90 protein-coding genes (1 of these 90 running past the window's edge) are annotated in these 115,343 nt (G+C 54.5%); 10 read left to right on the plus strand and 80 right to left on the minus strand.

Going from position 1 to position 115,343, the window contains the following annotated elements; translation table 11 throughout:
- Positions 1 to 389: 389 nt before the first annotated feature.
- From ACFFSY_RS33015 to ACFFSY_RS33035, 5 genes are all read right to left on the minus strand, one after another.
- Positions 390 to 2,108, minus strand: a complete 1,719-nt coding sequence (locus ACFFSY_RS33015; RefSeq protein WP_377502524.1) for a sensor histidine kinase — start codon at positions 2,106 to 2,108, stop codon at positions 390 to 392.
- Positions 2,109 to 2,147: 39 nt separating this feature from the next.
- On the minus strand, positions 2,148 to 3,026 hold the full coding sequence (locus tag ACFFSY_RS33020) for a carbohydrate ABC transporter permease (RefSeq protein WP_377502526.1): 879 nt from the start codon (positions 3,024 to 3,026) through the stop codon (positions 2,148 to 2,150).
- Between the two features lie 14 nt (positions 3,027 to 3,040).
- Positions 3,041 to 3,955, minus strand: a complete 915-nt coding sequence (locus ACFFSY_RS33025; RefSeq protein ID WP_377502528.1) for an ABC transporter permease — start codon at positions 3,953 to 3,955, stop codon at positions 3,041 to 3,043.
- An 80-nt stretch (positions 3,956 to 4,035) separates the two neighbouring features.
- Positions 4,036 to 5,826 carry an extracellular solute-binding protein gene (locus tag ACFFSY_RS33030; protein ID WP_377502530.1) on the minus strand — a complete coding sequence of 597 codons (1,791 nt, stop codon included), beginning with the start codon at positions 5,824 to 5,826 and terminating at the stop codon, positions 4,036 to 4,038.
- Between the two features lie 538 nt (positions 5,827 to 6,364).
- Positions 6,365 to 7,393: a LacI family DNA-binding transcriptional regulator gene (locus ACFFSY_RS33035; RefSeq protein WP_377502532.1), complete on the minus strand. Its 1,029-nt coding sequence runs from the start codon at positions 7,391 to 7,393 to the stop codon at positions 6,365 to 6,367.
- A gap of 169 nt (positions 7,394 to 7,562) precedes the next feature.
- Between ACFFSY_RS33035 and ACFFSY_RS33040 the strand changes: the two genes are divergently transcribed.
- Genes ACFFSY_RS33040 through ACFFSY_RS33050 form a run of 3 tightly spaced genes read left to right on the plus strand, consistent with a single transcriptional unit; the run spans position 7,563 to position 10,223 of the window.
- Entirely contained in the window at positions 7,563 to 8,972 is a 1,410-nt protein-coding gene (locus tag ACFFSY_RS33040; RefSeq protein ID WP_377502534.1) for an FAD-dependent oxidoreductase, read from the plus strand.
- Entirely contained in the window at positions 8,956 to 9,195 is a 240-nt protein-coding gene (locus ACFFSY_RS33045; protein ID WP_377502535.1) for a hypothetical protein, read from the plus strand. The genes ACFFSY_RS33040 and ACFFSY_RS33045 overlap by 17 nt, the downstream gene beginning before the upstream one ends.
- Positions 9,192 to 10,223, plus strand: a complete 1,032-nt coding sequence (locus ACFFSY_RS33050; RefSeq protein ID WP_377502537.1) for an SGNH/GDSL hydrolase family protein — start codon at positions 9,192 to 9,194, stop codon at positions 10,221 to 10,223. The genes ACFFSY_RS33045 and ACFFSY_RS33050 overlap by 4 nt, the downstream gene beginning before the upstream one ends.
- 119 nt (positions 10,224 to 10,342) lie before the next feature.
- On the opposite strand, the gene ACFFSY_RS33055 is transcribed toward ACFFSY_RS33050, so the two are convergent.
- The 20 genes from ACFFSY_RS33055 to ACFFSY_RS33150 all read right to left on the minus strand — a co-directional run bounded on the left by ACFFSY_RS33055 (position 10,343) and on the right by ACFFSY_RS33150 (position 41,825).
- Complete coding sequence (locus ACFFSY_RS33055; RefSeq protein WP_377502539.1) at positions 10,343 to 11,356, minus strand: M14 family zinc carboxypeptidase; 1,014 nt, start codon at positions 11,354 to 11,356, stop codon at positions 10,343 to 10,345.
- A 76-nt stretch (positions 11,357 to 11,432) separates the two neighbouring features.
- Positions 11,433 to 12,434 carry a hydroxyacid dehydrogenase gene (locus tag ACFFSY_RS33060; protein ID WP_377502541.1) on the minus strand — a complete coding sequence of 334 codons (1,002 nt, stop codon included), beginning with the start codon at positions 12,432 to 12,434 and terminating at the stop codon, positions 11,433 to 11,435.
- Positions 12,434 to 13,291, minus strand: coding sequence for a sugar phosphate isomerase/epimerase family protein (locus ACFFSY_RS33065; protein WP_377502543.1), 858 nt, complete (start codon positions 13,289 to 13,291; stop codon positions 12,434 to 12,436). The genes ACFFSY_RS33060 and ACFFSY_RS33065 overlap by 1 nt, the downstream gene beginning before the upstream one ends.
- 61 nt (positions 13,292 to 13,352) lie before the next feature.
- Complete coding sequence (locus tag ACFFSY_RS33070) at positions 13,353 to 14,231, minus strand: carbohydrate ABC transporter permease (protein ID WP_377502545.1); 879 nt, start codon at positions 14,229 to 14,231, stop codon at positions 13,353 to 13,355.
- Positions 14,225 to 15,082 carry an ABC transporter permease gene (locus ACFFSY_RS33075; protein ID WP_377502822.1) on the minus strand — a complete coding sequence of 286 codons (858 nt, stop codon included), beginning with the start codon at positions 15,080 to 15,082 and terminating at the stop codon, positions 14,225 to 14,227. Before ACFFSY_RS33075 ends, ACFFSY_RS33070 begins: the two co-directional genes overlap by 7 nt.
- 131 nt (positions 15,083 to 15,213) lie before the next feature.
- Positions 15,214 to 16,770, minus strand: coding sequence for an extracellular solute-binding protein (locus ACFFSY_RS33080; protein ID WP_377502547.1), 1,557 nt, complete (start codon positions 16,768 to 16,770; stop codon positions 15,214 to 15,216).
- Positions 16,771 to 17,155: 385 nt separating this feature from the next.
- Complete coding sequence (locus tag ACFFSY_RS33085) at positions 17,156 to 19,369, minus strand: helix-turn-helix domain-containing protein (RefSeq protein ID WP_377502549.1); 2,214 nt, start codon at positions 19,367 to 19,369, stop codon at positions 17,156 to 17,158.
- Positions 19,370 to 19,670: 301 nt separating this feature from the next.
- Positions 19,671 to 21,692 carry a family 20 glycosylhydrolase gene (locus ACFFSY_RS33090; protein ID WP_377502551.1) on the minus strand — a complete coding sequence of 674 codons (2,022 nt, stop codon included), beginning with the start codon at positions 21,690 to 21,692 and terminating at the stop codon, positions 19,671 to 19,673.
- A 26-nt stretch (positions 21,693 to 21,718) separates the two neighbouring features.
- A complete protein-coding gene (locus tag ACFFSY_RS33095) occupies positions 21,719 to 25,762 on the minus strand; it encodes a DUF4962 domain-containing protein (protein WP_377502553.1) in 4,044 nt (1,347 codons plus the stop codon).
- A gap of 201 nt (positions 25,763 to 25,963) precedes the next feature.
- The gene (locus tag ACFFSY_RS33100) at positions 25,964 to 26,263 is read right to left on the minus strand and encodes a hypothetical protein (RefSeq protein ID WP_377502555.1); all 300 of its coding nucleotides are present in this window, start codon (positions 26,261 to 26,263) and stop codon (positions 25,964 to 25,966) included.
- Positions 26,264 to 27,084: 821 nt separating this feature from the next.
- A complete protein-coding gene (locus ACFFSY_RS33105; protein WP_377502557.1) occupies positions 27,085 to 29,283 on the minus strand; it encodes a DUF5050 domain-containing protein in 2,199 nt (732 codons plus the stop codon).
- A gap of 186 nt (positions 29,284 to 29,469) precedes the next feature.
- The gene (locus ACFFSY_RS33110) at positions 29,470 to 31,911 is read right to left on the minus strand and encodes a glycoside hydrolase family 31 protein (RefSeq protein WP_377502559.1); all 2,442 of its coding nucleotides are present in this window, start codon (positions 31,909 to 31,911) and stop codon (positions 29,470 to 29,472) included.
- Positions 31,912 to 31,936: 25 nt separating this feature from the next.
- Positions 31,937 to 32,821 carry a carbohydrate ABC transporter permease gene (locus ACFFSY_RS33115; RefSeq protein WP_377502561.1) on the minus strand — a complete coding sequence of 295 codons (885 nt, stop codon included), beginning with the start codon at positions 32,819 to 32,821 and terminating at the stop codon, positions 31,937 to 31,939.
- Positions 32,822 to 32,833: 12 nt separating this feature from the next.
- Complete coding sequence (locus ACFFSY_RS33120) at positions 32,834 to 33,724, minus strand: ABC transporter permease (protein ID WP_377502563.1); 891 nt, start codon at positions 33,722 to 33,724, stop codon at positions 32,834 to 32,836.
- A gap of 76 nt (positions 33,725 to 33,800) precedes the next feature.
- Positions 33,801 to 35,492 (minus strand): extracellular solute-binding protein, encoded by a 1,692-nt coding sequence (locus ACFFSY_RS33125; protein WP_377502565.1) that lies wholly within the window; start codon positions 35,490 to 35,492, stop codon positions 33,801 to 33,803.
- Positions 35,493 to 35,665: 173 nt separating this feature from the next.
- Positions 35,666 to 37,027 (minus strand): response regulator transcription factor, encoded by a 1,362-nt coding sequence (locus ACFFSY_RS33130; protein ID WP_377502567.1) that lies wholly within the window; start codon positions 37,025 to 37,027, stop codon positions 35,666 to 35,668.
- Positions 37,024 to 38,763, minus strand: coding sequence for a sensor histidine kinase (locus tag ACFFSY_RS33135; protein ID WP_377502569.1), 1,740 nt, complete (start codon positions 38,761 to 38,763; stop codon positions 37,024 to 37,026). The genes ACFFSY_RS33130 and ACFFSY_RS33135 overlap by 4 nt, the downstream gene beginning before the upstream one ends.
- Positions 38,764 to 39,214: 451 nt before the next feature.
- Positions 39,215 to 40,243, minus strand: coding sequence for a YiiG family protein (locus ACFFSY_RS33140; RefSeq protein WP_377502571.1), 1,029 nt, complete (start codon positions 40,241 to 40,243; stop codon positions 39,215 to 39,217).
- Positions 40,244 to 40,452: 209 nt separating this feature from the next.
- Positions 40,453 to 41,472: a DUF3231 family protein gene (locus ACFFSY_RS33145; RefSeq protein ID WP_377502573.1), complete on the minus strand. Its 1,020-nt coding sequence runs from the start codon at positions 41,470 to 41,472 to the stop codon at positions 40,453 to 40,455.
- A 119-nt stretch (positions 41,473 to 41,591) separates the two neighbouring features.
- Positions 41,592 to 41,825 (minus strand): XRE family transcriptional regulator, encoded by a 234-nt coding sequence (locus ACFFSY_RS33150; RefSeq protein ID WP_377502574.1) that lies wholly within the window; start codon positions 41,823 to 41,825, stop codon positions 41,592 to 41,594.
- 200 nt (positions 41,826 to 42,025) lie between these two features.
- On the opposite strand from ACFFSY_RS33150, the gene ACFFSY_RS33155 reads away from it, so the two are divergent.
- The gene (locus tag ACFFSY_RS33155) at positions 42,026 to 42,832 is read left to right on the plus strand and encodes a collagen-like domain-containing protein (protein WP_377502576.1); all 807 of its coding nucleotides are present in this window, start codon (positions 42,026 to 42,028) and stop codon (positions 42,830 to 42,832) included.
- A gap of 37 nt (positions 42,833 to 42,869) precedes the next feature.
- A complete protein-coding gene (locus ACFFSY_RS33160) occupies positions 42,870 to 44,771 on the plus strand; it encodes a glycosyltransferase (protein WP_377502578.1) in 1,902 nt (633 codons plus the stop codon).
- Here ACFFSY_RS33160 and ACFFSY_RS33165 read toward each other — a convergent pair.
- Positions 44,768 to 45,190 carry an S-Ena type endospore appendage gene (locus ACFFSY_RS33165; RefSeq protein ID WP_377502580.1) on the minus strand — a complete coding sequence of 141 codons (423 nt, stop codon included), beginning with the start codon at positions 45,188 to 45,190 and terminating at the stop codon, positions 44,768 to 44,770. The two genes, ACFFSY_RS33160 and ACFFSY_RS33165, sit on opposite strands and share 4 nt — an antisense overlap.
- Before the next feature lie 221 nt (positions 45,191 to 45,411).
- Between ACFFSY_RS33165 and ACFFSY_RS33170 the strand changes: the two genes are divergently transcribed.
- Entirely contained in the window at positions 45,412 to 45,828 is a 417-nt protein-coding gene (locus ACFFSY_RS33170) for a DUF3992 domain-containing protein (RefSeq protein WP_377502582.1), read from the plus strand.
- Between the two features lie 202 nt (positions 45,829 to 46,030).
- Here ACFFSY_RS33170 and ACFFSY_RS33175 read toward each other — a convergent pair whose 3' ends face one another.
- The 3 genes from ACFFSY_RS33175 to ACFFSY_RS33185 form a co-directional block, all read right to left on the minus strand.
- Positions 46,031 to 46,465 (minus strand): DUF5412 family protein, encoded by a 435-nt coding sequence (locus ACFFSY_RS33175; protein ID WP_377502584.1) that lies wholly within the window; start codon positions 46,463 to 46,465, stop codon positions 46,031 to 46,033.
- Between the two features lie 283 nt (positions 46,466 to 46,748).
- On the minus strand, positions 46,749 to 47,177 hold the full coding sequence (locus ACFFSY_RS33180; protein WP_377502586.1) for a hypothetical protein: 429 nt from the start codon (positions 47,175 to 47,177) through the stop codon (positions 46,749 to 46,751).
- Between the two features lie 25 nt (positions 47,178 to 47,202).
- The gene (locus ACFFSY_RS33185; protein WP_377502588.1) at positions 47,203 to 48,012 is read right to left on the minus strand and encodes a PaaX family transcriptional regulator C-terminal domain-containing protein; all 810 of its coding nucleotides are present in this window, start codon (positions 48,010 to 48,012) and stop codon (positions 47,203 to 47,205) included.
- Between the two features lie 113 nt (positions 48,013 to 48,125).
- Here ACFFSY_RS33185 and ACFFSY_RS33190 point away from each other — a divergent pair, with 113 nt between their 5' ends.
- On the plus strand, positions 48,126 to 48,815 hold the full coding sequence (locus ACFFSY_RS33190; RefSeq protein WP_377502589.1) for a metal-dependent hydrolase: 690 nt from the start codon (positions 48,126 to 48,128) through the stop codon (positions 48,813 to 48,815).
- A 28-nt stretch (positions 48,816 to 48,843) separates the two neighbouring features.
- A complete protein-coding gene (locus ACFFSY_RS33195) occupies positions 48,844 to 49,764 on the plus strand; it encodes an AEC family transporter (protein WP_377502591.1) in 921 nt (306 codons plus the stop codon).
- A gap of 110 nt (positions 49,765 to 49,874) precedes the next feature.
- Here the strand turns inward: ACFFSY_RS33195 and ACFFSY_RS33200 are convergent, their stop codons facing one another.
- From ACFFSY_RS33200 to ACFFSY_RS33215, 4 genes are all read right to left on the minus strand, one after another.
- Entirely contained in the window at positions 49,875 to 50,309 is a 435-nt protein-coding gene (locus ACFFSY_RS33200) for an SMI1/KNR4 family protein (RefSeq protein ID WP_377502593.1), read from the minus strand.
- A gap of 74 nt (positions 50,310 to 50,383) precedes the next feature.
- Complete coding sequence (locus ACFFSY_RS33205; protein ID WP_377502595.1) at positions 50,384 to 51,025, minus strand: HAD family hydrolase; 642 nt, start codon at positions 51,023 to 51,025, stop codon at positions 50,384 to 50,386.
- Positions 51,026 to 51,103: 78 nt separating this feature from the next.
- A complete protein-coding gene (locus tag ACFFSY_RS33210; protein WP_377502597.1) occupies positions 51,104 to 51,382 on the minus strand; it encodes a hypothetical protein in 279 nt (92 codons plus the stop codon).
- A gap of 60 nt (positions 51,383 to 51,442) precedes the next feature.
- Entirely contained in the window at positions 51,443 to 52,351 is a 909-nt protein-coding gene (locus ACFFSY_RS33215) for a LysR family transcriptional regulator (RefSeq protein ID WP_377502599.1), read from the minus strand.
- A 163-nt stretch (positions 52,352 to 52,514) separates the two neighbouring features.
- Between ACFFSY_RS33215 and ACFFSY_RS33220 the strand changes: the two genes are divergently transcribed.
- Complete coding sequence (locus ACFFSY_RS33220; protein ID WP_377502601.1) at positions 52,515 to 53,360, plus strand: SDR family NAD(P)-dependent oxidoreductase; 846 nt, start codon at positions 52,515 to 52,517, stop codon at positions 53,358 to 53,360.
- Here the strand turns inward: ACFFSY_RS33220 and ACFFSY_RS33225 are convergent.
- From ACFFSY_RS33225 to ACFFSY_RS33455, 47 genes are all read right to left on the minus strand, one after another.
- Positions 53,286 to 54,098, minus strand: coding sequence for a DUF3888 domain-containing protein (locus tag ACFFSY_RS33225; protein WP_377502603.1), 813 nt, complete (start codon positions 54,096 to 54,098; stop codon positions 53,286 to 53,288). The genes ACFFSY_RS33220 and ACFFSY_RS33225 overlap by 75 nt on opposite strands.
- A gap of 188 nt (positions 54,099 to 54,286) precedes the next feature.
- Positions 54,287 to 54,913, minus strand: a complete 627-nt coding sequence (locus ACFFSY_RS33230) for a hypothetical protein (RefSeq protein WP_377502604.1) — start codon at positions 54,911 to 54,913, stop codon at positions 54,287 to 54,289.
- A gap of 289 nt (positions 54,914 to 55,202) precedes the next feature.
- Positions 55,203 to 57,401 carry an alpha-galactosidase gene (locus ACFFSY_RS33235; protein ID WP_377502606.1) on the minus strand — a complete coding sequence of 733 codons (2,199 nt, stop codon included), beginning with the start codon at positions 57,399 to 57,401 and terminating at the stop codon, positions 55,203 to 55,205.
- A 51-nt stretch (positions 57,402 to 57,452) separates the two neighbouring features.
- Positions 57,453 to 58,280 carry a carbohydrate ABC transporter permease gene (locus ACFFSY_RS33240; RefSeq protein WP_377502608.1) on the minus strand — a complete coding sequence of 276 codons (828 nt, stop codon included), beginning with the start codon at positions 58,278 to 58,280 and terminating at the stop codon, positions 57,453 to 57,455.
- Positions 58,281 to 58,313: 33 nt separating this feature from the next.
- Entirely contained in the window at positions 58,314 to 59,192 is an 879-nt protein-coding gene (locus tag ACFFSY_RS33245; protein WP_377502610.1) for a carbohydrate ABC transporter permease, read from the minus strand.
- A gap of 79 nt (positions 59,193 to 59,271) precedes the next feature.
- Positions 59,272 to 60,603 (minus strand): ABC transporter substrate-binding protein, encoded by a 1,332-nt coding sequence (locus ACFFSY_RS33250; RefSeq protein WP_377502612.1) that lies wholly within the window; start codon positions 60,601 to 60,603, stop codon positions 59,272 to 59,274.
- 197 nt (positions 60,604 to 60,800) lie between these two features.
- Positions 60,801 to 61,892 (minus strand): response regulator, encoded by a 1,092-nt coding sequence (locus tag ACFFSY_RS33255; RefSeq protein ID WP_377502613.1) that lies wholly within the window; start codon positions 61,890 to 61,892, stop codon positions 60,801 to 60,803.
- On the minus strand, positions 61,885 to 63,702 hold the full coding sequence (locus ACFFSY_RS33260; protein ID WP_377502615.1) for a cache domain-containing sensor histidine kinase: 1,818 nt from the start codon (positions 63,700 to 63,702) through the stop codon (positions 61,885 to 61,887). The genes ACFFSY_RS33255 and ACFFSY_RS33260 overlap by 8 nt, the downstream gene beginning before the upstream one ends.
- Before the next feature lie 131 nt (positions 63,703 to 63,833).
- A complete protein-coding gene (locus ACFFSY_RS33265) occupies positions 63,834 to 67,127 on the minus strand; it encodes a cadherin-like beta sandwich domain-containing protein (protein WP_377502617.1) in 3,294 nt (1,097 codons plus the stop codon).
- 437 nt (positions 67,128 to 67,564) lie between these two features.
- Positions 67,565 to 69,214, minus strand: a complete 1,650-nt coding sequence (locus ACFFSY_RS33270) for a GTP-binding protein (protein ID WP_377502619.1) — start codon at positions 69,212 to 69,214, stop codon at positions 67,565 to 67,567.
- A gap of 1 nt (position 69,215) precedes the next feature.
- Positions 69,216 to 70,139 (minus strand): sulfate adenylyltransferase subunit CysD, encoded by a 924-nt coding sequence (gene cysD / locus ACFFSY_RS33275; protein ID WP_446686142.1) that lies wholly within the window; start codon positions 70,137 to 70,139, stop codon positions 69,216 to 69,218.
- A gap of 577 nt (positions 70,140 to 70,716) precedes the next feature.
- The gene (locus tag ACFFSY_RS33280) at positions 70,717 to 71,559 is read right to left on the minus strand and encodes an MBL fold metallo-hydrolase (protein ID WP_377502621.1); all 843 of its coding nucleotides are present in this window, start codon (positions 71,557 to 71,559) and stop codon (positions 70,717 to 70,719) included.
- Positions 71,556 to 72,326: an SDR family NAD(P)-dependent oxidoreductase gene (locus ACFFSY_RS33285; RefSeq protein ID WP_377502623.1), complete on the minus strand. Its 771-nt coding sequence runs from the start codon at positions 72,324 to 72,326 to the stop codon at positions 71,556 to 71,558. Before ACFFSY_RS33285 ends, ACFFSY_RS33280 begins: the two co-directional genes overlap by 4 nt.
- Positions 72,327 to 72,426: 100 nt before the next feature.
- Complete coding sequence (dgoD, locus tag ACFFSY_RS33290; protein ID WP_377502625.1) at positions 72,427 to 73,575, minus strand: galactonate dehydratase; 1,149 nt, start codon at positions 73,573 to 73,575, stop codon at positions 72,427 to 72,429.
- Positions 73,576 to 74,293: 718 nt separating this feature from the next.
- A complete protein-coding gene (locus tag ACFFSY_RS33295) occupies positions 74,294 to 74,863 on the minus strand; it encodes a GNAT family N-acetyltransferase (protein ID WP_377502627.1) in 570 nt (189 codons plus the stop codon).
- A gap of 206 nt (positions 74,864 to 75,069) precedes the next feature.
- Positions 75,070 to 75,684, minus strand: coding sequence for a DUF2306 domain-containing protein (locus tag ACFFSY_RS33300; protein WP_377502629.1), 615 nt, complete (start codon positions 75,682 to 75,684; stop codon positions 75,070 to 75,072).
- A gap of 90 nt (positions 75,685 to 75,774) precedes the next feature.
- The gene (locus ACFFSY_RS33305; protein WP_377502631.1) at positions 75,775 to 76,362 is read right to left on the minus strand and encodes a TetR/AcrR family transcriptional regulator; all 588 of its coding nucleotides are present in this window, start codon (positions 76,360 to 76,362) and stop codon (positions 75,775 to 75,777) included.
- A 181-nt stretch (positions 76,363 to 76,543) separates the two neighbouring features.
- On the minus strand, positions 76,544 to 77,737 hold the full coding sequence (locus tag ACFFSY_RS33310; RefSeq protein WP_377502633.1) for a winged helix-turn-helix domain-containing protein: 1,194 nt from the start codon (positions 77,735 to 77,737) through the stop codon (positions 76,544 to 76,546).
- A gap of 432 nt (positions 77,738 to 78,169) precedes the next feature.
- Positions 78,170 to 79,345 carry a serine hydrolase domain-containing protein gene (locus tag ACFFSY_RS33315; RefSeq protein ID WP_377502635.1) on the minus strand — a complete coding sequence of 392 codons (1,176 nt, stop codon included), beginning with the start codon at positions 79,343 to 79,345 and terminating at the stop codon, positions 78,170 to 78,172.
- Between the two features lie 50 nt (positions 79,346 to 79,395).
- Positions 79,396 to 80,067 carry a pentapeptide repeat-containing protein gene (locus ACFFSY_RS33320; RefSeq protein WP_377502825.1) on the minus strand — a complete coding sequence of 224 codons (672 nt, stop codon included), beginning with the start codon at positions 80,065 to 80,067 and terminating at the stop codon, positions 79,396 to 79,398.
- A 105-nt stretch (positions 80,068 to 80,172) separates the two neighbouring features.
- Positions 80,173 to 80,838 carry a TetR/AcrR family transcriptional regulator gene (locus ACFFSY_RS33325; protein WP_377502637.1) on the minus strand — a complete coding sequence of 222 codons (666 nt, stop codon included), beginning with the start codon at positions 80,836 to 80,838 and terminating at the stop codon, positions 80,173 to 80,175.
- Positions 80,839 to 81,083: 245 nt separating this feature from the next.
- Complete coding sequence (locus ACFFSY_RS33330; RefSeq protein ID WP_377502639.1) at positions 81,084 to 81,473, minus strand: VOC family protein; 390 nt, start codon at positions 81,471 to 81,473, stop codon at positions 81,084 to 81,086.
- A 127-nt stretch (positions 81,474 to 81,600) separates the two neighbouring features.
- The gene (locus ACFFSY_RS33335) at positions 81,601 to 82,518 is read right to left on the minus strand and encodes a helix-turn-helix transcriptional regulator (RefSeq protein WP_377502641.1); all 918 of its coding nucleotides are present in this window, start codon (positions 82,516 to 82,518) and stop codon (positions 81,601 to 81,603) included.
- Between the two features lie 196 nt (positions 82,519 to 82,714).
- Positions 82,715 to 84,025 (minus strand): 6-phospho-beta-glucosidase, encoded by a 1,311-nt coding sequence (locus tag ACFFSY_RS33340; protein ID WP_377502643.1) that lies wholly within the window; start codon positions 84,023 to 84,025, stop codon positions 82,715 to 82,717.
- On the minus strand, positions 84,025 to 85,002 hold the full coding sequence (locus tag ACFFSY_RS33345; protein WP_377502645.1) for an N-acetylglucosamine kinase: 978 nt from the start codon (positions 85,000 to 85,002) through the stop codon (positions 84,025 to 84,027). Before ACFFSY_RS33345 ends, ACFFSY_RS33340 begins: the two co-directional genes overlap by 1 nt.
- Positions 85,003 to 85,171: 169 nt before the next feature.
- Entirely contained in the window at positions 85,172 to 86,848 is a 1,677-nt protein-coding gene (locus tag ACFFSY_RS33350) for an extracellular solute-binding protein (protein WP_377502647.1), read from the minus strand.
- A gap of 61 nt (positions 86,849 to 86,909) precedes the next feature.
- Positions 86,910 to 87,803, minus strand: coding sequence for a carbohydrate ABC transporter permease (locus tag ACFFSY_RS33355; protein ID WP_377502649.1), 894 nt, complete (start codon positions 87,801 to 87,803; stop codon positions 86,910 to 86,912).
- 21 nt (positions 87,804 to 87,824) lie between these two features.
- Entirely contained in the window at positions 87,825 to 88,778 is a 954-nt protein-coding gene (locus ACFFSY_RS33360; protein ID WP_377502651.1) for an ABC transporter permease, read from the minus strand.
- Positions 88,779 to 88,940: 162 nt separating this feature from the next.
- Entirely contained in the window at positions 88,941 to 89,810 is an 870-nt protein-coding gene (locus tag ACFFSY_RS33365) for a helix-turn-helix domain-containing protein (protein ID WP_377502653.1), read from the minus strand.
- A 486-nt stretch (positions 89,811 to 90,296) separates the two neighbouring features.
- Positions 90,297 to 90,749: a hypothetical protein gene (locus tag ACFFSY_RS33370; protein WP_377502655.1), complete on the minus strand. Its 453-nt coding sequence runs from the start codon at positions 90,747 to 90,749 to the stop codon at positions 90,297 to 90,299.
- 212 nt (positions 90,750 to 90,961) lie between these two features.
- Complete coding sequence (locus ACFFSY_RS33375) at positions 90,962 to 91,894, minus strand: ABC transporter permease subunit (RefSeq protein WP_377502827.1); 933 nt, start codon at positions 91,892 to 91,894, stop codon at positions 90,962 to 90,964.
- A gap of 39 nt (positions 91,895 to 91,933) precedes the next feature.
- On the minus strand, positions 91,934 to 93,430 hold the full coding sequence (locus tag ACFFSY_RS33380) for a sugar ABC transporter ATP-binding protein (protein ID WP_377502657.1): 1,497 nt from the start codon (positions 93,428 to 93,430) through the stop codon (positions 91,934 to 91,936).
- Between the two features lie 65 nt (positions 93,431 to 93,495).
- Entirely contained in the window at positions 93,496 to 94,509 is a 1,014-nt protein-coding gene (locus ACFFSY_RS33385; RefSeq protein WP_377502659.1) for an ABC transporter substrate-binding protein, read from the minus strand.
- 344 nt (positions 94,510 to 94,853) lie between these two features.
- Positions 94,854 to 95,639, minus strand: a complete 786-nt coding sequence (locus ACFFSY_RS33390; RefSeq protein ID WP_377502661.1) for a DeoR/GlpR family DNA-binding transcription regulator — start codon at positions 95,637 to 95,639, stop codon at positions 94,854 to 94,856.
- A 164-nt stretch (positions 95,640 to 95,803) separates the two neighbouring features.
- Positions 95,804 to 97,537, minus strand: a complete 1,734-nt coding sequence (gene ptsP / locus ACFFSY_RS33395) for a phosphoenolpyruvate--protein phosphotransferase (RefSeq protein WP_377502663.1) — start codon at positions 97,535 to 97,537, stop codon at positions 95,804 to 95,806.
- A 36-nt stretch (positions 97,538 to 97,573) separates the two neighbouring features.
- Entirely contained in the window at positions 97,574 to 97,846 is a 273-nt protein-coding gene (locus ACFFSY_RS33400; protein WP_377502665.1) for an HPr family phosphocarrier protein, read from the minus strand.
- 25 nt (positions 97,847 to 97,871) lie between these two features.
- Positions 97,872 to 98,324 carry a PTS sugar transporter subunit IIA gene (locus ACFFSY_RS33405; protein ID WP_377502667.1) on the minus strand — a complete coding sequence of 151 codons (453 nt, stop codon included), beginning with the start codon at positions 98,322 to 98,324 and terminating at the stop codon, positions 97,872 to 97,874.
- 28 nt (positions 98,325 to 98,352) lie between these two features.
- A complete protein-coding gene (locus ACFFSY_RS33410) occupies positions 98,353 to 99,723 on the minus strand; it encodes a fructose-specific PTS transporter subunit EIIC (protein WP_377502669.1) in 1,371 nt (456 codons plus the stop codon).
- Positions 99,724 to 99,762: 39 nt separating this feature from the next.
- Positions 99,763 to 100,698, minus strand: a complete 936-nt coding sequence (pfkB, locus tag ACFFSY_RS33415) for a 1-phosphofructokinase (protein WP_377502671.1) — start codon at positions 100,696 to 100,698, stop codon at positions 99,763 to 99,765.
- A 315-nt stretch (positions 100,699 to 101,013) separates the two neighbouring features.
- The gene (locus tag ACFFSY_RS33420) at positions 101,014 to 102,048 is read right to left on the minus strand and encodes a Gfo/Idh/MocA family protein (RefSeq protein ID WP_377502829.1); all 1,035 of its coding nucleotides are present in this window, start codon (positions 102,046 to 102,048) and stop codon (positions 101,014 to 101,016) included.
- Positions 102,049 to 102,163: 115 nt separating this feature from the next.
- Positions 102,164 to 103,033 carry a sugar phosphate isomerase/epimerase family protein gene (locus tag ACFFSY_RS33425; RefSeq protein WP_377502673.1) on the minus strand — a complete coding sequence of 290 codons (870 nt, stop codon included), beginning with the start codon at positions 103,031 to 103,033 and terminating at the stop codon, positions 102,164 to 102,166.
- A gap of 44 nt (positions 103,034 to 103,077) precedes the next feature.
- Positions 103,078 to 104,661 (minus strand): ABC transporter substrate-binding protein, encoded by a 1,584-nt coding sequence (locus ACFFSY_RS33430; RefSeq protein ID WP_377502675.1) that lies wholly within the window; start codon positions 104,659 to 104,661, stop codon positions 103,078 to 103,080.
- Positions 104,662 to 104,769: 108 nt separating this feature from the next.
- Positions 104,770 to 105,654 carry a carbohydrate ABC transporter permease gene (locus ACFFSY_RS33435; RefSeq protein ID WP_377502831.1) on the minus strand — a complete coding sequence of 295 codons (885 nt, stop codon included), beginning with the start codon at positions 105,652 to 105,654 and terminating at the stop codon, positions 104,770 to 104,772.
- Between the two features lie 24 nt (positions 105,655 to 105,678).
- Positions 105,679 to 106,641: an ABC transporter permease gene (locus tag ACFFSY_RS33440; protein ID WP_377502833.1), complete on the minus strand. Its 963-nt coding sequence runs from the start codon at positions 106,639 to 106,641 to the stop codon at positions 105,679 to 105,681.
- A gap of 201 nt (positions 106,642 to 106,842) precedes the next feature.
- Positions 106,843 to 108,459: a response regulator transcription factor gene (locus tag ACFFSY_RS33445; protein WP_377502677.1), complete on the minus strand. Its 1,617-nt coding sequence runs from the start codon at positions 108,457 to 108,459 to the stop codon at positions 106,843 to 106,845.
- A 14-nt stretch (positions 108,460 to 108,473) separates the two neighbouring features.
- Positions 108,474 to 110,207, minus strand: a complete 1,734-nt coding sequence (locus tag ACFFSY_RS33450; RefSeq protein WP_377502678.1) for a sensor histidine kinase — start codon at positions 110,205 to 110,207, stop codon at positions 108,474 to 108,476.
- A 299-nt stretch (positions 110,208 to 110,506) separates the two neighbouring features.
- Positions 110,507 to 114,643, minus strand: coding sequence for a carbohydrate-binding protein (locus tag ACFFSY_RS33455; RefSeq protein WP_377502680.1), 4,137 nt, complete (start codon positions 114,641 to 114,643; stop codon positions 110,507 to 110,509).
- A gap of 441 nt (positions 114,644 to 115,084) precedes the next feature.
- On the opposite strand from ACFFSY_RS33455, the gene ACFFSY_RS33460 reads away from it, so the two are divergent.
- Positions 115,085 to 115,343: the 5' portion of a hypothetical protein gene (locus ACFFSY_RS33460; protein ID WP_377502682.1), read on the plus strand. It continues 8 nt past the right edge of the window; 259 of the gene's 267 nt are visible here — the first part of the coding sequence; the start codon lies at positions 115,085 to 115,087; the stop codon falls past the right edge of the window.

Raw genomic sequence — 115,343 nt, forward strand, 5'->3', positions numbered from 1 at the left:
GGTACTCCTCCATCAAACGGCGCAGCCTGTAAAGCTTAACCTAACAGCATTGCCCTCCGCTGAGGGGAACCAAAGGGCTCTGCCCTCTGAACTCCCTTTTCGTGCTGACAACATGGGTTGCGGGCGGCGGTTGCGTTCGAGCGGGGCACGCTTTTGTCCTGACAGACAAAGCTTCAGTTTCATTCAACGTTTTTCCTTAACCTGACAGCATCGCCCTCCGCCGAGGGGAACCAGAGGACTTCACCCAACTTATGCTTCCGAAGTGAGTTTTCCGCTGGAAAACTTCAGGATTCTCTTTTTCGTGCTGCCACGCCTTATCAACCGGATACCGCAGGTGATTCACCGGGCGCTTTTCCGCATTCCCCTGGCAGCCCCTCGCGAATAGCGACCTATTCGATGATGCGAATCGTGACGCGGAGTCCGCCGAGCGGCGAAGCCTCCAAGCAAAGGTCCGACGCCGATCCGAACTGATGGACAAGCCGCTGCCGAATGTTCCACAACCCGCAGCCCATGTCGTCGTCCATCGACTTCCGCAGCTTCGCCGCCAGCTGCATCAAGCGATCCGGATCGAGGCCTGCTCCGTTGTCGTCCACGACGATCTCCGTCACCCCGTCCTGCTTCGAACCCGTCATGCGGATCATGCCCGGTCCGGGCTTCCGCTCGATGCCGTGCACGATGGCGTTCTCCACGATCGGCTGCAGCAGCAGCCTTGGAAGCGTCATGGACAGCATGTCGTCCGGCATGTCGATCTCGTACTGAAGCCGGTGCATCTTCATGGCATGAATGTCCAAATAATTGCGAATGAGGTCGAGCTCTTCGCCCAGGCTGCCCGTCTGATTCTCCACCCTCGTCGTATACCGGTAATATTTGCTCAAGCGCTGCGTGACGGCGATGATGGCCTCCTTGTTCTCAAGCTGGGCCATGCTTTGAATGAAAGCGAAGCTGTTGTACAGAAAATGGGGATTAATCTGCGATTGAAGCTGCTTCAGCGTCGCCTCCCGAACCCGAAGTTTCTCTGAGAAAACGCTTTCAATTAATCGTTGAATCTCCTCCGCCATGTGGTTGAATTGATCGAACAGATACTGGAACTCATTGTTCGTCTTGGCGGACACTCTGGCCGAATAATCCCCTCGCTTCAGCTTCCTTACGCTCAGAATGAGCTCGCGGACCGGCATCTGCACGTTGCGGTACAGCAAGGCGGCGGCCAGCAGACTAAGCGCGAGCAGCAGCCCGGTCGAGGCATAGAACAAGTTCCGGCTGTCCGTGATCGGCTGCAGCAGCTCCCCGAGCGGGGTATAGTCGACGAGATACCACCCGAGCGCTTTCGACTTCTCGTAGGTCACGATATAAGGTTTGCCGTTGATTTCGATTTCCGTATAGCCGGATGGAGCCAGACGCAGCGCATGCAGCTTCTCCACGACCTGCCCGAGCAGCTCGCGATCGTACGAGGTTCCCGTAATCGGTTCATAATCCGGATGATAGAGAATCGGATTGCCGCTGCTTCCGTGCCGCAGCTGGTCCAGCATCGTCGAGATGTTATTCGCCGAGAAGGCGACCTCAATGATCAGATTCGCCTTGTTCAAGTCCAGCTTCTTCATGTACGGTTCCGTCAAATAGCGGATGAAATGATACCCTTCCCCGTGGTCGGTGGCGATTGAACGATAGGTCCACGACTCCGTCTGATCGCTTTGCAAATGATGAACGTCGTATCGCAGGGACGAATTGGTCGTAATCGTCTGCCCGGTCCCCGGCGCGAAAATCGTAAACTCGTTGTTCCAGCCGAACGTATTGCTCTGCAGATCGGCCTTGGCCGCGATCAATTCTTTCGTGATCAGCACGTCGTACGAAGCATTCCGGATCGATTTGAACATCAGCTTCGACGCGTCCGGATCGCTGCCGAGATTGAACGCCGCCTTCCATAGCTGATCCGCCGTCGCATTCAATTGCCCGACGAAGAACGACAGCCGGCTGCCGTTCGATTTGTTGATTTCCCGTTCGATGACCCCAGTGCTGACCTGGTTGGAATAGCTGTAGAGCAGCACGATCGGCACGAGCAGCAAACAGAGAAGAATCAATATTTTATTGAAAATGCTAAGCTTGAACGGCATCGCTTCAGCCCCTCGTTGTATCCGTCTTGTAATGCTATGTTAGCCTTTGACGGAACCGAGGACAATGCCCTTGACGAAGTACTTCTGCAGGAACGGGTATACCGCCAGAATGGGCAGCGCGCCGATGAAAATTTGCGAAGCTTTGACGGTACGGCTGGATATATTCGCGACGTCTTCCGCCTGGATGCCGGCTTCTTGGAAGTTCTCCTTGCCGATCACCGACTGCAGGAACGTGGCGAGCGGATAGTCCTTTGGATTCTTCAAATAAATCATGCCGTCGAACCAGGAATTCCAATGCGCCACCATCTCGAACAGGCTGATCGTCGCGATGCCCGCCATCGATACCGGCAGATAGACGCGGAACAACGTGGTGAAATGCCCGGCGCCGTCGATTAAGGCCGCCTCCTCCAGCTCGATCGGAACGGTGCGGAAGAAATTGAGCATCAGGATGAGCAAATACGCGCTCGCCGCGCCCGGAATGACCAACGCCCATACCGTATTGAGCAGCCCGGTCTCCTTCACGACCAGGTACGTCGGAATCATCCCCCCGCCGAACAGCATCGGGACGACGAAGAACCAGGCATACGCGCTGCGTCCGGCGAATTTACGGTCTGGTTTGGACAGCGCATAGGCGGCCAGCAGCAGCACCATGATCGAGATGCCCGTACCGAGCACGGTTCGCTCGACGCCGGCATACAAGGCGCGGAGGAAGTGGGTATTCGCGAGCGTCTGCTCGTACGCGTCCGTCGTAAAGCCGACCGGCCAGAAATTGACGATGTTGGCCGTTGCGGCCGCTCTGGAACTGAGCGATACGGCGAACACGTGCAGCACCGGCAGCACGCACAGCAGCCCCAATACGGCGAGCGCGATCGTGTTGCAGATCGAGAACAGTTGATAGGAAGCGGATCGATGCCGCATGTCGCCAGACCTCCTTAGAAGATTCGATAATCGGCCAGCTTGTATAGAATGCGGTAACAGACCACGATGAGCGTGAAGCCGATGACCGATTTGAACAACCCGACGGCCGTGCCGAAGCTGAATTGTCCGCCTTCAAGGCCGACCCGATAGACGAACGTATCGATAATATCGCCGGTCTCGTAGACGAGCGGATTGTATAAATTGTAGATTTGATCGAAGCCGGCGTTCATGATTCGGCCCAGCGCGAGCGTGGCCACGACGACGAGAATGGGCATGATCGCCGGAACCGTAATGTGAAGGGTCTGCTTCCACCGATTCGCGCCGTCGATCTCCGCCGCCTCGTACAAATTCGGGTTGACTGCGGCGAGCGCGGACAAGAAGATAATCGCGGCGAATCCGAATTCCTTCCATACGTCCGTGACGACCACCGTCGCCCGGAACCAGTCATTGCTGCCCAGGAAGAAGATCGGCTCCGCGCCGAATAGACCGAGCAACCGGTTGACGATGCCTCCCTGAACGGCGAGCACGTCCACGAAGATCCCGCCCAAGATGACCCAGGACAGAAAATGCGGCATGTAGACGAGCGTCTGGATCGTCTTCTTGAACGCCGTCTTGACCACCTCGTTGAGCAGCAGCGCGAACAGGACGGGCACGAGAATGCCGAGGATTTGCTTGCAGAACGCGATCACCAGCGTGTTCCAGATGACTTGCTTGCTGTCGGGAAACGTGAATAAGTACTCGAAGTGTTCCAGCCCGACCCAGGGCGAGTCCAAGATGCCCACCCAAGGCTTGTAATCTTTGAAAGCGATGACCGAACCGAGCATCGGTATGTACTGATAGATCAGCGTAATCAGGAATGCGGGGAGCACCAGCAGGTGGAGCGGCCAGGTTCGCTTCCAATAGGAAGCGAATTTGCTTGTCTCTTTCATTCTCGTCACTCTTCTCCTATTGGCCGGAGGGGCTTTTTGGAACTTGCTCGTTCTCCTCTTCCGAAAGCCCCCGGTCCGCGTTACTTTTTCTTCGTGCTCTCGTACCATTTGTTCGCATCGGCGATGACCTGATCGCCGCCGCTGGCTTTCCATTCCTTCACGAATTCATCGAAGTAGTCCACCGGTTTCTCGCCGTATATGATTTTCAGATACGTCTCCGACTCCAGCTTGTTCAGCAACGCCCCTTTGGACTGCATCGTCTCGCTCGGCGCGCCCTGGAAGGCGTTGAATTTGTCGGCGGCGGATTGAGTCTGACGCACGTTGCCCGCTTCCAATTGGGATTTCGTCAGGCTCTTCACCCGCTCTTCCGCCGAGTTGGCGGCCGGCGCGTTCGGGTCGGCTACGAACTTCGCATAACCCGGGTCGCCCAGGTATGGGACGGTCGGCGCGAATGCGCCGTGCAGCGCGTACAGCGCATACTTCATCTCCATCGCTTTGCCGCTGGCGAGCGGCCACTTGTCTTGCGGGACGCCGCTCTCTTGGAAGCCGCTCTTGACGATCCTGCCGTCGTGCTTCACGTAGTCGTAGCCCTCGAAGAACCCGATATCGAACGCCGGATCGTAATACGGATCCGTGCTGCCGAATTGACGCGCATACATTTTGTTCAGATAGGCGAACCAGGCGTCGATATGCTTGAACTCCTTGCTGAAGACGAGGGAGCCGCCCGTCAAATTCACGACGCGCCCGACCTTGCCGTCCGGTCCTGCCGGAACCGGATACGCCTTCCATACGGCGTTCGGATTCGCCTTCAACGTATCCTCGAGCGGCCATTGGCCCATCCAGTTCGGTCCGAACACGACCCCCGCCGTACCTTTCGCCGCCGGCTCGACGGCCTTCATCGCGTCCTTCACCCCGGCCTCGGGATCGATATAGCCGTTCTTCTTCCATCTGGCCATCGTCGCGAGGAACGGCTTGGCGGACGGGTCGACGGCGCCGTACACCAGCTTCCCGTTCGCATCCGGATTCCAGAACTGCGCGATCAAGCGGAACTCCGGCGCCATATAGTCGCTATATGCCCCGAAGATCGGGTCGGCGCTGGCCATCCACGTATACATGCCGTCCTTCAGCGATACGGCGAGACCGAACGTATCCGCTTTGCTATTGCCGTCCGGATCTTGATTCGTGAACGCGTCCAGCAGCTTCTCGAGCTCCTCGATCGTCGTCGGCGCCTTCCTATTCAACTTCTTCAGCCAATCCTCGCGAATCCACATGACGCCGCCCTCGTCGGCCGACAGGAAACGCGGAATGCCGTAGATGACCCCGTCGCGCGTGACCGGCTCGAAAGCCTGCGGGAATTTGGCGAACAGCTGCTTCAAATTCGGCGAGGCATACTTCTCGATCGCGTCGTTCAAGGGCAGCAGCTTGCCGGCGTCGATCAGATCGGCCGCGAACGATCCCGTGAAGACGTCGGGCAGCTTCTCGTCGCTTGCGAGGAGCAAACGAAGCTTCGTATCGAAGTCCGCCTGCTTGCCGACGATGAAGTCGAATTTGACCTCGATGCCCATGTTGTCTTTCATCCACTTCGTGAACACGTTGTCCTCGATCGATTCGCCGGGCTTGAACGCATTATCCAGCTGCTCTTGCACGATCGCCGTCGTAATCGTCACCGGCGGGTCGAACTTGATCTTCGCCTGCTGCGCGTGGTCAATCGCTTGTTCCGTCGCCTTGGCCGGCGCCGTTGCTTCGGGCGTCTCCTTCGACGCGACCGCGCCGTTGTTCGGTTTGTTGTCCGACGAACAAGCGGCCAAATATGCAGTGAAGACCAGAATAAACGCCATGGAGCCGAGCAAGCGCTTCCTCTTCTGTTTCACTTTCCATCCCCCTCGATGTATGTGGTAGACTTGCTGATCTCATTCTACCTCCGCGGATGAAAGAAAGAACACACAACTCTTTTAAGGTTTGCATCAAAAAACGAGTATTTCCTCCCCCCTTCAAGGTTCCCTCCCCCTTCCCCCTCCTCTGAGGGGAACCAGAGGGTTAGCACCCTCTGGACACCGCTATATAGCGTACCTTCTACGCGGCCGTCTTCGATGTGTCCTTTCGAGGTATGCTCGCTTTGTCCAGTAGTCAGGTATGGGAGTCGTTTTCATTTGGACAAGGCTGTTGTTCGAGCTTCGTTCGCAACGTTTGGCCTTGGGGCGGCATCCTGCTTCGTTTACGTTTCTATTGCTGCTTTCGTGCAGACTCTCGCTTTCGTCCGCTTCCGCGGACACGCTTTACGTTTGTGGCCGTGCTTCATAAGCAACGAAAAAACCTCTATCGAAACCGCTCGGGATGAGCGGTTTCGATAGAGGTTGATCGGATTGCCTATAAGATTGTTCGATGTCGGGCGTGCCGTGTCGCGTGCGTTTATATTTCTCGTCGATGCGCGGGGGCGCACGATTCCCGCTCTACGAGCGAGGCCGAGATGAGGATGTGCTTCGGCTCTTCGTCCGGGTCCGCGATCATCTCGATCGCGCGCTGGAAGGCGAGCCGCCCGAGCGCTCGCATGTCCTGCTTCAAGACGGTGAGCGGCGGGCGCTGCAGGGAAGCGGACGGGAAATCGTCATAGACAAGCAGAGAGACGTCTTCGGGGACGCGAATCCCCTGCTGCTGCAGCGCTTGGAGCAAGGACAGGCCGAGATGCGGGGCAATCGCGAAGTAAGCCGTGTAGCCTTGCGCGAGCATGCTGGAGAACGTCGCTTCCGCGGATTCCTCCTCCGCTACGTAATACACGCGATCATTCAGCTCCCGCAGCAGCTGTCGGTCGACGGACAAGAACCCGTGAATGCGCTCCTCCATCCAATCGGAAGCGGATTCGGGCGCCACGACGGCCAGCTCCGCGTGGCCGAGACGCCGCAAATAGTCGGCGGCGGCTCGTCCCGCGCCGTAATGATCGGTCGACACCTCGTTCACCTTAAGCGGCGCCGTGCCGGCGACTTGGCGCTTGCCGATGAACACGATCGGGAAACGCATGGCGAGCAGCTTCTCGAATCCATATAGCGGCGAGGTCATGCTAATGACGATCAAGCCGTCGACCCCCGAGCGCATCACCTGTTCGGTCCAGTCCGTCTGCTCCCCGTTCATCTGCTGCGAGAAGCCGAGCAGCACGACGTTGTAGCCAAGCTGCAGCGCTTCGTGGCCGATACCCATGAGCGTGTCGCTGAAGAAATCCTCGAGCGGATTGGAGAGCCCGCCGTAGAATAGCACGCCGAGCGATTGGCTCCTGGCACGGCTCAAGCCTTGCGCCATCCGGTTCGGGATGTAACCGAGCTGCTCGGCGATCGCGGTCACTTTGTCGCGGGTCTCGGCCGAAATGCGCGGATCTCCGGCAAGGGCGAGCGATACGGTCGCTTTCGAGACTTGCGCGAGTTGGGCGATATCTTTCAATGTTGGCAAGCACTTCACCTGTCTTCCGGTTGTCGTATCCCTCCATTGTAAGGGATAAGAAAGCCGCCTCGCAATGCGCGCAAGGAGTCGTTGACTTTTGCGAAACGTTGCTTTAGCATTCTATTAAACCGGTTTAATTGATGTTTAATAACTTTATTCAGAAGGGAAGAGATTGTTGATGACGACTGGATTCCCGCAAGCCACGTTTACCATTCCCGCCCAAACGCTGCCCGTCTCGCATACCCCCGACGTAGTCGTCGCGGGAGGCGGCGCCGCCGGCATCGCGGCCGCGATCGCCGCTGCCCGAAGCGGCGCGCGCACCTTGTTGATAGAGCAGCGCGGCTACTTGGGCGGCATGGCCACCGCGGCGCTCGTCCCCTCCTTCTGTCCGTTCACGGACGGGGAGAAGCCGGTCATTCGAGGCATCGGACTCGACTTGATGGAGAAGATGAAGCTCGCTTCCGGAGAGACCTTCCTCCGCGCGTACAAGGAGCAGCTCGATTGGGTGCCGATCGACGCGGAAGCGCTGAAACGCGTGTATGACGAAGAAGTGCAAGCGAGCGGCGCCCAGCTGCTGTTCCACACGTTCGTAGACCAGGTGCTGACTGATGGCGACCGGATCCAAGGCATCGTCGTCAGCAACAAGAGCGGGAGGTCGGTCGTGCAGGCGAAGCTGTACGTCGACGCGACAGGCGACGCGGACTTGGCCGCCCTGGCCGGCGTGCCTTTCCAACTCGGAGGGGAAGCCGGCGAGCTGCAGCCGGGCACGATGTGCTATCTCGTCTGCAATGCCGACAAGGCGCGATTCCTGCTTTTCCTCGACGAGACCGGCCAGAATCCCGGGCTCGAGAAGACGCTGGCGGAAGCGCAGCTCAGCGGCGAGTTGCCGGAGGGGCGCAAACGGATTTCGGGCATTTCGTGGCTGTCCGATTCCGTGGTCGGGTTTAATTTCGGCCATATCTTCGGCATTGACGGCTCCAAGGCGGAAGATCTGACCCGCGCGGCGATCGAAGGGCGCAGGCTGATCGAGCGGCAGCTCGCTTTCCTAAGGAAGCATGTGCGGGGCTTCGAGCGGGCGAAGCTCGTTCATTCCGGGGATCAGATCGGCATTCGCGAGACGCGGCGCATTCAGGGCGACTATACGCTGACGATCGAGGATTTCCTGTCGATGCGGTCGTTCGAGGATGACATTGCCCGCAACTCGTATTACATCGATCTCCATTTGGCCAACGCATCCGGCGCGATGGCGATCAAATATTTGCCCAAGGGCAAGTCGCACGGCGTCCCCTTCCGCTGTCTGCTGCCGCAGGGCAAGTCGAACCTGATCGTCGCCGGCCGGTCCGTCTCCTCCGACCGTCCCGTGCAAGGTTCGCTTCGCGTCATGCCCAACTGCTTCGCGATGGGGCAAGCGGCCGGCACGGCGGCGGCGATGGCGGCCGAAGCTGGCGCTGGCTTCCGCGGCATCAGCGTGCCGGAGCTTCAGCGCAGACTGATCGAACAAGGGGCATGGCTCGGCGAGCATCCAGGGCAAGCGGATATGGAGCATGCCGTGGCAGCGGGGACCGTAGAATATGACGAAGAAGCCTGAGACTGAGGGCATGACGAAGGAGCTTGAGACTGAGGGCATGACGAAGGAGCTTGAGAGCGAGGGCATGACGAAAGAGCCTGAGACCGAAGGCAAGACGAAGGAGTTTGACACCGAGGACATGACGGCGCCGCCTGTGCGGCGATCCGTCGCATGCGACAGCGCAAGCCGAGGATCGAACGAAGATCGATTGAGAAGCTGCATGGAAGAGAGGAAGATTCGATGACGCTGGAATGGCATTCGCCGCTGGAGCCGCCTTTTCATATCGCCGGATTCGCTTGGGTTCGCGAAGAGAAGCTATACCGAAGGCTGCCGCGAACGCCTTCGCATCCGATTCCGCCAATGGTCGATCAGCTGGCGAACCATACGGCAGGCGGACAGATCCGATTTCAAACGAACTCGGCGAGCTTATTCGTGAAGGTCCGGTTGAGCGGCATCGCCGACATGAACCATATGCCGGCAACAGGGCAATGCGCATTCGACTGCTACATCGGCAGCCCCGGAGAACAGAAGTATTACGGCACCACCGTGTACGACCATTCCAAGCCTGAATACGAGGTCAAGGTATACGAGAACCACATGGATGGCCTTCGCAATATTACGTTGTATTTCCCGCTCTACATGGGGGTCGAAGACGTGCGGATCGGGCTTGCCCCTTGCGCGGACTTGTTCCCTCCGCCACCCTACGCCAGCGATCGGAAGATCGTCATCTACGGCACGTCCATCACGCAGGGCGGCTGCGCGTCGCGGCCCGGCATGGCATATCCGAACATCCTAAGCCGCAGCATCAACGCGGAGTTCTGCAATCTCGGCTTCTCCGGCAGCGGGAAGGGCGAATCCGAGGTCGCCGAACTGATCAGCGGCATCGCCAATCCGGGCCTGCTCGTGCTCGACTACGAAGCCAACTGCGACAGCCCCGATTCGCTCCGCGCCACGCTGCCGGCATTCATTCGGATTTATCGCCGCCGTCATCCGGACGTGCCTATTCTGGTGCTTTCGCAGATTCGATTCGGCAAGGAACATTTCGCGCCGGAACTGCACGCGCTCCGGCTGGAGCGCCAAGCTATCCAACGATCCGTCGTGGACGCCTGCCTGGTGAACGGGGATCGGCGCATCTACTTCTGCGACGGCGGCGCGCTGCTGGGCGAGGATTACCACGATTGCACCGTCGACGCCGTTCATCCGACCGATCTTGGCTTTCATCGAATGGCGGAGGCGCTTGTGCCTGTGATTCGTCGATATTATAGGGGATAAGGACGCCCAATAATAAAAGAGCCGCGTTAAACGCGGACTCTTAAAGTGTTGACGCTGTGTATGCGCGACGCTGCCTTCTTACTAGGCTCGACGCTACAGCGCCTCCGCCGTCTTTCCTACTACTCCAAGCTAAACCGGAACATCTGCTCGAATAAGACGAGATGACTGTCGAGAATCGCATCCGGCGTTAGCTTCACGCCCGGTCCGTCCAGCCCCATGTTCGACTCGAAGGTCAGGCTCATGCCTCCGCACACATGGTGAATGGCGGACGTCAGATTGAACGAGGGGAACGGATAATTCCCTGTGTCCGCCTCGATCAAGTTGCGGTCCGCGAACGGAATGCCCTGCTCCGCATAGGCTTTGGCCATTCTCCCGTTGAACGCCTGATGCCGGTTGGCGATGTACAGCGGCAGATAAGGAATGGTCGTAAAATGGACCTCGCTATTCGCGCCGCCATGAAGCAGCACGGAGAAGTCGACGGCCTCCCGATCCGCGAGCGCGAGCAGCGCGCTCGTCTCCTTGGCCATCGGCGCGAAAAAATGGTCATGCATCATATTCACGCCGTCATCGTTGAAATACGAGCCCAAGTATCCCGCGGCATCCTTGATGGGATGCACCGCCTTGCAATCCGGCCACTTGCATAACGTGCCATCCTTCCACGACCCCTGCATGTAATACACGAACTGCTCGTACGGGACATCGATCAGCGTATCGATCGGAAGTCTCGCCCGTCCGTCGGGATTCATGCACGGGATCAGGAGAAGACGGAACCGATGGGCGTTCTCCGTAATATACGGGTACGGGTTGCCCCGGTAATCCGTACCTGTCTCGAGCAGATGGATGAGATTCATCACCGCCGCGATGCCCTCCAGCTCGCCGCCATGGATGCCGCCGACGATCAGCAGCACGGGCTTCGCCTGATCGCTCTTCCTCGCGTAGAACGCCGGATCGCCCGCGCCGCAGGCGGAGCTGTAATTCGCTTGGCGATGAAAATCTTCTTGCGTCCCGTATTCGGCGATAGGGATGGCTCTGCCGCCTGCCGAAGAGGCGAGCGTGCGGACCGAACCTTGCGATACACGGGCCAACCCTTCCTCAATGTCTTGCAGCCTGCTTATCCAAAATGGCGCGACCACCTGCGACTCCTCCTTTACAACCTGCCAAGTTTCATGAGACAGACCGCTAATGCCCGCATGGACGATGGCCAGCCGGTCATCTCGGCGTCAGTCTGCGGAAGTGCTCGAGCGAGACCCGCCCCTGCAGCGGCTCGCCGGCCGCGAACCGCCCCAGCTCTTCGACGATGAATTCGCACAGCTCGCGCTTGAGCAATCCGTGGAAGCCGCCGATATGCGGCAGACAGAGGACATTCGGCATGTGCAGCAGCTCGTGGTCCGCCGGGAGCGGCTCGTGATCGTACACGTCAAGCGCGGCCGAGATTCGGCCGGTCCGCAGCTCGGCGACAAGCGCCTGCTCGCATACGATCGGACCGCGTGCCGTATTGACGAACAATCCGCCGTCACGCAGCCGCCGCAGCTGCTCCGCGCCGATCATCCCCTCCGTCCGCGGCGTCCACGTATTATGCAGCGAGACGATGTCGCTTCGTTCGAACAACTCGTTCAACCCGCACAGCTGGACACCCAGCGCCTCGGCCTCTTCCGGCGGGCAATAGCTGGAGTGCAGCAGAATGGTCGCGCCGAAGGGCTGCAGCATCCGAATGACCTGCTTGGAAATTTCGCCGTATCCGACCAGACCGATGACCCGGCGCGTCACGCCCAGCACGGTCTCTCGGTTGTTGACGCTCCATCGGCCCTGCCTCAACCGAGTGCTGTACCCGGCATGGTCCCACGCTCCGGCGAGCATCAGCGAGACCGCGCATTCAGCGGTGGAGTGCGCCAGCACCTTATTCGCCGACGTGACGGCAATGGGCGTCGCGAATACCTCCTCGCTTACAATGGAAGCTACGCTACCGGCGCCATGACCGATGAACTTCAGCCTGCCCGCGCGTGCCATCACCTCAGACGTGAAGAACGGCGAGCCCCAGGACGTGATGCATGCGTCATAATCGCCAATTCGTTCCGCCAACTGCTCGCTGGTGAATCTCGCATCCAGGGGAACGAAATCTACTTCGGTGTAACGATTCATTTTGTCCAGCACTCGATCGTGCCAGAACATGTCGCGCAGCCCGGCGTCGGCGATCGTCACTAAAGTTCTCATCACTTCGAACCTCGATTCCTTTCAAGTTGGAGAAGCTGGCGCATATAGGCGGTATAATGCGGAAAAACGACATCCGGCTCCATGCCGGGTACTTGCAGCTCGCGCCGCCATTTGGTCTCCCATTCCAGCGAATAATAGCCCCTGTAACCGGATTGCTCCAGCAGTTCGACAATCGAAGCGATCGGAACGCGACCTTCCCCAATGCGCGTATACGTCCAATTCGTCGCCATCGGATCGTCGGCAGGCATGCCGTCTTTGACATGAACATGCACGCATTGCGCGCCAAGCAGCGCGACCGTCTCCTCCGGCGCTTCTCCTTCTTCCAGCGGGTGGATCAGATCGTAGATGACCACGCAGTTGGGCCGGTTCACATCATCCAGCAGCTTGCGCAGGACGCGGCCCGTGGAAAATTCATTATGCGTCTCGATCCACAGCTGCACGCCGTAAGCAGCCGCATAATCGCAAGCTTGCCGGAGCGCGCCAACCAGGCTGGCATAGGGGATATCGGGGACGATCTGGTCTTTGCGGGACGTGAAATAGCCCAGAAATACCCGCACGCCCCGCGCATCCAAATCGCGAGCCAATGCGACGACTTTGGCGAAATGATGGAATTGCCCGGCATCCTCCCCGCTGCCCGTGAAGCAGACGCCGGAGCCAATGTCGGTAATCGTCACCCCAGCCTCCTTCGCCAATCGAGAAGCCTGTAGCCGTTCGGCCGGAGACAACCCGACATGGATGGCCCAGGCTTCCCCCTCCCGGAGCTCCAAGCCTTGATATCCGCCTTCCTTCGCCGCCGCCACGATAGCTTCCAGCGACCAGCCTTCGCAAGGTATCGTGCTGAATGCCAGACGTTGCATGCCGCTCCCCCCTTTGCTGCTTAATAGGATGAACAAGAATCCCTTGTCCTCGTCATCGCCCTTACCCTTTCACCGATCCGATCATGACGCCTTGCACGAAATGCTTCTGAATAAACGGATAGACGCACAAAATCGGGAGGGTGCCGACCAGAATGACCGCGTACTTAAGCGACTCCAGCACGACGGGGCGGCCGCCGACGGAAGAGCTGACGGTCATATCGCCGACCTGGCCGATCATGACGATGTTGCGAATCGTCACCTGAAGCGGGTGCAAGTCTGCGTTCCGCAAGTAGATGAGCGCCGAGAAGAAGTTGCTCCAGATTCCCACGGCATAGAAGAGCGCGATGGTCAGCAGCACCGGCTTCGAGAGCGGCAGCACGATGCGCAGCATGATCATCCAATCGGACAGGCCGTCGATTTTGCCCGATTCCTCCAGCTCTCGCGGGATCCCCTGGAAGAAGGTTCGCATAATGATCAAGTAATAGGGAGAGACCAGGCCCGGCAGCACCATCGCCCAGATCGTATCCAGCAGGCCGTAGCTGCGAATGACCAGATAGGTTGGGATCAGCCCGCCGGAAAACAGCATCGTGAAGACGATGAGCATCATGAACGTTCGGCCGAATACGAGATTGCGGCGGGAGAGCGGATACGCGCCCAGAATGGAGAAGAACAGCGATAGCGTCGTCCCGAGTACGACATAGATCAGCGTATTCTTGTAGCCGATTAAAATCCTTTTATCTTGGAACACGGCGGCATACGCGTCGAAGTTCAGCCCTCTCGGCCAGAGCGACACTTGGCCCGCCACGACCGGTCCGGGTTCGCTAATCGACACGGCCGCCATGTGCAGGAACGGAAACAGCATCGCGCACACTAACAGCGCCATGAGCAGCACGTTCGCGTAATCGAAGAGCAGGGAGAAGACGTTCCGATTCTTTACCATAGGCTGGTCTCCCCTAATCTGCGGCTGATTTGGTTGGTCGCGTACACAAGCAGGAAGCCGATGACGCCCATGAATAGATCGATCGCCGTCGCATAGCTGAAGTTGCCTTGCAGAATGCCGACACGGTACACGTAGGTGGCAATCACGTCCGACGTATCGTACGTGGCCGCATTGGACAGCAGGAATACTTTCTCGAAGCCGATCTCCAGCGCATGGCCGATTTGGAGGATGAACATAATGACGACCGTGGCAGCCATCCCCGGCAGCGTCACATGAAGCGTCTGCTTCCATCTGCCCGCTCCATCCATCCGGGCCGCCTCGTGCAGCTGAGGATCGATCGTCGTGATGGCCGCCAAATAGAGGATCGAGCCCCAACCGACCTGCTGCCAGATTTCCGAGAGCACGTAGATCGAGCGGAACCAATCCGCCTCCTGAAGGAAGCTAATGGTCGAGAATCCCAGCCCTTCGATTACGCGGTTGACCCAGCCGGTGCTGGGCGACAAGAGCATGATCAGCATGCTCGCGACCACCACATTGGATAAGAAGTGCGGCAGGTAGCTCACCGACTGGACGAATCGCTTATATACCGCATGGCGCAGCTCATTAAGAAGCAGGGCCAGAATAATCGGCGCGGGAAATCCGAACAGAAGCTTATAAGCGCCCAGCAGCACGGTATTCTTGATGATGACGAGCGCGTCGCGGTTATCGAAGAACTGCGCGTAATATTTGAATCCGACCCATTCGCTTCCCGATATGCCTTTGAACAGATTGTAGTCCTTGAACGAGATGACGATGCCGAACATGGGCACGTATTTGAATAGAATGAAATACAGCAGGACCGGCGCGAACATCAGCACGAATGCCCGGTCCCGCTTCAGCTGCTTGACGATCGATGACGATTTCACTACGGCACCTCTTTCCCGCGAGCGTCCGAGGCGAAGGCTGGTCTTCAACCTGCATCCAGCCTTTGCCCGCGCTTGGGTTACTTGATGTTCTCCTTCAGCCGATCCAGCGCAACCTGATACGTATCGATCACCTTCTGCGCCCCGATCTTGTTCAGTTCCTCCAAGAACGCGTCCCACTGTGACATCGGCGTCTCGCCGATAATGAACTTCGCGACGGACGAGTCGTAATATTTGTTCAGCTGCTCCTCGGTGGCCGTAATGGCGTTGCGCTCCTCATCCGTCAGCAGCGGCGTCATATTCATCGTCGGGAATTGATATTTCATCGCCTCCGAGAAAGAATGCTTCTCGTTGTCGTTGCTAAGCGACAGCGAAGCCTCGATGTCGGCGACGCCGTAAGCGGCCGAGGTAAAGATGCCCAGCTCTTTGCGCAGGTCGTTCGGCTCCTTGAACTGCGGCAGGAAATTGCGCTTCCCGTCCTCGATCGTGTACGTCTCGCCTTCCTTCCCCCAGCTGAGAATGTCCTTCCCTTTGTCGGAGTAGACGAAGTCCAGATAACGCAGCGCGGCATCCTGATTCTTCGTCTTGGAGGATACGGCAATGCCGTAGTCTTCATAATCCGCCTTCTGGATATAGGCCTTGTCTCCATACCCGAGCGGAGGCGCCATGAACTTCAGATGCCCGCCGTTCTGGAGCTGGCTGTTCATAATTTCGATCTGGCCGATATATTGAATCGTCATGAACGTTTTGTCGGTGGCAACCTGCTGCGTCCACGCCTTATAGTCCATGGACAGCCAGTCTTGCGGAATAAGCTTCTCTTGATAGAACTTGTTCAGATACTCGACCATGACCTTGAAGCCCGGGTCGGTTACCCCGTACTTGATTTTGCCTGGCGCAGCCGGGTCTTCGTACATGTAAGGATACACGCCGAATTGCGGTCCGAATGCCCGAAGCGTGTTGACTCCGTGACGGAAGGTGAAAGGATAGCTGTCCGGATACAGCGCCTTCAGCTGCTTGGCCGTCTCGTATAGTTCGTCCCATGTTGTCGGCGCCTTCAAGTTATGCTTCGCGAAGATGTCGTCCCGATAGAACCAGACCATCAGATTGCCCGCGCCCATGCCGTCGTTCAGCACATGGTACATCTGTCCGCCCGGCGAGGTCATGCGCTGCGCGACTTCCGGCTTGGCGTCCAGAAATTTCTTCACGTTGGGCATTTGATCCAGATGCTTGGATAGATCGAGGAACGCCCCTTGCGGACCGTATTTCTGCGCATCGCCCGGGAAGACGGTGAACAGGTCGGGCATGTCGCCCGAAGCGATCGCCAAGGCCAGCGACTCCGGCCCCGTCCACGTCTCTTGCTTAATCGCGATGTTGGTTTCCTCCTTCACCCACTTCCAGACCGCCCAATCCGGCTTGGGAGGCGCAATCTCCTTGAGATCGGTCAGCAGGCGCAGCGTCGCTTCCGGCGCGCTGCTTGGCGTGTTAGCCGGAGCTGTGCTCTCCTCCGCGCTCGGCGAAGCGGATGGCGGCTCAGCCTCGTTCCCGGTTGTCGCCGTCCCTCCATTGCCCGAACACCCCGCAATAAGGGAAGCGATAAGAATGGCCCCGATTACGCTAATCTTCTTTTTTCTTTTCACCCTGGATGCACCGTCCCTTTAGTCGAGTAATCGTTTCGCTCCTTGCAAGTCCGCTGAATTCGCTTTCAACTGGTCCCTCGCTCCGGATTACCGCCATCATAAGGCCGGCCCCGGCATTCCGAATATAGACGGAACCGCGCGTCCTGCAACTCCTTTAATGTTTTCGTAAAAAACGCGCAGTTTCCGCAAAAGCGCCCAGCGCCTTCTATTGGCCTTTCGAGGACAAAGCTGTCCGGTTAAGCGAGTCTAAGCGGATGAATACGCAGTCGGAGCGTTATGCCCACCTCAACCTCACGCTGCGAATTCTTCACCCGTACGATTATTCACCTGACCACCTTGCTTTCGAGGAAGGAGGTAAGAAAAAAAGTTCCTTCTCGGAACTTTGCTAGGAGGAAGAATCGATCTGCTTCCGGTATTCGCTTGGCGTCATCCCCGTGTACTTCTTGAACATGCGATTGAAGGAGGTGATGTTCTGATAGCCCACGGCCTTGGCGGCGCTGTGTATTCTGATCTTGTCGTCGGCGAGCAGACTCGTGGCTTTCGCGATTCGGGTCTCGTTAATATAGTCCACGATGTTCTTGCCGGTCTTCCCTTTGAAGTAAGAGGATAGATAGCCGCTGCTCATCTTCAGCTTCTCGGCCAGCACATCGAGGTAGATCTCTTCCGACAGATGCTCGTGGATATACTCGATCACGAAGGATGTGACCGGGTGCTTCTCCTCTTTCTTCTCCTTGACCGCTTCCGCCGCCTTCGTCACCCATCCCCGTACAAGCTGCTCCAATTCGGCCGCGAGCAGACAGCCCCCGATCTCCTCCTCCGCTCGACCCAGGATCGCCTCCAGCTTGCCTGGTTCCAGATAGCCGGGAAGCAGCGCGCCGCGAATTCGGCTGGCTATGGACGCCGCGAATCGGTAAAGGGCGGCCGCCGTCATCTCCTTCGTCTGCCCCTTGGCGAACTGCCGCTCCAGAAGCGCGGCAAGCTGCGGCAGATTGCCTTCCCGCAGATTGACTTCGAATTCCTTGTCCTGATCGGGGGAGAAGCCAATCGAAGACGGCGCTTGGGCGCGTTCCGTAATAATCTGCGTCTCCTTCGTAAGCCGCCGCTCCCCGACCAGCTGCTGTCCTTCCTCGTAAGCTTGCGTCAGCTGATCCGACGATTCGTATACGGAGGTGACCGCGACGGTCACGATTCCGTATTCCATATCGTGATCGAATACGTCCTTCATCTTGCCGAGCAGACGGAGAAGCTCTGGCGTCCGCTGGGCAGCTACCATGCTCAAGATTTGGTTCCGCTCGATCTGGAAGGTAAGGGAGTCCGGCTGCGCCTGGGTTAATTGGCTGTCGATATAGGTTCTGATATAGTAGAGCCACTTCTGGGCGGCGGCGGAGTTGTTCAGCTTCCCCGGGTAGTGCTGCACGTGAAACAGTAGGAACACGAACGGCTTGTTCGTAAATTCGAGGCTTGCGCTATCGACCTCGGTGCCGCGGATCGCCTTGAGCCGATTCATGAAGCCAAGCTGCTTGCGCGCCAGCTGAATGCCGACGATTTCGTCGCGGATGATGTTGAATTCGTCGATACTCGACCGGAAAGCCGGATTCGCGTTCATCGACCGGATCGATTCGATCACCTTGCGCAGCGGATTGTGGATCCGAACGGCGAAGACGACCGCGAGCAGGACGCTGAGCAGGAGGACCGCGACCATCATCGCCACCAGCGTCACATTGAGCCGGGTCTCATACGCGATCTGTTCGGCGGGAACCCGGTAGACGTATTGATTGCTCGTCGTGGTCCCCATCCTGCTGAAATAGTATTTGCCATCCCTTGCGAAATCGCTCCGCCCGTCGGTCTGAAGGTCGGCATACGAGAGGAAAGGCTCCTTCCCTTCGGACTGATACAGCGTCTCCCCGCCGCCGCCGTAAACGATAAAATCATCGTAAATGCTTTGCTGGAAGGCGCCATACATCCGATCGGCGTCCAGGAATACGATCATGTACATGTTATTGCGCCACTCGTTCTTGAACACAAGCGGCATGCGGTTGCCGATCGTCCGCGGATTGTCGCGGTCCGTGGTATTGAACATGCGAGCGGAGGGCAAGAGTCGATTCGCATAAGGTTCGTCGAACTGCCGCTCCCAGAACTCGAGCGGGTACGCCTCGCTCTTGTAGAACACGTTGAACATCGAGGCTGCGTCGGTACTTGTCCCCTTCTCGATGACCAAGTTCTCGTGCTTCACATAAAGAACGATGTTATCGATAAACAGATATGGATTGTTGGCGAACGTGGAGATTTGGTGAATAATCTGAGGAATGCTGCTGTATTTGGGATTGGTCTGCAGCCGCTGAACGTCTTCGCTCAAAAAAAAGAGCGACATCTGCTTCCGCACCAGATCCAGATGCTTCTCGTAGCTGTTCATGGTGTTCGCAAGCATGAGCGTGTTGTATTTGACGATGCCCGCTCTCACGCTCCGCTTGGATTCCGCGAGCGTATACAAGGTGAAGGAACCCAGCAGCAGGATGATGCAGAGGAATCCCGCGATGAGCCGCAGGAACAGGGAATTGGATCGGGGTCTGACGGATAGGAGTGATTGTAATGTCTTCATACGACCCTCCACTCTTCTTATGGAATTACCGTCGAATCTGGTTATCTATCGGAGGATCCCGCAACCGTGTATCCGCTTTCAAAAAAAGAGCCCCTCCTTCTCTCATAGTATCCGCTAACGCAAGCGCTGTACATGAACAAAACTTCGCAAGCCTCAACTTTTTGTCAATCTGTTCAAAAAAGGATCAGAATTCGCAAAAAAGACCAGACCGCAGCTAAACCCGGCGCCATATCGGCACCGGGCGTTGCGTGTTAGGGCATAGGGAGACGAGGGTGCTTGGGCTTCGAATCGGCGGCGCCCGCTAGCGGCGTTCGACCGGCAGATCCGCTGCTTGCGGGTAGGCCCTCATCTCCTTCACCGTAATGGTGCAGCAGTCCGGATCATCCACGATCAGACGTACGCGGTTAATGGCTTGGCCTTGGCGTGGATTGTCGATGATCCACCGATAATAAGTGCCTTGCGCCGTCTGGATCGGCCGGGTCGTATAGGCCGTCTCGAACAACGCATCGTCCACCTTGTACGCTTCCTTCTTGAGCGGCGCCGGGTCCGCCGAGGCGATCCGGTCCCACAAGCGATCCTTATTGGAGATGTTATGCCCGTAGCAGATCGGCACCTCCTCCTCCGTGCCGTCGTCGTAGACGAGCGCGTAGGCGCCGATCCGGTACTCCGCCTGATCCAGGAAGACGCCATCGAAGAACAGCCGGTATTCCATGTAAGCATCCGTCGTGTGTACGACCTCGACGTACGACGTGCCTCGGGACGATTCAGTTGTGGAGTGCGCCCAGGAAGTATCAGCCGCCCCGGGCGCGCTGCCGAGCAGACGGCGATGCTTGTCGCGATAGAGCGCCTCGAACGCATACTCGACGACGTGTCCGTAAGCGGACTCCTCATAGTCGTCCCGCCAGAACAGGAGCGCCGAATACGCCATCGAGAACAGGACGCCGTTGCGCTGCAGGTTCCCTTCCTTCGTCTCGCTCCAGTTCGAGATGATCCCGCCTCGCGCCCCCGCCCGGAGCCGCTCCTTCCAGTCCATGAAGGCCGGTCCTTCCAGATTCCCATAGACCAGCGACATGCCGCGATCCAGGAACAACCGGTCATATTGCCGCTCCAAACCCCAATACCAGTTGAGCATCTGAATGTCTTGCGGCACTAAATCGATCGCTTTGTATGTCGCCGGAATCGTCTCGCCCAGCGGCTCGCCGGTCACATGGCTCTTCATCGGTCTCTCCGCGCCGCCCCACTTCTCGCCTTGCTTATCCTCGGCATCGATCAGCTTCTCGCACCAGATCATCGTTTGGACGCCGCGTTCGGCCAAATAGCCGTGAATGCGCCGCAGGTCGTTCGCGTACAGCTCCTCGGCCGGCTTGCCCTTGCAGCGTTCGCACAAGCCGATGCTGTAATATTCGTCATGACCGACGTGCACGGTCTTAGGCTCGAATACCGCGAGCACTTCGTCCAGCACATCGAAGAGCAGCGCATAGGACCGCTCGTCGGACGGGCAATAGGTGTCCGGGTACGGGTCGTTCTTGCGTTCGGCCAGCTCCGGGTGATTGATGAGCAAGTAATCGCAGTGGCTGAGCGAAGGCACCTCGGGAATGACGTCGAGGAACCGTTCCTTGCAGTAAGCGACCAACTCCCGCACCTCTTCTTGGGATAAATAGCGTCCGCCGCCATTCTCCACGTGAATCGAATTTTTGTACCACGGATACGTCTTATCCTGGACCTCGATCGTCTTGCCGCTGTACGCGCTCATCTCCTCGCAGTAACGCACCCAGCCGTCGTTAATTTCGGGGTGCTTCTCGTATTCCATCGCCCCTCCGACTTCGAGCACGACGGTATTGAACTGGAAGCGGCACAGCATATCGACGAATTGCTTGAAATAAGCCATCCCTTTCCGCGTCGGCATGTACAGCTTCAGCCCGCGAACCGGGCAAGTCGGCCGGTTGTAGACCAAGCCGTGCCGAATAAGCCCTCCCTCTGCCAGCCGGCCAAGCGTCGCCGCGCCGTACAACGAACCGCGCGCGCTGATCGCGTATACCACGATGCCCGTCGCCGCGATCTCGATCGCGTAGGCTTCGCCGCTTGGCGGCTCCTCGCAGCCGAACTCGTCGCGAATCCGGGCTTGCAGCTCCGCCGGCCATGCCCCTTCCCGGAACTGTATGGAAGGAAACGACGGCAGCCCCGGCGAATCAGCGCGAACTTCTTCCAGCAACGCCACGACAGGTTCGTGCTCTGTCATCACTTTCGTGGCGCCCGTCACGTACGCCCCCTGCTCCTCCAGCGAGGCATACAAGGTCAAATAGTCGTTCGAAGCGTTCCTCATGGCGATCCCCCTCTCTTCTTGGACCTTTACCCCAATCGCGTAACGCCCCCTTGTAGACGAACGGAACCCGCGCTTGGCAGCTTCACGGATGGCTGCGCTGCCGCGTCGGTCTTGACCAAGCCGACCCAGTCCAGATTCATCGGCCCCCGAACGTTCCACATTCGCAGCCGCACAGGTCCGGCTGGCAGAGAAGCGCCGGCGTGGACGGTCAGCGCTTTCCAATATTCCGGTTTCGTTCCCCAATCGAACGTCTTCGCCGCTTCCGCCGTATAGAACCGGCTGCCCAATTGAATCAGCCGCGTCGGAAGTCCGTTCGCGTCTTCCCAGCCTACATATTTGAAGACAATATCGTACTTGCCGGCTTCGGGAACGTCGAGATCCCACGTAATACTCTGACCGTCGGCCGCCCAATTACTGACGCCTAGGCCGCTCGACAACCAAGGCCGCGTGTTGTAGATGTTGAGCACGCCGCCTTCTGAATCGCTGAAGCTCTCGGCTTCTTGAAATACCGTGAGTCCTGCCTTGACGGTATCATAGTCTTCCGTGGCATCCGCCGGCGTCATCGCACCCGAACCGGCGCTGCGGAGCTTCAAGGTGCCGGTCACCTCCGGCAGAATAATTCGCGCATTCGCGCCCAAGTAGATAACGGGCTGCGCCATGCCGAGCTTATCGAAGTAAAGGCCCGGCGGCGTTTCGACGACCTCGTAGAGGCCGGCCGCATTCGAGAGCGTTCCCCACGCGGCCGTACCGCCGCGCCCGTCGCCGTAGGCAGACAGCGTTACTGTCGAGGCTGCGCCGTTCATCACGACGGGATAGGAGATGGCTGCCTGCGGAGCCGGCGCTGAGACATTGCGCAGCAGAAGCTGATGCTGACCAGGCTCGACATTCAGCTTTAACGTACTGCTGCCGACCGTGTCCCAATGTACGCCTCGCGTGTTGACGGCATCTGTTATGCTGCCGCCCTTGGGCAGGCTGCGGTAGGCTTCGTCCAGTACGGCCGTCACGCCCGCTTGCTGCAAGCTGACCTCCGCCTCTTGCGTGCCCGTAATCGACAGTTCGTCGCCGGAGAGCGCGACCGTGGCCGGCTTCGAGCTGCTAATCCGCGTCTGGCCGCCGATCGTTAACCGGGTGCCGTCTACCAGAAGAATCGAGTCTTCCTTGACGGTTGCGGCAATGCCGTCGAACTGAATGCTGCCGGCGTCGACGACGCCGCTTGGCGCGGTACGTACATACACGTCCGTTCCATCGGCGAAGTGCAGCTTCCGATAGGTCCCCATGTCCTCGGAGACAATGTTCTGCGGCGCGGAGCCGACTTCGTAAGGGACATAGGTGGATACAATCGTCGCGAATGCCGTCTTCGGCGTCTCGAATTCGGCATGCAGCCGCGTCTTCCCTGCGTAGTTGCCTCCCGGCAGCCATTCCGCACCGCCTGCATCCAAGTATCGATCGGATTTGGCCGCCGTCAGGCCGGGGTAATACAGTTTCACTTTCAGCGCGGCTTTGTTCTTGATAATCGTCGCGCCGCTTTGGTCTTCATCCACCGTCAAGCTCTTATCGGCATGCAGCCAGTATTCGAATTTGGAGCCGCCCGCCGCCTTCGCGTCCACATTATCCACGACGACGAACGCGCCTGGCTTCACATAAATCACGCTGCGCTTAGCCGAATCAAGACCGGTTCTGCCGCCGGTATTGTAAGCGGTCGTCGCGTCGCCGACCGCGGCGTCGAAGTCTCGATTGGTAGCGAAGCCCGTAATCTTGCCGGAGGCTTTCATATCGAATATGTTTTGTCCTTGTTTGTCGTCATAGGTGATCGCGTTGTGGGCAAAAGTCTGCTTCGCGTACTTTTGAAAGTGGTCGCTGTTGTAATCGTCGTAGAACCCGCCGTCAACCGTAAGGTCCTCCCCGAACGCTTTGATTTGAATGCCGTTCTGATCGGCATGGCTGTGATTGAAGCTGCCGTACGGACTGGATTTGAAGAACAAGGAAATCCGCTTCGGATCGAGCAGGCTGGAGTGCATCGCCACCGTGCCGAGCTGATCGAAGTACTTGGCCGTCGGCATCTCGACCGGAGGACGCGCCTGCAGACTGCTGTCCTCATAGAGATACGTCATATAGTTGCCATAATCGTAGTTGTATTGCTGCGCGAACCACTGCATAACCTGATCCTGCTGCATCTTGGCATTGCGCGTCATACTCGCATGAACAGCGCCGCGGTGAATATCGTCGGCACCGTCTCCGAATACGCCGCTCTTCTGGCCGAAGGGCAGCATATACATCGCGTACCATGATTCATTGCGGTTGAACGCCTTGTCGTAGATGCTGAAGCCCGTCGCGGCATGCAGCGTATCGATGAACTGCTTGTTGCTTAAGGCGGACCATTGCCAATAGGCTTCCCCGTTGCCCCAGCCGCCGTCTTCGCCGCCCCAAGCAGGCGATAGATTAATATAGGCGGGGACGATCCGATTGAACCATTCCTGCGCATCCTCCGACACGACCGTCCCGTTCACGCTGATATCGTCGTGCAGCAAGGAGATCGCGATCATCCCCAGATAGCCGAACACGGTCCAGCCGTGCGAGTCGTACGGCGTGCTGGTGATCGGGTAACTGTCGTACAGGACATCGTCCGCGATCATTGCGGCGCGATCATGCACCATCGTCAATACGGTTACCCGCTCCGACGGACTAAGGAGATCATAGAGCCAGTCGTAAGCCATCGCGCCGGACAAGGCGATCTCCCGGTGGACTTGATCATTGCCTCCTTTGTTGTTGTCGTACTGGGTCGCACCTTCCTTCGTTCGCCAAGTCGCAACATGCAAGAGCCGCCGCTTGGCGAATTCGCCGTAAGCGGCATCCTGGGTGATAAGGTAGATAAAAGCCGCGTCCATCATAGGCGTAGTTACTTCCGTCGTTTGCGCGAGCACGGTAGGCGAATTGTTCGGCATCTTGACCGGTTCGGCCGGAAGCGTCTGTGGATTGTTCACCTCGGCCTCCACCCTTGCTTTAATGCGGCTCTTCACGCTGTCGAATGTTTTTTTGCCGTCGCCGTCTTTCCTGGCGCGGAATTCATCCAGCCGATCCGGCGTCGTCAGCATGCGCGGATGCCCGCTCGGCACGGCTCCGAGCAGCTCGGACGCGGGTAGCACCGGGAAAGGCACGCTATCGGCATCGATGCGGAACTTCCGAGCATCGCTCCATGCGGACCAGCCTGCCGGCTTATGGAACCGGACTCGCCAGAAGTAAGATTGCCCGTCCGCGAAAGGCTGCGGGAAATTATAGTAGTTGGACGCGATGCCGCTCTTCTGGTAAGCGACCGATTGAAAGCCGCTATCGCTCGCCACCTGCAATTCGTACGCATCCGCGCCGGCAATGAAAGGCCAGCCGAAATCAGGCGGATTCTGAGTCGTGACGAGATGATCGGCGGGACTGAAGCTTCTCGAATAAGCCGGATCCAGCCCGGTCGGCCATGCCAACAACGCCGTCGTCCGGAGCGATGCGTCATCCACATAGACCGTGCCGGTTGCGAACAGACTCGGAACGACCAGAATCATTTGAAGCTTCGCCGTGCCCGCCGGCGGGGTATCGCGAAGCTCAAGCTTCTGCCAAGACGGACCCGTGCCGGTGCTGTTTGCGATTTTTTGCGTAGAACTGCCGTCCGCCTTGTAATATCGGATGATCAGCGCCACGCCGCCAGCATCGACTCTCGCTTGAACGCTGGCTGTGTATTCCGCTCCGGACGAGTAAGGCACCATGGAGCTGTACACCCCCGCCGCAATCCCCGCCGCGTCATTCTGATCGGTCAACTTGACGCTGTACGTGCCTTCCGCTGCCATTCCGGCGACCGACTCGACGGTTACGCCCTCCGGGTTATTATTCGCGTACTTCGTCCATCCGACCGGCATTCCGCCGGACACCTGCTCGAACCCTGGATTGACGATCAGCTCCGGTCCCAAGGCGGAGTCGTCGACCGCCGCGCTGGCCGCTGGCCATGCGAGCAAGTTCAACAGCAGACTTAAGCCCATCACACACGCCAGCATCATCGAAGTGCTGCGCTTCCACACGCGATTGACCAATTCACTAACCTCCCTTTGTTTGACACGCCGCCTAAACAAACAACGATGGCCGCCTCACCTCCAATCTTTACTAGCTATTACGAAACAAGCTTGGGCCAAGGGTGTGAGCCCGCTTACAACGGAAGCCGTCCTTAGCTACCGCCATCGTAAAACACGGCGCCAAGCAGGTAAATCCACGATGCTGCCCGACTTTCAACTCCTTTACGGTTTTCGGATAAAAAGACCAGCTTTCGCAAAAACGACTAGCCGGGCTGAAGCAAGCTCGCCTGATGGAAAATGAACAAGAGCAGCCCGGCCTCGTACGAGGAAGGACTGCTCTTGTCCTGTCATAATGATCAGATATGAATTACAGATCGGATGGATCATTTCCCGGTCCGCATAACGGATCAATATCTGAATGGCTGGACGCCCCCGATCGACCTTACTAAGCAGCGTGAGGTCCTTAGCAATTCCAAATGTACAACCGGCAACAGCTAATGAGCTGCCGGTTTTGTTTTTCATCGAGTGCTATTTCCCGCCTACACTTCTAATATCGAGCACTTTGGTCACTTGATTATACCTTAGCACGTATCGATTCCCGGTTATAAAACCAAAAAAGGCTGCTGTTCGAGGACTGGTTTCGAACCCGTCCCCAGATACCTCAGGCTCTAATTGTAATCTCAACTTTTTTCTTCTACCTGCTCTAGTGACTGTTAGTATCGGATTACCATCCGGTAAGCCTATCGCGATAAGCGTGTCGAATGTGACTACCAAACGATCATTTCGTTGTACATCGACGCTTTCAATCCCGAATGGCGCAGTCGTTCGATTCCGTCTAAGGCTGATGGTCAGCACGTTCGTATTGATGTTAAATTCCAAAAAGTACAGAAAGCCATCCGTTATTTTAAACATTTTTGCGGTTGCTGGACTCACGTCCAAGCTATTATTATCTTGGTCACCGCATTCCTCCATGGTCAAGATCGTAACACGTTTCTGAATGTTCCTCCTTCGCAATAGCGCGGAAGTGCCGTTTGGGATCTGACTAAGCGGCCCTCCTCCTTGACCACACCCATTCAGAAAAATCACTTGATCTCCAAGTGATTTTCTAATACCGACATAAGCGTTCCCCGTGATGATCAATTCAATCATCCCTTCTTTTTTGGGGTTGAGGTAGAATCAAATCATAGTATGTCGTTGTCCCCACCTGCGAAGCGGCTGAAGCTCGCGTGGGCGCTAATTAGTAAAGGAGGAACGTATAAAAAAATAAAGACCCGCTAATTACAGCGGATCTCCATGTAACTTCTAAGCTTCCGAGCTGAACATCTTCGCCCCTCTCGGCTAGCCTACGACCCAAAGTAGCTTTCGTAAAGATCGTTATAGTCGTCTTCGTATTCGCCTTCATACTCACTGTCATACACGGCCGATTCCGGATACGCGATCCGGTTCGCCTCATCTTCAAGCCCCATTGCCTTCAGCTGCTCCTGCAAATAAGCAATGACCTTGCTGTTCTCCAACCAGAGGTTGACATATTGCGCATCTCGGAGGAACACCAGCTTGTCCAGCGTCGACGCTTGGTCGAAGAACTCCTTCACATCCGCGCGGTGCACGCCATCCTCATATTCCTCGAAATCAAAAGCCAGCCGCTTGGCCGAAGCCGCCTCGGTGCCGCTGTAGACCACGCCGAGACTATCTTCCGTAGAAGCGGCAATCTTCTGCTTGCGTTCCTTGTTCAGCTTACGCAAGTAGTCGTAGACGTCCCCTATCGGCTCCAGGGCAAATCGTTCGCGGACGATGCGCATGACGTTTTTCTCTTGCTTCGTCAGCGAGCGTTCCAGCTCAGCCCCGTCTTCCTGCAGCGCCTCGTACTCCGCTTCGGTCATGTTCGTATCCAGGTAATGAACGCCCGTGGGCTCATACACCAGCAGCTGCATAAACTCGCGGAAATTACGTGCGATGATCGTCACGGGATGATCCTCATACGGCGAGACGCGGACGATCGCTGCTTCCTCCAGACTGCTCACGGTGCCGAAATCGGTCAGGAACCCATAGTGCACCTCGTCATCCCAGTCTTCGAGCGCGAACGGGATGACGTCAATCGGCGTGGACTCATAGCGATAACCGATTCCGAACTCCAAGAAGTTCGGACCGAGGAGCCCGCCGCCCAGCAGCATTTTCTGCTCCCGCAGCTCTTCTTCCAGCGCAATCGCCTGCTTCAGCATGTCGGGCACTTGGTACTTGCCGTAATTTTGCTTCACCGCCTGCTCCGCTTGCGCCTTCTCTTCCGGTGTTTCCGCCTCGACCTCTGTGCTGTAGGACAATTTGGTTTTGCCCGTGCCGTTCAGCCGTATGCGGTATTCGCCGACGGGGTCCCCGTTATCTTGGATAGCGTAAGTGAGCCAATCGCCGAATACGGCCCGGGTGTACAATTCCTGATCGCCGACGAGTCCGGAGAGAACAGTCTGCGCGCCGCTGCCGTCGGTTCTTACCCGAATAAGACGTTGGTCCGGTTCATACCACTCCGTCGCATAATACACCCAGCCGTCCTTCACGAAAGCGAGATTGCTGTGCCCTTTGGTGATCGGAACGGGCTTCCCGCCCGACAGCTTCACTTTGTAGATCGGGCCGTAGAAATAGCTGTTCGACAACCAATCTTCGGCGGCCGCGTTCGTGATCGTGCTGTAATACAGCCAATCGCCTTCCACGAAAGGATTGCTGACTTCGGCCTGATTCAGCAGCCGTCTGCCGCTGCCGTCGGTTGCCAGCCGGACCAGATTCTCGTCGTTATTAATGTAGACGATCTGATCCTGCGCGATTGCGATATTGCCTCGCTGATACAGCGAATAATACGGGACCGGGCCCATCGTCTTGTTCATCTGGTTGACGGATCTGTAGTAGTCGCCGGCCAGCTTCTTCTTGTTCTTGCCATCGAGCCCCACCCGGTACAGCGCGTAAGTCTCGCCCTCTTCCACGGTATAGAAGAGCGTGTTCTTATGGATCGTGAAGCTCGCAAAATCGATCTTCCCGTTATCGGCCGTTACCACTGTCGGCTGCTTGCCGGCAAGCGTAGCCTTCTTGATCGTGCCGCTCTCGTAATTGCCCTCCTTCACCGTGCCGATCCAATAGATGACGGAGTCGCCGATCATGTCGATAATGAAGGCATTCGGATTCTGCGCAAGCTGCTTGATGAAGGCTGGCTTGTTCGACGCCGGAATCACATTGTAATCCGCATAACGATAGTTCACGAATCTGGAATAGTTATACGGCTGAATAAGAAGCTCGCTCTTCTTCACCTCTTGAACGGAGGTGCCGTCGGCTTTCTTCTTCATCAGCATGGAAGTGTCCGAATCTTCATCGTACTCCTGATAATAAATCCATCCATCGGCCGTCGCCCCTGTAACGGAAGGCATCTCCGCCAATGCCGCGGCAAAGGCATCCGACGATTTGCCGTTCACGGCAGCTGTTGCAGCAGCCTCAGCAAGCGTTGGCGAGATTAACAACAGCAATCCCGCCAGCATCCATAATACGCGTTGCAACCCTCTCATCTCTGATCCCCCAGTGTTGTTCATTGTGCTAGTGCTAGCATCGACACACATCATACAACATTCATCAGGGAATGTGTGCAAAAAATAGAAAAAGACCGAGAAATTCCCGGTCTTTCCCGAGGTATTCCCGGTCTTCCTTGCTGGTTTCGCAGATCCGGCTGGCATGGCATCAGGGGGATCAGCCGCTTACGCTTCGGCGCGGATCTTGATGTCCTCGAACGTACTTGGCAGCACGAGCCGCAGCGTGGACGCTTCCGCGTCGAACGACCAGCTTCCGCCGTGCGATTCGAGCGTCGCATCCTCTTCCGGCGTGACGACGAGCACCTGATTCGGGCTGAAGTTCAAATCGTTCACTTCGACCGCCACCGTCTCCCGCCGACCAGGCAGTCCCTTGGACAGGTAGCGAAGCTGAAGGGACACCGCGCCCGGGTCGAACGCGCTTACGACTTCCAGCAAGTTGTACGCTCCCTGTTCGTAGGCATAAGTAGAAGCGTCATCCTCGTACCAGCGTCCGGTTGCGCGCGTTCCAGCCTGAGCGGCGCGAATGACGAGCGCGACCTGCGCCTCGGCATTGAGCACCGGCTTCCACGTCTCCTCCCGAAGCTCCGCGATTACAGCCCCGGCGCGGACGTACATCGGCATCTTCGCAAGAGGCGCATAGGCCATCGCATGCCGGCCGCCTTCGAGATGTTCGCCGCTCCAGAAGTCGACCCATTCGCCCGCCGGCAGATAGACCGTCCGGTATTCCGTGCTCGGCCGCAAAATCGGCGCGACCAGCAGATCTTGGCCGACCAGGAACTGGTCGCAGCAGTTATAGACGTTGCGATCGCCCGGATATTCCAGAATGAGCGGCCGCATGACCGGAAGCCCCGTCTCATGCGCCTCATGGAACAGCGTGTACAAGTACGGGAGAAGGCGGTAGCGCAGACGAATGTAGGTTCTGCAGATGTCCTCGATCTCCGGACCGAACGCCCATGGCTCCTGGCGAATCGATTCCAGCACGCTATGGTTCCGGCAGTAAGGGAAGAAGGCGCCTGCCTGCGTCCAACGGGCCAGCAGTTCCGGCGACGTATGGTGCGCGAAGCCGCCGATGTCCGGGCCTGCGAACGGCTGGCCGGACAGGCCTAGGTTCAGCACCATCGGAATCGACATGGCCAGATGCTCCCAGAAGCTGCGGTTATCTCCCGTCCAGGTCGCCGCGTACTTCTGAATGCCGGCATAGCCGGCGCGCGTGAGCACGAACGGCCGCTCGCCGTTCAGCTGCCGCTTCAATCCTTGCTGCGTCGCCATCGACATAAGCATGCCGTACAGATTATGCAGCTCGCGATGCGTCTTCGGGCTGCCGTCGTTGCGGTGCACGACGTCGAGGTCCATCGTCTTGCTGTCGTTGAATACGGCCGGCTCGTTCATGTCATTCCAGACGCCGTGAATGCCTAAGTCCGTGTAATAGCGATGCAGCTCTCCCCACCAGGTGCGCACATACTCATCCGTAAAATCGGGAAAGGCGCTCGCTCCCGGCCACACGTTCCCAATGAAGATCTCGCCCTCTAGCTTGCGGCAGAAGTAGTCGTTCCGAATGCCTTCCTGATAGGGGGCGTATTCTGGGTCCTTCTTCACGCCGGGATCCACGATCGGCACGATGCGAATGCCCATCTCCTTCAATTCCGCGATCATCGCCTCCGGCTTCGGGAAGCGTACCGGATCGAACGTGAACACGCGATATTCATCCATATAGTGAATATCGAGATAGATGACGTCGCACGGAATCTGCTTGTCGCGGAACGTCCGCGCAAGCGTCAGCACTTCCTCCTGGCTCATATAGCTGTACCGGGATTGGTGGTAGCCGATCGCCCAAGCGGGCGGTAGATCCATCGTCCCCGTTAACCGGCTGTAGCCCCGGATGACGTCCTTTAACTCCGGACCGTGCACGAAGTAGTAATCGATTGTTCCGGAGGTCGTCTGGAACGTGTAGGACTCTTGATCCGAACGCATATCGAAGGCGCAGCGTCCCGGATTGTCGAGGAAAATGCCGTAAGCCGGCTTGTCGTAGCGGAAATGGAGGAGGAACGGGATCGAGACATACAAGGCTTCGATCTCCGGCACATGCGGGTCGAACACGTCCGAATTCCACATGTCGTATTTCTCGCCTTTCTTGTCCAGGAAGCCCGTCTTCTCCCCTAATCCGTATACATGCGAGTCCGGCTCCATCCGCTTGCGGCACCCGTACTGCCCGCGGCCGGACCGGTAGATGCCGGCTTCGTCGGAGACGAGCTCGCCCTCCGCCGTATAGAATGCCAACGCGGCGTTCTGTTTACGAATCTCCACGGTGATGGCCGGCAGCATCAGCCGGTAGCACTCAAGCTCTTCGGCCAGCTGCGACGCGACCGGCACGAACGCTTCCGATTGTACGGCGATCGTAGTGGCCTTATCTTCTCTGTGGTCTGGCAGCAGCTTGACGCGTACGACGGCGGCATTGACCGGCTGCAGCATAAGCGTCGCGTTCTCGCCTCTGAAGTAGTAGGCGTCCTCTCGCAAGTCGACGGCCAGGATCGCGCCGATTTGCCAGCCGCCTTCGTTCAGCGTCAGCGTGCCGCCTTTATCCGGATGTATCGTTTCGCTCGTTAGCATGGTGGTGTCCTACCTTCCTCATTCCTTATCCCTTTACGGAACCTAATGTAATGCCTTTGACGAAATACTTCTGGAAGAACGGATAAATCAAGAGCAGCGGCAGCATCGAGATGAAGATTTTGGCCGCGTTCAGCGTCTGATTGGACAGGCTTGTCATGCGCTTGGCCGTCTCCGCGTCCATCTGCGAAGCATTGACCACGACCGCGACCTGGCGAATGTAGGACTGCAGCGGATAATTCTCGTTCTTGTTCATCAGCACGAGCGCCTGGAAAAATTCATTCCAGTGCCCTACGATCGTGAAGATCAGAATCGTGGCCATCACCGGCTTGGCTAACGGCAGATAGATGCTAAACAAGATCCGCCACGGACCGGCCCCATCCATGAGAGCGGATTCCTCCATCTCCTTCGGCAGGTTGCGGAAATAGTTCATGACGAGAATGACGTTGAAGACGGGAAGTCCGCCGCCGAGCACCAAGCCCCAGATGTTGTTGATCAGCCCGAGGTCCCGCATGGTCATGAACCAAGGAACCAAGCCGCCGCTGAACAGCATGCAGAAGACGAGCAGCCACATGATGACGTTCCGGGGCTTGAACTCGTCGGACGACTTCGACAGCGGGTAAGCCATCAAGAGGACGACGAGGAATGTGACGACGGCTCCGTAGACCACGCGCTGCACGGAAATCCAGAACGAGCGGAAGAATTGCGCGTCCTCCATAATCGCGATATACGAGTTCAAGGTGAACTGCTTCGGCCATGCGAAGACTTGACCCGCCGCGACCGGCGCTTTATCGCTAAGCGAAACAACCAAGGTGTACCAGACGGGCAGCAGGCACAGAAGCGTAATCAAGATCAACAGAAGCACATTGAGTCCGTTGCCCACCTTCGATAATAACGAGCGTTCCTCGACCAAGCCTTACACCTCCTAAAAGATTCTGTAGTTTGCAAACCGGTACGCCAGGCCGTACGTAATCGAAATCATAACGAAGCCGACGACGGACTTGAGCAGCCCGACGGCTGTCGCCAAGCCGTATTGCATATCGATCAGACCCGCGCGATACACCCACGTATCGATGATGTCGCCGGTGGAATAGACAGTCGGATTGTACAAGTTGAAGATTTGGTCGAACCCTGCGTTCAGAATGTTCCCCATGCTTAAGGTGCCGACCAGGACGACGACAGGCACGATGCTGGGCAGCGTGATATGGGTCAACCGCTTGAATTGGGAAGCCCCGTCGATGGCGGCCGCCTCGTACATTTCCGGATTGATCGACGTCAGCGCCGATAAGAAAATGATCGCCGCGAAGCCGAACTCCTTCCAAATATCGCTGGCCACGACCAGCGCCGGGAACAGATCGGGCTTCGCGAAGAACAGCACCGGCTCCGCCCCGAACGAAGTCAGCAGTCGGTTCACCGGACCGGTGTAGGAGAAGATGTCCAGCATAATGCCGGCTACGATGACCCAGGACAGAAAATGCGGCAGGTAAACGGCCGTCTGAACCGATCGGGTAAACAACCGGTGCCTCACCTCGTTGAGCATGAGCGCGAAGATGAGCGGTACGATGAGATTGCCGACCATCTTCAAGAGGGCGATCATGACCGTATTCTTGAAAATAACCCGGCTGTCGTCCAGCTCGAACATGTATCTGAAATGGTCCAAACCGACCCAGGGCGAGCGGAAGACGCCCATGCCGGCGTTGAAATCCTTAAAAGCCATGAGAATGCCGTGCATCGGCAAGATGTTCACGAAGAACAGCCAGAGCAGACCCGGCAGCAGCATCAAGTAATAATGTTTATAGAACGCTTTATTTCGCATGCCGTCTATCCCCTTAATCAAGTCAAGACGGGTGAACCGCGTCACCCGTCTTGAGCATTGTCGAACGATTGCGCCGTTATTTCAATTCATTGACTTCCTTCGTAATTTGGTCGCCGCCTTGTTCCTTCCACTTGCTTACGAACGTATCGAACTCGTCGATCGGCGCGCCGCCCATGATGATCTTCAGGAACGTCTCGTCTTCAAGCTTCTTCAGATTGGTCCACTTGGTCTGCATCGTCTGCGTCTGGGCGGTCGCCAGGCTTCTTACCCAGTTGATGTCCGCATTAATGAAGGCAGAGCCGCCGTTCAAGTGCGCATACAGATGCGAGAAGAAGTCGTTGTCTTTGTTCCAATATTGAATATCGTAGTTGTCGAATGGTTCCAGCTTCACGTCCTTGACGTGGGAAGAGAGCTCATACGTAAAGCCGTAATTCAGCTTGTCGACCTGCTCCAGCGTCATTTCGCCTTTCAGCACCTTTTGCGTCGTGTTGACCGCGTAATCCAGCTGGTCGCCGTGGCCCATGATCAAGAACAGCGGAATTTCCTGGCTCGTCAATTCTTTCCCTACCGCCGTCGCATAGCTTGGGTCCTTCTCCGAAACGTGAATATCGAGCATTTTGAGAACCGCTTCCGGGTGCTTGTACTGCTTCTTCACGACAATGAAGGTGCTGCCGGTTGCTTGGTTGGAATTGAATTTGCCTTCCGCGTCGAGCGGCGCGACGAACGGCTTCCAATTCGCCTTCGCATCGTTCTTGATCGAATCCATCAAGTTGTACGGCGACCACCAAGGCCCGAAGAAGATGCCCGCTTGCCCGCTGGAGATGACTTCCTGGCTGCTCTTGCGCAGGCCGATCTCTTTATCGAGAATGCCTTTGTCATACCAATCCTTCATTAAGGCCAGCGTTGTCTTCGTCTCCGGCTGGATAGAGCCGTAGGCCGCATTGCCGCCTTGATCCTTCACCCAGATGCCGGGATACGCGTCATTGGCGAAGAACAGCGGGGAGAAATTCATGAAATGATCGCTGGAAGCCAGGAAGTTCGAATACAGCGCTCCCCCTTGCCCCGTGCCGACGATGCCGATCGTGTTGTCGCCGCCCAGTTTATTGTCGACGAACGCTTTGGCGATGTTCTCCAGATCCTCCAGCGTCTTCGGCGGCTGCAGGCCCAGCTTATCCAGCCAATCTTGGCGAATCCAGGTCAGCGGCGCCGAAGGCAAGGTCGTCTCGGGCAGCGCGTACAGCTTGCCGTCGAAAGTGACGTTATCGAGCAGCCCCGGATTGGATTCGTAAATTTGCTTCAATCTGTCGTTGCCGTATTTCTCGTACACCTCGGTCAGGTCGGCCAGCTGGCCCGCCTTCGCCATCTGACGAACCTGGGATTCGTTCACGAGCAGGGCATCCGGCAAATCGTTGCTGCCGATCGAGATGCTCACCTTCTGGTTGTAATCCGCGACCGAAGCTTCCCATGTATGCTTGACGACGATATTGTAGGTATCCTTCAGCCAGCGCGTATACGCATTATCCTCCGCCGTGTCGCTGCCCTCGTACTTATAGTTGGGATCGATCGCGCGGCCGATGCCGATCTCTACCGGCTCCGGGAATTTCGCCATCGGATCGATGGCAGCTGCCGCGTTCTCGCCATTGTTCCCGGATGCAGGCGCATTCGCATTCGCATTGCCGCCGTTCTCGTTGCCGCCGCTGCTGCAGGCGCTTAATCCCGCGACGGCCGCCACGAGCAATACCGCCAAACCCGTTTTTGCTTTCTTCATGCAAGTCTTCCCCCTAGGTCAACTGAATTTGTTTTCTAGCTCGATTATAGTCAGAACGCGCGTCCATGCGGGATAGACCGCGCGATCGGATTCGGGTTGAATCTGGCCGATAAAATAAAAAAACGTCCGAAGAAGTTCTACCTTGTTTCGGACGAATTTCTACCCTGCCCGCTTCAGGGCCGGTTATGTTTGCGGTATTCGCTGGGCAGCATGCCGACATGATCCCGGAACAGGCGGCTGAAATATTTCTCGTCATTGTACCCGATCTGCTCCGCGATCCATTGAATCGTCTTGGTCGTGTTTCTTAGAAATTCCTTGGCGCGTTCGATGCGCATATCCCGCAAATAATCCGTGTAGGTCTGCCCGGTAATCTGCTTGAAGCACTGGCTGAAATAGCTGCCGCTCATATTAACCATCTGCGCCATCTCGGCCGCGCTCACCGGCTGATCCATCATTTGCTGCACCAAATTCATCGCCTTCGTCATGCTGGTCTGGATTTCCGCCGAATAGTGGGGCTTCATATTCGACTGGTAGATCAGCTCCCTTGCGCCTCTTAACCAAGCCTCGAATCGAACCCAGCTGGAGAACGTATCTTCGATTTCGATCGGCGCCGTAATGATGTGCTGATACAGCTTGTTCCATTCGTCGGTCAGCGTATAGAACATTCTCGTCAGCCGGATCGGCGGAAGCCTCAACGCTTTCAGCTCGTGCATTCGCCGATCGAACAACGCATCGTCGAAGACCCAATCCGAGGCCAGCCAGCTTTGTTTGACGTCGCCGATCGGGAAGCTTGCTTCTTCTTTATGCCGCTCCAGGATGGCCCCGCTGTCGGCGACGACGATGCTGGAGCGGGATGGCTCGTAATCGTAGAACAAGTCATGATTGCGGTATACCCGAAGCAGATGCATCACCGTTTTGCGGTCGAGCGCGGCCAGATTGCGAAAGCAAACAAACGCGGCATCCGCTCCGGCTGTAACGGATGAGGGCCGGCTGGTCCAATACCAGACGCCGGCGTCCGCCTCCACGGCGCCTGCCTCCCAAGCCTCGCCTAGCTTCGCGTCCTCTCCCTGATCGCTCAGCTTGTACAGCACGTACAATTCGTCCGCCGCGGTCAAATCTCCCTTATCCGGCGCCGCCGGCGCCTGATCGGCTCCCTTCCGGCGCATCAACGCCGCAATGCGCCCGAGCACGTCCTCCAGCTGCTCCTGCTCCAGCTGCGTCTTCGAAATATAGTCGATCGCTCCGAGCCGCAGCGCCTCCTGCACGTATTCGAAGCTTTGATGCAAGGTCAGCACCGCGACTTGAACATGCGGATACAGCCTTCTCGTCTCCCGCATTAATTCGATGCCGGACATGACCGGCATGGAGAGATCGGTGAGCATCAAGTCCACCTTGTTGCTTGCCATGAACTGTAGCGCGTTCTCTCCGTTATTCGCTTCCCCGACCACGACCATGCCGTAATCCTCCCACGGCATAAAGGTCGCAATGCCCTTGCGGACGATCTTCTCATCGTCCACGATCAATACTCGAATCATCGCTCTTCAGCTCCATTAACCGGAATGATCAGCGAGACGGTCGTCCCTTTGCCAACCTCGCTCTTCAGGGCAAAACGGGCCTGCTCCCCATAGTTGGCTTCGAGCACCCGCTTGACGTACCGCATGCCGATGCCCATCCCCATTCGCTTGCTTGCTTCCGCTTCGCCCAGCAGCAGCTGGTCGATTCTCTCCTGGGACATGCCGGCGCCGTTATCTTGTATCGTAATCTTGAGCTCGCCGGCGAGTTGGATGTTCACATGGATATATCCGTCGTCGCTCACCCCGTGATAGAGCGAATTCTCCACGAGCGGCTGCAGAATAAAGCGCGGAATGGTGAACGACATCGCCTCCTCTTCCACGTCGATATCGACATCGAACCTGAAGTCGTACCGGATCTGCTGCAGCGTCAAATATTCCTTCAACGCCTCGATCTCCGCGCCGATCGTCGTCGCCTCGCCCATTTTGCCTAAATTGTAATTGAGCAGCCGGTTGAGGGAGAGCACCAGCTTGTCGATTTCCTTCTGGCCGTTCATCGTCGCGAGCCAATGGACGGTATCCAGCGTATTCATCAGAAAATGCGGATTGATCTGGTATAGCAGCTTCTCGACCTCCAGATCCGCTCTGCGCTTCTCCTTCTGCTCGATCTCCCCGTACAAATCCCAAATCTTCGTCTTCATATTGCGGATCTGGTACAACAGATAGTCGAATTCCGGAATGTGAATCGCGTCGGTGGACGCCTTGACGTTCGAATGAAGCAGCGATTTGATCTCTTTGTTGAATCGGTCGAGCGGGCGGTAGACCATCTTCCATAGGATCCATGCGGTCAACGCCGCCGCCAGCAAGAAGAACAGGAAGAAGCCGGTGATCTGAAGCAGCCATTGATTCTTCTCGCGGTTGAGCTCGTCCGTCGGAAGTACGGACACCAGGCTCCATCCTTGATTGCTCGTTACGATATACCAGGCGTCGCTCCCGTAGGTGCCCGATACCGTCTCCTGACTTCCCCTAGGGAACGGCCGATCCTGCGGAAAGCGGTCGCCAACCTGGCTGTAGGCGACGCGGTCGTCGTTGTCCAAAATGAGCAGGCGGCGCTTGGAAATCTGCTCATGCGCCGGCTCGAGGATATTCTTGAGCACATTGAATCCCGTCTCGATATAAAGATAAAGGTTCTGCTCCGGCAGATTGACCCGGCGCATCGTGCTAATGACCGGCTGGTTGATGGACCGATTGATGCTCAAGTGCGGCCCGAAATAGGTAATCTCCGGATATCGAGCCATGACGGGAAGCTCACTGGGCTCGAAGCGGTTATCGCGGACGAAGAAATTCTCGAAGTCATAGGTACGCGTATCCGGAGCGTAGTACATGGTCAGCCCGACATTCGGATTGGAGAAGACGATCACGTTCAGCTCGCTCTTGATCTCGTTGCGAAGCTGTAACTTCTCGTAAGGCTCCGTCACGCCCTGAAGCCGTTCGATCAGCTTATTCGTCCCGCCGTCGAAAGCAATCTGCTGCGAAACATGGTTCAAATTGTTCAGCGTATTCTCCATCGCGAGCAAATCCTGTTCCAATTCGCTCTTGATCGAGCTCTCCACCTTATTGGTAATAATGGAATCGATCGTATAGAACGACACCATCCCTAGACAAATAAACGGGATCAAGCTGCTCACGATGAAAATCGTGATGATTCGATTCTTGAAGGTCACCTGCTTGAAACCGCTGCGCAGCGTATGTCTGATCATCGTTCCCCCTCCCGTTCAACCATATTAACACGGTCTGCGGGTCTATCACTATATTGCGCCAGACGTAAATAGCCTCCCCCTGCCTATTCTAGCGGCATGGGGAGGCCTAGCAGCTCGGTTAGCGCGCGATCTTGACGACGCGATACAGCATGACGCCAGCTTCGCCTCGGGTAAGGGCCGCTTGGGGTTTCAGGTCCACCCGCGCTTCCGTAGTAACCCAGGATATAAAGCGCTTACAGTCAGCCTTGGATCAATATAGCATGAGAGCTGAGGCAAGCGGGATAGACAATACTTCTCCATTAGGAGGAACAATCGACGTAATTAACGCCTGGTCCGCGCGCGGCCAAGAATCTTCTACCTTTCTGGATAAAAACTTTCCCCCTTGCCCTACCATGTTGTCAGTTAATCGTACGGGTAAGGAATTCGCAGCCTGTGGTTGGCGTGGGCTTTCTTAATTGATTTCATTATATCTTTCGACTGCCTTGCCTAGCAGATAATAGAAATTCTCGGGTGTACCGTCCGTTGTGCTCAGGAACTGGCCGTTCAGGTCGGTTTCAGATACAGGTTGCTTCTTATTGATGCGTTCAATGATTTTCGAAGCGGCCGCTTTTAACTCCGTGGCTGAATGAACATAGTTCTCGATGCTGAAACTGTTAACCCCTTCGATTTGTATTCGTTTCTTGTCTTTTGCGATGGTCGTGAGCGCATTCAAATCTTCTGTCATCATGTCGTATTTGGCTTTAAACTTCGTCATATCGAGCTGCAGCACATTGCCGGCGTTGATTCCCTGCTCTTCCATTTCAATGGACACAGCTTCAGCATCGATCATGAACTTCAGCGCGCTATACATGATCTGCTGGTCCGCATCCTTACGTTTTTGCAACTCGGCCTGACGCTGCTCGTTCCCCAAATTTTGCAAAGCGGTGAAGTATTGCTTGGCGACAGTCTCGTAAGCGATATTGGCGCTTACTAGCTTGGCATGCAGCTGTTTTCCTTTCGCGAAATCATCATCCACGTAGCCCCTGCTATCATAGTAGGCTTTCATCTCGTCCAAGACGGACAACAGATCTTTGATGACCGGCGTCAGCTTGATCACGACAGGATCCGCGTTCGCAAAAGCAGGTTGGCTTGCGGTATAGCCGTTCGCTTTGTCGATAACTTCCCGCTCCGTTTCAGCAACGCCGATCATGATGAAGCTGAGGTTCTTCTCGATCACAGGCTGCTGATCAGCTCCGAATTTCTCGAAATAATGAACCAGTACCTCATTGATTCGGCCCGTCATCAAGTTATTGAGCCCCACATACGCGTTGTATTTCTCGATTTTTTTGCTCTCGCCGGACGTAACGCCTGCAACCGCTTGATCCAAGGTGGATGAAGTGGACGAACAAGCGGACAACATGGCACCTAACATGATAATGACCATAAAGAATGATAGCTTTCGCACAAACGTGATTCCTCCGACTGCGAATTTGTGAAACATATCTATTGAATTCTAGAATGATTCGGTGAATAGATCTTGAGTCTTGAGTAGCAATTGCGTCAATCATTCCTTCAAATGTCATTTCCTCCTTTCTTTCTTTCTTTCTTTGCCAATCTGGTTTGTCTGATGACGATTCTTCGTTCCACTCGTCAAAAAGCCAGCAAGCCTCTCATTCGAGGAGCTTGCTGGCTCTTTTTGATCAAGTAAAATCATTTGCCTGCCAAAGCATCTCTGTCGATGGATTCCGGCTGCTTCTCCAGCCATCCCTTTTTAACCATAATGTTAAAGCACATACCGCCGGCTTCCATGGCATGGTTACTGACGCTTTTATAATTCAAGGCTACATCAGATCGCAGGGTCGTGCCGATTGCTGCGCCATAGTAGGTCAATGCGGCGTTCACGAGAAACGAAGCATGAAACATGATCAGCCTATCCGAAAAAGGACTGATGATGGAGTCCGTGATCTCGTCATCCCACCGCTGGGGGATGGATAGATGGTCGTCTCTTAAAAAGGCGTCAAAGCTGTCGGCATCCTGCCCGGCTAGCTTTCCGTTTTTTCGCAAAAATTCGCGCACCTCCTCCTCCTGGGCAACTTGGCTAAACGCGATGCTCAGCGTCCGGACGAATGCGGTTTTCTTGGAGTTGAAGAATAGGTTCGTGATCTCAGACGCATTTAACGGTCTTTTATCTCCAAACAAGTTGGTTAGAATTCCGGTTGCATGCAGATACTCATTCGTATGAGGAGATGGGACATTGGGGATGCTTGAGAACTTGGGCCAGGATCGGCCTAGAAGGGATATTCGCTGATAGATTTCCTTGGTCGATACAATGCAATCGAAAAAATAATCCTGAATATCCGGCCGTTCGCAGCTGGATAAAGCTAAGCTATAAGCGCTGATTCCGTGTAAGGTCATAATATAGGAGTAAAAGAGTAGAAAACGGTCGGAAAATAGACGCGGCGCTTGGAGATTCACGTCGCCTTCGCTAAAACCGTCCGGCACGAGAAAGTTAGCTTCGTCCAGAAACCCTTTTATTTTCTTAACGTGGCCTTCCGCCAGCTGCAGTAACGTGTTCAAAATCGGCTTGATCTCATTGTCTTCCGCAATCTTGACGAAATAGTTGTAGACGCATATGGACATCGTATCGCCCATGTATTGGAACCAGAGTGCGGATACTTCAGCAGATGTTAAGGATTGATGTTCTCGGTGATGTCCGTTGAAAAACAACATGATCCATATTCCTCCCGGCAGTTTAGCAATGAAGTTATTTTGTCAATAGATGGTTATTGTTATGCAAACGTCATAGTCCTGCCCGGCGAATTTGCACGATGTCATTCGTTCTATTCCATTTAATCCCTCTTTACTTCAATATCATTCGAAATTAATTCATACAAGTCACGAACATCGCAACCGATGGAATCTGCGATCGATATGGCAATCTTGAGTGGCATTACCCTTTTATTTTCAATAAAGTCGTATACTCGTTCCGGTTTAAACAGCAAGTCTTTTGCCAGCCATTCCGCCGACTTTCCGGATTCCATCAATCGTTCATTCAGTAAGCAACGTCCTAGTTCAAATTTCAAGAAGCGATGACCTCCCACATAAGATTCTATCTTAAGCGTTGTCCGATGCTGGTACGAATATACCCAAAAAGAAATTAGACAGTTTAGAGGAGGCTATCAACCGCTAAAAAATATGCGAATTCCTTGGTACTTGTACGTGTCCCAATCTACTATTTTTGGCATCTAATATGAAATAAACCACTTAGGGGTGGTGATCTTTTATGACACGGAGAATATATGTCAGCGACTCGCATTTTTCATGCTGTAACGGTCATGGAACAACAGGGCCGACCGGCGCGACCGGAGCTACAGGGCCGACTGGCGTGACCGGAGCTACGGGGCCGACTGGCGTGACCGGAGCTACAGGGCCGACTGGCGTGACCGGAGCTACAGGGCCAACTGGCGTGACCGGAGCTACAGGGCCGACCGGCGTGACCGGAGCTACGGGGCCGACTGGCGCGACCGGAGCTACAGGGCCGACCGGCGTGACCGGAGCTACAGGGCCGACTGGCGTGACCGGAGCTACAGGGCCAACTGGCGTGACCGGAGCTACAGGGCCAACTGGCGTGACCGGTGCTACAGGGCCGACCGGCGTGACCGGAGCTACGGGGCCGACTGGCGCGACCGGGGCCAATGGTATTTTTCAGCAGTTTCAGGATTCAGAAAATTCGCCGAATACTTCCGGCAGCTCTGCGATTCCTATCGTCGCCGCTACCACTGTTCTTAAAACCATTACGATGACAAGCGTTCCGGCTGGAAGCCGTATTTGGCTGACCGGAATAGTTGGATGGCAGTCTACGGCAGGCACAACCTCCGTTCAGCTTCAAATTGTTCGAGGCGCAACCGTTATATTCAGCATTAATAAGCACGCGTCCGCAAATGGCAACTTTGATATTATTTCGGCCAATCATGTTGATCTGACGCCAGGGACAGGCAATGTGACGTACACCTTGAATATACAAGCCCTTACAGGGTCCGGGAATGCTATTGGAGGTATAACCTTTACAGGGGCATTGATACAGCCGTAAAGGACTCAACGTTCTCCTTTGGGAAAGGGTGCTTATCATGATCACGGTAAGTCTATGTATGATTGTCAGGGATGAGGAAGATACACTCGAACGCTGCTTGTCGTCGGTAGTCTCAGCTGTGGACGAAATTATCATCGTGGATACGGGATCAACGGATCAGACGAGAGACATTGCGGGCCGTTTCACGGATCAAATTTACGATTTCAAGTGGATTGACGACTTCGCCGCAGCCCGTAACTATGCGTTTGATCTGGCAACGAAAGACTATATCCTTTGGCTGGACGCAGATGATCTGATGCAAGAGGAGGCGTGCAACAAACTGATTCGCTTGAAGGAAACGCTCGATCCCACGATTGATTCTGTCACCATGGACTATCTACTAGCCTTTGATGAATACGGGAATGCGACTTCGAGCGTAAGACGGAATCGGCTCGTCAAACGACAAAATCATTTTCGATGGATCGGGGCGGTTCATGAGTATTTGGAAGTATGGGGGAACATCTTGCACAGTGACATTGAGGTTACGCATTGCAGCATTCGCCACGACAGCGATAGAAACATAACCATTTATGAAAAACGGCTTTCAGCGGGAGAATCATTTTCGCCGAGAGATTTATATTACTATGCGAATGAGCTGGTCGATCATAGGCGGTTTAAAGAAGCGATTCGGTACTATCGGCAGTTTCTTGACTCAAGGCAAGGATGGATGGAGGACAATATTTCGGCGTGCGGGAGACTGGCGGATTGTTTCCATGAGCTAGGGGATCGGGAGCAAGAATATGCCTCCATCTTGCGTTCTTTTCAGTATGATCGTCCCAGGGCCGAATTTTGCTGCCGTTTGGGGTATCACTTTTTGCAAAGCAATGAGATCCAAACGTCCATATTCTGGTACAAACTGGCGACTACCCTGGAACGGCCCAAAGACCATCTCGGGTTTCATAATCGAGCTTGTTCCACCTGGCTTCCGCATCTCCAGTTGTGCGTCTGCTACGACCGGATGGGGGACTTGGACTCGGCCTATCATCATAACGAAATCGCTCGAAGCTATCATCCGACTGATTCTCGAATTGTTCATAATAAGCAGTATCTTGAGACTATGATCGAAAGTTCTAAGGGGGAACAGGGCCATGGCACCGGCGATGCTGTTCGCGTGTTGATCGGGAGCCCGGTTCATCAGAAACCGGCTATTTTGCGTGAATTTCTGTCTTCATTGCGAAGATTAAGCGATGCTTCAATCGAATTCAGCTATTATTTCATTGACGATAATCAAGACACGCAGTCGAGCGCGATGCTGCGCGATTTTGCGTGTGAGGTTCCTCGTGTTACGATCCATCGGACCGTTCGGCAGCATGAATACATTCGCGATGAAGACACGCATTGTTGGAATGAGCAGCTGATTTGGAATGTGGCTGAATTGAAGAATCGGATCATCAAGCAGGCTGTCGATCAGGAGTTCGATTTTCTGTTCGTAGTTGATTCCGATTTGGTCTTGCATACCAAAACAGTAGAGCAGTTAGTAGCCGCGGGCAAGGATATTATATCGGAAATCTTCTGGACACGATGGAGGCCTGAATCAGAGCCGTTACCCCAGGTTTGGCTTCGCGACGAGTATATGCAGTGGGAACAGCATCGGGGAGAGACGTTGAGCGATTCGGAAATTGCCGCCAGACAAGAACAATTTTTATCGCGCCTAACCATTCCCGGCGTATACGAGGTGGGGGGATTAGGGGCTTGTACGCTCATAAGCCGCCGCGCGTTAACTTCAGGCGTTGATTTCAAGCCTATCAAAAACCTTTCCTTCTGGGGAGAAGATCGCCACTTTTGCGTACGCGCGGCTGCGCTTGGATTCCCGCTCTTTGTGGATACGCATTATCCGGCTTATCATATTTATCGGGAATCGGATTTGCAGGGCGTATCGGAATGGGTTAGTCGAAACTAGGCATGAGATTTTCTGCGGATTTGTCTATGCCGAAGCACGATGTTGTAACGTCCTCTGCACACTTGGGATTCTCCCCCGGCCCATCGAATCGTAAGTCTAGTTAAGGAAGGAAGCACAATCGACACTTGCTGGGATTGCCTTATGGTTTGCGTAATTTCTTTCGTTCGCATCTGTATGATGGCTTCCATCTCGCAGTTGCTATCGTTCTGGAGTAGAAGCGAGGCTGACGGCAGTACGCCTACCGCTCTAAAGTACACTTGCGGCGGAGCATCGGATTTTTGAAAAATGACGCCGCATGCTTCCTCAATATAATCATTCGTTTGTCTTTTGCCTCGATTTCTTTTCTTCGGCGGACAGGATGTTCTCGTATTCACGCTCACGATTGTCGTTTGTTTATTGACCCGAATCGATTTCCCCATACTACTCACCTCTCTGGATTAACCTAAGGCAGGGCAGACGTTATATACTTTCATATCGTTATACGGCAAGAAATGTACTGGGTAAACACACAAAGTCCGGTATATATAATGATTGCGCCTAATGAAACACGATAATTTGGACAGATAGCCTGATGAAATCGCTCAGTCAGAAGTGGACGCATCAAAGTACCATGTAAAGAATCGAAAGGAGGAATTCTACTATGGGGTGTCGAGGTAGTTCATCGCGTAGTCCGATGGTTGCCGAGAGTAATTTTTCGTGTTGCAATCAGGTGACGTTTGTTCAGGATCAAGTCTGTTATCCAATCAACATCACGCCAATAGCTGGAGCGATCACACAAGATCTGTACCGCCTAAACGTAAATCCTGCAAGCGTATATGCAACCGGAACGATCACGGTCGGTGCTGCTCCTGCAGGGAGAGCCATAACGGTTAACTTTCTTGTAGGCGGGCCAACAGGAACGGTCATTGAAACGGATACGATTACGCCGGGTACTGCCTTTGCTTTCACCAAAACCGGATTCGACACGATTCAACTCGTGGTGGCAGCAGGTGCCGCCGTTACGCCGAATATAACAGGTGAGTTTTGCATTACGCCGCGATACCCTCTTAGTGCATAACGGCCCAACCCCTGGTCCGGAGCGATCAATTCCCACCTCCTAAAACAGGATATAGTTCATCCACCTATTTGGACTATTCTCCCCCGTTAGTTGAGACAAAACGGCAGCCTTCGCGGCAGCCGTTTCTTTGTAATTCCGCTGAGCTAACGTCTCCCCGATCGTGTAATGATGGACTTGCCATACGATCACCGCCTCTGATTCTTTAGTTGTGGTAGCAAGTCTCGTATTCGCCTTTCATTAGCAAACTTTTACAAGCCAGACCACTCTCGTGATAAATCGCTTTACCAATTTCTAATTTGATACTTCTATTCGAATTTGGATAATTAGGATCGTCATTTTGAATGTACAGCGTGTTCTCATCCACCCACTCCATAGCAAAATCACTTTTTGCATCACTATAATAAACCGTTTGCAAGTTATTCTTCTCCTTTGTTATTTCACCCCATACATTAACACCCCCTGCTGCACCACCATAAGGTTCATAGTAAGCATTAGCCGTATATGCTCCAGTGGGGGATGTGACAGGTCCAGGTCCCTTTTGGGCGGATTCTCTATCAATATCACTAAATGTAAAAAAGCGGGTTTCATAAAAATAGATTGAAGATGCCATTACAACCCCTGACAACGTTGCAATCATCAATTTCCCTTATACGAAGCCTTACTGTTTCAATAATTTTCACTAACCTCCACTCCCTGTTCCCAAAGTTTGCTTGATGGCTGCCCCCCGCAAGTGCCCCTACCGGGTATCCGTTCCAGCCTCCTCCATAGCTTCAACACGATCATACAATTCCCTTCCATTCCCACACTTTGCTACAACGATCCGCCTGTTACCTCAACGAGTAAAAGGAGCAGCTGCCCGCCAGGCAATCTGCTCCTTGATGACTCCAATCAGTGTTGCCCTTTAGCTTAACCATCAAAGCCTAGCATTGAGTTAGTGAAATAGCACTCGAATTGGCACTAAATTTCCTATTCAATCTTTGGTCGATAATAAACCAAGCTGGAGAGACTGAAGAATTATCAACCTCTGTTTTCAGAATAAGCTTGTTGAATATCAATGCCATATCGTTAAAATCCGATTCAATCTGTATATGTCGAAGAATCTCTCCATCAAAAGAACTTACAAGTTCCCCCTGTAGTTGCAAACGCCCTTCGCCAGTCCATTGTAACTGTTCAGAATTGAAATCCGTTCCATCCTCTCGTACAACATGCCATCTAGATTCTAGACAGACTTGGAAACTGTGAAGATTGCTCTGAAGTTCAATGACTATCGATTGACCGAAAATAGAACAGTTTCTCACAAGCATATTAGAAAGATAAGTTCTCAGAATCAGTTGGATATCAAGCTCCAATAATTGTCCCTCCCTAAATTCCAAGTTACGATTCTGTCAGGAACCGGGCAACGAACATTCTATACGGGGATTGCATCGGAATGGCATCCGCCAGCTGTCGCAGACATTGCTGCATGTCTTGGAAGCAGGCTCTTCCCAGCCAATTCGGTTCCAGCAGCTCCTCCGGTAACATCGGATCGTTGAGGCTCAGATCCGCTAACAATTCGCCCAATTCCAGGAAGCGGACGAACAAGGCGAGGCCGTCGGAAGGTTCTCGCAGCAAGGGTTCAATGTCCGGAACGAACTCGGAATGAAACCATTGGATTTTCGCCCGATAAACTTCATTCAACTCCTCCAAAGGCCAAAGTCGCTTCACTAGCGTCAGCGGTTGCTCTTGTGCGACGAAAGATCCTTTCAGTAAGGTCAAGCGATCCTCTACGTCATATTGTTTGGCGAAGCGAAGCACTTCTTCAACATAATCCCATGGGGTAATATAGACGCTTTTGTACAACGCGCCGAATCCCAGCTGCAGCAGGTCGCTGCGCAAAGCGTCCCGCTTTTTACGTTCTGATTCCGGCACCTCGAACATTACCGTTAACCATTGGCCGTCCCAAGGCTTTCCCAGCAGCTGCGGTTTTTGATTGATTGTCGTGATGAAGTCCAGACCCTGGATCGTTATTTCGTATTTCGAGCGTTCTTTCGAAGACAGGTATCCTTCCTTTTTCAAGCGAAGCAGCGCATTCCGAACGATTTGGTGGTCGACGCCCCGCGCTTCATAAATCTCGACAAGCCGTTTGACTTCGACGCCTTCCGTCGAGGAGATCAGGAACAGAATTTGTTTTTCCAGCGATAACAAGGCATGGACCTCCCCGAGAAATTAACATGAATGTATTGACATTCCATCGGAATATTTATAATATCATTAACAACGAACGCGGATTATTTTATTATAATAAGAGGAGGAGACCTATGCAAATCGTATTCCATGGACATTCTTGCATCCAATTAACTAGCCGGACGCATTCGATTCTCATTGACCCTTACATGGACGCCAATCCCTCGGCAGTCGCCAAAGCGGATGACATTCTCGCCCATTATATTTTGCTCACGCATGGTCATGACGATCATATCACCGACGCCGTATCCATTGCAAAACGTAATGATGCTCCGATCATCGCTGTAGAAGAACTAGCGGAATACCTGGCTTCCCAAGGGGCAAAAACAGAACCGATGCATGTGGGCGGCGAATGGTCGTTCGATTTCGGCCGTGTCCATCTTACGCAGGCCATTCATACCTCATCCGTACGGACTGTTGACGGACAACGGCTATATGCGGGCGTCCCTGTAGGCTACGTGGTCGAGATGGAAGGCAAGACGATCTATCACGCCGGGGATTCGGGATTGTTCGGTGATATGAAATGGATCGGGCAGCGTTTCGATATCGATATCGCATTCCTTCCCATTGGCGGCCGATTTACAATGGGACCTTCCGATGCGCTGGTGGCGGCGGAGTGGATTCAGGCTCGACATGTCGTTCCCATTCATTACGGAACGTTCCCTCTTATCCGGCAGAATGGAGGAAGCTTTATTGAAAGTCTGTCCCGCAAAGGAATTTCAGGTCGTGTCATGGTTCCTGGCGAGATGATCGAGGTCAACTGAGCGAATATCCCGAAGCGGAGTGGTAACCATGTCCATCCTGAATACGTTCTATCACATTATGCTGCCGATCCTGATCCCCATTGGAATTGGAGCCATTCTTCATCGGCGTTTCAAGTTCGATTTGAATAGTTTCTCAAAGCTCATTATCAATTACTATGTACCGGCTTTAGCTTTCGTCAAAATATACGAAGCGGAGTTGTCGACCAAACTAATCGCGTCCGTATTCGGATTTCTGATGATCCAATTCATCGTGATTGTCCTCATCGGCTATGCGATAAGCCGGGTCATGGGCTATTCCAGACCGCTTGCCGCGAGCTTCTCCAACAGCGTCTCCTTAACGAACAATGGCAACGTAGGCATACCGGTTAACGCCTTAGCGTTCAAGCAAGATGCCTTGGCCATGTCGATTCAAGTCATCGTAGTCGTCTTTGAGCTCTTCGTTACGTTTACGTTCGGATTGCTTAACGCAAGCAAGACCGTCTCGGGATTAAAGGGATCGCTAGTCCAGTTTGCCAAAATGCCGGTTCTCTACGCGATTATAGCCGGCACGCTATTACGCTTCTGTCATATCCAAATCCCTGATCCGATTCTTCTCCCGCTCGATCAAATAGCAGCAGGCATGTTCGCGTTCGCGCTCGTCTCGATCGGAGCCCAAATCGCTTCTTCCAAGCTGCAGCAGCATACTTCGGCCGTTCTGCTCAGCAGCTTCGTGAGACTGATCTTATCGCCAATCTGTGCCTATGGGTTAATCCTGCTGCTGCACCTTGACGGCATTACCGCGCAAGCCTTGTTTATTGCCAGCGCCATCCCGACATCGCGCAATAGCGCCGCCCTTGCGCTCGAATATGGCAACGAGCCGGGTTTCGCCGCGCAAGCCGTTCTTGTGTCGATGCTGCTGAGCAGCATTACGCTGACCGTTGTCGTTAATCTTGCGACGGTATTATTCTGAATGTCGTTCCATGAACCCGCTCATGCCAATAACCGTCGGACTGACCTGCAGCGGTCAATCCGACGGTTAGCATTTATTTTCTCTAAGCGCGCATTCGCGGGAAAATTTGATTAAACCGATATTTCTCCCGTTGCCCATCCTTTGATAAATTCCGCTAAGGACGCAGCGACTACCGTTCGTTGGTCATTTTCATGGCTCCAAACATAGATGTCATCAGGTCGAACATTCCCGTTCGTTAGATTGTAGCCGAACAAATCACCATTACCCGCATCAGAGAAAAATAAAAACTCATCAAGAGGCTCTAAATAATCTAGCGTTTCAGTAAGCGAACGAAAATACAGATTTTCCTTAATCGCTCTCTCAATAGACCATATTAATGCAATGCCATAGTCGCCGTGGATTCCATTTGTCTCTTGGTAGAGAGTCAACAACGCCTCAGGCAAGCTAACCTTTAATTTTTCTTGTAGTGCTAGAAGCTCTGTCTCTGTCGCAGGCACTGAAAATTGATATTCCGTTGATAGGTTACTCACGTAATTTTTCCACATGATATAAATTTATCTCCTTCCACCTGTTACCTATTTGTTAAAAGTGAGTACGGGACACGGTGACGAATGTTCTCTCATGTTACATTCAGAATAATGTCTTTTAATTCAATCAGAGTCTTGATTCGATAGCTGGCCTGTGAGAAATCATGTGTTTTTGTGAAGTCGTTATGGACAATAACACAGTCGATACCAGCCGCCACGGCTGAGTTCAACCCTCTGTTTGAATCTTCCACAACCAGAGTCTCTTCTTTAGTAGCTCCGAAGCGCTTAAGGCCGGTTAAGTATGGTTCCGGGTGCGGCTTGGCGTGCTCGTAGTCTTCGCGAACAAGGAAGAATTCCATGAATTGTCTAATCTGACGCTTTTCATGAATAAGTTGAAAATCCGCACGTTTTGCAGTCGTCACGATGGCCATGCGGACGTACTTTGACAGTTCGGCTAAAGTTTCAACTACGCCTTCAATCTCTATGGCTTCTGTTCTTAGATATTCCTGATAATAGTCGTTGCGGACCTCACGCTGCTTGCTGATGGTCTGTTCATCAATACCTGCCGCCCTAGCTTGGGACCAAGTACCCCATGATTGGGTCATATCGCGGAGGTATTGATCTTTATCCAAGGTAAATCCAATGTCAGCCAGCGCGCGTTCTCCCGCTTTGTAATACCAGAATTCAGTATCAACCAAAACACCATCATGATCGAAGAGAATGTACTTTTTCATTGTTTCGTTCTCCTTTTCGGATCACTTACCATTGGACCCAATAAGTCAGACAAGCATCAGGCAGCTATGGATTGAACGTTAGTCGCTGGACGGTCTCCCCGGCTTTGCCCTCCGTCTGCGTCGCCCGATTAGGAACGCTCCCCCGATGTAGAGCAGGAAGATTAGCAGCGCAAGTACGATAAAAAATTGAAAATTAATGATGACGAAATAAGAATCGTGATACTGGAAATCCGTTGGAGCCGGTAACAAGCTGCTTTTCACGACGTCGAAGAAGACAGGGCCGGTCATCAACGCATAGATGAGCGTCGGAACGGCCACTGCCAGCACTAGGCCGATCAGCCAATGATAGAAACGCATGGTTAAGTCCATCCCCTGTCGATTATCTGAAAACAGTCTTTAACACAGCACGCCTCGACATCACTCTACCTTAGATAAAACATTACCTTGCATTTCTTTTATGATGTCTAAGAACTGACCAACTTCCTTGGATGGATGTAATGGATATAGTAAACCATATGGAACCGCGAAATCTAAATCACTAGGGATCGTCACCAAGGAGGGATGAATATCTGCCCACGACTCCAATGTTAACATCACCGTATGACTTTCCTCGCAGCGATTAAACACATCCAGATCATAGAGACGCGGAACATCCTTAATATGTATTTGAGGATGTTTCTTTTTCAGGAAATCACGTATGTCATGAATGACGGCATTATTCCCACCATTCACCACAGCCAATCTTTCCCCATACAAATCGTTGACAAGAAGTGTTTTTCTTGAAGCCAGCCTATGTTGCCGAGATACGGCAAAGCAAACGCGGTAACTCCCCAGTTCGAGCACACGGTAGTAATCCTTCAAGTTATCTGTAAGAAACGGCCCCGCTATGATATCGAGGGATTGGCCAATCATGCGGTAAGTGGTTGGGAGTGTATGGGCGTCATCTTCGAAATGAACGATGTTTATTCCGAATTGAGGGTAGAGGTCGCTAATTCCATTCCACAAATCAATCAAAACCTTACAGGGATTAAGCATAGAAGTACCCACCCGAACCATATGCCGATTGTCCTGTGCGGACTGATGGATGCGGATAAGAGATTCTTGAAAATACTGCAGCATATATTCCGCATCTTTGATAAAAGCTGTTCCTGCATTTGTGAGGCTGACACCGTGGTTGGTACGGATAAAAAGCGGGACGCCGGTTTGCTTTTCCAACAAATTCATTTGCTTCATCACAGCGGTCGAAGAAATAAAAAGCTTTTCGGCTGCCTTAGAAAAGCTTCCGGACTCCGCCACTTGAACAAACGTCTTCAGCTGCTCAATCATTCAGGCAGGCCCCTCCTTTTTTGCATAAACCATTAGTTAATACCATGCTAACTTATTTGAAATTCCGTATCAAGCTGCTACGCCGTAACATTAGAGAAGAACGAGAGAGAAAACAGAAGCTTTAAAAAACCTACACACAGGAACTGTATTGGAGGAGAATACGATGGAAAACAAAGTCTGGTTCATTACAGGAGCCTCTCGCGGATTAGGGCGCATTTGGGCGGAGGCCGCTCTCTCTCGCGGGGATAAGGTTGCCGCGACCGCTCGCACGCCGGAAAGCCTCGCCGAACTTAAGGAACGTTTTGGAGACGCTGTTCTCCCCTTAACGCTCGATGTAACAGATTCTCAGCAAGTTAAGCAGGTCGTTCAGCAGGCTCATGCGCATTTCGGCAGGCTGGACGTCGTCTTAAACAATGCCGGTTACACGCTTGTTGGCACGACTGAGGAGGCTGACGAATCCGACGTCCGCGAACTATTTGACGCCAATTACTTTGGTATGCTTCGTGTCATCCAAGCTGCCCTGCCTCTGCTTCGACGACAGGGCAGCGGGCACATTCTCGGCGTCTCAAGCGCCATGGGGATTGTTGCGGCCCCGCTCATCGGCTTCTATTGCGCTTCCAAATGGGCGGTCGAAGCCCTGCACGATAGCCTCGCTCAAGAGGTTAGAAGCTTCGGCATTAAGGTCACGTTGCTCGAGCCGGGCGCCTTTGCAACCGATTTTGGAAGCCCCCTGTCCATGAAGACATCACAGGGATTGGAAGTCTACGCTGAACTTCGAAATCGGGTGTCCGTTCGTTTATCGACAGAAGAACGAGGCGATCCGAATGCGACGGCCGAAGCGATTCTTCAAATCATAGACGCCGAGGACCCGCCTTTGCGGTTTGCGGTCGGCGCAGGGGTCTTGCCCTTGGTGCGCGGAGTCTATGCTGATCGTTTAGCCACTTGGCAGACATGGGAAGCTGTTTCGAACGGAGCGCAAGGAACGCCGATAAGCCGCCATGTACCATAGAAGGTCTTGTGGCATTTTCTTTCCCTGCTTACTTTCCTTCTTAATTACTCGCCAGTTTCCTTGAACGTGAGATACGGTATAGATACAATTTGTTCCGTCAGCCTTTTTAAATAAGATATATGCCCTGTTGTCTTTTACAAAAGTAATGGGGGCAATGAAATTCTTATAACCTGTACCTGGATTATAGTCCCTCATTAAGTCTTTTTGAATTTCTTCGCTTATTTTATTAAGGGATTTGAATCGTCCCTGCTCGGATTGGTACGCTAGTTGTGGGTACTCAAACTTTTCAAAAGAAGATAAATCTAAATTAAAGGTTTTGAAAATGTCTTCAAGGACTTCATCTTTAAATTTCTCCATCTTGAGTTCCCATTCATCGCCTTTGTGTGCAAAACTTATAAGCTTAACCCCTTTGGGACTAACATTAAAGGTAATTGTTTCAGTACCGTAAGGATTAGAATGGGCCTGTTCAAAAGTCGTAACTTCTATCTTTACCGTAAATGAATACCCGCCTTCAGATTCCCTTTTTATCTCCAATACTTTGGACCCATACAAAGCGAATTGTTTGGGATAACCATAATGGTGAATGATGGCCTCATTTATGTTTGGAGCAAGTGTTGTAAGAAGGGCATCATTTGTGAGTTTTTCTATTGATTCTTGTGGTTCGGCAAAAACAACAAAATACTTCGATGCCGCAGCAATAGCGGATATTAATAAGACTAACAGGAACGCTTTTCTCAAAAAACATCACCTCTTAGGTTAGACTGCCCAAGTCGCCATCCCCCAGAGAGTCTCGCAGCTGCACGGACTTCATGTATGGATGTTCTTAACGCGGAAAGGCCGCCCCCTCTCGGAGCGGCCCCAATTCTTACTTCTTCTGCTGGCAAAACATAATTCCGCCATATCCCGAACCCCTTCGCAATCCCTCTCTAAGCAGTCCGCTCCGATGAGGACGCCGTCCGTTCAATCAGCCAAATCAGCCCCCAGAATACAATGGTGCTAAGTGCTGCGATAATGGCCGAGCCGCCTGCATGAATAAAGGAGGCAACGGCAAACGCAGTGGCCAGCAAGAAGTGAATTCGCCGCATATGCTTGTTCTTCACCCGCCGAATCAAGAAACCGTAGATACCCAGGAACAGCAGAAGCGCAAATGCGGCAATACCTGTATAGGTATCGTCCTTCAGCACCGATTGCGTCAAGAAATAAATGCCGTGGGCCGCGACCAACACGATCGCGGCATAGCCCCCCAGCTGATGCAGCCGGTCGAACAGCTTGACCAATGTCTTCACGAGCGGAGACGGCGATCTGCGCTTCCTCTTCAAGCGAAGCCAGGCATAGCTAACCGCGCCGCACCAGACCGCAATGGTACCCAGGGTCTTGAATAAGCCCTCGCTTCCTTCCTCGCCTCGTCTCATACCGGCAGGCGGTCCACCTGCGGTCGATCCAAGTTGTGGCGGGCCTTGATGGGTCACGCCGAGGAAGCCATACAGAATCAAAGCAAGACTCGCCACTGCCACGATGACAGCCGGAATATATACGCTGCGGCTATGTTTCATATCCCAATCCCCTCCCTCATTCAATCATCTAGAATCATTATAGAGCGCGAAGCTTAATACACGATGAAAGAATCCAACGGGCTGCTTGGACGTGCTTACACGATCCCCATGACGCAAACATTTTGGCATATTTTGCTCACCAGGAACTTATTTATTCGCGCTTCATGAGATCCACGGTCGGTTCATTCCCAAGCCCCCCGTTAACAGAAAGAACCCCGAAGAGCATGAGCCCTTCGAGGTTCCTTCGTTCGCTACCTACAATTTCATTCAGAGAAAAACCATTATCCGCCTACGCTTGTCCAACTTCGCGAAGTACGAACAACACGCTCTTGAAGTCGCCCTCCAGCTGCGGAATCGTCAGCCCATAATGCCTCAGCTCGTCGCCGCCATACACCTGACCATCCTGCTCCAGCGCGTACGACTTATCCGGATCGAGGCCTCGCAATTGCAGTCTGCGCATGGGTCCGTTCGGTTCGCCGAGCACCCGGAAGTACGCCGCGAACGCCTCCTTCTTGTCCTCCGACACGAACATCCAAGCCGTGGCATTGCCTTCGAACGGACTAAGGAGCCGGTAGAAGTCGCCGAATTGAATCAGATTGCGCAGCGCTTTGTACTGTTCCACTTGGCGGCTGACCTCTTCCTTCTCGCCTGCCGTCAGCTTCGTCAAATCCAGCTCGTAGCCGAAATTGCCCGACATCGCGACATGGCCGCGCGTCTCGAACGGCGTAATCCGGTGTACCTGATGATTCGGCACGGCCGACACATGCGCGCCCATGGCGCTCGCCGGGTAGACGATCGAGGTGCCGTATTGAATTTTGAGCCGTTCCACCGCGTCCGTATCGTCGCTTGTCCACGTCTGCGGCATGTAGTGCAGCATACCCGGGTCGAACCGGCCACCGCCGCCCGAGCAGCTCTCGAACAAAATATGCGGGAAGCGCGACGTGATTCGTTCCATGACATTGTAGAGGCCGAGCATATACCGATGCGCCGTCTCGCGCTGGCGCGCCGCCGGCAGGAGCGCCGAGCCGATCTCCGTCATGTTGCGGTTCATATCCCATTTGACATAGGTGATCGGTGCCGAATACAACACCTCGCTCACCGAATCGACAATATAGTTGCAGACGTCTTGGCGGGATAGATCCAGAATCAACTGCTGACGCGCCTGCGTCCGGCTGCGGCCCGGCACGTGAAGACACCAGTCCGGATGTCTGCGGTACAGGTTGCTGTCTGGCGATACCATTTCCGGCTCGAACCAAAGGCCGAATTGCATGCCGCCCGATGTGATCGCCTCTCCCAGCTTGCCCAGACCATCCGGCAGCTTGGCCCGGTCCACCACCCAGTCGCCGAGCGAGCAGTCGTCGTTGTTACGCTTGCCGAACCAGCCGTCGTCGAGCACGAACAGCTCGATCCCTAGCTCGCGGCCGGCTTTTGCGATCTCCAGAATTTTATCGGCATTGAAATCGAAGTAAGTCGCTTCCCAGTTGTTGACCAGAATCGGACGCGCCTCGTCGCGGAAGACTCCCCGGCACAAGCGGGTCCGATACAGCCGGTGATAGGTGCGCGACATGCCGCCGAGCCCTTCGCTCGAGCGGACCATAACCACCTCCGGCGCCTGGAAGCGTTCGCCCGGCTCGAGCAGCCAGCTGAAGTCCGCCGGCTGGATGCCGATGTTCACCCGCGACGTGCCGAACTGGTCCGCCTCCGCCTGGGCGAGGAAGCTGCCGCTGTAGACGAGGCTGAAGCCGTACGCGTCGCCCGTCTCTTCGGTCGCGTGAGGGGACAGGAGCGCCAGGAACGGGTTCTGCTGATGGCTGCTCGAGCCGCGCTTGCTATCGATCCGGTTGATGCCCGGCGCGAGCGGCCGCTTGACGAGATGGCGCTCCCGCGTCCATGCCCCGGACAGCTGCAGCATGTCGAAGTCCGCATGCGAGAAATCGACGCTTGCGCTCAGCGCCCGATTCAATACGATATCGGCGCCTCCGTTATTCTCGTAGCGGACGGAGCGAACGACCGCGTCCAATTCATTGTAGACCGTATACAGCAGGACGACCGTCAAGCCGCTAAGCTCGTCGACCAGCGTAAGCTCGAGCGTATCCGCCTCTTCCGGACGCTCCACATAGGTCGCAGGCAGCCCTTTCAGTTTCGGCTTACCCGGCGTAATCGCATGACCGCCGTAGCGCAAATCCGTAACCGTGCTGCCATTGGCGAACCGCGCCTCGAACGCCGGCTCCCGGTAGTCGCCCGTGCCGTAGGACGGGAATTCCTGCGGGAGCGTATCGAAGGAGAACGTCTCATCGCCGTTGATGAAGTTCGGATGGAAGGAGCAGCGCCGCACCGTCTGCAGCCGGCTCGCGAACCGCTCGGCGGACAGCTTCGGGCCCCAGTACAGATGTGCCGGATAGCGCCCTTTGGCAAGCTCGATGATGTAGCTGGAGCCGCTCGTCTGCAGAAGGAAGAGCTGCTCCTGTTCTTTATAATAAATCGGCATAATGGCCTCCTGTGATCATGTAGTCATGGGCATTCCTGCGGCTTAGGTCGATTATCCCTTCACGGCGGAGCCGACGGTCATGGCGCGCTCGACCTGCTCGCTGAAGAACAGATAGAGGATAACCATCGGCAAGGAGGCCATCGTCATGACGGCGCCCATCCCGCCCCAGTCGGTGCTGTACGTGCCTTGGAAGAACAACAATCCGAGCGGCAGCGTCTTCATCATTTCGTCGGTAATGAGAATGTAGGCGAGCGTGAATTCGTTCCAGTTGTTCAAATATTGGAAGATCGCCACGGTCGCGATGGCCGGCATGACCATCGGCACGACCACTTGGAAAAACAATCGGTAAATATTCGCGCCGTCCATGCAGGCGGCTTCTTCGACTTCCTTCGGAATGCCGCGCATGTAGCCGTAGAACACCATCGTCGAGAACGGTAATCCGATCGCCACGTACGGCACGATCAGCGCGCCGTACGTATTGGTCAGATTCAAGTCGCGGACGAGAATCGCCAGCGGCACCATGATAACCTGCAGCGGCATGAACATGCCGACGATCATATACGTGCGGACCGCGCCTCTGAACCGCCATACCATCCGCGCGACGGCGAACGCGAACATGAGCGCCAGGATGATGATGATCGCCGTCGAGATCGTCGAGACGACGAAGCTGTTCAGGAAGTAACGCGGAATATTGAATTGGGACCAGGCGGTCACATAATTTTCGAAGCGAAAATGGGTCGGGAACCCGAACGGATTCGTGACGAAGATCTCTTCATTGTTCTTGAGCGAATACGAAATCATCCAGAACAACGGATAGACCGACACGATAAAATAGAGCCACAACGGAATTTGCAGCACGAAACGGTTCAATTTCTGCATCTGGCCTTGCCCTCCTATTCAAGCATCTCGCGGCTAGTCGGTCTGCCCGCGGTCGAACACCTTGTTGATGATAACGGTCGCGACCAGCGAGATCGCCACGAGCAGCACCGACACCGCGCAAGCGTAGCCGTATTCGCTCTCCATGAAGGCATAGCGATAAATCATGTAGGTGAGCGTGTAGTTGGACGTGCCCGGACCGCCGCTCGTCATGATCAGCATTTGGACGAAGGCGCCGAGGCCGGACGTAATGGCGATCGTAAAGCAAAACTTGTACGTCTCCCGCATCAAAGGCAGCGTGACGTGCAAGTGTGCCTTCCACTTGCTGCAGCCGTCGATCGTCGCCGCCTCGAAATATTGCTCGGGAATGGATTTGACCCCTGCATACAGGAGCGCGAACTGATAACCCATGAACTGCCACGCGTTGACGAACGCGATCGCGATGATCGATTGCGTCGGCGATGTCAGCCAGTTCTGCTGGTACGGAATATGCAGCAGCTCGAACAGCCGGTTAATAAGGCCGTTGGTCGGATCGTAGACGGCGATCCACAGCTGGCACACGACCGTGACCGACAACACGACCGGGATGAAATACGCGGTCTTCAGCAGTTTCCGGCCTCGGATGCGCTCATCGGCGCACACGAGCGCGAGAATCGTGCCCAGTCCGATCTGGAACACAGCCAGCACCGCCGCGAAAATAAGCCCGTTGCGCAGCGAGGTCGTCAACAGCGGATCGGCGAATAGTTCCTTGTAATTGGCCAGTCCCGTGAACGTCGCCTCGCTCAATCCGTCCCAATCGAAGAAGCTCCGGTAACCGGTCTGCAGGACGGGATAGATGAGAATGACGCTATAGACGAGCAGCGCCGGCAGCAGGAACAGCGTAATCGCCAGCTTGTTGCTTAAATATTTGTTCATGATCGCTCCCCATCTCCTCTTGATAATGAACCCCGGCGCAGCGCTTCACAGCTGGCCGGGGTTCGTACGCCTGAAACGTTTATGGATGTTCCTTCTTCAGGACGCGATTGAGCTCGCTGGCGAACTGCTCTACGGTGAAGTTATCGATCAACAGACTCTGCGTGTTGTCCTCGAGCGACGTCGAGATTTTGGTATTGTTGAGCGCGGTCGAATACGCTTGGGCGTTCGGCAGCACTTCCTTGGCAAGCCGGTCCATCATCGCCGGCACGCTGCCCGCGATCGGCTTGTCCGTCTTGGAGGCGACGATCGGGCTGCCCAGCTGCGAATACCGGTATTCGGCCGATTTCTGTGCCAGGATGCTCGCCACTTGAACGGCGATCTCCTTGTTCTCGCTGCTTGGCGATACCGCGTAGCCTTGCGGCGATCCGGCGCCGTTGATGTACAGCTTCGACGCTTCATAGGTCGCCTCGTCCTTGGCCGGCCAGTACATCCAGTCGACCTTGTCGCCCAGCTTCTCTTGCGAGCTGTAGATTTCCCATTGGCCGTTGACGAACATGGCCGCCTTCTCCTGGTAGAACATCGCCGAGGCCTGGTCGTAGTTGGTGTTCGTCGCATTGACGTCGAACAAGCCCGCTTTCTGCAGCTTCTTCACTTGTTCCGCAGCCGTGACGAACGCCTGCGGCAGCTCCTTGACGCTCGCGTCGTCCAGCGTGCCGAAGCCCTTCGCGTCTTCGCGGGTCACGAAGCCGGCGTAGAATGCGCGCGGAATCCATTTCTCCTTGGCGAAGATCGACATCGGCACGTAGCCGGCTGCCTTCAGCTTCTTCGCCGCTTCGGCGAGCTCATCGACCGTCTTGATCGGCGTTGCGATGCCGACCTTCTCGAAGATCGATTTGTTATAATACAGCAGCTGGAACTCGATGCCGGTGTCCGGGAAAGCATACACATGGCCGTCCGGCGCCACCAAGCGCGACTCCGTGCCGGAGGTCATGTTCGCTTTGAACGACGCCGTCACGTCGTAATCGTCGAGCACTTCAACGTTCTTCGACTTGGCGAACGTCTGCAGCGTGTTCCAGTCGGTGAAATAGATGTCCGGCATGTTGCCCGTCGCCGCATACGTCTTCAGCTTCTGGTAACCGTCCATAACCGCCGGATCCAGCTCGATCTCGACGTTCGGCATCTCCTTCTTCAGCTCTTCCACCGCGTAGTCGAACGGCTTGGACGTATCCGCGTCGAAATGCTGCGCGTACACCTTCAGCTTCACGGTTTGCGCATCGCTTGCGCCATTGGCCGCGGTGTCGGCGCTGTTGCCGCCGCTCTTATTGGAATCGTTTGCACCACAAGCCGTTAGAAGCCCCGTCGTAAGTATAAGTACAGCTAATCCATAGGTATAATGCTTTGGAAATTTCATCCTAATCCCCCTCGATAATGGATGGTTGACTGACTGCCTTTCTGTTCCCATTATAGTCCCGATTCTTGTCGATCTATAAGGCACAAAACGGGCATCATCCGTACAAAACGGGACAACTGGCGCGCAAAAACAAGAGGAAGCGAATCCGCCGCGGATCGCTTCCTCTTGATCTCTGCCCTTGCACGGCGCTGGACGTCTCACCGGTGTCCGCCCGTTTTTAGCTGCTCGTATTCCGTCGGCGTCATGCCGAAGCGCTTCTTGAAGCTTTTGCCGAAGTAATTCGGATCGCTGTAGCCCGAGGCCGCGGCCACGTCCGCGAGCCGCATGTTCCCTTGGAGCAGCAGTTCCTTCGCCCGCTTCATCCGCAAATGCGTGATATGATCCACGACCGAGTAGCCGGACTCCTTACGGAACACCTTGCGCAGATAGCTCGGGTCGACGAAGACGGCGGCGGCGACCTGCTCCGCCGACAAGTCGGGATCGGCGTAATGCGTCTCGATGTAGGCCTTGGCCGCCTGGAACAAGTTCGACGCCTTCGTCGGACGAACGTCCTGCGTTAGCTGGATGAGCCGGCGATACAGCTGCACGATCCACGCCTCCGCCTCCTCCCAGCTGCGCATGCCGCGCAGCCGATCGCCGGCGCCGGCCGCCTGCTCCGTCGCCCGTTCGAGATCGATGCCCCGTTCGGCCGCGAACGAGACGGCGATCGAGACGAGTCCCATCAGCATTGTGTAGGCATAGTCGCTCTGCAGCTCGTAGGCGCGAAGCATCCGCAACCGCTTGCGCAGCTCCAGGGCGGTCTCGCCATCCTTCATGCGAAGAGACATCAGCAGCGATTCCTGCGCTTCGGCCGCATTGTAGTCGCCTTTGGCGGCCGAACCCCCTTCCTGCTCCGCTTCGCCCGATTCCTCGGGCGCCGGCAGCCGAGGCTTGACCCGCTCGAGCATCGCCGCCAGCTCCTTGCGGTTGAACGGCTTCAGCAAATAGTCGTGGACGCCGATCTGCACCGCCTTCTGCAAATATTCGAACTCGTTATGGCCGGTCACGAAGACGATGGCCATCCGATCGAACTTGTCCTTCAGCTTCTCGGCTAGCTCGAGCCCGCTCATGAACGGCATATTAATATCGACCAGTGCCAGATGGGGAGCGATTCGATCCGCTTCCTCCAGCGCTTCCTTCCCGTTGCGCGCCTCGCCGCATACCTGGAAGCCGTGACCCTCCCAGTCCATCTTCGTGCGCAAATAGTCCCGGAACAACGTCTCGTCGTCGACGATCATTACCCTATACATCGCTTGTCCCTCCTCCCGTCCGCAACGCCGGCACCTGTAGCACGACCCGCGTCCCCCGTCCGGGCTCGCTCGCGATCGTCATGCCGTATTCTTCCCCGAAATACAGCTTCAGCCGCTCCTCTACGCTGTACAGCCCGATCGAACGCTGTCCATCCGCATCCGTGTGTGCCTGCAGCACTTCGGCAAGCTGCCGATCGTCCATGCCCACGCCGTCATCCTCGACCGCGACGACAACCTTGCCCGCTTCCGAATAGGCCGAGATTCGGATCAATCCCGGCTCCCCCTTCGTCTTCAGACCGTGGTAGATCGCATTCTCCACGAGCGGCTGAAGGGAGAGCTTCGGAATCGGCGCGCCGGCCAGCTCGGCGGGAATATGGATCTCGTAACGGAATACTTCGCTATAACGGACCTGCATGATCGCCAAATAGTCGGCCGTGATCTTCGCCTCCTGGCCAAGCAGAATCAGTTCTCTGCCTTTGCTCAATACCATACGATAGAAGTCGGCCAGCGCCTTGGTCGTATCCCGGGCCTCCTCGTGCCGGTCCATGTCGTTCAGCACGTAGATCGTATCCAGCGTATTGTACAGAAAATGCGGCTTCACCTGCGCGGTAATGAGCGCCAGCTCATACTCCCGCTTCCTCGCCTGCTCCTCCTCCACCTTCAGCACGAGCTCTTGAATCCGCTGCACCATCGTATTGAAGGCTCTGGCCAGCAGGCCGACTTCATCCTGCGTGCGGATCGGCGCATGGACGGTCAAATCCCCCTCCATCACGCGGCGCATCGCTTTGACGAGCTGGAGCAGCGGGCCGACGATCCATTTGGAGAGCCGGTCCGCGGCGAGCCAGGTGACGATGACGCAGATCAGTCCAATGAGCACGGTCAGCCAGCCATTCTTCCGGATGTCCTTCGTCAACAAGTCGATGGAGGTCAGATTGACCAGCTGCCAGCCCAATGGCGAATAGCTGCTCACCGTCACGAGGTTGCGCTCGCCGCCATGATCCAAGATTTCGGAGGCCGCTTCGGATCGACGAAGCAGTGCGTATTCCGGCCGGTTCTTGGCCGAGGTCAGCACCAGCGCGGCATTCGGACTGGCGATGATGGACATGTCGCGGTCGACCAAATAGTACTGCTTCTGCTCCACGTCGCCGCCGCCGAGGAAGCCGGAGATCGTCGACTCTTGCACCAGCAGGAACAGCGAGCCCAGCGTCCGGCCCGTGTTAATATCCGACAACACCTTGCCCAGCGTCAGCACGGGCACCTGCGGATCCGATGTCAGATAGTTCCGGCGCTCCATCGGCAGCCAATGCGACTCGCCGTAGCTTCCGGCGTCCAGCAGCTGCTGCACAAGGCCGTTGCGCGCAATCTGCGTCTCGTCGTTAACGGCGCTGTACGAGGTATGGACCGTCCCGTCCGGCTCGACGAATACGGCGGCGGCGACCTCGGGAAATAGCGCCACGTCGATGGACAGCCGACTTTGCAGCAGATTGCGCAGCCGCACGTCGTCGATCGCGGTCCTCTCCGACGCCGCCGGATACGCCTCGAACAGGCGGTTCAAGTCGGTGACGAGCAAATTCGCGCAGATCTCCATGTTATTCATCGTCGAATCCAGCTTCGCCACCATAAGCGCGGATTCATCGTGAATATTCTCCTTCGTCCGTTCGATGATCGAGCGGCTGAACAGCTGGCTGGAGATCAGCCCCAAAATAAAAAGCGACAGAATAATCAGCGGCAAATACGCCACGATCACCTTTCGCTTGATCTGAATACGCGCATACCAGGCGGTTATCGGCGCGAACCAGCGGATGGGCATGCCGCTCCCTCCCTTACCGTTAATGCTCCTCATTGTACTGGAAGGAGGAGGAATGGACAACTGCCGCTTCCGAGCGAAAAAAAAAGATGCATGACAGCAGCCGCTAGCTGCCATCATGCATCCTTGCTTCATTATTTAACGATCTGCTCCTTGCCGTCCGCATCCATCTTGTAGCTGTGGTGGATCGAAGCTTCCTCAATCTCTCTGAACGCCCAGTGCTGCGCAGAGACATCCTTCCACGATGGGGTGTTGATGCCGTAAAGCGGGCCCCGATTGAGGATTCGATTGAATATCGCTACCGTCTCCGCTCGGGTAAGCTCCTTATTCGGCTGGAATTCCCCAGTAGGCATGCCTTTCATGAAGCCGGCCTTCTCCACGAGCACGATGTCTCTCGCAGCCCAGTTATCCTTGATGTCGGACAGGGTAGACGCCTGATCCGCTCCGCTCAATCGAAGCCAGCGCGAAATAATCGCCGCCATCTCCGCTCTCGTAATCGCTTGGTCCGGAGCAAACGTACCGTCCGTATACCCCTTCATCCAGCCTGCGCCCGTAACTTGCCGAATCACATTGGACGCCCAATAGTTGCGCGATACATCCTGGAAGCTCGTTGCGGATCCGTTGCTAGCCAACGCCGTACTCGTGCGTGCCAAGAGTGCCGCGATTTCGGCGCGCGTCACGCTTTTCTCCGGTCCGAACGTGCCGTCAGGCAAGCCAACCACGTACGCTTGGTGCGACTTCGCATTCTTCGCTTCTTGTTCCTTCAAGTATTGTTCCCAGTTCTCCATATTCAGGATGGTGAACGTGCTGAATTTCGTTACGCCGAATGCCAATCCGAGCTGACCCGGTTTATATTCGACAACCTCGGGCTTCACCAGATCCCGGTCTCCGTCGCTATGTTCAATAAAGATAACGAGATCGTTCAAGAACGCTTCTTTTGCCTTCGCATCGATTGGGAGCAACACATCGCGGAGAGGCAAGATCAAATCCACAGGTCTGCTCGTCAAATTCGTCTCGATCGTCATCGGACGCGCGACCACTTCAACCTTCTTGTCCCCCGCTGCTTCTTTTACGACTTTTTCTACTTTTGCACGCTCTTCGACCTCGAGCTGCTTCGCTTTCTCTTTAATCGGAATGAGGCGGAAATACAAATCCTTCTCCAAGTCTTCCATGGAAGAGGACGGCACGATGATTCTTACATTCTCCGTATACAATTCCAGGTTCAACGCCGCATTCGTCAGTTCTTTCGTCGATACCGTTGGTATCTTGATATCGACTTGCTTGACTTCGTCTTTGGCATCCGGAATGACGATGCGCGCCGTTGTTTGTTTGGACTGCAACGTCTTCTCTACGGTTTCGATAGCCTTATTATGGCCGAACGTAATATCATCCGACTTCTGTCCTCGTTCATCCGTCGTACGTAGGATCGTGGCGGTTGAAATATTCTGGCTATCGCCAAGCTGACCGGTCTCGACGATAACGGTAACTTCCTCTGTATTGGACGTTGGCGCTGGCGAATTGCCGCCGCTCGAAACAGGGGCTGCAGCTCGCGTCACCGTTACCGTATACGTATGCGTCGTCCCGTTCTGAGCGGTCACGACGACGACAATCGGATTAGGACCAACCATTAACGGAATCTTTACCGCTTGTCCGCTTAATGAAGCCGTTCCATTGACGGTCAACGTTGCCGTGGCATCGGCAACCGTTGGCGTTACATCTACATTCGCTACGGCATTCGCAACGCTTGCCGAGTAGGTTGGCGTGCCTGCCGCGAACGCAGGGGTTAAGGTCCCTTCGCTGATCGCGAGATTGATCAAATCCGCATTCGCCGATGGCGGCGCTGCGCGCGTAATCTCCACGGTATACGTTGACCGCGTCTTGCCGTCTTGCGCGGCAACGACGACGTCGACCGCGTTCACGCCTACTTCCAGCGGCACATTGAGCGGAACGCCGCTCGTTGCCGGCCGGCCATCAATCGTCAAGGTCGATGCGGTATCGTCAGCCGTGGCCGTTACGTTCACGTTGCTAATTGTATATCCTACGCTTGCGGAATAGGCTGACGTCTCGCGCTCGAATACCGGAGATAGCGTCCCTTCGCTTATGGCCAAATGGATCAAATCCGCGTTGGCGGAAGGCGCAGCCCGATCGAATGTAACCAAATACGTTCGCGTCGATCCGTCTTCGGCCGTTACGACAATCGTGACCAGGTTAGGCCCTACGTCCAAGTTAATCGTCTTGGAAGCGGCCGACTCCCCGTTGATGGTGATCGTAGCGTTCGCGTCTTCCGGCGTCGGAGTCAGCGTAACGCTTGTCGTCGGATAGCTTACAGGCACCGTATATTCCGTCACGCTCGAGGAGAATACCGGGCTTAACGCACCTGTGCTTAAGGTGATGTTTTCCAGATCGGCATTACTCGAATGGAGCGGCACGGGACCGACATAATTACTCGCTGCCGGCGCGCCTGTGCGGGTTCCTACCGATGCATTAGGCGTCACTTCGAATCCAATATATTTGCCTTTGTCTTGATTCGTCACCACATACGTCAAACTTCGGCTAGGCGTAAAAATTTCCTGTTTGTTCGTCCCGGCGTTATCGTCCGCGCGGTACCAATTATACGAAGAGTATGCCGTCTCCGGGGCGCCTTCAAAATCGCTATACGTATACGATGCCGTCAGCGTGGACCCGATCGACGTATTGCCCGACAGCGTCACGTTGCTTGCTACCGGAGCACGGTCTTCGACGACCAGTGTCTTCCCGCCTAGGGTATACGCCAATTTATCCCCCGGCATGAAAGCAATACCCGTCATTCGGTCTGCAACGACCTGCTTGGTTGCTTGACTAAAGTCAATCTGGTCATCCGCCAGATCTTCATGCGGCACTTTATAATAGCCATTGTCCAACCATCCGAGCAAATACATGTTATCCATGGAATCGAAGGCAATATCGCCGGCTGATTGGATCGAGTCGGGGAGCGTGCCAAGATGTTTCACTTTCTCCGTATCATGGATATCGATCGGGAAGTTATTCAGATCTGCTTTGTTAATCTTGTAAATTTCCTTGAAGCTCGACAATACGAAATAAAAATTGCCCTGCGAATCGAAGTCGATGCCAAAAACCGTCATCGCGTTGCCCGTTGCGGGATAAACACCCATATGGACGACAGGTGTTACCTTATCGGGATTCTCAGCGACGTTAAGCACCCCATTCGCTAGATCGCTCTCGGCAATACGATAGATATTCTCGTTATTTTCGATCGAATAATACAAATACCCGGAATCGAAGGCAAGGCCAAGAAAACCGACAAAGCCGTTCGCTACAAACTCTCTGTACCCTTTATTCCCGCTCTCCGTTATTTTCGTTACTTGCTGGCCCTCGCCCACGTACATATTGCCGCTATGGTAGGCGGTCGCCCACCCGTTTGAAATCATGACCTCCTGATAAGCATAGGTTTGTTGCGCAAATCCCGTTACCAGCATCATTGCCGACAGTAGAAATAAAGATAACCGTCTTACACTTTTCGCCATTTTCTCTGCTCCTCTAGGTGTTATAACCAATCTGTTGATAAACAGTCATTACGATTATACTACACTCCTATGCATATAAAGTTATAGAATACTTGCCAAATTCAGAAACTATCATGCGGATCAACGCGCCTGCGCAACCTCGAAACACTCAAAAGCCTTTCCAGCGCGGATAATCCTCCCAGGGAATGAATTGAACGCGCTCCAGCCACAGCGCCTAAAGCTGCAATCGGAAAGTCCAATCGAAGCATAAAAAAAGAGCACTGCGCTAACACAGTGCTCTGAGCGTGTCGACCAAGTCCTTCGGACTTTGGCGTTTTATGTTCTCGGATTTCAACAGGAAACTAGACTTGAATGAGAGCTTTTACAACACGCTTCACGGCATCTTTGGCCGCTTCCTCGATCGAGGAGCTAGTTATAACCTCGATTGGCAAAAAGGCCTGGCCAATGATGTCTTGCGCGACGGCTTGGTCGTTGTCGTTCACAGAACCGGCCGGTACCACCGCAAGAAGTCCCGCATCGTTCAGCAAGGTGGCATAAGCCGCGATTTGCCGCACTGATGCGCCGGATTGGTTATCAATCCGCATCGTGTGATAGCCGCTTGCCACCAACCGTTTTTCGACTTCCTTCGCAAGCGCCGTATGGTCGAATGCCGAAGAACCCGTCAGCCAAATCGTCAATGGCTGTTGTCCTTTTTGCTGGGCACGAACCTCACGGGTGACCTCCGTATCCAGTCGGACGACCTGGTCAGCGCTTTGAAGAGCCTCGTCAATGACGCCGCAAGCGGATGTCATATTCGTTACGCGATCGATGAGAATAAAGCCGCCGATGCTTTTATTTCGATCGAACGAGTCGAACACAATGCCATCCGATAAGGAAAATTCGCATTTCGCCAATTCATTCTTAACCAGATGGTCGGCCGAAACCGTGTTGCCTGTATTGATATCGATTTTGTAATTGATGGCCGTCACCGTACCGGGAAGAACCTTCGTGCCTACCTTCACGAGCACGTTTTTGCCCGGCGTCAGGACGGAGTCATCCATCCACAGAATCGTGGCGCTGAAGCTGTCCGCCTCTTGAATCCGATCGTCCTTCGTAAACACGCAGCCTCGCGAAACGTCGACTTCGCGATCTAATTGAATCGTGACAGGTTGTCCCGCATGAGCCGAATTGCGGTCTTGATCGGTGACTAGAATTCGTTTCACGTTCGCCTTCTCGCGGCTAGGCAGAATGGTCAGTTCGTCGCCGACCGCGATGCCGCCGGCTTCAATCTGGCCTTGGAATCCGCGGAACGTGTGATCCGGCCGGCATACCCGCTGAATGGGCATCATGAACGGCTTATCGTCGTCGCTTGCATGAACATCGACATTCTCCAAATACGGCAGCAAAGGAAGACCCTCATACCAAGGCGTATTCGGCGATTTCGTGGTAATATTATCCCCTTCTGTTGCCGAAACCGGAATCACCTGAATGCTCTCAAACCGGAATTCCGTCGTGATGCGAGCGAATTCTTCTTTGATGGCATCGAATTTCTTCGTATCGAAATCCACCAAATCCATTTTATTAACGGCCAATACCAGATGTTTAATCCCCATGAGGGCGCAAATCCGGGTATGGCGCTTCGTTTGCGTAATAATCCCTTTGGTGGCGTCCACCAGAATAACGGCAAGATCGGCAAAGGATGCGCCCACGGCCATGTTGCGCGTATATTCTTCATGCCCCGGCGTATCCGCTACGATGAACGAACGGTGATCCGTCGTAAAATACCGATACGCCACATCGATCGTAATCCCCTGCTCGCGTTCCGCAAGCAGCCCGTCAAGAAGCAAGGAATAGTCGATTTTGCCGCCGCGGCTGCCCAGCCTGCTATCCAGCTCCAACGCTCTCTCCTGGTCGGCGAACAAGAGCTTCGCCTCATACAGCATATGTCCGATCAAGGTGGATTTGCCGTCATCGACGCTTCCGCACGTAATAAATTTAAGCAGACTCTTCATCTTAGAAATAGCCCTCCCGTTTACGTCTTTCCATGCTTCCCGCTTCTTCCTGGTCAATAACCCGCGTTGTCCGTTCGGAGGATACCGCGCCGAGCGTCTCCTCGATAATCGCATCCAGCGAGTCCGCCTCCGATTCGCCGCCGCCGGTCAGCGGATAGCAGCCTAATGTGCGGAACCGCATCTTCTTCATCTCGATCTTCTCATCGGGCTGGAGCTTCATCCGCTCGTCATCCACCATAATCATCTGGCCATCGCGAACGACGACAGGCCGTTCTTTCGCAAAGTAGAGGGGGACGATATCAATGTTCTCTCTGCGAATGTATTGCCAGATATCTTTCTCCGTCCAGTTGGAAATCGGGAACACGCGGATGCTTTCGCCTTTATTGATTCTTGTGTTGAACAGCTTCCACATTTCCGGCCGCTGATTCTTCGGATCCCAGGCATGATTCTTATTACGGAAGGAGAAAATCCGCTCCTTCGCGCGCGACTTCTCCTCATCGCGTCTTCCGCCGCCGAAGGCAGCCGTGAATCCGTACTTATCCAAGCCTTGCTTCAGGGCTTGGGTTTTCATAATATCCGTGTAGGAGGAGCCGTGATCGAACGGGTTGATCCCTTGCTCGATCCCTTCCTGATTGGAGTGAACTAGCATTTTGATTCCGAACTCTTTCGCCTTGCGGTCGCGGAATTCGATCATCTCTTTGAATTTCCACGTTGTATCGATATGCAGGAAAGGAAACGGCGGCTTCTCCGGATAAAATGCTTTCAGCGCCAAATGCAGCATTACAGAGCTATCCTTGCCGATCGAGTACAGCATGACGGGATTTTCGCATTCCGCCGCAACTTCTCGAATAATGTAAATCGCTTCAGCTTCGAGTTGATCCAGATGTGTGGTTGCATCTATGGAATCAAGCGTCATTTTGTCCATGAAAAGTGCCTCCCTTTAATCCTTACTAAATCTATAGACTATATTCAATATCGTATCAGATTTTCACTTTTAAGCAAAGTGGAATAAACAATTTCTTATGTTTTTTGAGGATTTGGATTTATTACGAAGCGGATCCAAAACCGCATCGAAGTAAGCCTGAACATAATTCCATTTTAAGAAAAAGCATTGAATGAAACCGAAAGGACCACGGCGGCGTTCGGATCACGCAGCGGTCAGCGCTGGGCTAAAGTCGTAGTTACCTACATTACATTCATTATGCAGATAAAAAGTACCATGTACAATACGGCCGCATGGAAAACGACAATTCATCATAAAGCGCAACGATCGAACCTAAAGGCCAAGTCGGATCCCTTGATGTTCTACCTCTATCCTGCGTCTTCGAACCTTAGACAAAAACCGTCAAGGCAGCTCGCCTTGACGGTCCATCACCCTTCATTGGGCTTATTATAATCTTTCTCGTGGCATGCATCCTTTAATGATCATGTACAGGCACTAGCCCCCATGGTCACAATGTATAAGAGACCGCTCGTCATCGAGCGGTCTGCTTTGTTCTCAACTAACGCAACGCCGCGGCACCCACGTACACATACCGCTCGAATCGCGCCATGACATGGCTTTTCTGCGTCGGATACCGATCGTACAGATAGTCGACGAAATAACCCGGGTGCTCCGAATTGCCGGCGAACATATCGTAATGGAGCGGAATGACCGTGTCGAATCCGGCCGCGACCGCAAGCTCCGCCGCTTCCCGATAGTTCATGTTGCCAATAATATTCATCGCATTGCGGAACGGGTCGCGCCCATTGATAGGCAGCATGCCCAGATCGACCGATTCGGCTTGCAGCGCTTCGATCAGCCCGGGGTAGACAACCGTATCGCCGGCGTGGTACAGCGTCACGCCATTCAGTTCGATCACATAACCAACGTATCGATGGTCCAGCTCTGGATCGTATTCCAGCTCTTCATGCGCAGCGGGCAGCGGCTTGATCCGGAAACCCGGACCATCCCACCATGCATTCGTTCGTGCCCCAATTAGCTTGTCCGGTTGAACGCCAAGCTGCAGCATCGATTCCAGGCAATAGCCGGGAGCCATATACACCGTATCGCTATGCGTCTTCGCTAACGCGGCAATCGTGTCGGTGTCCATATGATCCGAATGCTCGTGGGTAATCAATACATAGTGCGCATTCGTCATTTGCTCCGGCGTAATCGGCGGCTCGAAAACCCGATAAGGCGAGGGGCTTAAGTACGGATCGATGTAAATGACCGTGTCCCCTCCTTTCACGACGATGCTGCATTGGCCAAGAAACCAAATCGCCAGCATGCCATGCGGTACGCGCGTCTCGTCGATCTCCCGGATCAGCGCTTCCCCGATTCGCGTGCGCGGTTTGTTCGTCATAATCCTATCCCTCCGTTGATGTGCAGCTCGGTGCCGGTCACTTGGCTCGATTCGTCTGACAATAAATAGACAGCGCCATACCCGATATCTTCCGGCGTTTGCATGCGGCCGGAAGGAATGTGAGACGTTGCTTTCCTCTGCAGCTCCGCTGGGCTAACGCCGTTGTTTTGGTGGAGTTCAACTTCGCCTTCCGAGGCCACCCAGCCGACGGTAATCCAGTTCGAGCGAATGCGGTCTTCGCCATAGTGGGCTGCAATGTGGCGGTTTAACGTCAGCAGGGCTCCCTTCGAGCAGGAATAAGCGGCCAAATCCTTCGAGCCCTTGTAGCCGTTCGTCGAGCCAATATGGACGATGGAGCCTCCGCCGGATTGCTGCATGAACGCAATGGCATGCTTCGCACAGAAGAAGGCGCCTTTCATATTAACGGCAAAAATCGAGTCGAACAGCGCCTCTGATGTATCGACCAAGGTGCCTCTAGGGAAAATGCCCGCGTTGTTGACCAGTCCGTCGATGCGGCCATACCGGTTCACCGTCGACTCCATCAGCTGCCTGCATGCCTCTTCCCCGCTGATGTCTCCTTGGACGAACAACGCCTCTCCGTTATGGGACGCCCTGATCTCCTGGACAACACGTGCGCCGTCTTGTTCATCCCTGCCTCCAAGCACAATCGTAGCACCTTCTAGAGCACACAACAATGCGACTCCCTTGCCGATGCCCTGCGTGCCTCCTGTAATGACAATGACCTTGCCTTTAAGCCGGCTTCCCAAGGTTCTCGCCACCTTCCTCTGCACGCTCGCTAATAATAGCTCTACCGACAAATACCCGCTGCAGTCACGAACGAACAGTCGCTTCGCAAAAGTCGAATCATCACCACTCCGCCACCGAACCATCTTGATGTCTCCACAACGGATTACGCCAGCGATGACCGATTTGCGCCATCTTGCGGACGACATCCTCATCCACCGTTATCCCTAAGCCAGGCCCGCTCGGAATACGGACATGGCCGTCTTGATAGGCAAATACCGTCGGGTCGGTCAAATAATCGAGCAAGTCGTTGTTTTCGTTATAATGAATGCCTAAGCTCTGCTCCTGAATAACGGCATTGTACGCGGTTGCATCGACTTGTAGACAGGCGGCGAGCGCAATCGGCCCGAGCGGGCAGTGCGGGGCCACCGCTACGTCGTAAGCTTCCGCCATAGCGAATATTTTTTTACACTCCGTAATGCCCCCGGCATGAGACAGATCAGGCTGAATAATATCCACATAACCGCTCTGCAGCAGCGCTTTGAAATCCCATCTGGAGAACATCCGCTCACCGGTTGCAATCGGCGTACTCGTATGCGTCGCAATATCCCGAAGCGCATCGTTATGCTCCGGCAGCACAGGCTCTTCAATAAATAGTAGCCGGTAGGGCTCTAGCGCTTTGGCCAGCGCCTTCGCCATCGGCTTATGGACGCGGCCGTGAAAGTCGACGCCGATGCCGAAATGCGGCCCCGCCGACTCCCGAATCGCGGCTACGCGTTCCACCACCCGATCAATCTTCTCGTAGGAATCGATGAACTGCAGCTCCTCCGTTGCATTCATTTTCACGGCCGTAAATCCCGCCTGCTTCTTCTCGAGCGCCGCCCGGCCCACGTCGCCCGGTCTATCCCCGCCAATCCAAGAATAGACGCGCATCGAATCGCGGCAAGCCCCGCCCAGCAATTCATGAATCGGCGCATTGTAATACTTGCCCTTGATATCCCACAGCGCCTGGTCGATGCCGGCAATCGCGCTCATGAGAATGGCGCCGCCCCGGTAGAAGCCACCGCGGTACATGACCTGCCAATGGTCCTCGATACGCAATGGATTTTGGCCGATTAACGCATCCATCAGCTCGTCTACGGCCGCTTGAACCGTATGCGCTTTGCCTTCCACGATCGGCTCTCCCCACCCAACAATCCCCTCATCCGTTTCGATCTTAAGGAACAGCCAGCGCGGCGGTACGATGAACGTCTCATAGCTTTTGATTTTCATAGTCGAATCATCACCTTCACCTTTTCTCTTATTGAAAAAGAAGAATTGTGCGATCGCCTGACTTCTAAGCGCTTTCATTACAAGGAAGGTTTAACTCCCTTCAAATCTATTTATCGCTTTATAAGCGTAGGATACACCGTGTATTATAACCCCTGCCTTACGATTTATTTGTCGCATTCTAGAACTAGACCTTAAATGTTCTCCTGTATCCAAGAACGCAACTTATCAGCATATGAAGAGCGTTCATCTGGATCGGACGGAGAACCCGGCTCCTATTGTTGTTTTTAAGATCCGCCAAGAAAGTCGTTGAATCTCTCTTTATCCAGTGAATAGGCCTTCTATAACGTCTGGTAGATAAAGACGGACCCATTGCCTGTTATCTCAAGGTTTCTTTCACTCCCATCGCTTGACTTAATCCGATTGTATGGTTCCAATCAGCGGGAGCTTCTCCCGAAAAAGAAGGGGCACCCTGAAGAATGGTCGATAAATCGTCACGCTGACAACTTGCTCCCTTTGGAAATGAAACGGTTCCTGTTTCTCAGAAGTATTTTCGGACTTATGCGAGTCATCATTAACTTCACGGGAGCTCGTATCAGCGCCAGTGTCACATGCCGTCAAAATAAAAATAGACAAGAACAATAAAACCAGAGCTCGGCTCATGATCAATCCCCCTTGTTCATCATCAAGATTAGACGCAAACCAGGGGGCTACTGTTGCACTACCTGGAGTAATCCTCTTTAAGGAACCCGTAGATTTCCAAATCCACAATTCCTTTTCCTGACCAAATAGCGGCCTGTCTTAATGTTCCTTCTTGTATAAAACCATTTTTCAGCAGCACTTTTTTCGATTCATGATTTTGGGGCATGACCTCAGCCTGTATTCTGTTTGTGTCTACGGTTTCGAATAGGTATTGGATTAGTAAATGAACGGCTTTTGTTGCGATTCCTTTCCCCCATGCCGATTCCGCCAAATAATAACCAATCGTCACCATACTTACCTTTTGATTAAAGTCCATTGCTTCTATAATGCCCACCATTTTATCAGGCTCTTCCTTCGTGAAAATCCCCCATTTTACACGTGCCTTTTTGATAAAATCCCGTTCAAAGTGTCCGATCATCGTTTTTACAGTCTCAACATTGTGCTTTGGAATAATACCGCAATATTCAAATACACGTTCGTTGTTGTATATCGCAAATACATCCTCTAGGTGAAGTAACTCAATCTTCCGAAGCGATACATCATCTGATTCTAAGACGGGGAATTGCTCAAATACCGTTTGAATGTTCATTGCCAACCGACTCCTTGTATTATTTTAGATCCTTTCATATTAATTTTTAGAGGGAGATAATTCTTCCTTATTGTTGCTAATCATGTGCTGGTTATTGCTATTTCTTGCGCCATCCGAACATGAACTCTGAGCCACGGAAGCCGAGCTTACGGTTGGTATAAAGCTCCTTCAGCATCGGGCCCATGGCCTTGAAAACCGGCAGCCACTTATGTAGCTTTCTTGCGAATGACTGCTTCCATGACGAGCAGATTAGGAATCCAGCAAACCCAAGCCACAATCCGATACCCAGCCTCGAAATCGCCCATAATCAGGACTAGCGGCGCCAACCAGAGTCTAAGGGTTACAGCTGCGAAAGTAAGCGAATAGCTGCGAAGCATCCATGCTTTATGCGCTTGTAGGTCATGGACCGTTATTTTGCGTACCGCGGTAAGCGTCGTCGCCACCCACCATACATCGAGCAGCATAAAGCCAAGACCGGCAATCCAACCACCCGTAGCAAAAAAGGATAAATACGTACTTACGATCCCGCTCACCGTAACCGAACTCACATAGACATACCCTAACAGCTTGTGCCGGCGCCTCCTATCTTTCGTTGGCTTCATAAATAGTTGAAATGGGCCGATAATCAAAGCCAACAAGGCCGTAACAATATGAATGTACAGCACGTCGACCCAGGGACTAATTTCAAAATCCGGTTTTTGCAGTTTGAAAGCAACAAGTCCCGCATTACTTGCTCCTAGGAAGCCATACTGAACAACCGCATAGCCCGCAATCGAAAATGCAAAAACAAAAATGAGTACCAGAATGATTTTTCTTCCCATTTCAATCCCCACTCTCATCTGTAATGCAATGCATACTGCATGTCTTGACAAAATTTTAATTAAACATCGTTCAATTAAAGTTTAAAAAAATTACGCAAGTCCGCGGAGCAATAATTGAACGTGTAAGTCGGCAAGCGTTGCAATGTCTTCATACGTTTGCGGACTGTGGACATAAAAGCTAACAAAACCATGCAGAGATAGGAACAACAACCAGATCAATTGGACATCGTCCGCCCGATCTGCGTTGATCAGCTGCAGCGATTCCTTCACGGCGCTGTAAAACTTCTCATAGCTGGCCATCTTCGCTTGCGACGCGTAGCTTTCAAGTCCCGGCTCCTGAATCAAAAACATCAGTTCGAATGACCGCTTGTTCTCCAGACCGAATCGGATAAAAGATAAAAATATCAACCCGAGCCGTTCCCGTCCAGGGTTCGGCGATGTACGCACCGCTTTCTCTAGCAGGCTGTCCAGTTCGTGAAAATCTTCCGCTATCATTGCAGCAAACAATTCAGCCTTCTCGCGAAAATGATAATAGAGCGCCCCCGGCGAATAACCCAATTCCTTCGCAAGGCCGCGCATGGAAACATCGCGATAACCATGCTGCACGAATCGCTCCCTTGCCGCTTCAAGAATTCTTTGTCGGCTCAGTTCATGTTCAACGGCTTTTCTCGGTGACAAATGAAATACCTCTCTTTATTTGAACGGTGTTTAATTAAACATATCATACGCAGTATAGGTCCGTCAACGCGCCTAGCTATCCGCTTTCACTGCTGCGCAATTCCTTATGAGGCCACCCGATCGTGCAGGCAGCCTCATCATGAATGGGGGACTTGTCGGCAAATACCGTGGAACAAGAGAATCAGTTCATGTACGCCATCGAAATCGTCTCGCATTCGTTGAATAATGCAAAATGTTGAAAGCAATTGTTCAAAGCCGTGCGCAATGGCTTGGTTGGCTTTATGCCGTTCACGTACCAGACGTTTTTCACAACGAGCGTCCCGGTTTTGCGCTCCGCGATTACCTCTGCTCGTCCGATGAAGCTTTCCCCGTATAGTAGAGGCAGCACATAATAACCGAATTTCCGTTTGGCTGCGGGCGTGTAAATCTCCCAAGTATAATCGAATCCAAACAATTCGTTGATTAATTTTCTGTCCCATATGAAATTATCCAGCGGGGCAATCAGCTCGCAGCGCCATGTCGGCGTTGGATCTTGCATAACGGCTTCAATAAGCGGCAAGTCCTCCACGCGGCAATATAGGATATCCTTCATTTGTTCCACGGCAACAGCAACAATGCGAGCTTCGTGCAGCAGTTGGCGGAAAACCTCGTTACGCTGCTCCGCTTTAAAACCCCATATGTTCAGCCAGGCATCGGATGCGCGATTCCATAGAAGTCCCACAGCGCCGATTCGACGCAGCACCCGCCACTTATAATGCTCCAGCTCGTCCTCCAGCGGCTCCGGCGCATTCAGCAGATCCAGCTGTATGTACTTCTCCGTGATATCGTAATATTTACGCGTTCCTTTTTTGTGATGGATAATCAACTCGCCTGTCGAGTACATCTGCTCCAGCACCGACCGGGATGAATTGTTGCCGCCGCTCCAGTGGATGGCCGATCGCCACGTGAAATTCCCATCCAATTGCAGATCATCCGAACTTAGCGCACCGTGACTTTGGATATGAGCGCGTACTTGCTCGATCAATGCTTCCATGTCGGGATAGCGCTTGGCATGCTGCCTCGCGGCCTGCCTGTACCGCTCAAAGTAGGGCCAGTCCTCGACAGGGATAATGGCCAAATTCTTGTCGGGATAATCGACAAGCATTCTATCTTCATACAGCAGCTCGGCGAGCATGTTCTTGGTAAATCCTTTGATTCGCGACTGCAGCACCAGCTCGGCATTCTTCCCGCAAACATCGATAGGATCGAATTGAATACAGCCGACCTGCCGCACAAAATCCAATACTCCCTGCTTTCCGGCAAAATGATATTCGCCCAACAATCCGTGCTTCAATAGCAGAAATTGCCGTGCCTGGCGGTTCGTCAATTGGATCATGTACACCTCGGCTCCTTAATGTAACAGACGCGAGCCGCAATGACTTCAACCACGCCTATTCCCCCTATCGTTGGAAACACCAAAACAAACATACGTTCTCGTAAAATATTACCATTATTTCGCACATAAAAACAAGAGCGATTGAATGCCGCAAAGCGACAAGAGTACGATAGCGTTGACCCTAGTGCATACCCCGCTTCTACTAACTCTTGCTGCCGGCTGAACGATCTTCCCCCTTGTCCCTCATGAGTCGTCTACCGTCGTGGTGCAGTTGGGCAAGTACGTAGTATGGGGATGTTACGAGGTTTTTGAGAACGATCAGTAAAAAATAATTCTTTACCGATCGTTCTCAACATGATATAGGACTTAATTTCTCTTGCACGGTCGTTCCGACAATCATTCGTCCAAATAAAGCGTACGGGGCCGCGGTGCTCAGCCCTGTTTGCTGGTCTGCTCGGCCGCGTCAGCCGACCCGGCCGGACCGCCGCCGAACACCTCCTCGACGAGCCTCTGCGCCGCCTTCTGGAACGCCGCTGCCAGGGACATTGCCACGTCGTCCACATAGTTGATGGAGGCGGTCAGGGTCTTGCTGCCGTCGGGCGTGCTGTACATCAATGCCGCGTAGCCCGAAATGCCGCCGTTGTGGGTGATGATGGTACCGTCGCCGTTCGGGCCGGAGCCCTGCACGAACACCCCCAGGCCATAACCGATTTTGGGATACGGTTTGCACATCTCGGCCAACAGCGGGGCCGGGAGGAGCTTGCCGCCCATCAGCGCGGAGATGAACGTGTGGAGATCCTGGGTGGTCGAGATCATGTCACCGCCGGTGGAGATCCAGGAGGGGTTCTGGCGGGTGACGTCGACCGTCTTCTGCTCGCCGGCGTCCTCGTACCGGTAGTAGGCGTGGGCGTGCGGTTCGGGGAGCTCCGGCTGGGTGTCGGGTACCACGGTACCCGACAGCCCGAGCGGCCCCAGAATCAGCCGCTGCATCTCCTCGGCGAGCGAGCTGCCGGTGACCTTCTCGATCAGCAGCCTGGCCAGCACGTAGTTGGTGTTGGAATAGCTCCAGTCCGTTCCCGGCTCGAATCGCACCGGCTTAGACAATGCCAGCCGTACCAGCTCCTCCGGCCGGTAGGTCTTGAACCGATTGTCTACCCACTCTTGGCCCTGCCAAGGGATCCCCGGCACGACCGTCCCGTCTTCATAGTACTCGCCGGTGTAGTTGAACACCCCGCTGGTGTGTTGCAGCAGCATCCGCACCGTGATTCGCCGGTCCAGCCCGAACTCGGACAGGTAGTCTGCCACCGGATCATCCAGCCCGATCCTGCCCTCGGCGACCAATTGCAGCACCACGGTCGCGGTGAAGGTCTTGGTGTTGCTGCCGATCCGGAAGTGCCCGTTTGTAGGCGGCTTCGCCGCTTCGCCCAGCCTGCTCGCCCCGGCGCTGCCGACCCACTCGCCCTGCTCATCGTGCACGCGCAGCTGCACCCCGAGGAAACCGGAATCGACGATCTCCTGGATGGCCTTCTGCAGCTCCGGGCGATCCTGCCCGGTAGCGAATCCTTTTTCCTTCAGCTTTTCAGACGAACTAAAATCTTCTTTTTTCATTTCGTTTCCCTCGCTTTACTTTTTTATGGTCCTGTTCGCAGCAAGCTCCTTTATATGACCGTCACTTTCGACAAGTTGGCATCCATGCCTTTCAGCAGCGCAAAGGTCAATTTATCCATCTTTGCGCCGTCGAAGCAGATGGTCTTGATCATGCGATAGTACTTTTTAGTCAACGTAAACCCCGGATGGAACGAAACATCTTTAAATACAGCCCCCTTGAACGAAGCATCGGTTAACGCAGCTTTCTCGAACTTGACGCCGACAAACGTCTGTCCGTCAAAACATTTCCCGCTCAAATCGGCGTCCTTGAAATGAACCCCGTCAAATAAACAATCTTCAAAAATCGTTGCTCGAAGATCGGTCATCGATATCGTGACGTCGGTCAATCTGACTCCCGTGAATTTGGCTCCTTCCAGCCTAGCGCCGCTGAAAGCGGTTCGTACAAGAATCGTCTTCTTGAAGGTTGCATGAGTCAGGTCAAGCGCGGTTAGTCTGCAGTCGGTCAGATTCGCGCCGTCAAAATTGGCTTCGCGTACCTCGCTGCCCTCGAACGTGCTGCCGGTCAAATTCGCGCCGGCAAAGTCGGAACCGGAGAGCGCGCTGCTGTTAAACCGTCCTTTTTGTGCCGTGACGCCTGCAAAATCGCTTTTGGCCAGGTTACTTGCGCTAAAGTTGGTCACTACATTCCGTCGGGTGGTCATTGTCGATTTTGGATTCATCATATTCACATCTCCTTAGAGTTTTTTATATGCGCTTTGAACTCAGATTATCTATTCATACCAACCGATGGTATGTATAGTCCCAAAAATAAGCTGCCTTTCGGCAGTTTACTTCTCTGTGCGGACTTCTCTCGCTGACATGCGAAATAGCTCCTCGTAGCGTTGAAACATTTGTTCATCGAACAGGTCAAGCCCCAAGCCTTTCAAGATTTCATCGAACACCCTTACCTTGCGCAACATCATCTCGGGCGTAGCCGGGATAACCGCCGGGTTGAGCCACAGATTGGTGAGAACCAACAACACTTCGCTAAGCTCCCTAGGATAATCGGTTCGGATCGAGCCATCTCGCATCCCTTGCTCGATGATAGGTTGGATATAGATAGGAATGGCTCTTTCGATCATGTGCTCGATCTGGGCCGCCAGCAGCTTCGGATTGCGTAAAAGGTTCGGTCCCACGGTTGCCATTTCGTTCTGGGCGGGATTGTTGAGCGAGACCTGGGAAATCTTACGGAGCTTCTCCAGACCGCTTAGCTCCTTGTCGTCCCGGACGCCGGACAGCATCTCGTCAGCATCTTTGAACAGATGAACGATAACGGCCTGCATGATCTCTTCCTTCGACTTGAAGTGATGGTAGATCGCCCCTTTGGTCAGCCCGCCCAGCCCGTTGATGATATCCTGAATGGAGGTCTGCTCGTAGCCTTTTTCGATAAACAGATTTAACGCTACGGTCAGGATCTGGTTGGTCGTTTCTTCGGGATATTTATTTCTTGCCATTTGCCCTCTCCTTACATACATTCGGTTGGTATGTAAACAATATATTCGACTTACCTTTAAATGTCAACCCCCCTCAAAAACAAAATCAAAATCACCCCTTTTGGGATGCCCGCGACTGGCGATTCCATACCCGATGCCTTTGCTCGCTCCCGTGATCACGTCAATTTTATGACGAATACTGAAATTGGGATATGGCATGTGTTCCGCATCCTTTCTCGTTCATGTTCATGGCCCCGAATTGCTCGTTATTCGGCATAGATCGAGTGGATGTTTCCTTCGGGGTCGGCAAAAAAAGCAACCGTATGTCCCCAAGGCATAAGCGCCGGTCCTTTGATGGCCGTACCGCCATTCGCAATAATTTGCTCATAGGCGGCTTGAACCTGCTCCGGCGAATCGCACGGAAAACACAATTCCAACGCTTGTCCTCTGAACGCTTCGGAATAGGAAGGATGACCATCCGTATTGACGGCCATTAACGGTCTGGCGCAAATGGACAAACGCACGCCGCTATTGGCGAACTCCACGTACTCCTCAGTGTCTACGATGACGGGAAATCCAAGCACATCGCGATAAAATCGACTCATTCGGGGAACGTCATCGGTTAACAACGTAATGACGGTTACTTGTGCTTTCATAGAAAAACTTCCTTTCCGATTAGGCATACGTACAACCGGCGCGCTGCATCCTTTGTCAATAAAAAGCCCCCTTGACAATGGTTACGGCCATTATAAAGGGGGATATCGGACAACTGTATGTCGTCGTTCATGGATACAATTCAAGCATGGATTGGACATGAGACCGTATTCGTTGTTTCAACGGTTCCGGTTCCAATACCGTGACACGATTGCCGTAAGCAAGCAGCGTTCCAAACCAACCTCTGCCCCATTCCGGAGCGCTGAACTCGATTGTAAAATGATCGGCATCCTCTTCCATCAGAAGCGAATTCGGAAAGGCTTCCTCGATGGATATCCGAAGATCGGCCGGGCACAACAGTTTCACGTCGATATGAGGGCGATCATCCCTATGCTTCGCTAATAGCGTTTCGCCGTCCTCGTGTTGTTGGGAAAACGGCTGCGTCGTCGAAGTCACGCGGCGCATCCGCGACACCCGAAAGAGACGATAGTCCCGTTTGTCCCGGCAATAACCGTACAAGTACCAAGCGTACCACTTATACGTGATGATGAGCGGGTCGACAAGTCTTTGCGAGGTTTGATTATCGGCATTCGTGTATTCGAATCCGACAGCGCATCCGTTGCGAATGGCGGTTTCTAAAGCCGTAATATCCGATCGAATCCGGGATACTTCGCGCAACACGCCGAAATCCAGGTGTAAATGCGGCTGCGGCGTCTGGTTGACCGGCAGCAGCGCCAGCATTTTCTCGAAGGTCGCTTCAGCCTTGCGGCTGTCGTACCCGGATCGCAACCCTTTCAACGCCGTAAGTATAAAATTGTAATCTTCCGGCTGAAAAACCTGGCTATTCATTTCAAAGCGATCCATGATGTAATATCCGCCGTTCGCCCCCTGCAAGGACCCTACCGGAATCCCTGCCAGACTTAAGGTCTCCATATCCCGTTGAATCGTGCGCGCGGAAACCTCGAACTTCTCGGCCAATACACGCGCGCTAGCCGTTTTACGACTTAACAAGTAGATCACGATGCCGAGTAATCGGTCTATTTTCATGCTATCCCCCATACCAAGCTGCTATACTATCTTGCTACTATACTAAAATATAGCAGATCCTCCTATCAAAGTGATGTCGTGATGAATATTGCGGAAGCGATCCGCAAAGAGGTTCGAAACGCAGGACATCTTGCGCGCAAACAAGCTGCCCTCCTCTGAGCCCTTTGCTCATGAGGCGGACAGCCTGCAGCGTCATCTATGGCGTTGTCTGGAAAAATCGCGGCAAATACGCGCGGTTCCGAGTCAGCATTTCATCCAGCATCTGCTCGGCCCTATTCACCGAATCGATGAGCGGATGGCCGGCCAGCGCGAGCAGGGCCATATCGCGGCTGCCGGTTACGGCGGCTTCGATGGCGAGCTGCTCGTACGTCTTCACCGCTTGAATGAGACCGACCGCCGCCGGCGGCACATTAGTCACCAGCTGCACGACCGGCCCCGCTCCCGTCACCTTGCAGTTCACTTCGATGCAGGCGTCGGCCGGCAGGAACGGCAGCGTATCGCCATTGGCGACATTGAGCGTCTGAATATCGCCGGTGTCGTTATGGAGCGAATTCATCAGATGGACCGCCGCCTCCGAGTAATAAGCCCCGCCTCGCTGCTCGAGCTGCTTCGGCTTATGGGACAGCTCCGGATCCCGGTATACCTCGAACAATTCTTCTTCGAGCCGCTTCACCGTCTCCGCCCGGTTCTCCCCCTTGCCGTGCGCTTCCCGCTGCTCGGCCAGCAGCTCGCGATGGAGGTAGAAGTACTTCAAGTAATAGGACGGGATCGCGCCCAGGGATCGGATCAACCGCTCGTTCCAGGCGAATTGGGGCACGTTGCTCGCCGAATACGCCTCCCCGCCGCCGAGGATCTCTTCCAGCTTCGATACGCCTTCCACCTCGATGCGGCTGATCCAATGCAGATGATTCAGACCGACGAATTCGCAATGGATCCGGTCGATGGGCGCGCCGTACAGCCGAGACAACCATTTGTACGCGGCAATGGGCGAGTTGCACAACCCGATGGAGCGGATGCGCGAATGCTTCAGGATCGCTTCCGTTACCATTCCAGCCGGATTCGTGAAGTTCAGCAGCCACGCGTCCGGGCACAGCTCCTCCATATCCTTGCAAATATCCAGCAGGACGGGGATCGTCCGCAGCGCCTTCATCATACCGCCCACTCCCGTCGTCTCTTGCCCCAGAAAGCCATACCGGAGCGGTATCGATTCATCCCACCCGCGCGCCTCGAGCAGTCCGACCCGCAGTTGCGTCAGCACATACGAGGCGTCCTCCAGCGCCGACCGGCGGTCCAGCGTCAATCGGATCGTGATCGGCAATCCCGACTTTTCGATCATCCGCTGCGCAAGCTGGCCCACGATCGACAGCTTCTGCTTCCCTTGTCCGATATCCGCAAGCACGATCTCCGTCACGGGGAACGACGGATAGTTCCGGATGAAACCTTCGATCAGCTCCGGCGTGTAGGAGGATCCTCCGCCAATGACGGCAATTTTCAGGTGATGTGGCATTACCGTATCCGCTCCTTTATCGCCAAGTCGAGATGCAGCCGTTCGTAGACGGCCTCCTGGACGGCGCAGCCGTCTCGCTCCATCGCCAGCAGCAGCGCGCCTGCGGCCGGTTCGAGCTCCAAGGTGCGCAGCGTGCAGCCAGGCGCTTCAGGCAGGACGAGCTCTTGGATGGCCGCGACCAGATGCCGGTTGTCGCTGCGCGTTAATACGCTTCCGACCATGACGAGGTCGAAGACGTCCTGCCCCATCGCCAGCTTCCGAATTACGGCGCGTGCAGCTAGTCCGAGCTCGGTCCCTTGTTTCGCGAGCAGCCTTCTCGCCACATCATCTTCATCTGCAGCATCGAAGAGCAGCTTCGCCAGCGTGTGCGGCGCCCGCTTGCCCTCATCCAAGTAATGATGGAACATCGACTCGACCGAATCATACCCTAACGATTCGAGCGTGAGCGCCGTCAGCTTCGTCGGCTCTTCCCGGTCTTCCCAAGCGCGAATGACCGTCCGGAACACCTCGACCGCAAGCTCGCTCCCGCCGCCGAAATCGCCGAATTCATAGCCGAAGCCGCCGACCTGGATACTCTCGCCGCTCGCATTGACGCCGTAGCAGTTCGTGCCGCTGCCGCAAATGATGACGACGCCATCCGGCTGCCTCGTTCCCGCGCGCAGTCCGATAACCGTATCGCACACCACGTCATGCCGCTCGAAGCCTAGCCCCGCCGCCAGCGGTCGAAGGATCTGAAAGTCGGCTTCCCTGTCCGCGCCGGCAAGGCCGAACATCGCATAGGTAATGTCCGATTGCGCAAGCCCCGCTTCCTCCAGCGCGGATCCTACCGCTTCCCGGATGCTCTGCTCCGCGATGGCGGCGCCGATCTGATGGTTGCCGCATCCGCTCCTGCCTTGACCGACGATCCGCCCCTTGTCATCCGAGATGACCGCGAGCGTCTTGCTCCCTCCGCCATCCACGCCCAAGTAATATGTCAAATCAATCGCTCCTATGAATGGAAGATGATGACGGGCCGACTGCACGCGCGGCCGCCTATCCGGCCTGATCGGCACGGCTATCCAGCAGCGACAAGTGCGCCAGCCCGTCATAAGAACATCCCTGTACCGCTAACTATCTCTAGTCCTGTACCGCTATAGATGCCAGCTGTTACTTGCTAGCCCCGAGTTTCTGCTTGTTCTCCTGCCACTTCGTCGTTTTGTAGGCGAGCAGCTTCTCATAGCCGGCCTTGTTCGCGTCAGCCTCCGCCTGGTCGAGAATGGCGTTCACCTCAGCGTCGCTGCCTGCGTTTTGCACTGCTTTGGCGCGCGCTTTCTCATAGATCTCGCGCACCTGCTGGGCGGCAATGCCTTCTTCCGTATCGCCGGCCGGATCGAGATTGACGTATTCCGTCGTATTGAACTGCGTCTTCCATGTGATCTCCGACTGCCAGCGCGTCTCCCAGTTCTTCTTCTCCGGCGGCAGCGTCGATTCGAATTTCATCTTCGCATTGTCCACGTAGACCGTATTGCCGTTCCATTGAAAATTCACCGTGGCATTCATCATCTCTTCGCGGCCGTGCGGATCGTTCGTGAACGCCTCGGTGAAGAGCGGTTGATCTTCCTCATTGACGCCGTCCCAATAGATGCCTTCAGGTCCCCACATAATCGTGCGTTGTCCTTCCGGTCCCGTGAACCAGTCGAGGAAAGCGAAGATCGCTTCGGGGTCCTTCGCCGACTTCGTGATGACGCTGACGTTCCAGCCCAGCTGCTTGTAATCGCCGGGGAAAATCTTGTTCTTGTCGAGTCCCTGCTTGTGAACGGGCCACACCATAATATAGCCGGCATTCGGATCCTGCTGCGTCAAGGCCGCATGGCCCTTGGCGCCGAATTCCGTCGGACTCGAAGCAACATAGACGGCGACATTGCCCGTGACGATCTTCTGCTCCACCTGCTCGAGCTTCTGCGTGAACGTATCCTGCGAGATCAGCTTCTCGCGGTACAGCTTGCTGACGAACTGCAGCAGCTCCCGGTAGACCGGGTCCGTGAAGAGCGAGGTCAGCTTGTCGCCATTGGGCACAGCCATCATCGTATTGAAAGTATACGGACGATTCTCCGCGAACGCCGAGACCATAACGTCGATGCCGCCACCCGTCTGGCCGACTTCAAGCGGCACGACGTTCGGATATTTCGATTTGACCAGCGTTAAATAGTTGTAGAGATCATCCGTCGTCTCAAGGCTCGGGCTCCCCAATTCTTCATAAATCTTCTTGTTTACGAGGTAACCGGAGTTGCCGTTCGGCTGGGTCGTATACCAGTTCGGGAATTGGTACAGCTTACCGTCGGGCGACCGCAGCATATCCAGCGTCGATTCGCCGGCCCATTTCTTCAAGTTCGGGTATTTGTCGAGGTAATCGTCGAAAGGAACAAGCATGCCCTCGGAACGAAGCTGCTCCACGTCTGGTCCGCGCTCCATCCAGATCACGTCGGGCAGCTCGCCGGATACGATCATCGTGGACAGCTTGTTCTTCGCCGCCCCGCCGGAGCTGACCGGAATGACGTTGACCTTCTTGTTCTCCTTGATCCATTTGGTCGCCTGATCTGCCCCCCACTCCGGCATCGTATACCAGTCATAATGACCGTAGAACGAGAACTCGAGCGGCTCCTTGCCCAGCTCGTAGGCTCCGCCGGTATTCGTCTTGCCTGGATTAGAAGAAGCTTCGTTCGTCTTCTTCCCTTCGCCGCCGGGCGAATTGCCCCCGTTCGAACCTGTACAAGCCGTTAACGCGATTACGAGGATCAGCATGACTGACATGGCTGCGAGCAAGCTGGACTTCATTCTTTTCATTTGACCAAAACTCCCTTCCCCGCCCATCTTCTATATCCATGCAATTGCCGTGAACCCTCGCCTATTCTTTCAACGAACCGATGAGCACGCCTTTGACGAAATACTTCTGGACGAACGGATAGACGCACAGAATCGGTACGGTCGCCACCATCATCGTCGCCATCGACAGCGACTTCGTCGTCACGGCCCGCATTTTGTTCAGGCGGCCCTGCGCAGCGGAATCCATGTTGGCCATCTGGTCGAGCATAATGTTCGAATTGAGAATTTGCTGCAGCTTCGTCTGAATGGGAAGCAGGTCGACATTCGAGATGTAGATGCTCGGCGCGAACCAGTCGTTCCAATGATAGACGGCGGTGAACAGCGACAACGTCGCGATAACCGGACCGGACAACGGCAGAATGATGCGCATGAGCACGCCCCAATTCGAAGCGCCGTCGATCTGCGCGGATTCTTCGAGCTCCACCGGCATCCCTTTGAAGAAGGTACGGAAGATGATCATGTTCCATACGCTGATGACGCCGGGCACGACCATGACCCAGAACGTGTTCATCAGCTGAAGCTCGCGGATCAGGAGGTACGTGGGAATCAGGCCGCCGCCGAAATACATCGTGAAAATGCTCATGATCATATAGAACTTCCGGCCGATCAGCTCGCGCTTCGTCATGCCGTAGGCGAAGATGGCTGTCGCAACGATGGACAGGAACGTGCCGACGGCCGTCCGCAGCACGGAGATGATGAAGCCGTCGATCAGACGCTCATCCCGGAACACGACATCGTAATTTTGCCAGGTGAATGCCCGTGGCCAGAAGGTGATGCCGCCAAGCGACGTATCGCTGCCGAGATTGAACGAGATGACCGCCGCATTCCAGAACGGATAGAACGCGACGAACCCGAGCAGCAGCAATAGGGCGTAATTAAAGCCGATGAACGTACGGTCTCCCCGCGTCAAATACATGGGAACCCTCCTCCCTCTCCTCTACCATAGGCTGTTCCCCGATCGCCTGGCCGCGTAGTTAGCGAATGCCAGCAGCGCGATGCTGATGACGGCTTTGAACAATCCGGCCGCGGTCGCATAGGAGTAGCGGTTATTCTGAATGCCGATCCGATAGACATAGGTGTCGAGCACGTCGCTCACATCCCGGAGCACCGGATTGCCGGCCAGCAGCAATATATCCTCGAAGCCTGCATTCAGCAAATTGCCGATCGCCAGAATGGAGAAGACGACGATGACCGGCGTGATCGAAGGCAGCGTAATCGAGAACATTTGGCGAAGCCGGCTTGCGCCATCCATCGATGCCGCTTCGTACAGCTGCGGGTTGATGCCGGCGATGGCAGCCAAATAGACGATGGAGGAGAAGCCGATTTCTTTCCACACATTCGTCGTGACGAGAATGCTCCAGAAGTACTTCGGTTCCGACATAAAGTTGATTGGTTCATCAATAATGCCCAGCTTCTCCAGCAGGATGTTCAAGCTCCCGTTGTCTGTCGACAGAATCGAGACAATGAAGCCCGACACGATGACCCACGAGAGAAAATGAGGCAAATAACTGATCGTCTGAATGCCGCGCTTAAACACCCGGCTGCCGATCTCATTCAGCATGAGCGCGAGCACGATCGGCGCCGGGAAGCCAATGATCAGCTTCAGCAAGCTGATGACCAGCGTATTGCGCATGATGCCCCAGAACTCCGGCGCATGGAAGAACATCTCGAAGTGCTTGAAGCCCACCCAAGGGCTGCCCGTCACCCCTTTGAACAAGCTATAATCCTGGAACGCCATCACGACGCCGTACATGGGGATGTAACTGAACACGAATACGAATAAAATCGCGGGTACGACCATTGCTTGTACGTCCCATTGCCGAATGATGCGGATGATCAGCGGCGCTGTCTTCCTCCGCTGCATCGCTTTCGCGGTAGCAGATTGGCGCATCGACTTCCCCCTTGGCCGTCTTTTGAAGTTACTTATGCGTAACTTTATCTAACACCATCTGTTGCCTTCCATATGTCTATTGTAGCTCGATCCCTTTACGATTTCTTTGCTTATACGATTAAAAACCAGCACTATCTTCCTGTTTTCAGATTATTGAGGCGATTAATGCTTGCGGGAGGACATCGGGGTCACGCCAATATGCTTTTTGAACAAACGGTTGAAGTTCGTCAGCGTCCGAAAGCCGCATTCGAGCGCAATATCGGTAATTTTCATCTGATTGCGCTCAAGCAGCATGACCGCATGCTCCAGCCGCAGATGAATGAGATAGAGGAGCGGCGGCATCCCGACCGCCCGTTTGAACGTATCGCTAAAGCGCGATGGGCTGAGGTATACGAGCGCGGCGAGCTCCTCCAGCGTCCATGGATACGCGAACTTCTCCTCCATCTCGTGGAGGACGCGGCGGATCTTCTCGAGCTGCCGCTCGCTGATGACATGCTGATGGGCGGGACTATCGGGGATGCGGAATTCGCGATTGACGATGGCCAAGAATTGCAGCAAATGGGCGTAAACAATGGACGTGTAGGAGCGCTGCTGCGCTTCGTGCTCGCGCTGAAGGTCGAGCAGAATGTCGCGCAGCTGCCCGATCTGGGGATGATCGCGATCGAGCAGATTCGTAAAGTGGATGTTCATTTCGCGGAAAGGACTAAGAATCTCGGGGTCAAGCCGCAAGCTGCTGATGAGCCAGCTGCCGTCGAAGCTGATCACCTGCATGATCAGGTCTCTCGTCTCGTAGGCGCAGTGCAAATCGTTGGAGTTGATGAGCAGGATATCCCCCTGCTGGAACTCATATCGCTTGCCGTTGATGATGTAATACCCGGTGCCGGATTTAATGACGTTGATCTCCAGCACGTCATGCCAATGGAGCCGCTGATAGCCGCTGTCGACCCCGATCGTCTCTTCTACAAGAATCGGATAATTTCGAGCCAATCTTACTTTTTCCTTTGCAATATCCGCCATCTTCGCCATCGTCATCTCCATAACCTCCCCTACGGAATTGGGCTTGGAAATACCTTCACGTTATCACCAGCATGTCACAATAGATATCACCAAGCAAGAGGGGGTTTTCCAGTTCTCCCTCCCCCTTCCCCCTCCGCCGAGGGGAAGCAATGGGCTTCGCCCCTTTGACCCCACTATTGTTGCTCCTCCCCCTTGTTGCTCCCTCCCCCTTCCCCCTCCGCCGAGGGGAACCATAGGACTTCGCCCTCTGGACTCCCTTCTTCGTGCAGCCATCATGGTTCGCGGTTGGCGGATTGCTTCGAGTCGGCACGCTTTTGTCCTCGCGGACAAAGCTTCATGCGCACGGGTGCTCTCGCGAACACGCTCGCTGTTTGATCCACAACATGAATGGTTGCATAATTTCCGAAATAACCAAAAAGAGCTATCCCTGCCTCGCCACGGTGACGTGTGACGATGGATAGCTCCTTGATTATTAGCTATAAATTGACAATCACATCCGTCTCACCATATATAGGGTCCCCATGGCCCGCCGGGCCACGGCGGTTTCTGGCCCATAGGCGCGCTCTGCCAAGGCGATTGCTGACCCATATGCTGGCCTTGCCAAGGCAATTGCTGACCCATGTGCTGGCCTTGCCATGGTGATTGCTGACCTATGTGCTGGCCTTGCCACGGTGATTGCTGACCCATGTGCTGGCCTTGCCATGGTGATTGCTTACCCATGAGCTGGCCTTGCCATGGTGATTTCTGACCCATGAGCGCGCTTTGCCACGGTGATTTTTGGCCCATGAACATACTTTGCAGCGGTGATTTCTGGCCCATGAGCATGCTTTGGAGCGGCGAGCCCTGGCCCATGAGCATACTTTGCAGCGGCGAGCCCTTCCCTAATCCGCCCATGCCTGACTGCCCCAACATGCCTTTTAGAAGGAATGAACGTGATTCTTTCTTATTCTTCATCGATCGCTTCCTCCTCTCCGGGTAAGGTCGCTATAGGTTATGTGGATGTGGGGCCGTTGGATTGGGTGGATAGCGGGTAATCGGAGACGCTGCGCGATGGCACTTCCCAAGCCCTTGGGCCGATGGACGATCCTCCCCAAGAATGCATGCAAAAGAACCCGCCTCTCCAAGAGAGAAGCGGGTAAACAGGTCAATGGACGGATACCTCTCGATTACCTGCGTATACGATCCAGCAACACGGCCGCCACAATGACCGCGCCCTTCACGATCATCTGCCAGTAGAAGTCCACGTTCAACAGGACGAGGCCGTTGGTCAGCACCGCGATGATCAGCACCCCGATCAGCGTGCCCTGGATGCGGCCGAACCCGCCGACGAAGCTCGTGCCGCCCAAGACGACGGCCGCGATCGCGTCCAGCTCATAACCGGTTCCGCCGGTCGGCTGCGCGGAGAAGAGACGCCCGGCCATGACGATGCCCGCGATGCCGGCAAGCAAACCGCTGATCGCATAGACGCGGATGAGCGACCGTTCGACCTTGATCCCGGTCAGACGAGCCGCCTCTTCGTTGCCGCCGATGGCATAGATGTGACGCCCGAACATCGTATAGTTCAAGATGAAGTACATGATGGCAAAGATGATCAGCATGATATAGATCGGCGTTGGGATGCCAAATATATACCCGGATCCGAGAAACTTGAACAGACTGTTCTCGAGCGCGATCGGATACCCGCCGCTGATGACGTAGGCTAATCCCCGCAAATAGGTCATGCTGCCTAATGTGACAACAAAAGAAGGCAGCTTCGGCACGGCGGTCAAATAGCCGTTAAGCGCGCCTGCCGCGCACCCCACCCCCATGCCTGTAGCCATAGCCAGAAGCGGATGCAGGCCGGCATTGGTCATGATGACGGACAGGACGCCCGATAACGCCAGGATCGAGCCCACCGACAAGTCAATGCCGCCCGTCAAGATGACGAGCGTCATCCCTGCCGCGAGTATCGCCGTAATGGACGTCTGTTTCAGAATATTGAGCACATTGGTGACTTCCGTGAAGTTCGGCGCGAATACCGCCATGGCCGCAATGAGCAGCAATAAAATAATAAGCATGCCCAGCTGGTTGAAATAGTGAATCAGCTTCTGTTTCGTCATCGGCGCATGACCCGGTGTCCCATGAATCTCGGTTTGCATCTATGTTCTCTCCCCTGTCGCATAATGCATGATCGTCTCCTGCGTCGCGGCCTCCCTCGACAGTTCCGCGCCGATCTTCCCTTCATGCATAACGAGGATCCGATCGCTGACGCCAAGAATCTCCGGAAGCTCGGACGAGATCATCAAGACGGCCAAGCCCTCCTCGGCCAACTGACTGATGATCTTATGGATCTCGGTCTTGGCTCCAATATCCACGCCGCGTGTCGGTTCGTCCAGCAGCAGCACCTTCGGCCGGATCGACAGCCATCTGGCGATGACGACCTTCTGCTGATTCCCGCCGCTCAGCCCCATCACGTTTTGCTCTTTGGATGCGGCCCTCACGCCGAGGTCGCGGATATAGGCCTCGGCATCCGCATCCGCGCGTCCGACCTGCAGCATGCCGCCCTTCCGGTACGTATGGAGCTGCGCCATCAGAATATTCTCTTTCACCGACAGGTTGGGGAATAACCCCTGCTCCTTCCTGCTCTCCGGCACATGGGCGATGCCATGCTTCATCGCATCCGTCGGGTTATTGATCCGGACAGGCTGGCCATCGATTCGAATTTCGCCCCCGGCAAGGCGGGATACGCCGAATATGCACCGCACCAATTCCGTCCGACCGGCGCCGACAAGCCCTGCCAATCCTACGATCTCGCCGGGGTACAGCTTGAGCGATACCCCTTTGACCCCCCGATTGTCGCTGACCTGATCGAGCTCCAAGACGGGCTTCCGACGAACACGAGCATCCGGCGGTTGGATGCTGCGCTGGAAGAGATCCTTGATTTCCCGCCCGACCATCAGCTTGACCAGATGGTCCGGGTTCGTCTCCCCGATCGGCCCGCTTGCCACCCACCGTCCGTCGCGCAGGACGGAGTACCGGTCCGAGATCCGGAAGATTTCATCCATGCGGTGGGAGATGTAGACGATGGCGACGCCTTTTCGCTTCAGATTATCGATGATCGCGAACAGCTTCTGGATTTCCTTATCCGTCAAAGAGGCGGTCGGTTCATCCATAATCAGCACTTCCGATCGGAACGACAAGGCGCGCGCGATTTCAACCATCTGCTGCTCCGCGATGCTGAGGCTGGACACATACGCTCGGGGATTCAGGTTCGATCCGATGGAATCGAGAATACGCGCCGCTTTCTCGTAAATCTCCGGCCAATGGACAAGCCCAAGCCGATTCTTCGGGAACGTCGTCCCCATGAAAATATTTTCGCCGATGGTTAAGTTGGCCGAGAGACTAATCTCCTGATGGATGACGCTGATGCCTCGGTCTCGGGCTTCCATCGGATTGTGCCAGTTGACCGCCTTCCCCATGTAATGGATCGTACCGGAATCCGGTCGGTGAACGCCGGCCATGATTTTCATCAGCGTCGACTTGCCGGCTCCGTTCTCGCCCATCAACGCGTGAACTTCTCCCTTGTACAGCTCGATCTGCACGCCATGGAGAACCTGAACGCCGGAGAAAGACTTATTGACCGCTTCCATCCGCATCACGGGCCCATCATATCCGTCATTGTGTACTGCAGCTGCAGCGTTCTCCTGTACCATGACCCGGGTTACCAGCCCTTATATGAGTCGACGTTATCTTGCGTAATCAATTCCGTCGGGATGAGCACCTGCGGTTCGACTTTCTCGCCTTTAAGCACCTTCATGGCCAGCTCGACGCCTTGAATGGCCATCTGGTTCGGGAACTGGGCGGAGGTGGCGGCATAACTTTTCTTCTCCTTCAACGCATCCGATGCGCTTGGCGCGCCATCCACGCCGACAATGAAAAATTCCTCCGATCGGCCGGCTTGCTCCTGGGCAATTTTCACGCCAACGCCTTCCTCGTCATTAATGCAAAATACCGCATCGATTTGCTTATTGGCCTGAAGCACATTCTCCATCAAGGTTAGCGTTTTCTCGCGATTGCCTTCACCGTTCTGATTGGCGATGACTTTAATATCCGGGTAGTTGGCGAGCACTTCGTTGAACCCCTTGATCCGGTCGATCACCGCGGATACCGGCGGACCGTCGATGAGCACGAGATTCCCTTTGCCATTCAACCGCTTCGCCAAGTATTCGCCGGCTAGCCGGCCTGCTTGTACGTTATCGGACATGACCACCGAATCGATCCCGCCTTCCGCGCTGCCATCCAGCGCCACGACCGGAATGCCGGCTGCTTTGGCCTGCTGAACGGCTGCCGCGATCCCTTTGGAATCGAACGGGCTAAGCAGGATGAGATCGACCTTCTGCGTGATGAAATCCTCGAATTGCTGCGTTTGTTTGGCCAGATCCTGATCCGCGCTGACCACGGTCACTTCCGCGTTATATTTTGCCGCGACTTCTTTGGCCCCTTTGGACATGGCCACGAAGAACGGATTGCCCAGCGTAGGCACGGTCAAGCCGATCTTCAGCTTCTTGTCCGATTGGTTATCATCGGGCTTGGCCGACTTGGCATTCCCCTGCTTATTGTCCGATGCGGCGGACGCGCTGCCTGATTCGCCGTTGTTGGAATTTCCCGTGGAGCAGGCAGTAACGACCAACAGGAGCGAGAGGATCAGAACGGAGCATAATTTATAGGATTTCATGGCATAACCTCCGGAAGTTTATGAATAATAGCCGTGCAGCGGCGAAGCTGCTCTTGATTCTCAAATCGATTTCGAAGACAATAGAAATAGACTTGCTTTGCCGTTAACCTATCCGGTTATGCAGGCATGTCAAACAGACGGGTGTAACAACTGGGCTCTAACCATTGCCGTGGGGTAGCCGTTGTTTACACTCGTTTCCCTTTGTGAAGACCGATTGCTTGCAGACCTCATCCCTTTCTACCGAACCCATTCTTCTTGCATTTTCCCTCTGGGCATTCCCCCTCTCCATGATAGATACGATTACGCAATGAATGAGACCGCTAGTAAAGCCGCACTGTCGAACACTAGGATTTCCTCCCTCTTTCCATGTCCACAACCTGGACTTCTACACCTTTATCCTCGATCTCCTTGAGACGCTCATCCGGTGCTTGATCATCGGTTATCAACAAATCGATGTCCTTCATCGATGCAAACTTGACGAGATGCACATCGCCGACCTTGGACGAATCGGCCAGCAGGATCGTCTTGTTCGCGCATGCGATCATTTTGCGCTTAATGCTCGCTTCATCTACGTTCGGCGTGCTGAGCCCTTCATCCGGATGAATGGCATTCGTGCCGATGAACGCCTTATCGACATGCAGCTGATTCAGGATTTGCTCGGCGAACGGTCCCACCAACGACAGAATGCCTTTGCGCAGCGAGCCGCCAACGAGAATAAGGTCGATCCCGTCGGCCGATTCAAGCTCTTGGGCGATTGGAATGCCATTGGTGATGACCGTCAGCTTCCGAAAGCGCTTTAATTCCATCGCGAGGTAGAGCATCGTCGTTCCCGAATCGAGCAGGATGACATCATTCTCGTGAATCTGTTCGACCGCCATTTTGGCAATCATGCGCTTCCGTTCGCTGTTGTTGATCTCTTTCTCCATGAAGGTCGGTTCGAAATTCACGTTCTGCAGCGGGACGGCTCCTCCATGCGTGCGTTTGAGCAGATTCTGGTCTTCGAGCTCCTTCAGATCTCTGCGAATGGTCGAATCCGAAACCTGGAGAATCTGATTGAGTCCCTGCACGTCCACGCGCTGATGTTCCTTGAGCAGCTCCAAAATGCGGCGTTTGCGTTCCACTTCGTACATAAAGGTCATCTCCTGTGCAGCTTTTGTGACAAGGCTGTTGAAGCGTATGGTTTACGCCTATAGTCTAGCGCCCGGATAGCAGGTTGACAAGCGTTTGCCGATCGCATATGGACAAAAGACACCTCTCGCGCACAGGTGTCTTCGCCATGATGTCTGCAATCTGTTTATTTCCCTATGCGGTCCGCAAAATCTTGAAGCGCCGCTCGAACCTCCGATGCCGTGCCAAGATCGAGCACTTGATCCGCAAGCGCTCGGCATGCATCGCGGCTTACCTGCGTAATGACCCGCTTCACGCGATTCATCGCCGAAGCCGACATGCTCCACTCGTGCAGACCAAGGCCGACGAGCAGCGGAGCCGCCAACGGATCGCCGGCCATGCTGCCGCACATCCCCGTCCACTTGCCGTGCGCTTCCGAAGCCTCGATGACGCGTCGAATCAATTGGAGAACTGCGGGATGGAAATAATCGTACAGATCGGCAACCTTCTCGTTCATCCGGTCGACCGCGAGCGTGTACTGAACGAGATCGTTCGTGCCAATGCTGAAGAAATCGACCTCTCGCGCAAAACGGTCCGCCATCAGCGCGGCAGACGGAATCTCCACCATGATGCCGATCTCCACCCGATCCGATACTTGCACCCCTTCTTGCTCAAGCTGATGGCGCGCCTCGGCGACAAGCGCTCGGGCGGCCTGCCACTCTTGCAAGCCGGAAATCATCGGGAACATAATCTTGACGGGTCCATGGGCGCTTGCCCGCAAGATCGCGCGCAGCTGCGTAAGAAGAAGCTGGCGTTCATCCAGGCATAGGCGTATCGCCCGGTAGCCGAGGAACGGATTCATCTCTTTGGGCAAATCCAGATAAGGAAGCTCTTTGTCGCCTCCGATATCGAGCGTACGGATAACGACGGGACGTCCCGCCATTGCCTCCACCGCTGCGCGGTATGCCTCGTATTGGGAATGCTCATCGGGCATCTGGCTCCGGCTCATGAAGAGAAACTCGGTACGGTACAACCCGATGGCCTCCGCGCCTTGTTCGACCAGTCCCCGCGCTTCCTCGGGCGTTCCGATGTTCGCCGCGATTTCGTAGCGGTGCCCGTCGGACGTGATCGCCGGGCGAGAAGCGAATGACGTCAAACCAAGCTGGTCTTCTTCTTGTCTTGTGATCGCCGCCAAGTAGCTCTCGAGGGTCATCTCGCCCGGATGGATGACGATCTCGCCGGTTGCCCCGTCCAGGGCAAGCAGATCGCCGGTCCGGATCTCGTCAACGGCGACGCCGGCGCCGAGCACGGCTGCGATTCCAAGCGAATTGGCCAATATCGCGGTATGCGAGGTCTGCCCGCCGGTACGGGTGACAAACCCGCGCACGAGTCTCCGGTCCAGCTGCACCGTATCCGAGGGAGTCAGATCATCCGCGACCAGAATGACTTCCTCCCGGATGTCGCTCAGCCGGCCGCCGCCGCCTTTAATATGAAGCAGCAGCCTGCTGCCGATATCCCGCACATCGGCTGCGCGCTCCTGCATGTACTCGCTCGCCATTCGCTCGAATACCGCCGCCGTCTTGGTGACAACCTCACTGACCGCCGTCTCCGCCGCCCAATGTTCATGCACGATGGCTTTCTCCATCGGCGGGTAGAAGGACGGGTCGTTCAGCATGCTGATCTGCCCTTTCAGAATAACCGCCTTCTCTTCGCCCAGCGTGCTTGCCGCGTGCTGAACCAATTGCTCCAGATCCTCCAGGCTGCGCTGTTTGGCTGCGCGAAGCCGCGCAAGCTCCGCTTCGTGCTCATCGGTCCTCAGCCTCTGCGCATCCTCGATGCGTACCGGCGTGTAGACGTAAGCTCTGCCGACCCGCGCGCCTTGCGACACGCCGATTCCCCGATATACCATTTCCCCAGTCATTGCACGTTTCTCCTCCTTAAAGCGCCATGCCGCCTGCTAGCTTTCTCCGAACCCGCTATCCGCCAGCTCCTTCAGCGCTTGCAGCGCGGCCTCCTCATCCGGACCGCTGGCCGCGATCGTAATTTCGGCTCCCTTGGACAGTCCAAGCGTCATCAGCCCCAGAATGCTCTTGCCGTCTACGGTTATCGCAGTCCCCTTCACGGTAACCGTAACGTTCGAGACGTACCTTCCCGCCGTCTCCGTGAACAACTGCGCAGGGCGGATATGGAAGCCGCTCTCGTTATGAATGATCATATCGCGTGTAACCATCGTGATGTCCTCCGTTTCTTCCTATTCAAATCGCGCTCAACAAATCGATCAGCTCGCTCGAATCCTCGACCGCAAGCAACCGCTCGCGGAATTGCTCGTCGATCAGCTTGCGCGAAATCGCGATCAAAATCTGCAAATGCTCATTGCCCGCCGCTGCCTCCGGCACCGCAATCATGAATACGGACGACACCGGCTGCCCATCCAGCGAATCCCAGTCAACCGGATTCGCGAGCTTGGCGAAGGCAAGCGCAGGCTTCGCGACGCCGGCGGATTTGCCGTGCGGAATCGCCACCTGGAAGCCGATTCCCGTCGAACTCGTCGCCTCCCGGGCGTTCAATGCAGCCATGTAGGCCGACTGGTCATGGACAGCCCCGCTTGCGGCGAGCGCTCCCGCAAGCTCCTCCATAACGGAAGCTTTGTCGCTTGCAGCCAATGGAATCAAGATGGAACGTTCGTGAAGCAATTCTTTTATATTCATAGGTAATCGTCCTCCCAAAGGTTATAAATTATACCAACGGTTTCTTCAAAATTTTCAGCATGAACGCGGTTACAACCGTGCCGATGGCAATGGACAAGGCGTACAAGCCGACATGAGTGACGGCGTGAGGGATTGCGAGAACGAAGATGCCTCCGTGCGGAGCTTGCAAGGCGGTATTAAAGGCCATCGCGAGCGCGCCGGTTACGGCTGACCCCGTTACGATCGATGGAATAATGCGAAGCGGGTCGCTAGCGGCGAACGGAATCGCGCCTTCCGTGATGAACGAGATGCCAAGGACGAAAGCCGACTTCCCGGCGTCCTTCTCCTCTTGCGTGAACTTCTTCGAAGCAATCAAGGTGCCAAGCCACAAGCCGAGCGGCGGCGTCATCCCGGCAGCCATAACGGCCGCCATCGGGCCGTACACTTGACTGGCAAGTAGTCCCACGGCGAACGTATAGGCTGCCTTGTTGACCGGGCCTCCCATATCGAAAGCCATCATGGCGCCAAGCAGCAGGCCGAGCAGCGCCGCATTCGTCTGACCGATGGACGTCAGCCACTGGGCTAAGCTATCCATAATGTATTTGACCGGCTCGCCGATGACGTAGATCATCAGTAAGCCCGTGATCGCCGAGGCAAGCAGCGGAATGATCAGAATCGGCTTCAGCCCCTCGAAATTGCGCGGCAGCTTAATCCACTTCTTCAAATAATAAGCCGTGTATCCTGCGAGGAAGCCTGCCAGAATGCCGCCAAGGAAACCAGCCCCCAGTTGGGATGCGAGCATGCCCCCGATTAATCCTGGCGCAAGTCCCGGTTTCTCCGCGATCGAGAAGGCGATGAATCCGGCCAGAATCGGCACCATCAGCGCGAATGCCGCCCCGCCGCCGATTTTCATCAGCGCGGCTGCCAGCGTCCCTTCCACCTCGAAGGCCTTGATGCCAAAGGTAAAGGACAGCGCGATCAGCAATCCGCCCGCGACAACGAGGGGCAGCATGGCCGACACGCCGGTCATCAAATGCTTGTAGAATCCGCTGCGGCCTTTGCTTCGCGCCTCTTTGGACTTGGCGACCTGTTCCCGGAAGTCGGCGGGCGACGCGGCTTCCTTCGCAAGCGCCTCATCGAGCAATCCGCCCGGATTGCGGATCGCCTGCGCGACGCCGACGCGTACGACGGGCTTGCCGGCGAATCGGGATTCGAGGACGTCGGTATCCGCCGCGACGATGATCGCATGCGCTTCGGCAATCTCCTGCTCGCTTAATTCATTCTCGACGCCTACGGCTCCGCGAGTCTCCACTTTCAGCTCAATCTGTCTTTCTCTAGCCGTCTTGAGCAGGGACTCAGCCGCCATGTAGGTGTGGGCGACGCCCGTCGGACAAGCGGTAACTGCCAATATCTTCTTCACCGTGATTTCCCCCTAAGGAATGATGATAATAACCTGGCGTTACAGATGAGTGACTTCAACCGCATCCAGCTTCAAGCTCACCTCCGTAAGCGTACACACTTCAGTGCCGGGTTTGGATGCCGTAATGGAGCCTGCCGCCGTCATCCAACGGACCATCTCCTCGACCGGCATCCCCTCCGCTAAACAGTGTGCCATCGCGGCGACCATCGAATCACCGGCTCCCACCGTGCTTATCGGTGTAATCGGGAACGGCCGGGCTCGGAAAGTCCCTTCCCGCATCGCGACGATCGCTCCCTCCGCGCCCATCGAGACCACGACGCATGGGATGCCTTGCGCATGGATACTCCGAGCCGCATGCACGATCGCTTCGTCGGTCGGGAGCCGCTTCCCTACTAAGGCCTCCAGCTCTTGCAAATTCGGTTTGATCGCGAAAGGCCTTGCTTCGATCCCAGCAGCAAGCGCTTCGCCATCTGCATCCAGAATGGTGCGAACCCCATACTTCCCCGCAATTACAATCAGGGTGCGATAGAAGTCCTGCGGCAAGCCCGGCGGCAAGCTTCCTCCCAGCACGAGCAGCGAGGTCGCCTTCATCTCGGCTTCGAACGCCCGGATAAAGTCCTGTACGACCGAGTCGCTCGGCTGCTGCCCGATCTCATTCAGCTCGGTCGTCTGCTTCGTCGCTTCATCCACGACTTTCAAATTCGTCCTGACGTTGCCCGCCGTCTGAAAAAACCGGGAATGGATGTTCAAGTCATCCAGCATCTGCATGAGGACGCGGCCTTCCACGCCTGCCTGGAATCCCCAAGCGACCGCGGATGCCCCGAATTGAACCAGCACCTTGGCCACGTTGATTCCCTTGCCGCCCGGATCCATGCGAACATGCTTGATTCGGTTGAGTCCCGCGACGGTAAGACGGTCCACCGTAATCGTCTTGTCGATTGCGGGATTCAAGGTTACAGTCACGATTTGCTTCATAGGCGTCTTTCCTTTTCGTATTGAATGATTAGTTTTGCTCATTACTGGATAATACTTGATGTTTTTGATTATATATGACCGTTTTTTGTTTGTAAAGCGTTTACATAATAAAATTTCAAGCGAATACGGTCATTTTAGTTCACATATAATCACCGTGGAATTTCTCGATTACCATATCTGATCACAATCGATCACAAAAAAAGCGACCGCGGAGTTTTCCGCGATCGCTATCCTATCCGCTTCTTCATTCGACTGTCCCGGACGAGTTCAGGGGATGGCCGGACTTCTACAATGCCGTAATATGGCAGGCATCCTTCACAAGTAAATCTCTTTGCCGGTCTCGGCGGATTGGTAGATTGCCTCCAAGATTTGCGTTACCGCATAAGCCTGTTCAGGCAAGACAAGCGGATCGGTGTCATGAATAATACACTCCAGCCACTGCTTGGCTTCTCTTGTGCCCGGATCGTCGCCTTTCGGTCCGAAGTAAGCGATGCCAGGTCCGGCCATCGGTTTCATCTCGGCGAGCTTGCCGAACTGTACGCTGTTGAATACGACTTCACCCTTATAATCCGCGGTCTGCTTCATCTCCGCCCCGCCAGCCGTACCGTAGAGCGAAGCTTTCGCTTCCTTCACGTCGGTCGTGTTGAGCGCCCAAGCGCTTTCCAGGAAAATGGTTGCGCCATTCTCCATCTTGATCAGTCCGAACGCCGAGTCCTCCACGTTGAACGTCTCCGGATCCCAAGGACCGAACATGTTGCCTTCCGGTTTATCTTTCAACTTGTAGTATACCGATCCCGACACCGATACCGGCTTGTAGTTGTCCATGAACCATAGCGCAAGGTCAAGCGCATGCGTGCCGATATCGATCAAGCATCCGCCACCCTGCTGCTCCTTGTCGGCAAATACACCCCATGTCGGAACCGCTCGCCTGCGAACCGCATGGGCTTTGGCCATGTAAACTTCGCCAAGCGCGCCTTCCCGGCATGCCCGAAACATCGTTTGGGAGTCGTCGTTAAACCGGTTTTGATAACCGATCGTCAATTTCTTCCCGGTCCGCTTCGCCGCATCGAGCATGTTGCGGGCTTCCGCCGAATTGATCGCCATCGGCTTCTCGCACATGACGTGTTTGCCCGCTTCCAGGGCATCGACCGTAATAAACGAGTGCTGCAGATTCGGCGTCAACACATGAACGACGTCGATGGACTCCTCCTTCAGCAGTTCCCGGTAATCCGTGTACACAGCCGCGTTTTCCGAGCCGAATTCTTGTGCCGCCTTAGCTGCTTTCTCCGGAACGATATCGCAAAAGGCGACCATCTCCGCCAGCTCCGCGTTATTCGCAAGCGACGGCATATGTTTCTGGAAGGCGATGCCGCCGCACCCGATAATGCCGACTTTCAACTTGTCGTTCGTCACAATCATCCACGCTCCTCGGTTTACGAATTTGGTCTCGAATGAAGGTCTCTTCTTACAGGTACTGCCGAAGTACGTTCAAGTCATTCCGGATACTGCCGAACTTGTCGGCCGACTTGCCCTCATTCTCGACCAGCGCGTAGCGGACATGCCCCATCGCTTTAATCCGTTCATAGGCGGATGCGAAGTCGAATTGTCCTGTTCCGAGATCGACGAAGTCCGTCTCGGCTATATATTTGCGGTACGCTTCGAAGATCGGCAGCGCTTCGTCTCCATGTTGCCGGATCGCTTCGAAGAGATTGGCCGGACCGGCCAGCTGCTTGTTCAGATCCTTCTGATGGACCATATCGCAGCGGCCGCCGAACTTCTCGAGCACGGCGATCGGATCAAGCCCTGCCCGGATGACCCACACCATGTCGATTTCGAATTTCAGGCTGGCCGGATCGGTATTGTCCGCAAGCAGGTCGAACAGCGTCGCATCGCCGTCCGGTCTAAATTCATGGGCATGATTATGGACATATAGGTTGAAGCCGCCATCTTGCAGCCGTCTTCCGAGGATGCCCAGCTGCTCGGACAATCGCAGCGTGCTCTCCCGGTCTTGCACCCACACCGACGGCAGTACGATCGATTCGCAGCCCAAGGTTTCATAGTACGTCATGACTTCATCCCAATCATGGTCGAGTAAGCCCTGACCCGGACTTGGCCCTTCATGGACGGCGATCGCCCGGAGTCCCAGCTGCTGCAGCTTGCCGTGGACCGCTTCCGCGGGATAATCATCCCGCAGGCGCGTTCCTTTCCGCATATTAAAACTAATCAGCTCCAGGTTCTCATAACCCGCTTCCGCAAGCTTCTCCAAGGTGCCGAAATAATCGGCTCCCAACTGTTCATGAACGGAGTATACATTGATACCGGCTAGCATGCTCATTCCGTACCACTCCTCTTTGGAATCATGATTCGCTTACGGATTGCTTATTGATTGCTTTTCGCCCACTCATCCAGCTGCTTTTGCTTCTCGGCGATCATTTTCTCGATGCCGGCCGACTTCAGTTTACTGATGAATTCCGGCAAATATTTGGCAGGATCCAACGTGCCGGTCTCCAGCCCGATCTTATACTGCTCTTTGACGCCTTGAACGGCGGCAGCTTCCGTCTTGACCGGATCGACTGTGAAGCTGAATCCCATGGCCTTCGATTTCTTCGCCGATTTGTTGAACTCATCCTGCAGCTTCCACACATTCGGGTCGTCTCCGTCCCATACGTGCGAGAGGAATTGGTTGCCCCACATCCAGCCGTGCGTCGGCGCATACGTCGCATTGGAAGAATCCACGCCGCTCGGATAGCCGATGATCCCATCCGTCTTTTTGACATAATGCTTGCCTTCGATCCCGTAATCGATCAAATTGACCAAGTCTTTGTCCGAGTACAAGAGGTTCAGGAACATCATCGCTCTTTCCGGATTCCCCGAGTTTTTGGCAATGCTGAACATGACGTTGGAAATCGAAGACGTCGTCGCGACCGGAGGCAGAAGCCTGACCGCAACCATCGGCGTGCCGGTCATGATGGATTCTTTGTTCTCATAGCCTGGCTTCATATGTACGACGAAGGAGAACGCTTTGCCCGCTTTGACCAGTTGCTCCGAAGGGGTCTGATTGGTTGAAATGTCTTTGGGAATATAGCCCGCCATATACCACTTGCGGACCATGTTCACCAGATCCGCATACTGCTCGGACTCGTACCAGTTGACAACCTTGAGACCATTATCGAAGCCGGGCAATACGCCGTTCTCGTCATTGAGCGGATCGACAAGCCCTGGCGTAATGGATGAGATGATGGAACCGCTCGTTCCTTCCGGCAGAATCGCCGCCATCATCGGTTCTTTTTCTTTAATTACATTGAAGACGGCATCCAAATCCGCATACGTTTTGATCGTACTCAAATCGATCTTGTACTTGTCCACCAGATCCTTGCGCATCAGAACGCCATAATCAGCCGCCCAGTCGCGTACGCTTGGCACCCCGTAGATCTTGCCGCTTGTCGTTGCCGCTTTCAGAATATCCGGACCTACGACGGTTTTAATATCCGGGCCGTATTCCTCCAGCAGATCGTCGAGCGGAAGCAGCTGGCCTTTCGCCGCTTGCGTGCCGTAGCTAAGACCCGTTGAGGTGACGAGCAGGTCCAGCTTCTCGTTGCCTGCTAGCATCAGGTTCATTTGCTGCTGCCAAGCCCCGATATCGATCGGCATGAATTTGATGGTCGTGTTGATCTTGGCCTGCGTCAGTTTGTTCACTTCAGCCGCGACCGCCGCCAAATCCTTCGTATTGCCAATATTCCAGTAAGCGACCGTTAGTTCATAAGGATCCAGCTTTGAGGATTCATTCCCGCTCTTGTTCGCCGTGTCGGTAACTGCCGCCTTATTGCCGCCGTTACTCCCCCCACCGTTATCCCCTGCGCCGTTATTCCCTCCATTGGCATTGCCGCTGCAGGCAGCAAGCAGAAGGGTAAGCGCCAATGGTACCGCCAATACCGATGAAGACCGTTTGAACTTCGCTTTCATCTCACAACCCCCTGAACGTTTTTTCGAATTCGCCGGACTTCACTCGCGCCACGCCGCTCATGAACGTTGGTGCTCCTATGCTAACCGGCCGATTGGCCGGATGTGGCCCTACCCTTTGACCGCGCCAATGACAAGCCCTTTGACGAAATACTTTTGGAAAAACGGGTACGCGCAGAGCAAAGGAACGACGCCGATGACCGCCATTGCCATTCGGATCGACTCCATCGGAATATTAGCCGACTGCGCGACATCCGTCGATGCCATATTGGCATTGCTTTGCAGGAATTGCGCGTTCAGCAGAATCCGGTTCAGCAGGTTCTGCAGGCTGAACAGCTTGCTGTCGGTGATGTAGATCAGTCCGTTGAACCAATCGTTCCAATACCCGATGGTTTGCATCATGCCGATCGTCGCCAGAATCGGAAGCGACAGCGGAAGCACGATGCGATAGAAGATTTTGAACTCCCCCGCCCCGTCGATCGAAGCGGACTCGATGACCTGTACCGGAATGGAGTTCATGAAGAACGTCCGCATGATGAGGATATAGAAGCCATTGGTAAGCAGCCCCGGTATGATTAACGCGATGAGGGTGTTTTTGATATCGAACACTTGGGTGTAGATGAGGTAGGTAGGAACCAGCCCGCCGTTGAACAGCATGGTGAAGAACACATAGAAGGAAAGCTGTTTGCGAAACGGCATATCCTTCCTGGACATCGGATAGGACAGCATGGCCGATATCGACAACCCCGCGAAGGTGCCCACCACGGTTACGAGAATCGTGAGGCCGTAGGCGCGGGAAATATTGGCGGCATCATTCCATAGAAATTGGTAGGCTTCCAAACTCACCTTGCTGGGGAAGAACGAATACCCGTCCTTCAGAATCGCCATTTCGTCGGTAAAGGATGCGGTTACGAGCAGAACGAACGGCAAGATGCACATACATACCAGCAAGAAGAAGAAGAGATGGACACCCCACTGAAACAACTGCTGCTTCATCGTCGGCTTCAATTGAAATCCCTCCTAGAACAACGCATTGTCGCGGTCTCGTCGGCTCACCACATAGTTCGATACGAGAACAAGCAGAAAGCCTACAACGGATTGATATAACCCTGCTGCCGAGGACATGCCGATATCGCCCAAGTTCAGAAGCGCCCGGTACACGTACGTATCGATGACGTTCGTCGTGGGCTGCAGCGCGCCCGTATCCAGCGGAACCTGATAGAACAACCCGAAATCGGAGTAGAAAATACGGCCGATCGCAAGCAGCGTCATAATCGTAATGACCGGGGCGATGAGCGGAATCGTGATGCTCTTGATCTGCTGCCATTTGCTCGCGCCGTCAATGGTGGCGGCCTCGTAGTACTCGGGATCGATGCCGATGATCGCCGCCAAATAGATGACGCACAGATAACCGACGTTTTTCCATATATTCACGACCGTTAAGATGAATGGCCAATACTTCGGCTCGCTGTACCAGGTGATGGGCTCGAGGCCGAACGCAGGGAGCACCTGCTTGTTGATGAACCCGTTCTCGCCGCTGAGCAAGGCAAGTACGAGGTAGCCGACGATAACCATCGAGATCAGATAAGGAATCAGGATCACGCTTTGATAGAAGCGGGCAAAGAACTTCTTCTTGATTTCGTTCAGCAAAATCGCGACGCCGATCGCGATAACCAAATTTATGATAATGAAGGCCATGTTGTACAAAATCGTATTGCGGGTAATGAGCCAGGCGTCGGACGTCTTGAACAAATACTCGAAATTTTTGAACCCGATCCAATCGCTGGCCAGAATCCCTTTCGAAAAGTTGATGTCCTTAAAGGCGATGATCAGGCCAAACATCGGCAAGTAGTTGTTGATGAATAAATAGATCACGCCGGGTATGACCATGAGAAACAAGGGGGTGAATCGACTCCACTTTTTCCATTTCACTTTCGCGTTCGGTATTGCCGCCGCGTTCTCCTTCGCAGCCACGTTCGTCATGGTCTCCACCGTACATCTCCTCTCGTTCGATCTAATCCAATTATATTTTCGGGCCTTTGCTTGAACTAGGCTTCAGACCGACTTCCAAGTTGAACAATTCCGACTTTCTCCAATAAAAAAGCCCCCCGTCTTGGTCTGTTGTTTCCCCCTAAGCGTTGCGGGCAGACCATAGATTGACGATGGAGCGGCGTAAGCGCAATATTAGAGCACCAGCTGATTCGACTTTCGATAATCCTGCGGATTATACCCCGTTGCTTTCTTGAACATCTTCGAGAAATACGAGTAGTTGTTATACCCGACCTCGTAGGCGATATCGGTAATCGGACGGTCCGTCTTCACCAGCATCTCTTTGGCGCTATTGATCCTTTCCTGGAGCACATACTCCGAAATCGTAAGCCCCGTCTCTTTCTTGAAGATCCGAGTCAAGTAGTCCGGATTCAAGTTGACGTAGCCTGCGATATCTTCGCGCGATAGATCTTCATTCAAGTGCGCCGCAATATAGCCCTTCACTTTCAAGGCGACCGGCTGGCTCTCCTGGGCAGCATGCAAATGGCCGACCACCACGTCAATCAGCGTGTTCACCCATAGGGCGAGATCGTCGACAGAACGGGTAATCCCCTGCGCTTGTTTGGATAGCAGCATTTCGGAGAACACTTGATGCGCGCGAAGCCCTTTATCTTGAAGAACGTGGTGAATCATTTGCAGAAAATCCTCATAGAAGCCGCGAAGCAGCTTGGCATCCAGCCCCTCCACCTTTTTGATCCCATCCAAATAACGCGTGACTTCCTCCCGCAATTCTCTTTTGCACCCAAGCCTTAGCAGCTTGGCCCAGCCGTCCATCGTCGGCAGCGGAATCCTGTCGCTGCCCCGCCGCAGCTTGCTCATGAGCAAAACCTCGTTCGATCGGGTCACGTTCTGGGTTTCCATGACGGTTACCGATTCGTACATGGATAACATGTCTTCCAGCGGAGTCGGCATGCCGACATAACAGCACAAGTCGCAGAAGAAGTATCGGTTGCAGGCGTCGATATAGGCTCGCAAATCACCGGCCAGCTCGTCATAACCGGTGGCGCTTTTGAAGTCTCGCACGTTCAGAATCGCAAGCAGCGCTCCGCTTTTGACCTGAACCAGCAGCCCATCGTTTCTCTTGACCGTAGAGAGCTCCTCTAGCGAGTTGCGCAGGGCATATTCCATGATTTTTTCTTCGCGAAGCGTCAGCTCTTTATGCCACCTCTGCACGCTGATCATGACCATCAGAAAACGCATCGTATCGTCGTAAGGAATTTTTTGCTTGGCGAGCAGCTCCTGAATGTGATCCTTTCGGGACGGGATGGACCTGTGAAGCAAATCCTGCCAGAATCGTTCAATAAATATCGGATGGTGCATTTCCCACAAGTGGTAATAACGCTTGTACGTTTCCGCGAATTGCTGCTTTTCCTTTTCCTTCTGCACCTTGCCGATAGCTTTGCGAACCGTTCTTTCTAATTCTGTGAACCGGACCGGCTTGAGCATATAATCCAAGCTGCCCAGTTGAATCGCTTGCTGCGCGTATTTGAAATCGGCGTGACAGGTCAAGAAGAGGGATTCGGTCTCCGGCGAATGCTCATTGACCCATGCCAACAGCTGAAAACCGTCGCCTTCGGGCATCTCAATGTCGCAGATGAGAATATCGATCTTGTGCGCGGAGAAAATTTCCTTCGCTTGCCGGATATTATACGCCTCGTGAATGCCGGAGAATCCGAGCTCTTCCCACTGCACCCCCGCCCGGATTCCGCGCACGGCATGCACCTCATCGTCTACGATCAATAATTGCAGCAATACGTTGCCCTCCCTCAGTTGGCCTCTCGATTAATCGGTAATCGAACCTCTACAATGGCGCCTTGATTGTCGTCATTCGAGAATGCGATTTGCGCTTTATCCTGATAAAGGAGCCTCAATCTTCGCTGCACATTCCATATCCCGATATGGTCGCCTTCCTGGCTTCCCAACATTTTCCCCTTCTGCAGACGCGCTAGAACTTCCTCTGGAAAACCTCTTCCCGTGTCCCGGATCCGGATATGCGCCATATCGCCGCCGCCGTCTGCAACCGCGATGTGGATATGTACGCTGCGGTCCATGCTAACCGCATGTTTGATTGTATTTTCGACGAATGTCTGAATGACTAGAGGGGGGACCCGCCCATCCAGCAGATGGTCCGCAGACGCAAAATCGAACGTCAATTTGTCGGGAAACCGCATCTCTTGAATGCGCAAATAATTGAGCGTGTGCTGAATCTCATCCCGGAGTGCCACGAAGGTCAGATTACTGCGGAACATGAAGCGGAAATATTCGACCAGACAATGCGTCATTTCCTGGATCAACGCGTAATCCTTCACCTGTGCCAAATTATAAATAATATTTAAGGCGTTCAAAAAAAAGTGGGGGTTGATTTGCAGCTGTAAATGCTTCAGCTCGGCTTTCTGGTTGTTGAGCTGCTCTTCCATCACATTAATCTTCAATTCCTGAATCTGCGAAATCATCCGGTTGAATGTCTCTACCATGACATTGAATTCAAAGGCATAAGGACGATGCGCGACGCGAATGTCAAAATTGCCGTCTTCCGCTCTTCTCATCGCCATGATGATGCGATTAACCGGAATGAGGATATTTCTGCGAAGCAAATACAGGATGAATGGCAGCAGAACAAGCGCGCCGATGGAGATGAACGATACGATTCTGCGGAGGAACGGCAATTTCTCCAGAATGGTGCTGTCCGGTATGGCTGCGATCAGGCTGAAGCGTCCTCTTGCCGACTTCTCCCCGACGACCATGAACTTCTTATCCGTTCCGGTCAACTTGTAGTCCGCATCGGTATAGTCCAAATCGATGTGATTCGCATGAACGAAAGCTTGGTCCGCCATCGGTTCGAGCGCCGCCGTTGCCAAGAACGCTTTGCCGTTATCGCCCAATTGGAGCAGGTTCAGCGGCACCAGCAAATCCTTGGCATTGCCCCATGCGCCGATATATACGTTTCCATACTTGATCACGCGGGTTAAATTATAATCGCCCTCGATCTTTCGCACGAACCATTCCTTGAAAGTGACCTCCTGCGGATAACGATCTTGGAAAACGTGCATCAGATTGTTCTGAATCTCTTGCAAGTTCCCGAATTCAATCCGGTTATTGGCGACGACCATGAGATCTTCATTTGCCGGAGAGTAGATAAAAAACATGTCCATCAATTGATAACTTGGCAGATCCCCCCTCATCTTGTTATACAATTGAATACGCTCGAAGGAGTAGCGGTCGGGGTTTTGGTCTCTTGGCATTTCCAGGACGAGCAGTCCGGTCTCGAGCGAGGCGATGCTGTATAAATATTTGTCCACCTCTTCCAAGTTCCGATCGATCTGGCCCATGTACAGGCTGATCAAGTTTTTGTTGGATTGCGCGACCTGATTGCGGACGACCTGTATGGCATAGAGGTTGTTGTAAATCATGAATGCGATTACGGGAATGACTATAACGAAGAAACCAAAGATCAATTTAAACCGCAATGTCCTGAACAGGTTCCCATACCGCTTGCGCATGCCCGGCTTCTCCTTCCAAATTCACCCACTGTAAAGTACAGTATAATACCATTTCAGTGAATTGGAAGCGCCATCTTATCCTGCGGCGTATGCTCTTTATGAACAAAAACTAAACAGTCTTAGTCTGGTTATTGCCGAACTAAGGCTGTTTAACTTACTCGCCTACGTCGCGGTCGATGATACCATAAGGATGCGCCCTCACTTGCCTGCACAACAAAGCAAAACGTCCCCGCACCGAAGCTCCTTCGGTACAGGGACGTTACTTATTCGTTATCTGCTGCTTGGCTTGGCGTTATCGGCTACTTGCCCAGATTGGCGCTCCACGCCTCAATGAGTGCGTTAACGCTCCGGTTGAGCGTGGTCTTGGCTTGATCGGACACCTCTTGCTGCTTCTTCTCTTTATTCAGCTGCTTCAGCAAATTATCCAGATGCTTGATCCCCTGCTTCCAGTCCGGCTTCTTCTTGCCAACCGCATCGGATGCATGCTCAAGCTCCTTATCCAGCTGCTTCAGGGTCTTCTCGTCTACCTGTCCGGCAGACCCGAACCAATCCAGCAGCTGACCGATGGCAGCAGCGTTAATGGGGGCAGAGAGTACCATGAAATTGTCGTAGCTCGTTGCATTCGTGAATGTCCGCATGCCGACCTTGCCGTGCGTGAATGGATGGCCGCTGCGATCCGTATAGTCGATAACCGGCTTGCTCATATCATCGACGTACACTTGGATGCGGGCCCCCTGCGCGACGACCTTCACATGCTTCCATTCGCCCGTCTTCACCTCGAGCGGCGCCCCTGTTAGATAAGTCCAGCCGTAATTCAGCTTACCCAGATGAACGCCCTGTTTGTTCAGGTAGGCGACATAGCCTTGCACGAAGTCCGCATTGTTCTGACTCCGCTCCTTACCGTGAGCCGGGTTGCTCGCCCGCAGCAGAATGCCTCCGTCGCCGGAATCGCTAATCAGCTTGATATCGGACTCTACGCTGTAATCCGACCAATTGGCATCCCCGATCGTCGTCTTCGCGAAGCTGCCGACCGCTGCCTGATATTCGCCGGTATGAGCAACCTTCGGTTCGACCGGATTCTGATGAATCCGTATGCCTTGGAAGTCGAACTCGCCTTTCACGATCTCGACCTTCAAGGTATGTGCGCCTGCCGGGAGCGAGATGCCTTGCTTCGTTGTCGTCGCCCAGTCCTCCCAGGTGATGGAATTCGGAATATCGACTTCGCCGGTTAGATCGGTTGCATCGTCGAGCCACAGCCGGACCTTCGCGCCGTCCATCGATGTGGCGGTCACGAAATCGACGTTGTACACGCCGGCCTTGGCAACATCTACGTTGTAGGCCAGCCATTCGCCGGTTTGATTCCATCCCACATTGTAGCTGCCGCCCGCATTCCGACGGATGTCGACCGCATCATTCCGGTAGTCATTACCGATGTTGGCGGGAGTCAGATCATGGTAGCCCGTACCCTCGCCGCCTGCCTTATAGTCGGCGGCCTGGATAAATCCGGGCAGCGCGTGCGGCTTATCGAATTGGGTGAGCGACAGTCTCGTCATGTCGAATTCGCCTTTGACGATTTCGACCTTCAGCTCATGATCGCCGGCCGGAAGCAGGATGCCGGATTTCTTCGCCGACTTCCACTTATTCCAGTCGCCGGAAGCAGGGACGTCAAGCGCGCCCGTCAAATCCGTCGTGTCATCCAGCCATAGCCGAACTTGCGCATCCGTGAACGTCGTAGCTGCCCACAAGTCGAGATCATACAGCCCCTCTTCCGCGACGTTGATCTTGTACTTCAGCCATTCGCCGGTTTGATTCCAGCCTACGATCTGATCGCCGGATGGTGCGGAGCGAATGTCGACCTTATCGCTGCGGTATTTGCCCCCAATGTTCGCAGGCGTCAAATCATGGTAGCCTACGCCTTCGCCGCCAGGCTTGTAATGCTCGGCTTCAATGACGCCGGGTACGGGTATCGGCTGATCCATCCTCGTCAGCGCTATCCCCGCGAAGTCGAATTCTCCGCGAACCGTCTCGGCTTTCAGCGTATGCTTGCCTGCCGGAAGTACAACACCGGATTTGCGCACCACATTCCAGATGTTCCAGTCCCCGGTCTTCGGAATGTCCACGATGCCGGTCAGATCCGTCGTATCGTCGAGCCACAGCCGGATCTGACCGCCATCTTGCGTCGTAGCCACTTTGAATTCCGCGTTATAGGCTCCGGCTTCCGCTACGTCAACGTTAAACTTCAGCCATTCGCCCGTCTGGTTCCAGCCGACGTTGTAACCGCCGAATGTATGGGAGCGAATGTCGACCGAATCCCCCCGGTACTGGCCGCCGATGTTGTCGAGCGTATTCTCATGATAACCGACACCTTCGCCGCCGGAGATATAGTGGACCGTACCAATCGCGCCCGGGATCGGATGATAAGCGTCGTAAGGCTGCTCCTCCGCAGCCAAGTCGCTCTTCACGCTCCAGAAACCTTCATACCGCTGCCAGCCGTCATCCCGTCCATCATCGAAGTTATCATAGAGAACCGGAACGTCCGCGTGCTTGTGGAACGTCAGCTTATCCAGCGAAGTCGTGCCCGCTACGGCGGCGACCTTCAAGGTATGCACGCCTGCCGGCAGCTCTACCCCGCTCAGCTGAGCGGTTTGCCATCCGGCATCAGCAGCTTCAATGCCTCCTGCCAGCTCAACCTCGCCTAGCGGCTGTCCGCCATCCAGCATAAGCTGTACTTTGCTGCCCTGTGCTGCATCCGCATAAGAAAGATCGATATCGTACTTGCCTGATTCCGCGACGTTCAGCCGGAATTGCAGCCATTCGTCTTTCTCGAAAGCGGTAATATGCGAAGTGCCGTCGTCTGCCGTGCCCGTATCCACGCCGTCTCCGCGATAATCGCCGATCGTACCCGGCGTCTGGTCGTGATACCCGACCCCTTCGCCGCCTGACAGATAATGAACGGCCGCAACTTGCCCAGGAACCGGTCTCACAGCATCGAAATCGCTGCTGCCGTTCACATCGTTGCTGAATGCGGCATAGCCAAAATTCGCCTTCGCGTTCTCCGTGACGTAACCGATGCTGCCGCCGCCAAGCATTACGCTGCGCGTCTGCTTCAGCATGCCGTCGACGTAAATCTTGAATGTATCGCCTGCTTTCTCAACCCGGATATTGTGCAGCTTCGTATAATCGTACCCATCCGGCAGCGAGCTCGACTCCCATCCTAGATCGGCGCCGTTCACACGGAACTGCGTCTTGAGCGAATTGCTCGCCGGATCCAACAGCGCCGTGCCATAGTTATTCTCACCCTTGTAGGAGAACACGGCCCCGAGCTGCGAGCTGCCGGTATCGCCGGACTCTGCCAGCTGCAGGTTGAATTCTGCCGTATAGCTGCTTGCGGCCGTCGCCGTAGTCACCAGTCTGCTCGTACCGGCGGTTTGCTGCCGCAGCAGGCCGGAATCTACGGTCCAGCCGCCGCCGTCCGCATTCGTCCACGCCTGACCGAGATCCGCGCGATTGAACCGGTCCTCGAAAGCCGGCATCTCCGGATTCGGCTGCTCGGTTGCCGTCGGTCCGAGCACCGACATTTTATCCCCGTTGAACACAATCCGATCCATCCCCATATGGCGAAGAGGTCCGACAATGCCTGGTCCCTCGAGATTGTGGTAGATGATATAGCGGGCATCCAGATTCGGGCCAACGACGACCGTATTATGGCCAAGACCGACGGTCGGACCTTCCGTGCTGATCAGAATCGGGTTATCCGTATCGCGGACGAATCCCGTGATCGGATTATTGCTGACCGCGTAGTCGACCCGATAGCCTTTGCTGAATACATGGTTGCCGGTATACGTCATATAGTATTTGCCATCGCGCTTGAACAGCGTAGAGCCTTCCGTCCAACCTTTCATGTTGGCGCCTGTGTTGACGCTTGCGCCGATCGTCGTCGGCGTAGGCATCGGAGCGGCGAGTATGCCCGCGCTGTTCGCATGATAGAAATACCACTTGCCATCATCGTCGATGAAGACGTTGCCATCGATCGAATGGCCGAGATTGCCCGTCTGCACCGTGAACGGACCGGTCGGGCTCTCGCTGCGCAGCACGTAATGACCATTGCCGGCAGGAGAGGTATACATGTAGAAATAGCCGTTCCAATACACGACTTCAGGCGCGTAGGCCGCCTTCGTCACCGGATCGGTTGCGGCCAATCCGCCATAGCTCCAGTTGACAAGGTCCGGCGAGCTCCACACTTTGACCCCGATATCGGTATCTCTCGTGCTTACATACAAGTAATACGTTCCGTTAAACTTCAGCACGTACGGGTCGCCAAGTCCATATTGCCCCCATTCGTCCGGCAGCGTTGTCGGATTCTTATAAGCCAATGCCGCCTGAGGGGCAATTAAGAGCAGCGCGCACAGCATGGCCGCCATACTTCGTTTCAACATCAAACTGATCACCTCATCGGATTTTTTGAAGCGCTTACATTTGTGTCTGATCGTGCTGCTCTTCTCCTGACACATTGTCCGGACACTGCTGCCTCATCACCTCAATTCATTCCATTCATCTAATATATCGAGAGTATATCGGCGTTTCTTAGGCAAAGTCAACGATTTGTTTCAAAAATTCTGAATGATTCAATGATATTTTTGCATTTTTAGTTTTTAAAACAAAATTATTGTAATAAATAACACCTTCAAGACGCCTCGCCGTAAACAGCAATGGGCACCACAGGCCCTATAGCCCGTAACGCGCAAAAGTAGTCTAGTTTATCGTTTGATACCAATTTTTTTGTTTTTATATCAATTTTTCAACCTCTTTGCGGTCGGCTATTTCATTTTTGGATATTTATAGTAATATCTAGTTACAACAATTTAGGAGGTGTAATTATGAAAATGTTCAAAAAATCCATCCTTGCATCAGGCGCGCTGGCACTCGCGTTGAGCCTTCCCGTATCTGCGTTCGCCCAAGAATCGAAGCATGTGGATTTTGGGATTTGGAGAAATCAATGCGGGCCAAGCACTTATTATTCGGATGCGGAAGGTTATAGCGGCGTTGTGTATCTGTACGACGGCGGCGGCTGGCAATATAACGGCCCTTATGTTCCTGGTGCGATGTATTACTGTAAATTCGCAGGAACGGTATACA

The sequence above is a fragment of the Paenibacillus aurantiacus genome (genome assembly GCF_042431225.1).
Classification (GTDB): Bacteria; Bacillota; Bacilli; order Paenibacillales; family Paenibacillaceae; genus Paenibacillus_Z; species Paenibacillus_Z aurantiacus.

Excerpts from the sequence above, each read along its gene's own strand:
- ACFFSY_RS33015 (WP_377502524.1), bottom strand. The coding sequence starts at position 2,108 with ATGCCGTTCAAGCTTAGCATTTTCAATAAAATATTGATTCTTCTCTGT.
- ACFFSY_RS33020 (WP_377502526.1), bottom strand. The coding sequence starts at position 3,026 with ATGCGGCATCGATCCGCTTCCTATCAACTGTTCTCGATCTGCAACACG.
- ACFFSY_RS33025 (WP_377502528.1), bottom strand. The coding sequence starts at position 3,955 with ATGAAAGAGACAAGCAAATTCGCTTCCTATTGGAAGCGAACCTGGCCG.
- ACFFSY_RS33040 (WP_377502534.1), top strand. The coding sequence starts at position 7,563 with ATGACGACTGGATTCCCGCAAGCCACGTTTACCATTCCCGCCCAAACG.
- ACFFSY_RS33045 (WP_377502535.1), top strand. The coding sequence starts at position 8,956 with ATGACGAAGAAGCCTGAGACTGAGGGCATGACGAAGGAGCTTGAGACT.
- ACFFSY_RS33050 (WP_377502537.1), top strand. The coding sequence starts at position 9,192 with ATGACGCTGGAATGGCATTCGCCGCTGGAGCCGCCTTTTCATATCGCC.
- ACFFSY_RS33060 (WP_377502541.1), bottom strand. The coding sequence starts at position 12,434 with ATGAGAACTTTAGTGACGATCGCCGACGCCGGGCTGCGCGACATGTTC.
- ACFFSY_RS33065 (WP_377502543.1), bottom strand. The coding sequence starts at position 13,291 with ATGCAACGTCTGGCATTCAGCACGATACCTTGCGAAGGCTGGTCGCTG.
- ACFFSY_RS33070 (WP_377502545.1), bottom strand. The coding sequence starts at position 14,231 with ATGGTAAAGAATCGGAACGTCTTCTCCCTGCTCTTCGATTACGCGAAC.
- ACFFSY_RS33075 (WP_377502822.1), bottom strand. The coding sequence starts at position 15,082 with ATGTTCGCGCCGGTCCTGCTGTATTTCATTCTATTCAAATACGTGCCC.
- ACFFSY_RS33085 (WP_377502549.1), bottom strand. The coding sequence starts at position 19,369 with ATGAAGACATTACAATCACTCCTATCCGTCAGACCCCGATCCAATTCC.
- ACFFSY_RS33090 (WP_377502551.1), bottom strand. The coding sequence starts at position 21,692 with ATGAGGAACGCTTCGAACGACTATTTGACCTTGTATGCCTCGCTGGAG.
- ACFFSY_RS33100 (WP_377502555.1), bottom strand. The coding sequence starts at position 26,263 with ATGAAAAACAAAACCGGCAGCTCATTAGCTGTTGCCGGTTGTACATTT.
- ACFFSY_RS33105 (WP_377502557.1), bottom strand. The coding sequence starts at position 29,283 with ATGAGAGGGTTGCAACGCGTATTATGGATGCTGGCGGGATTGCTGTTG.
- ACFFSY_RS33110 (WP_377502559.1), bottom strand. The coding sequence starts at position 31,911 with ATGCTAACGAGCGAAACGATACATCCGGATAAAGGCGGCACGCTGACG.
- ACFFSY_RS33120 (WP_377502563.1), bottom strand. The coding sequence starts at position 33,724 with ATGCGAAATAAAGCGTTCTATAAACATTATTACTTGATGCTGCTGCCG.
- ACFFSY_RS33125 (WP_377502565.1), bottom strand. The coding sequence starts at position 35,492 with ATGAAGAAAGCAAAAACGGGTTTGGCGGTATTGCTCGTGGCGGCCGTC.
- ACFFSY_RS33130 (WP_377502567.1), bottom strand. The coding sequence starts at position 37,027 with ATGATTCGAGTATTGATCGTGGACGATGAGAAGATCGTCCGCAAGGGC.
- ACFFSY_RS33135 (WP_377502569.1), bottom strand. The coding sequence starts at position 38,763 with ATGATCAGACATACGCTGCGCAGCGGTTTCAAGCAGGTGACCTTCAAG.
- ACFFSY_RS33140 (WP_377502571.1), bottom strand. The coding sequence starts at position 40,243 with ATGTTTCACAAATTCGCAGTCGGAGGAATCACGTTTGTGCGAAAGCTA.
- ACFFSY_RS33145 (WP_377502573.1), bottom strand. The coding sequence starts at position 41,472 with ATGTTGTTTTTCAACGGACATCACCGAGAACATCAATCCTTAACATCT.
- ACFFSY_RS33155 (WP_377502576.1), top strand. The coding sequence starts at position 42,026 with ATGACACGGAGAATATATGTCAGCGACTCGCATTTTTCATGCTGTAAC.
- ACFFSY_RS33160 (WP_377502578.1), top strand. The coding sequence starts at position 42,870 with ATGATCACGGTAAGTCTATGTATGATTGTCAGGGATGAGGAAGATACA.
- ACFFSY_RS33165 (WP_377502580.1), bottom strand. The coding sequence starts at position 45,190 with ATGGGGAAATCGATTCGGGTCAATAAACAAACGACAATCGTGAGCGTG.
- ACFFSY_RS33170 (WP_377502582.1), top strand. The coding sequence starts at position 45,412 with ATGGGGTGTCGAGGTAGTTCATCGCGTAGTCCGATGGTTGCCGAGAGT.
- ACFFSY_RS33175 (WP_377502584.1), bottom strand. The coding sequence starts at position 46,465 with ATGATTGCAACGTTGTCAGGGGTTGTAATGGCATCTTCAATCTATTTT.
- ACFFSY_RS33190 (WP_377502589.1), top strand. The coding sequence starts at position 48,126 with ATGCAAATCGTATTCCATGGACATTCTTGCATCCAATTAACTAGCCGG.
- ACFFSY_RS33195 (WP_377502591.1), top strand. The coding sequence starts at position 48,844 with ATGTCCATCCTGAATACGTTCTATCACATTATGCTGCCGATCCTGATC.
- ACFFSY_RS33200 (WP_377502593.1), bottom strand. The coding sequence starts at position 50,309 with ATGTGGAAAAATTACGTGAGTAACCTATCAACGGAATATCAATTTTCA.
- ACFFSY_RS33205 (WP_377502595.1), bottom strand. The coding sequence starts at position 51,025 with ATGAAAAAGTACATTCTCTTCGATCATGATGGTGTTTTGGTTGATACT.
- ACFFSY_RS33210 (WP_377502597.1), bottom strand. The coding sequence starts at position 51,382 with ATGCGTTTCTATCATTGGCTGATCGGCCTAGTGCTGGCAGTGGCCGTT.
- ACFFSY_RS33215 (WP_377502599.1), bottom strand. The coding sequence starts at position 52,351 with ATGATTGAGCAGCTGAAGACGTTTGTTCAAGTGGCGGAGTCCGGAAGC.
- ACFFSY_RS33220 (WP_377502601.1), top strand. The coding sequence starts at position 52,515 with ATGGAAAACAAAGTCTGGTTCATTACAGGAGCCTCTCGCGGATTAGGG.
- ACFFSY_RS33230 (WP_377502604.1), bottom strand. The coding sequence starts at position 54,913 with ATGAAACATAGCCGCAGCGTATATATTCCGGCTGTCATCGTGGCAGTG.
- ACFFSY_RS33235 (WP_377502606.1), bottom strand. The coding sequence starts at position 57,401 with ATGCCGATTTATTATAAAGAACAGGAGCAGCTCTTCCTTCTGCAGACG.
- ACFFSY_RS33240 (WP_377502608.1), bottom strand. The coding sequence starts at position 58,280 with ATGCAGAAATTGAACCGTTTCGTGCTGCAAATTCCGTTGTGGCTCTAT.
- ACFFSY_RS33245 (WP_377502610.1), bottom strand. The coding sequence starts at position 59,192 with ATGAACAAATATTTAAGCAACAAGCTGGCGATTACGCTGTTCCTGCTG.
- ACFFSY_RS33250 (WP_377502612.1), bottom strand. The coding sequence starts at position 60,603 with ATGAAATTTCCAAAGCATTATACCTATGGATTAGCTGTACTTATACTT.
- ACFFSY_RS33255 (WP_377502613.1), bottom strand. The coding sequence starts at position 61,892 with ATGTATAGGGTAATGATCGTCGACGACGAGACGTTGTTCCGGGACTAT.
- ACFFSY_RS33260 (WP_377502615.1), bottom strand. The coding sequence starts at position 63,702 with ATGCCCATCCGCTGGTTCGCGCCGATAACCGCCTGGTATGCGCGTATT.
- ACFFSY_RS33265 (WP_377502617.1), bottom strand. The coding sequence starts at position 67,127 with ATGATTTCAAACGGGTGGGCGACCGCCTACCATAGCGGCAATATGTAC.
- ACFFSY_RS33270 (WP_377502619.1), bottom strand. The coding sequence starts at position 69,214 with ATGAAGAGTCTGCTTAAATTTATTACGTGCGGAAGCGTCGATGACGGC.
- cysD (WP_446686142.1), bottom strand. The coding sequence starts at position 70,139 with ATGGACAAAATGACGCTTGATTCCATAGATGCAACCACACATCTGGAT.
- ACFFSY_RS33280 (WP_377502621.1), bottom strand. The coding sequence starts at position 71,559 with ATGACGAACAAACCGCGCACGCGAATCGGGGAAGCGCTGATCCGGGAG.
- dgoD (WP_377502625.1), bottom strand. The coding sequence starts at position 73,575 with ATGAAAATCAAAAGCTATGAGACGTTCATCGTACCGCCGCGCTGGCTG.
- ACFFSY_RS33295 (WP_377502627.1), bottom strand. The coding sequence starts at position 74,863 with ATGAACATTCAAACGGTATTTGAGCAATTCCCCGTCTTAGAATCAGAT.
- ACFFSY_RS33300 (WP_377502629.1), bottom strand. The coding sequence starts at position 75,684 with ATGGGAAGAAAAATCATTCTGGTACTCATTTTTGTTTTTGCATTTTCG.
- ACFFSY_RS33310 (WP_377502633.1), bottom strand. The coding sequence starts at position 77,737 with ATGATCCAATTGACGAACCGCCAGGCACGGCAATTTCTGCTATTGAAG.
- ACFFSY_RS33315 (WP_377502635.1), bottom strand. The coding sequence starts at position 79,345 with ATGAAAAAAGAAGATTTTAGTTCGTCTGAAAAGCTGAAGGAAAAAGGA.
- ACFFSY_RS33320 (WP_377502825.1), bottom strand. The coding sequence starts at position 80,067 with ATGATGAATCCAAAATCGACAATGACCACCCGACGGAATGTAGTGACC.
- ACFFSY_RS33325 (WP_377502637.1), bottom strand. The coding sequence starts at position 80,838 with ATGGCAAGAAATAAATATCCCGAAGAAACGACCAACCAGATCCTGACC.
- ACFFSY_RS33330 (WP_377502639.1), bottom strand. The coding sequence starts at position 81,473 with ATGAAAGCACAAGTAACCGTCATTACGTTGTTAACCGATGACGTTCCC.
- ACFFSY_RS33335 (WP_377502641.1), bottom strand. The coding sequence starts at position 82,518 with ATGAAAATAGACCGATTACTCGGCATCGTGATCTACTTGTTAAGTCGT.
- ACFFSY_RS33340 (WP_377502643.1), bottom strand. The coding sequence starts at position 84,025 with ATGCCACATCACCTGAAAATTGCCGTCATTGGCGGAGGATCCTCCTAC.
- ACFFSY_RS33350 (WP_377502647.1), bottom strand. The coding sequence starts at position 86,848 with ATGAAAAGAATGAAGTCCAGCTTGCTCGCAGCCATGTCAGTCATGCTG.
- ACFFSY_RS33355 (WP_377502649.1), bottom strand. The coding sequence starts at position 87,803 with ATGTATTTGACGCGGGGAGACCGTACGTTCATCGGCTTTAATTACGCC.
- ACFFSY_RS33360 (WP_377502651.1), bottom strand. The coding sequence starts at position 88,778 with ATGCGCCAATCTGCTACCGCGAAAGCGATGCAGCGGAGGAAGACAGCG.
- ACFFSY_RS33365 (WP_377502653.1), bottom strand. The coding sequence starts at position 89,810 with ATGACGATGGCGAAGATGGCGGATATTGCAAAGGAAAAAGTAAGATTG.
- ACFFSY_RS33370 (WP_377502655.1), bottom strand. The coding sequence starts at position 90,749 with ATGAAGAATAAGAAAGAATCACGTTCATTCCTTCTAAAAGGCATGTTG.
- ACFFSY_RS33375 (WP_377502827.1), bottom strand. The coding sequence starts at position 91,894 with ATGACGAAACAGAAGCTGATTCACTATTTCAACCAGCTGGGCATGCTT.
- ACFFSY_RS33380 (WP_377502657.1), bottom strand. The coding sequence starts at position 93,430 with ATGCGGATGGAAGCGGTCAATAAGTCTTTCTCCGGCGTTCAGGTTCTC.
- ACFFSY_RS33385 (WP_377502659.1), bottom strand. The coding sequence starts at position 94,509 with ATGAAATCCTATAAATTATGCTCCGTTCTGATCCTCTCGCTCCTGTTG.
- ACFFSY_RS33390 (WP_377502661.1), bottom strand. The coding sequence starts at position 95,639 with ATGTACGAAGTGGAACGCAAACGCCGCATTTTGGAGCTGCTCAAGGAA.
- ptsP (WP_377502663.1), bottom strand. The coding sequence starts at position 97,537 with ATGACTGGGGAAATGGTATATCGGGGAATCGGCGTGTCGCAAGGCGCG.
- ACFFSY_RS33400 (WP_377502665.1), bottom strand. The coding sequence starts at position 97,846 with ATGGTTACACGCGATATGATCATTCATAACGAGAGCGGCTTCCATATC.
- ACFFSY_RS33405 (WP_377502667.1), bottom strand. The coding sequence starts at position 98,324 with ATGAATATAAAAGAATTGCTTCACGAACGTTCCATCTTGATTCCATTG.
- pfkB (WP_377502671.1), bottom strand. The coding sequence starts at position 100,698 with ATGAAGCAAATCGTGACTGTAACCTTGAATCCCGCAATCGACAAGACG.
- ACFFSY_RS33420 (WP_377502829.1), bottom strand. The coding sequence starts at position 102,048 with ATGCCGTCGCTTGCGAATAACGCGGAGCTGGCGGAGATGGTCGCCTTT.
- ACFFSY_RS33425 (WP_377502673.1), bottom strand. The coding sequence starts at position 103,033 with ATGAGCATGCTAGCCGGTATCAATGTATACTCCGTTCATGAACAGTTG.
- ACFFSY_RS33430 (WP_377502675.1), bottom strand. The coding sequence starts at position 104,661 with ATGAAAGCGAAGTTCAAACGGTCTTCATCGGTATTGGCGGTACCATTG.
- ACFFSY_RS33435 (WP_377502831.1), bottom strand. The coding sequence starts at position 105,654 with ATGAAGCAGCAGTTGTTTCAGTGGGGTGTCCATCTCTTCTTCTTCTTG.
- ACFFSY_RS33440 (WP_377502833.1), bottom strand. The coding sequence starts at position 106,641 with ATGACGAACGTGGCTGCGAAGGAGAACGCGGCGGCAATACCGAACGCG.
- ACFFSY_RS33450 (WP_377502678.1), bottom strand. The coding sequence starts at position 110,207 with ATGCGCAAGCGGTATGGGAACCTGTTCAGGACATTGCGGTTTAAATTG.
- ACFFSY_RS33455 (WP_377502680.1), bottom strand. The coding sequence starts at position 114,643 with ATGTTGAAACGAAGTATGGCGGCCATGCTGTGCGCGCTGCTCTTAATT.